Origin of the sequence: Brevundimonas aurantiaca (assembly GCF_904830995.1) — a bacterium.
Classification (GTDB): Bacteria; Pseudomonadota; Alphaproteobacteria; order Caulobacterales; family Caulobacteraceae; genus Brevundimonas; species Brevundimonas aurantiaca.
On record NZ_CAJGVD010000001.1, the window covers coordinates 2,786,792 to 2,902,134 of the forward strand.

General features: G+C 66.9%; 89 protein-coding genes, 4 tRNA genes and 3 rRNA genes (2 of these 96 running past the window's edge). 58 read left to right on the forward strand and 38 right to left on the reverse strand.

What is annotated here, in order from left to right; translation table 11 throughout:
- Together JMT67_RS13785 and JMT67_RS13790 are read left to right on the forward strand one after the other, a co-directional pair.
- Nucleotides 1-54 carry the 3' portion of a TonB-dependent receptor gene (locus JMT67_RS13785; RefSeq protein WP_201463776.1) on the forward strand. It extends 3,201 nt beyond the left edge of the window, so the window shows 54 of its 3,255 coding nt (coding positions 3,202-3,255); its start codon lies beyond the left edge, outside the window; its stop codon occupies nucleotides 52-54.
- Between the two features lie 66 nt (nucleotides 55-120).
- Nucleotides 121-1,614: a CehA/McbA family metallohydrolase gene (locus JMT67_RS13790; RefSeq protein ID WP_201463777.1), complete on the forward strand. Its 1,494-nt coding sequence runs from the start codon at nucleotides 121-123 to the stop codon at nucleotides 1,612-1,614.
- A gap of 29 nt (nucleotides 1,615-1,643) precedes the next feature.
- On the opposite strand, the gene JMT67_RS13795 is transcribed toward JMT67_RS13790, so the two are convergent.
- From JMT67_RS13795 to JMT67_RS13805, 3 genes are all read right to left on the reverse strand, one after another.
- Nucleotides 1,644-3,782, reverse strand: a complete 2,139-nt coding sequence (locus JMT67_RS13795) for a TonB-dependent receptor plug domain-containing protein (protein ID WP_201463778.1) — start codon at nucleotides 3,780-3,782, stop codon at nucleotides 1,644-1,646.
- A gap of 104 nt (nucleotides 3,783-3,886) precedes the next feature.
- Nucleotides 3,887-4,366: a hypothetical protein gene (locus JMT67_RS13800; RefSeq protein WP_183218000.1), complete on the reverse strand. Its 480-nt coding sequence runs from the start codon at nucleotides 4,364-4,366 to the stop codon at nucleotides 3,887-3,889.
- Between the two features lie 217 nt (nucleotides 4,367-4,583).
- The gene (locus tag JMT67_RS13805) at nucleotides 4,584-7,589 is read right to left on the reverse strand and encodes a TonB-dependent receptor (RefSeq protein WP_201463779.1); all 3,006 of its coding nucleotides are present in this window, start codon (nucleotides 7,587-7,589) and stop codon (nucleotides 4,584-4,586) included.
- Nucleotides 7,590-7,814: 225 nt separating this feature from the next.
- Between JMT67_RS13805 and JMT67_RS13810 the strand changes: the two genes are divergently transcribed.
- Nucleotides 7,815-9,485, forward strand: coding sequence for an FAD-binding dehydrogenase (locus JMT67_RS13810; protein ID WP_201463780.1), 1,671 nt, complete (start codon nucleotides 7,815-7,817; stop codon nucleotides 9,483-9,485).
- Nucleotide 9,486: 1 nt separating this feature from the next.
- Here JMT67_RS13810 and JMT67_RS13815 read toward each other — a convergent pair whose 3' ends face one another.
- Both JMT67_RS13815 and JMT67_RS13820 read right to left on the reverse strand, forming a co-directional pair.
- Nucleotides 9,487-9,939, reverse strand: coding sequence for a DUF2147 domain-containing protein (locus JMT67_RS13815; protein WP_201463781.1), 453 nt, complete (start codon nucleotides 9,937-9,939; stop codon nucleotides 9,487-9,489).
- Complete coding sequence (locus JMT67_RS13820) at nucleotides 9,939-10,724, reverse strand: Coq4 family protein (protein WP_325100341.1); 786 nt, start codon at nucleotides 10,722-10,724, stop codon at nucleotides 9,939-9,941. The genes JMT67_RS13815 and JMT67_RS13820 overlap by 1 nt, the downstream gene beginning before the upstream one ends.
- Nucleotides 10,725-10,783: 59 nt before the next feature.
- Here JMT67_RS13820 and JMT67_RS13825 point away from each other — a divergent pair, with 59 nt between their 5' ends.
- Nucleotides 10,784-11,398 (forward strand): TetR/AcrR family transcriptional regulator, encoded by a 615-nt coding sequence (locus tag JMT67_RS13825; RefSeq protein WP_201463782.1) that lies wholly within the window; start codon nucleotides 10,784-10,786, stop codon nucleotides 11,396-11,398.
- 4 nt (nucleotides 11,399-11,402) lie between these two features.
- Here JMT67_RS13825 and JMT67_RS13830 read toward each other — a convergent pair whose 3' ends face one another.
- On the reverse strand, nucleotides 11,403-13,310 hold the full coding sequence (locus JMT67_RS13830) for a PAS domain-containing hybrid sensor histidine kinase/response regulator (protein WP_201463783.1): 1,908 nt from the start codon (nucleotides 13,308-13,310) through the stop codon (nucleotides 11,403-11,405).
- Nucleotides 13,311-14,123 carry an alpha/beta fold hydrolase gene (locus JMT67_RS13835; RefSeq protein WP_201463784.1) on the reverse strand — a complete coding sequence of 271 codons (813 nt, stop codon included), beginning with the start codon at nucleotides 14,121-14,123 and terminating at the stop codon, nucleotides 13,311-13,313.
- A gap of 218 nt (nucleotides 14,124-14,341) precedes the next feature.
- On the opposite strand from JMT67_RS13835, the gene JMT67_RS13840 reads away from it, so the two are divergent.
- Entirely contained in the window at nucleotides 14,342-15,235 is an 894-nt protein-coding gene (locus JMT67_RS13840; protein ID WP_201463785.1) for an SDR family oxidoreductase, read from the forward strand.
- A 36-nt stretch (nucleotides 15,236-15,271) separates the two neighbouring features.
- Here JMT67_RS13840 and JMT67_RS13845 read toward each other — a convergent pair whose 3' ends face one another.
- From JMT67_RS13845 to JMT67_RS13855, 3 genes are read right to left on the reverse strand one after another with little or no spacing between them, the layout of a single operon-like run.
- Nucleotides 15,272-15,874: a cysteine hydrolase family protein gene (locus tag JMT67_RS13845; protein WP_201463786.1), complete on the reverse strand. Its 603-nt coding sequence runs from the start codon at nucleotides 15,872-15,874 to the stop codon at nucleotides 15,272-15,274.
- Between the two features lie 2 nt (nucleotides 15,875-15,876).
- Nucleotides 15,877-16,107, reverse strand: a complete 231-nt coding sequence (locus JMT67_RS13850) for a hypothetical protein (RefSeq protein ID WP_152949573.1) — start codon at nucleotides 16,105-16,107, stop codon at nucleotides 15,877-15,879.
- A gap of 4 nt (nucleotides 16,108-16,111) precedes the next feature.
- Complete coding sequence (locus JMT67_RS13855) at nucleotides 16,112-16,657, reverse strand: hemerythrin domain-containing protein (protein WP_182715102.1); 546 nt, start codon at nucleotides 16,655-16,657, stop codon at nucleotides 16,112-16,114.
- Between the two features lie 175 nt (nucleotides 16,658-16,832).
- Between JMT67_RS13855 and JMT67_RS13860 the strand changes: the two genes are divergently transcribed.
- The 3 genes from JMT67_RS13860 to adhP all read left to right on the forward strand — a co-directional run bounded on the left by JMT67_RS13860 (nucleotide 16,833) and on the right by adhP (nucleotide 20,638).
- Entirely contained in the window at nucleotides 16,833-17,801 is a 969-nt protein-coding gene (locus JMT67_RS13860; RefSeq protein WP_201463787.1) for a GAF domain-containing protein, read from the forward strand.
- Nucleotides 17,802-17,947: 146 nt separating this feature from the next.
- Nucleotides 17,948-19,465: an acetaldehyde dehydrogenase ExaC gene (gene exaC, locus JMT67_RS13865; RefSeq protein WP_201463788.1), complete on the forward strand. Its 1,518-nt coding sequence runs from the start codon at nucleotides 17,948-17,950 to the stop codon at nucleotides 19,463-19,465.
- 141 nt (nucleotides 19,466-19,606) lie between these two features.
- Nucleotides 19,607-20,638 (forward strand): alcohol dehydrogenase AdhP, encoded by a 1,032-nt coding sequence (gene adhP, locus JMT67_RS13870; RefSeq protein ID WP_201463789.1) that lies wholly within the window; start codon nucleotides 19,607-19,609, stop codon nucleotides 20,636-20,638.
- Between the two features lie 14 nt (nucleotides 20,639-20,652).
- Here adhP and JMT67_RS13875 read toward each other — a convergent pair whose 3' ends face one another.
- Entirely contained in the window at nucleotides 20,653-21,429 is a 777-nt protein-coding gene (locus tag JMT67_RS13875) for a DeoR/GlpR family DNA-binding transcription regulator (RefSeq protein WP_182715098.1), read from the reverse strand.
- Between the two features lie 145 nt (nucleotides 21,430-21,574).
- Here JMT67_RS13875 and JMT67_RS13880 point away from each other — a divergent pair, with 145 nt between their 5' ends.
- Together JMT67_RS13880 and JMT67_RS13885 are read left to right on the forward strand one after the other, a co-directional pair.
- Entirely contained in the window at nucleotides 21,575-24,226 is a 2,652-nt protein-coding gene (locus JMT67_RS13880) for a TonB-dependent receptor (RefSeq protein WP_201463791.1), read from the forward strand.
- Between the two features lie 78 nt (nucleotides 24,227-24,304).
- A complete protein-coding gene (locus JMT67_RS13885) occupies nucleotides 24,305-26,119 on the forward strand; it encodes a phosphocholine-specific phospholipase C (RefSeq protein ID WP_233455886.1) in 1,815 nt (604 codons plus the stop codon).
- 42 nt (nucleotides 26,120-26,161) lie between these two features.
- On the opposite strand, the gene JMT67_RS13890 is transcribed toward JMT67_RS13885, so the two are convergent.
- A complete protein-coding gene (locus JMT67_RS13890; RefSeq protein ID WP_233455887.1) occupies nucleotides 26,162-27,379 on the reverse strand; it encodes a sensor histidine kinase in 1,218 nt (405 codons plus the stop codon).
- A 712-nt stretch (nucleotides 27,380-28,091) separates the two neighbouring features.
- Here JMT67_RS13890 and JMT67_RS13895 point away from each other — a divergent pair.
- The 12 genes from JMT67_RS13895 to JMT67_RS13950 all read left to right on the forward strand — a co-directional run bounded on the left by JMT67_RS13895 (nucleotide 28,092) and on the right by JMT67_RS13950 (nucleotide 44,197).
- Nucleotides 28,092-29,807, forward strand: coding sequence for a methyl-accepting chemotaxis protein (locus tag JMT67_RS13895; RefSeq protein WP_201463792.1), 1,716 nt, complete (start codon nucleotides 28,092-28,094; stop codon nucleotides 29,805-29,807).
- Nucleotides 29,807-30,343 (forward strand): chemotaxis protein CheW, encoded by a 537-nt coding sequence (locus tag JMT67_RS13900; RefSeq protein WP_201463793.1) that lies wholly within the window; start codon nucleotides 29,807-29,809, stop codon nucleotides 30,341-30,343. Before JMT67_RS13895 ends, JMT67_RS13900 begins: the two co-directional genes overlap by 1 nt.
- A 709-nt stretch (nucleotides 30,344-31,052) precedes the next feature.
- Nucleotides 31,053-32,513 (forward strand): 16S ribosomal RNA (locus JMT67_RS13905).
- 209 nt (nucleotides 32,514-32,722) lie between these two features.
- Nucleotides 32,723-32,799, forward strand: a tRNA-Ile gene (locus JMT67_RS13910).
- Nucleotides 32,800-32,857: 58 nt separating this feature from the next.
- Nucleotides 32,858-32,933 (forward strand) — tRNA-Ala (locus JMT67_RS13915).
- Nucleotides 32,934-33,161: 228 nt separating this feature from the next.
- Nucleotides 33,162-35,947 (forward strand): 23S ribosomal RNA (locus tag JMT67_RS13920).
- A gap of 87 nt (nucleotides 35,948-36,034) precedes the next feature.
- Nucleotides 36,035-36,149 (forward strand): 5S ribosomal RNA (gene rrf / locus JMT67_RS13925).
- The 16S, 23S and 5S rRNA genes sit together here with 3 tRNA genes alongside, the layout of an rRNA operon.
- 69 nt (nucleotides 36,150-36,218) lie before the next feature.
- Nucleotides 36,219-36,295 (forward strand) — tRNA-Met (locus JMT67_RS13930).
- Between the two features lie 220 nt (nucleotides 36,296-36,515).
- Nucleotides 36,516-37,598 carry a LacI family DNA-binding transcriptional regulator gene (locus JMT67_RS13935; RefSeq protein WP_191555312.1) on the forward strand — a complete coding sequence of 361 codons (1,083 nt, stop codon included), beginning with the start codon at nucleotides 36,516-36,518 and terminating at the stop codon, nucleotides 37,596-37,598.
- A gap of 209 nt (nucleotides 37,599-37,807) precedes the next feature.
- Nucleotides 37,808-39,100: a glycoside hydrolase family 30 protein gene (locus JMT67_RS13940; protein WP_233455888.1), complete on the forward strand. Its 1,293-nt coding sequence runs from the start codon at nucleotides 37,808-37,810 to the stop codon at nucleotides 39,098-39,100.
- Nucleotides 39,101-39,220: 120 nt separating this feature from the next.
- Nucleotides 39,221-42,127 (forward strand): TonB-dependent receptor, encoded by a 2,907-nt coding sequence (locus JMT67_RS13945; RefSeq protein WP_054765012.1) that lies wholly within the window; start codon nucleotides 39,221-39,223, stop codon nucleotides 42,125-42,127.
- A 99-nt stretch (nucleotides 42,128-42,226) separates the two neighbouring features.
- The gene (locus JMT67_RS13950; RefSeq protein WP_201463795.1) at nucleotides 42,227-44,197 is read left to right on the forward strand and encodes a glycoside hydrolase family 3 protein; all 1,971 of its coding nucleotides are present in this window, start codon (nucleotides 42,227-42,229) and stop codon (nucleotides 44,195-44,197) included.
- A 96-nt stretch (nucleotides 44,198-44,293) separates the two neighbouring features.
- Here JMT67_RS13950 and kduI read toward each other — a convergent pair whose 3' ends face one another.
- The 3 genes from kduI to JMT67_RS16425 all read right to left on the reverse strand — a co-directional run bounded on the left by kduI (nucleotide 44,294) and on the right by JMT67_RS16425 (nucleotide 47,519).
- Nucleotides 44,294-45,139 (reverse strand): 5-dehydro-4-deoxy-D-glucuronate isomerase, encoded by an 846-nt coding sequence (gene kduI / locus JMT67_RS13955; protein WP_201464062.1) that lies wholly within the window; start codon nucleotides 45,137-45,139, stop codon nucleotides 44,294-44,296.
- Nucleotides 45,140-45,205: 66 nt separating this feature from the next.
- On the reverse strand, nucleotides 45,206-47,269 hold the full coding sequence (locus JMT67_RS13960; RefSeq protein ID WP_201463796.1) for a glycoside hydrolase family 88 protein: 2,064 nt from the start codon (nucleotides 47,267-47,269) through the stop codon (nucleotides 45,206-45,208).
- 118 nt (nucleotides 47,270-47,387) lie between these two features.
- Nucleotides 47,388-47,519 (reverse strand): hypothetical protein, encoded by a 132-nt coding sequence (locus tag JMT67_RS16425; RefSeq protein WP_267904153.1) that lies wholly within the window; start codon nucleotides 47,517-47,519, stop codon nucleotides 47,388-47,390.
- Nucleotides 47,520-47,752: 233 nt separating this feature from the next.
- On the opposite strand from JMT67_RS16425, the gene JMT67_RS13965 reads away from it, so the two are divergent.
- The gene (locus tag JMT67_RS13965; RefSeq protein ID WP_201463797.1) at nucleotides 47,753-49,153 is read left to right on the forward strand and encodes a glycoside hydrolase family 28 protein; all 1,401 of its coding nucleotides are present in this window, start codon (nucleotides 47,753-47,755) and stop codon (nucleotides 49,151-49,153) included.
- A 98-nt stretch (nucleotides 49,154-49,251) separates the two neighbouring features.
- On the opposite strand, the gene JMT67_RS13970 is transcribed toward JMT67_RS13965, so the two are convergent.
- From JMT67_RS13970 to rhmD, 8 genes are all read right to left on the reverse strand, one after another.
- Nucleotides 49,252-51,984 carry a TonB-dependent receptor gene (locus tag JMT67_RS13970; RefSeq protein ID WP_201463798.1) on the reverse strand — a complete coding sequence of 911 codons (2,733 nt, stop codon included), beginning with the start codon at nucleotides 51,982-51,984 and terminating at the stop codon, nucleotides 49,252-49,254.
- A 155-nt stretch (nucleotides 51,985-52,139) separates the two neighbouring features.
- Nucleotides 52,140-53,588 carry an oligogalacturonate lyase family protein gene (locus tag JMT67_RS13975; protein ID WP_201463799.1) on the reverse strand — a complete coding sequence of 483 codons (1,449 nt, stop codon included), beginning with the start codon at nucleotides 53,586-53,588 and terminating at the stop codon, nucleotides 52,140-52,142.
- A gap of 23 nt (nucleotides 53,589-53,611) precedes the next feature.
- On the reverse strand, nucleotides 53,612-55,891 hold the full coding sequence (locus tag JMT67_RS13980) for a hypothetical protein (protein WP_201463800.1): 2,280 nt from the start codon (nucleotides 55,889-55,891) through the stop codon (nucleotides 53,612-53,614).
- Complete coding sequence (locus JMT67_RS13985) at nucleotides 55,891-57,168, reverse strand: sugar MFS transporter (RefSeq protein WP_152949720.1); 1,278 nt, start codon at nucleotides 57,166-57,168, stop codon at nucleotides 55,891-55,893. Before JMT67_RS13985 ends, JMT67_RS13980 begins: the two co-directional genes overlap by 1 nt.
- Before the next feature lie 62 nt (nucleotides 57,169-57,230).
- Entirely contained in the window at nucleotides 57,231-58,133 is a 903-nt protein-coding gene (locus tag JMT67_RS13990) for an amidohydrolase family protein (protein WP_201464063.1), read from the reverse strand.
- A gap of 9 nt (nucleotides 58,134-58,142) precedes the next feature.
- Nucleotides 58,143-58,895 carry an SDR family NAD(P)-dependent oxidoreductase gene (locus tag JMT67_RS13995; protein ID WP_201463801.1) on the reverse strand — a complete coding sequence of 251 codons (753 nt, stop codon included), beginning with the start codon at nucleotides 58,893-58,895 and terminating at the stop codon, nucleotides 58,143-58,145.
- On the reverse strand, nucleotides 58,892-59,755 hold the full coding sequence (locus JMT67_RS14000) for a fumarylacetoacetate hydrolase family protein (protein WP_183217617.1): 864 nt from the start codon (nucleotides 59,753-59,755) through the stop codon (nucleotides 58,892-58,894). The genes JMT67_RS13995 and JMT67_RS14000 overlap by 4 nt, the downstream gene beginning before the upstream one ends.
- Before the next feature lie 19 nt (nucleotides 59,756-59,774).
- On the reverse strand, nucleotides 59,775-60,968 hold the full coding sequence (gene rhmD / locus JMT67_RS14005) for an L-rhamnonate dehydratase (protein WP_183217619.1): 1,194 nt from the start codon (nucleotides 60,966-60,968) through the stop codon (nucleotides 59,775-59,777).
- 167 nt (nucleotides 60,969-61,135) lie between these two features.
- On the opposite strand from rhmD, the gene JMT67_RS14010 reads away from it, so the two are divergent.
- From JMT67_RS14010 to JMT67_RS14045, 8 genes are all read left to right on the forward strand, one after another.
- Nucleotides 61,136-61,915, forward strand: coding sequence for an IclR family transcriptional regulator (locus JMT67_RS14010; protein ID WP_233455889.1), 780 nt, complete (start codon nucleotides 61,136-61,138; stop codon nucleotides 61,913-61,915).
- 29 nt (nucleotides 61,916-61,944) lie between these two features.
- Nucleotides 61,945-62,706, forward strand: coding sequence for an SDR family NAD(P)-dependent oxidoreductase (locus JMT67_RS14015; protein ID WP_201463803.1), 762 nt, complete (start codon nucleotides 61,945-61,947; stop codon nucleotides 62,704-62,706).
- Between the two features lie 9 nt (nucleotides 62,707-62,715).
- Nucleotides 62,716-63,849: an FMN-dependent L-lactate dehydrogenase LldD gene (gene lldD, locus JMT67_RS14020; RefSeq protein ID WP_201463804.1), complete on the forward strand. Its 1,134-nt coding sequence runs from the start codon at nucleotides 62,716-62,718 to the stop codon at nucleotides 63,847-63,849.
- Between the two features lie 85 nt (nucleotides 63,850-63,934).
- Nucleotides 63,935-65,242 carry a pectate lyase gene (gene pelA, locus JMT67_RS14025; RefSeq protein WP_233455890.1) on the forward strand — a complete coding sequence of 436 codons (1,308 nt, stop codon included), beginning with the start codon at nucleotides 63,935-63,937 and terminating at the stop codon, nucleotides 65,240-65,242.
- 95 nt (nucleotides 65,243-65,337) lie between these two features.
- The gene (locus tag JMT67_RS14030) at nucleotides 65,338-65,898 is read left to right on the forward strand and encodes a sigma-70 family RNA polymerase sigma factor (RefSeq protein WP_233455891.1); all 561 of its coding nucleotides are present in this window, start codon (nucleotides 65,338-65,340) and stop codon (nucleotides 65,896-65,898) included.
- Entirely contained in the window at nucleotides 65,895-66,833 is a 939-nt protein-coding gene (locus JMT67_RS14035) for a FecR family protein (RefSeq protein WP_201463806.1), read from the forward strand. Before JMT67_RS14030 ends, JMT67_RS14035 begins: the two co-directional genes overlap by 4 nt.
- Before the next feature lie 149 nt (nucleotides 66,834-66,982).
- Nucleotides 66,983-69,961, forward strand: a complete 2,979-nt coding sequence (locus JMT67_RS14040) for a TonB-dependent receptor (protein ID WP_233455892.1) — start codon at nucleotides 66,983-66,985, stop codon at nucleotides 69,959-69,961.
- A gap of 73 nt (nucleotides 69,962-70,034) precedes the next feature.
- Nucleotides 70,035-71,144, forward strand: coding sequence for a pectinesterase family protein (locus JMT67_RS14045; RefSeq protein WP_201463808.1), 1,110 nt, complete (start codon nucleotides 70,035-70,037; stop codon nucleotides 71,142-71,144).
- On the opposite strand, the gene JMT67_RS14050 is transcribed toward JMT67_RS14045, so the two are convergent.
- From JMT67_RS14050 to JMT67_RS14065, 4 genes are read right to left on the reverse strand one after another with little or no spacing between them, the layout of a single operon-like run.
- On the reverse strand, nucleotides 71,119-72,051 hold the full coding sequence (locus tag JMT67_RS14050) for a glycoside hydrolase 5 family protein (protein WP_201463809.1): 933 nt from the start codon (nucleotides 72,049-72,051) through the stop codon (nucleotides 71,119-71,121). The two genes, JMT67_RS14045 and JMT67_RS14050, sit on opposite strands and share 26 nt — an antisense overlap.
- Nucleotides 72,048-72,839 carry a TIGR04290 family methyltransferase gene (locus tag JMT67_RS14055; RefSeq protein ID WP_201463810.1) on the reverse strand — a complete coding sequence of 264 codons (792 nt, stop codon included), beginning with the start codon at nucleotides 72,837-72,839 and terminating at the stop codon, nucleotides 72,048-72,050. The genes JMT67_RS14050 and JMT67_RS14055 overlap by 4 nt, the downstream gene beginning before the upstream one ends.
- Nucleotides 72,832-73,419, reverse strand: coding sequence for a histidine phosphatase family protein (locus JMT67_RS14060; protein WP_233455893.1), 588 nt, complete (start codon nucleotides 73,417-73,419; stop codon nucleotides 72,832-72,834). The genes JMT67_RS14055 and JMT67_RS14060 overlap by 8 nt, the downstream gene beginning before the upstream one ends.
- Nucleotides 73,416-74,531: an inositol-3-phosphate synthase gene (locus JMT67_RS14065; RefSeq protein WP_201463812.1), complete on the reverse strand. Its 1,116-nt coding sequence runs from the start codon at nucleotides 74,529-74,531 to the stop codon at nucleotides 73,416-73,418. Before JMT67_RS14065 ends, JMT67_RS14060 begins: the two co-directional genes overlap by 4 nt.
- Nucleotides 74,532-74,796: 265 nt before the next feature.
- On the opposite strand from JMT67_RS14065, the gene JMT67_RS14070 reads away from it, so the two are divergent.
- The 10 genes from JMT67_RS14070 to JMT67_RS14120 are packed head-to-tail and all read left to right on the forward strand — an operon-like array spanning nucleotide 74,797 to nucleotide 85,146.
- Entirely contained in the window at nucleotides 74,797-75,066 is a 270-nt protein-coding gene (locus tag JMT67_RS14070; RefSeq protein WP_201463813.1) for a hypothetical protein, read from the forward strand.
- Between the two features lie 13 nt (nucleotides 75,067-75,079).
- Entirely contained in the window at nucleotides 75,080-76,192 is a 1,113-nt protein-coding gene (locus JMT67_RS14075) for an NAD-dependent epimerase/dehydratase family protein (RefSeq protein WP_201463814.1), read from the forward strand.
- Nucleotides 76,189-77,232, forward strand: coding sequence for an SDR family NAD(P)-dependent oxidoreductase (locus JMT67_RS14080; RefSeq protein ID WP_233455894.1), 1,044 nt, complete (start codon nucleotides 76,189-76,191; stop codon nucleotides 77,230-77,232). The genes JMT67_RS14075 and JMT67_RS14080 overlap by 4 nt, the downstream gene beginning before the upstream one ends.
- Nucleotides 77,229-78,335, forward strand: coding sequence for a glycosyltransferase family 4 protein (locus JMT67_RS14085; RefSeq protein ID WP_201463816.1), 1,107 nt, complete (start codon nucleotides 77,229-77,231; stop codon nucleotides 78,333-78,335). The genes JMT67_RS14080 and JMT67_RS14085 overlap by 4 nt, the downstream gene beginning before the upstream one ends.
- A complete protein-coding gene (locus tag JMT67_RS14090) occupies nucleotides 78,332-79,468 on the forward strand; it encodes a CgeB family protein (protein WP_201463817.1) in 1,137 nt (378 codons plus the stop codon). The genes JMT67_RS14085 and JMT67_RS14090 overlap by 4 nt, the downstream gene beginning before the upstream one ends.
- Entirely contained in the window at nucleotides 79,465-80,556 is a 1,092-nt protein-coding gene (locus JMT67_RS14095; RefSeq protein WP_054765038.1) for a CgeB family protein, read from the forward strand. Before JMT67_RS14090 ends, JMT67_RS14095 begins: the two co-directional genes overlap by 4 nt.
- Entirely contained in the window at nucleotides 80,553-82,628 is a 2,076-nt protein-coding gene (locus JMT67_RS16315) for a bifunctional glycosyltransferase/UDP-glucuronate decarboxylase (RefSeq protein WP_233455895.1), read from the forward strand. The genes JMT67_RS14095 and JMT67_RS16315 overlap by 4 nt, the downstream gene beginning before the upstream one ends.
- A gap of 19 nt (nucleotides 82,629-82,647) precedes the next feature.
- Complete coding sequence (locus JMT67_RS14110; RefSeq protein ID WP_183217652.1) at nucleotides 82,648-83,154, forward strand: DUF1003 domain-containing protein; 507 nt, start codon at nucleotides 82,648-82,650, stop codon at nucleotides 83,152-83,154.
- Complete coding sequence (locus JMT67_RS14115; protein ID WP_224761312.1) at nucleotides 83,138-84,124, forward strand: MDR/zinc-dependent alcohol dehydrogenase-like family protein; 987 nt, start codon at nucleotides 83,138-83,140, stop codon at nucleotides 84,122-84,124. Before JMT67_RS14110 ends, JMT67_RS14115 begins: the two co-directional genes overlap by 17 nt.
- A complete protein-coding gene (locus tag JMT67_RS14120) occupies nucleotides 84,121-85,146 on the forward strand; it encodes a Gfo/Idh/MocA family protein (RefSeq protein ID WP_183217654.1) in 1,026 nt (341 codons plus the stop codon). Before JMT67_RS14115 ends, JMT67_RS14120 begins: the two co-directional genes overlap by 4 nt.
- A gap of 7 nt (nucleotides 85,147-85,153) precedes the next feature.
- On the opposite strand, the gene JMT67_RS14125 is transcribed toward JMT67_RS14120, so the two are convergent.
- Nucleotides 85,154-86,563 carry an SLC13 family permease gene (locus JMT67_RS14125; protein WP_201463819.1) on the reverse strand — a complete coding sequence of 470 codons (1,410 nt, stop codon included), beginning with the start codon at nucleotides 86,561-86,563 and terminating at the stop codon, nucleotides 85,154-85,156.
- Nucleotides 86,564-86,651: 88 nt separating this feature from the next.
- Between JMT67_RS14125 and JMT67_RS14130 the strand changes: the two genes are divergently transcribed.
- The gene (locus tag JMT67_RS14130; protein WP_201463820.1) at nucleotides 86,652-87,506 is read left to right on the forward strand and encodes a hypothetical protein; all 855 of its coding nucleotides are present in this window, start codon (nucleotides 86,652-86,654) and stop codon (nucleotides 87,504-87,506) included.
- Between the two features lie 12 nt (nucleotides 87,507-87,518).
- On the opposite strand, the gene JMT67_RS14135 is transcribed toward JMT67_RS14130, so the two are convergent.
- Nucleotides 87,519-88,016: a MarR family winged helix-turn-helix transcriptional regulator gene (locus JMT67_RS14135; RefSeq protein ID WP_201463821.1), complete on the reverse strand. Its 498-nt coding sequence runs from the start codon at nucleotides 88,014-88,016 to the stop codon at nucleotides 87,519-87,521.
- A gap of 64 nt (nucleotides 88,017-88,080) precedes the next feature.
- Between JMT67_RS14135 and JMT67_RS14140 the strand changes: the two genes are divergently transcribed.
- The 3 genes from JMT67_RS14140 to JMT67_RS14150 are packed head-to-tail and all read left to right on the forward strand — an operon-like array spanning nucleotide 88,081 to nucleotide 92,741.
- Nucleotides 88,081-89,856 carry an N-acetylglutaminylglutamine amidotransferase gene (locus JMT67_RS14140; RefSeq protein ID WP_201463822.1) on the forward strand — a complete coding sequence of 592 codons (1,776 nt, stop codon included), beginning with the start codon at nucleotides 88,081-88,083 and terminating at the stop codon, nucleotides 89,854-89,856.
- Nucleotides 89,846-91,615 (forward strand): N-acetylglutaminylglutamine synthetase, encoded by a 1,770-nt coding sequence (gene ngg, locus JMT67_RS14145; RefSeq protein ID WP_201463823.1) that lies wholly within the window; start codon nucleotides 89,846-89,848, stop codon nucleotides 91,613-91,615. Before JMT67_RS14140 ends, ngg begins: the two co-directional genes overlap by 11 nt.
- 10 nt (nucleotides 91,616-91,625) lie before the next feature.
- Nucleotides 91,626-92,741, forward strand: a complete 1,116-nt coding sequence (locus JMT67_RS14150; RefSeq protein ID WP_201463824.1) for an osmoprotectant NAGGN system M42 family peptidase — start codon at nucleotides 91,626-91,628, stop codon at nucleotides 92,739-92,741.
- A gap of 24 nt (nucleotides 92,742-92,765) precedes the next feature.
- Here JMT67_RS14150 and JMT67_RS14155 read toward each other — a convergent pair whose 3' ends face one another.
- The 5 genes from JMT67_RS14155 to JMT67_RS14175 are packed head-to-tail and all read right to left on the reverse strand — an operon-like array spanning nucleotide 92,766 to nucleotide 97,815.
- Nucleotides 92,766-93,170: a DUF1622 domain-containing protein gene (locus JMT67_RS14155; protein WP_201463825.1), complete on the reverse strand. Its 405-nt coding sequence runs from the start codon at nucleotides 93,168-93,170 to the stop codon at nucleotides 92,766-92,768.
- Between the two features lie 47 nt (nucleotides 93,171-93,217).
- The gene (locus JMT67_RS14160; protein ID WP_233455896.1) at nucleotides 93,218-95,164 is read right to left on the reverse strand and encodes a BCCT family transporter; all 1,947 of its coding nucleotides are present in this window, start codon (nucleotides 95,162-95,164) and stop codon (nucleotides 93,218-93,220) included.
- Nucleotides 95,165-95,200: 36 nt separating this feature from the next.
- A complete protein-coding gene (locus tag JMT67_RS14165; RefSeq protein WP_233455897.1) occupies nucleotides 95,201-96,238 on the reverse strand; it encodes an oxidoreductase in 1,038 nt (345 codons plus the stop codon).
- Between the two features lie 7 nt (nucleotides 96,239-96,245).
- Nucleotides 96,246-97,682, reverse strand: coding sequence for a helix-turn-helix domain-containing protein (locus JMT67_RS14170; protein WP_201463827.1), 1,437 nt, complete (start codon nucleotides 97,680-97,682; stop codon nucleotides 96,246-96,248).
- Nucleotides 97,675-97,815: a hypothetical protein gene (locus tag JMT67_RS14175; RefSeq protein ID WP_201463828.1), complete on the reverse strand. Its 141-nt coding sequence runs from the start codon at nucleotides 97,813-97,815 to the stop codon at nucleotides 97,675-97,677. Before JMT67_RS14175 ends, JMT67_RS14170 begins: the two co-directional genes overlap by 8 nt.
- Between JMT67_RS14175 and JMT67_RS14180 the strand changes: the two genes are divergently transcribed.
- Nucleotides 97,814-99,349, forward strand: a complete 1,536-nt coding sequence (locus tag JMT67_RS14180) for an acyl-CoA carboxylase subunit beta (protein WP_201463829.1) — start codon at nucleotides 97,814-97,816, stop codon at nucleotides 99,347-99,349. The genes JMT67_RS14175 and JMT67_RS14180 overlap by 2 nt on opposite strands.
- A 188-nt stretch (nucleotides 99,350-99,537) precedes the next feature.
- Here JMT67_RS14180 and JMT67_RS14185 read toward each other — a convergent pair whose 3' ends face one another.
- A complete protein-coding gene (locus tag JMT67_RS14185) occupies nucleotides 99,538-99,897 on the reverse strand; it encodes a GIY-YIG nuclease family protein (protein WP_201463830.1) in 360 nt (119 codons plus the stop codon).
- 138 nt (nucleotides 99,898-100,035) lie between these two features.
- Between JMT67_RS14185 and JMT67_RS14190 the strand changes: the two genes are divergently transcribed.
- The 7 genes from JMT67_RS14190 (at nucleotide 100,036) to tdh (ending at nucleotide 109,548) form a co-directional block, all read left to right on the forward strand.
- Nucleotides 100,036-102,015, forward strand: a complete 1,980-nt coding sequence (locus tag JMT67_RS14190) for an acetyl-CoA carboxylase biotin carboxylase subunit (RefSeq protein WP_201463831.1) — start codon at nucleotides 100,036-100,038, stop codon at nucleotides 102,013-102,015.
- 145 nt (nucleotides 102,016-102,160) lie between these two features.
- The gene (locus tag JMT67_RS14195) at nucleotides 102,161-103,540 is read left to right on the forward strand and encodes a methylmalonyl-CoA mutase family protein (RefSeq protein ID WP_201463832.1); all 1,380 of its coding nucleotides are present in this window, start codon (nucleotides 102,161-102,163) and stop codon (nucleotides 103,538-103,540) included.
- Complete coding sequence (scpA, locus tag JMT67_RS14200; RefSeq protein WP_201463833.1) at nucleotides 103,537-105,693, forward strand: methylmalonyl-CoA mutase; 2,157 nt, start codon at nucleotides 103,537-103,539, stop codon at nucleotides 105,691-105,693. Before JMT67_RS14195 ends, scpA begins: the two co-directional genes overlap by 4 nt.
- Nucleotides 105,690-106,112: a methylmalonyl-CoA epimerase gene (mce, locus tag JMT67_RS14205; protein WP_054765052.1), complete on the forward strand. Its 423-nt coding sequence runs from the start codon at nucleotides 105,690-105,692 to the stop codon at nucleotides 106,110-106,112. The genes scpA and mce overlap by 4 nt, the downstream gene beginning before the upstream one ends.
- Nucleotides 106,113-106,181: 69 nt before the next feature.
- A complete protein-coding gene (locus tag JMT67_RS14210) occupies nucleotides 106,182-107,087 on the forward strand; it encodes a DUF4232 domain-containing protein (RefSeq protein WP_201463834.1) in 906 nt (301 codons plus the stop codon).
- Nucleotides 107,088-107,139: 52 nt separating this feature from the next.
- Entirely contained in the window at nucleotides 107,140-108,330 is a 1,191-nt protein-coding gene (locus JMT67_RS14215) for a glycine C-acetyltransferase (RefSeq protein ID WP_201463835.1), read from the forward strand.
- Nucleotides 108,331-108,495: 165 nt separating this feature from the next.
- Nucleotides 108,496-109,548, forward strand: coding sequence for an L-threonine 3-dehydrogenase (gene tdh / locus JMT67_RS14220; RefSeq protein ID WP_233455898.1), 1,053 nt, complete (start codon nucleotides 108,496-108,498; stop codon nucleotides 109,546-109,548).
- Nucleotides 109,549-109,715: 167 nt separating this feature from the next.
- Here tdh and JMT67_RS14225 read toward each other — a convergent pair whose 3' ends face one another.
- Nucleotides 109,716-110,993: a lytic murein transglycosylase gene (locus JMT67_RS14225; RefSeq protein ID WP_182714705.1), complete on the reverse strand. Its 1,278-nt coding sequence runs from the start codon at nucleotides 110,991-110,993 to the stop codon at nucleotides 109,716-109,718.
- Nucleotides 110,994-111,175: 182 nt separating this feature from the next.
- Between JMT67_RS14225 and JMT67_RS14230 the strand changes: the two genes are divergently transcribed.
- The 5 genes from JMT67_RS14230 to JMT67_RS14250 all read left to right on the forward strand — a co-directional run bounded on the left by JMT67_RS14230 (nucleotide 111,176) and on the right by JMT67_RS14250 (nucleotide 113,104).
- Nucleotides 111,176-111,252: transfer RNA gene (locus JMT67_RS14230), tRNA-OTHER, on the forward strand.
- A gap of 203 nt (nucleotides 111,253-111,455) precedes the next feature.
- Nucleotides 111,456-111,581, forward strand: a complete 126-nt coding sequence (gene ykgO, locus JMT67_RS14235) for a type B 50S ribosomal protein L36 (RefSeq protein WP_031448545.1) — start codon at nucleotides 111,456-111,458, stop codon at nucleotides 111,579-111,581.
- Between the two features lie 192 nt (nucleotides 111,582-111,773).
- Nucleotides 111,774-112,049 carry a nucleoid-associated protein GapR gene (gene gapR / locus JMT67_RS14240; RefSeq protein ID WP_054765057.1) on the forward strand — a complete coding sequence of 92 codons (276 nt, stop codon included), beginning with the start codon at nucleotides 111,774-111,776 and terminating at the stop codon, nucleotides 112,047-112,049.
- 135 nt (nucleotides 112,050-112,184) lie between these two features.
- Nucleotides 112,185-112,523 (forward strand): hypothetical protein, encoded by a 339-nt coding sequence (locus JMT67_RS14245; protein ID WP_191558619.1) that lies wholly within the window; start codon nucleotides 112,185-112,187, stop codon nucleotides 112,521-112,523.
- Nucleotides 112,523-113,104, forward strand: a complete 582-nt coding sequence (locus JMT67_RS14250) for a DUF805 domain-containing protein (RefSeq protein ID WP_182714704.1) — start codon at nucleotides 112,523-112,525, stop codon at nucleotides 113,102-113,104. The genes JMT67_RS14245 and JMT67_RS14250 overlap by 1 nt, the downstream gene beginning before the upstream one ends.
- On the opposite strand, the gene JMT67_RS14255 is transcribed toward JMT67_RS14250, so the two are convergent.
- Nucleotides 113,101-114,549 (reverse strand): sigma-54-dependent transcriptional regulator, encoded by a 1,449-nt coding sequence (locus tag JMT67_RS14255; RefSeq protein ID WP_191558605.1) that lies wholly within the window; start codon nucleotides 114,547-114,549, stop codon nucleotides 113,101-113,103. The two genes, JMT67_RS14250 and JMT67_RS14255, sit on opposite strands and share 4 nt — an antisense overlap.
- Before the next feature lie 114 nt (nucleotides 114,550-114,663).
- A protein-coding gene (locus JMT67_RS14260; protein WP_201463836.1) for a DUF4153 domain-containing protein crosses the window boundary here: on the reverse strand, nucleotides 114,664-115,343 show its 3' portion. 1,090 nt of this gene lie beyond the right edge of the window; only the last 680 of its 1,770 coding nucleotides appear in the window; its start codon lies off the right edge, out of view — the gene reads right to left on this strand; it ends in the stop codon at nucleotides 114,664-114,666.

A 115,343-nucleotide genomic window follows, 5' to 3' on the forward strand; every position in this document is an offset into this window, starting at 1 on the left:
GACATCGTCCAGTCGGGGCGGACGGCCCTCCTGACCGCCAAATACAGCTTCTAGTTCAGCCTTTCCGGCGCGCGGCGACGCCGCGCGCCGTCCCGGCTCTGATGAAGAGGAAAGATCCTCATGAAAACGCCGCTCTGCGCGACGCTCGCCGCGCTCGTCCTTTTCGCCGCCGGCTCGGCCTTGGCCGCCGACCGCCGCGTCGATCCTCCCGAACAGGTCATCACCGGCCGTCTGACTCGCGCCGATCACCAGACCCACCGCGAAGTGGTCTTCACGGTGCCGCCCGGCGCCACCCGGGTGACCGTTCGTTTCCGCTATCTCAGGCGCACCCAGGACGCAGGGGTCGATATCGGCGTGTTCGACCCTGAGCGCTTCAGGGGGTGGAGCGGCACGACCCGCGAAGTCTTCACCCTGTCCACGGAAGAGGCGACGCCGGGCTATCTGCCCGGCCCGCTGCCGGCGGGACGTTGGCGGCTGGTTCTCAGCGCCTCGCAGATCCGACCCGGCGCCGAGATCGAGTACGAGACCCGCGTCGCCGTCGAAACCCGCCCTCGCCCGGTCGAGTTCGCAGACGCCCCGATCAATCCCGCGCCGGGCTGGTATCGCGGCGATTTCCACGTCCACACCGGCGATTCCGACGGCAGCTGCGCGGCCCACAGCGGACGGGAGACCCATTGCCCCGTCTATCGCGCCGTCGAAACAGCTGCGGGCCGAAACCTGGATTTCGTCGCCATCACCGATCACAACACCACCGCCCACTACAATGAGATGCGCGAGTTGCAGGAGCATTTCGACAAAGTGCTTCTGGCGCCGGGGCGGGAGATGACGACCTTCTTCGGCCACGCCAATGTCTTCGGCCTGACGCAGTTCCTCGAGTACCGGATGACGCAGCCCGACGCTGCGGACGCCTTGTCGTGGATTCAGGCGGCCAACGACTCCGGCGGCCTGGTGTCGGTCAACCACCCCGGCGTAGCGACCGGAGAGGAATGTATGGGCTGCGGCTGGTCCGTCGATCCCCTTCCACCCGGCTCCATCGGCGCGGTCGAGGTGGTGAACGGCGGCACCCTGGACGAGTTCGGCACGCCCGAGGGCCCTAAACAGGGGTTCGACCTGTGGGACCGACTGCTCAATCAGGGCGAACACGTCACCGGGATCGGCGGCAGCGACATCCACAATCCGGACCTTCCGACCGAACGTCTGGGCACGCTCGGCTCCCCTACCACGGCGGTCTATATGCCCGAGCTTTCGGTCAAGGGGCTGCTGGCGGGCGTCCGATCCGGTCGGGTGTTCATAGATATCGACATGCGGCCTGATCGGCTGCTGGATCTACGGGCGGAGGCGGGGCCCGCCCGGGCCGAGATGGGCGGATCGCTCCCGCTGGCTCGGGGGGCGACGGCGACCTTCTTCGTCACCGCGCGCGGCGTGCCCGGCGGGCAGATCGAGGTGATCGAGGACGCGGCTCTGGTTCCGGCCCTGGCCCGTCCGACCCCGGCGGAGGGCGAGGCGAGCTTCGCCGTATCCGGAGATGGCGCGCGCCACTGGATCCGGGTTCAGGTCCGCGACATCCACGGTCGCCTCGTCCTCATCGGCAATCCGATCTACATCACCCCCTGACGCGGGCTCCCGCTGTTGGGCCTGCACATCTAGAACCGCTTGCCCAGGGTGATCTCGATGCGGCGGCCGACGGGGTCGCGGCTGTCGCGCCCGTAGCCGGGGGCGGGTGCGCCGTCGGCGAGGCGGGCGGAGGGGCGTTCGTCGGTCAGGTTCTGGATCGACAGCTCCAGCCGCGCCCCTTCCGCCCGTCGCCCGGACACGTCCCGGAAGAGGCGATAGGTCGCCTTCAGGTCCAGGCGGGCGAAGTCGCTGATCCGCAGGTCGGCCGGGCCGTCTTCACCGATGGTCGCCCGGCTGCGATAGCCCGCCGTCCACCGGCCGGTGACGTCGATCTTCAGCGGCCCCTTCATCCGGCTGAGCGTCCATCCCAGGTCCTGGCCGGACACGCCGCCGCCGTCACCGGCCAGCCGATCCAGGACCGGCAGGCCCCGGCCCAGCTCGGTCCGGTCGGTCAGCCGCCAGGTGTGAAACAGGTTGACCGTCCAGGTCGCGGCGGAGGCCTCCGGATCGACCGGCGGGTTCAGGCTCAGACTGGTGGTCAGAGACCGGGTCTCTGAAGCCGTGGCGTTGAAGGGGCGCAGGTCGATCCGAACGAGACGGCCCGACGCATCGCGCAGGAACCGGTCAGGATAGGCGGCCTCGGTCTGTGGCGTCGGCTGAAGCGTCGACGAGATCCCGTCGCGCGTGCGGGCCAGGGACAGGCCCTGGTTGAAGCCGACGCTCCACCGGGTGAAGGGGCCCAGCGACAGGTTTAGAGCCGCGCCTTCGGACCGGGCGGCGGTCAGGTCGGGATTTCCGCCGACCAGGGTCTGGACCTCGACCGCCTCACCGGTGCGGAAGTCATAGACGACGGCGTTCGGGCCCTGGCGCGGCGGGGCGAAGCGGTCCAGGTCGCTGGGCGCGGTCAGGGTGCGGTTCCAACTGGCGCTGAGGCTGACCTTGTCACGCGGCTGCCAGGCGGCGCCCAGGTCCAGACTGTTTCCGCCCCCGGCGTCGGTGTCGCGGCCCCCCGCGCCCAGGCTGACGGACAGGCCGCCCAGGCTCACGCCCCCGATCTTGAGGGTCTTCGCCTCGTCCTCCAGACCAGGCGGCGGCGCAGGCTGGGACAGGGGGACGGTGATCTGCCCCTGCCAGGCGGAGGCCGTCGTGGCGCGCCGGTCCGCCTCTCCCCCAGCCTCCGTCCGGGTTCGGTTCCGGTTCGCATCGGCGGACAGATTGACGGCGATCGGGCCGGCGCCCAGGCCCGGCAGGCTGCGGTTCAGGGCGACCGCGCCGCTCCAGCTCATCAGGTCGGTCTGGGAAGGCGTCGGGCCTTCGGCCTTTACGACATCGGCCGTGGCGAGGAGATTGACCTGGGCGGTCCAGTCGAGAACCGAACCGCTGAGGCCGCTGCGCACCTCCCAACGGCGGGTGTCGGTGGAGAGAACCGTCAGGCCGTCGGCGTCCCGCGCGGTCGATCGGCTGGAGGTCTGGCTCGCCGAGGCGTTCAGGCTGGCGGCCCAGTCGCCCAGGCTGCGGTTGAAGGCGGCGTTGGCCGACAGAAACCGGCTCTCGGGCGTCAGGCTGACGCCCGCGCTGTCGGGGTGATCACGCAGATAGGCCTGGCGATCATCGGCGAGAAGGGCAGAGACGTCGCGCAGGGTCAGGGTCAGGTTGGTGATGTTGCGGTCCTGGAGCCCGGACTGGCGCGCCGTGGCGGAAAGCTCGCGAAAGCCCCCGGCGGTCGGGGCGGCCGCCGTCAGGGCGCCGTCGCGGCTGGCGAAACTGCGCTGAAGGACCAGGTTGAAGACCCGGCCGGAGGGAGAGCCGCCGTATTCCGCCGCCGAACCGGCCGGCAGGACCTCCAACCGCTCCAGGGCGTCGGGCGGCAGGTCCAGAAAGACGGAGGGGTCCGGCATGCGGACGCCGTTGATGATGATCACGGGCGGCTGGCCGGGGCTGAACTGACGCGCGGCCTGGCCCAGGACGTCGCCGACGCTGCCGCCGGCGAGGGCGTCGATGCGGGCGGCGTCATATTCATACTGGGGCGGGGTGCGCGCCGCTCCTCGCCGGGCGGCCACCTCCACGTCGGGCAGGACGGTCACCGGGGGCGGATCGGCCTGCGGCGCCGGCGTCGCCTGGACGGCGGCGGCGCTGAACCCGGCGAGCGTGAGACAGAGGGAGATCACAGGGACAATCTAGGAGCGAGCCGGACCGCGCGGAAAGAAAAAAGGCCGGGCGTCGCGGACGCCCGGCCAGGCTTTCAGGTTTAGGATCCGGGGACCAGCCGAGCCTAGAGGATTTGCAGACCCGGAATACGGATCGAGCCGCTGACGATGGTGCAGTTGCGACCGCCGGCGTTCACGGGGGGCAGGACGTTGTTGTTGAAGGTCGCCGTGCTGGTCGCATTGTTCCAGGCGACCACCACCGTGCCGTAGCAGGGATCGTTGGCCACGGTGTTGGCGCCGATGGTCAGGGCGATCGAGGTGGTCGATCCCGGCACCACGGCCGCGCTCCAAGCGCCGGACGGCGCAACGGCCAAGCAGGCGATGCCGCCGGGCGAGATGCTGCGAGTCGGGATGGGCGCGCTGGTCGCGCTCAGCGGGCTTGCGGTGATGGAGACGTTGCAGGTGACGCTGATCGTTTGCGACAGGGTCACAGAACCCGATCCGGATACGCTGCCCGAGCTGGGCGAGAAGGATTGGGCGAAGCTGGGGGAAGCGACGGCGACGGAAGCGAGCGCCGCAGCTGCGATGGAAAGCATCTTGATCATGGTAGTCCTCCCTTTGAGTGGGTCCTTGGTTGGACCCGTTGAGCGTGTGTTCACCCGCTAGGGGCGATGTACTTACAACGCGGAAGGTAGGTGAGAGTCAAGGAGAAATACGTATATTTTTCAATGATATAAAACGACATAAGGCCGTCCTGTCGGCGTCTCTTGACGTCGGGGACGGCCTTACAGGGTGGCCGGGAAGACCGGCCTGACGTCAGCCTCAGAACGACTTGGTCAGCCGCACGGCGAACAGCCGCGGGTCCAGGGTGAAGACATTGGTCGTCAGCCCGGTGTCGTCCGAGTTGGTGAAGGCGTCGACGATGGGCGCATCGTCGAAGACGTTCTTGACATAGGCCTGGAGCTTCAGGCCCCGCGCCTCATTGGTCAGGGACACCGACAGGTTCAGATTGTCCCAGCCCTCCAGCCGGTCGTATTCGGTGTTGTAGACGCGGAAGAAGCTCTCGCCCTGGCGATAATAGTCGCCGCGCAGCGTCAGGTCCCAATCGCCCAGGAACCAGCTGTACTGGGCCCCGATGTTGGCGGTCCAGTTGGGCGAGTTAGGAAGTTCATTGCCGCCCAGGTCGGCCTCGAAACCCCGTCCGCCGTTCGGCGCCTCGGTCAAGGGATCGTAGGTGAAGCCGTAGAGCGCCCAGAAGGGAAGGATGGAGTTGAAGTTGGGGTTGAAGGTGCCGAACCGCGACGAGCCGGCGCACAGGGCGCTCAGCGCCAGATTGGCCGCATCGGGTCCGAAAGCGCTGTTGAGGATGGTTTCAGCATAGGCGCGCGGGGCGATGCAGTTCGACGGCACCTGGATCCAGGGACGGATGGTGATCCAGTCGGGGTCGCCTTGGGTGCGGTCCATGACGTTGATGGACCGCTCGCCGTCGGCGATGCGGGACTTCAGATAGCCGAGATTGCCGTCGATCTGGAAACTGGGCGTCGGCCGGTAGACCGCTTCAAGCTCCAGACCCCAGATTTCAGCGTCGAAATTCTCATTCAATGAGATGCGATCGACGATCTGGGAAACCTGATAGTCCTTGTAATCATAGTAGAAGCCGGTCGCGTTCAGCCGCAGCGCCCCGTCCATCAGCGTATTCTTGGCGCCGATTTCGAAGGCGTTGACGTATTCGGGATCAAAGGTGCTGGCCAGGGGCTGGTACTGGACGACCCTTGGGTCCAGCTCCAGGCGAGGCGGATTGGTGCCGCCCCCCTTATAGCCGCGGGAGAAGGAGGCGTAGACCAGGGTGTCGTCGGTGAAGGACAGATCGGGTGTCCAATCCAGCACGATCCGGCCGGTGACCGCCTCCCACTTCTGTTCGATGTCCGGCAGGGCGTAATAGCCCCGACGCACGAATCCGCCCGACCCCGGACCGGACCCGCCGCCGAGCGGCGCGCCCAGCAGCAGCTGGCTGGGATAGGGTGTCGTGTCCTTGCGGTCCTCGGTATAGCGCAGGCCGGTCGTCAGCCGCAGTTCCGGCGTCAGGTCCCAGTAGCCCTCGCCGAAGACGGCCCAGGAGCGGGTGTGGACGACGTTCTTGCTGCGGAAATAGTTGTGACCTTCGCCGTTGATTTCGCTCAGCGGATTGGGGTCGACATAGACGCATTCGAACACGCGATCGTCATCGCAGGGTACGGTTTGCGAACTTCCGTCCGGACCCAGCTCGAAGTTGTAGAAATATTCGGCGAGGTAGGAGAAGGTGTTGTTGAAAACGTAGTAATCGTCCTGCGACTTGAAGTCCAAATAGTTGGCGCCGAGGCTGAAGTTGAAATCGCCCGCCATGTCGGACTGAAGGCGGAACTCCTGATACCATTGTCGATTGTCGGACTGGCTGATGTCGGCCGACAGGATCCGGTTTGACGGCCCCAGTTGCGGATCGGTGTAGACGCCGCCGGGCGCGGCCGGCGACGGAATCAGGTCGCCGAAGAAATCGAACACCTGGCTGCTGTCCGAGAAGGCGGGGTTGGAGACGTAGCGCGCATAGTCCTGCGACGCATAATAGTCGTCCTTGGCGTAGGCGGTCTGTGAGAACAGGGTCAGGGTGTCGGTCAGGTCGAATTCGAGATTGACCTGGACGACGTCGTTCTCGGCCCGGAAGACGGGATCGTAGTTGGTGGCGATCTCACGCAGGTCTCGCGACTGCACGACGCCCTCATAGGGGTCGAAGCCCTGTGGGATCGGATAGACGCTGGCGCCGTTTGCGTCGAAGCCGCCCAGGCTGAAGAAACCGGACAGCAGCCGGATCGGCCCGAAGGAACCACCGTTGGGCGCCCCATAGGCGGCGTCGGAATACAGTGAACCCGGCAGACAGCCCTGGCTCAACTGATCTTGATTGTAAGGGGTGGTGATCGTCGCCGATCCGACCTGGGTCGGACCCGGATCGGTGGTGCACAGCTGTTTGCCGGTGCGGGAGCGGTGGTCGTCTTCCTCGAAATGCTCCCAGATCGCATTGGCGCGGAACCGCGCCGTCGGCTCCCACCGGGCCGACAGACGGGTGGTGAACAGGTCGCGGTCGTTCACATGGGTGTCGTTGAAGCTGTTGTAGTCGAAGCCGTCGCGCTGGGTGAAGCCGAAGGCGCCGCGCACGGCGAAGGTGTCGCCGAAGGGGACGTTGAGCATGGCCTGGCCGCGCCGGCTGTCATAGTTGCCCAGTTCGCCCGTGGCGAAGCCCTCCGACCGGAACTTGGGCAGTTCGGGGAACATGTTGACGACGCCGCCGGTGGCGTTGCGGCCGTAAAGCGTCCCCTGCGGCCCGCGCAGCACCTCGACCCGAGCGACGTCCAGATATTCCTGCTCGAACAGCCGGTTGCGGATCAGGGGAGTGTTGTTGAAGCTGACGGCCACGGCCGGGTCGCTGGAGGCGGACACCGCCTTGGTCCCGATCCCGCGGATCGAGAAGTTGTACATGCTGAAGTTGGACTTGGAGAAGGACACGTTCGGCACGGCGCGCAGCAGTTCCGATCCCCCCTCGATCTGGCGCGATTCCAGGGCCTCGGCCGACAGGGCCGAGACGGCGATGGGCACGTCCTGAACGGACTGTTCGCGCTTCTGGGCGGTCACGATGATGTCGTCCACCACCGCGGGCGCGGCCTGCGGCGACTGACCGGCCTGCGGCGCTGGAGCTGCGGGCGGCGTCGTCTGGGCCAGGGCGGGCGCCCCGGCCATCAGCAGGGCTGTGGCGGAGACCGAGAGCGCAAGGCGCGCGCGAGTGCGGACGGCTGAAACCATGTGATCCTCCCTGAGCACGCCGGGCTGAGACGGCGTCCTGATGTGCGTTTCCTCCCGCCTGATGTTTCCGCTCGACGGGGCGGGGCCACCGGCGGTTGTCGCCAGCTTCGCACTACTCACTCTCATGTCAATACCTATTGACAATGATGTCGGTTGACGGCCATCCGCAGACGGTGCGATTTCAGACTTTCGCGAGGGCTGAGGGCGCGGATCAGGAGGGACGAAATGGACTGTGACGCCATAGTCGTCGGGGCGGGCCTGGCCGGCCTGGTCGCCGCCAATGAACTGGTCCAGGCCGGGCGCAGGGTGGCGGTGGTGGATCAGGAGAACGCCGCCAATCTGGGCGGTCAGGCCTTCTGGTCCTTCGGCGGCCTGTTTCTGGTGGACAGCCCCGAACAGCGGCGTCTGGGGGTGCGCGACAGTTTCGACCTGGCCTGGTCCGACTGGCGCGGCAGCGCCGGCTGGGACCGGCTGGACGGCGCCCTGGCCGAGGACGAATGGGCCGCCCGCTGGGGCCGGGCCTATGTCGAGTTCGCCGCCGGCGAAAAGCGCGACTGGCTGCGCCGCCATGGAATCCGCCTCACCCCCATGGTCGGCTGGGCCGAACGGGGCGACGGCCGGGCCCAGGGGCACGGCAACTCCGTCCCGCGTTTTCATGTGCCCTGGGGCACGGGGACGGGCGTCAGCGGTCCTTTCGCCGCCCGCGCCCTGGAGGCCCAGACCCAGGGGCGGCTGACCTTTCACTTCCGCAGTCGGGTGGATCAGCTGATCGTCGAGGCCGGCCGCGTGACCGGCGTGGCGGGCGTCCGCCTGGCGCCCAGCGAGGCTCCGCGGGGCGCGGCCTCCAGCCGCGAGGTCGTGGGCGATTTCACCCTGCGGGCGCCGTCGGTCCTGATCGCCACCGGCGGCATCGGCGGGAACCACGACAAGGTGCGCCGCTTCTGGCCCAAACGGCTGGGACGGCCGCCGCGGACGATGGTCACGGGCGTGCCCGCCTATGTCGACGGACGGGGGTTGGACATCGCCGAGGCGGCGGGCGCCCGCCTCGTGAACCGGGACCGGATGTGGCACTATGTCGAGGGGCTGCGGAACTGGAACCCGATCTGGCCCGGACACGGCATCCGCATCCTGCCCGGCCCCTCGTCCCTGTGGCTGGACGCCCTGGGGCGGCGACTGCCTTTCCCCGCCCTGCCGGGCTATGACACCCTGTCCACCCTGCGCTATCTGCGCACCACGCCGGACCTGGCTGAGCACGACCATTCCTGGTTCATCCTGACCCAGTCGATCATCGAAAAGGAGTTCGCCCTTTCAGGGTCGGAGCAGAACGGCGACATCACCTCGGGCGACTGGCTGCGGGTGCTGAAGACGCGGCTGGGCAAGGGCGCCTCGCCCGAGGTCGAGGCCTTCAAGGCCAAGGGGGCGGACTTCGTGGCAGCCCAGGAGCTGGAGACCCTGGTCGCGGGCATGAACGCCCTGACGCCGACGCCCCTGCTGAAGGCCGAGGCGGTGCGGCGGGTGGTGGAGGCGCGCGACGCCCAGATGGCCAACCCCTTCGCCAAGGATCTGCAGGTCCAGGGGGTCCACAACGCCCGCCGCTATCTGGGCGACCGGCTGGCGCGGGTGGCGAAACCGCACCGTCTGCTGGACCCGGCGGCCGGCCCCCTGATCGGGGTCAAGCTGAGCGTTCTGACGCGCAAGAGCCTGGGCGGGGTGCAGACGGATCTGGACAGCCGGGTGTTGCGGGCCGACGGAACGGTGCTGGAGGGTCTCTATGCGGCGGGCGAGGCGGCGGGGTTCGGCGGCGGGGGCGCCCACGGTTACAACGCCCTGGAGGGCACCTTCCTGGGCGGCTGCCTGTTCACCGGACGGGCGGCGGGACGGGCCATGGCGGGCTGATCTAACGCAGCCGGGTCCAGGTCTGGGTGCGGCACAGAAGGGGGGCGATACAGCCGCGCACCGCCAGTCGGCCGCCCTCCATCAGGGTCAGGGTTCCGCGAGAGGCGCGCTGGCCGCTGTCCGGGTCATAGAGGGGGCCGCCAGACCAGGTCGTGGGGCCGCCGGTGAAGCCGTCCAGAACGCGCAGCCCCCTGAGCGGCCGGCTCCGCAAGTCCGGGTCGCGGTTGCGCACATCGGTCTGATCGGGATTTCGACGCAGGGGGGCGGCGTCCACCACTCGGCCGCACAGGGCGGCGCCGCAGCGGTGGATTTCGACCACCCCGCCCTGGGCGGCGGTGCGCCACCGTCCAAGCAGCGGACTGTCCTGGGCCGAGGCCGGAGCGGCGGTCATCACCGCTCCGGTCAGGACCCCGCCGGCCACGGTCAGGGCGGCGGGCCAGGTCCGGCGACGCATCAGCCCCGGACCAGCAGGCGGTTGCGGACCGCGACCGGGATGCGGTCGTAGAGGGTCGGCCCTCCCAGGCCCAGCCGCGCGCGCGCCTGATCCAGCGGCTCAGACATCAGGGCCTCATAGTCCAGGGCCGGCAGCCAGGCCGCCTTCCGCCCCCGGCGCCACGCCTCGAACACGGCGCGGGCGCAGGGATAGCCGGTGCGGGCCTTGGTCATTTCGACGGCGGCGCCGATGGCGATCAGGCCGAAACCCTTGCTGCCCGTCTGAGGCAGGGACAGGGCGACCACGCAGGCCTCGCCCAGGGCGTCCGTGCGATAGCCGGCCAGGATGTGCCACAGGTCATGGATGTCGCGCAGGCGCCGGGCGTACCAGGCGTAGGGATGGGCCGCCTCAATCTCGGTGTCTGCCACCTTGCGGCTTTCGTCGGCCAGGCCGTAGGCCGACAGATTGCGTTCGTCGATGAAGTCCAGATAGGCGCGGCCCACCGATCCGGCGGGCATGGATTCCAGCCAGGGCCGGTCGTGCAGCCGGTCCGCCAGCTCGACCATCTTGAAGGCCTGGCGCGCGCCCTCGGGCGTCTCCAGCATCCGCATATAGCCGCGCCGCACCGAGTTCCCAGCCAGGGCGTTCATGATCTCGAACACCTGGGTGGTGTCTTCCTTGTTCGCGATCAGGCGGCGCAGGGCGCGAAAAGCCCGGCCGATCTCGATCCGCCGGGGGCGCCCCATGCCGTCAGCGCGGGGCCGCGCATCGACCAGGGCGTCGTCCATCATCAGTTCAGCCGTCACTTGCTCTCTCCGGGCGCTGAGCTTAACCAGTGCTATCTACATGGATGTAACTAACAACAATGTCAATAGAGCGCGTTCGTCGCCGTCGTCGCACCCCTGAAGAAGCCCGCCTGGAGGTTCTGGCCTGCGCTCGCGCGCGCCTTTTGGCGGGCGGGCCGGACTCGGTGACCCTGAAGGCCGTCGCCGACGACCTGGGCATGACCCACGCCAATCTGATCCACCATTTCGGTTCGGCCGAGGGGCTGCAGTCGGCCCTGATGGGGTCGATGGTGGCGGATCTGTCGAACGCCCTGGACGCCGCCATCGCCCGGCTGCGCACCGACGAGGGGGCGCCGCTGGAGCTGATCAACGCCGTCTTCGACGCCTTTGCGGAAGGCGGGGCGGGCAAGCTGGCCGCCTGGATCGTGCTGAAGGGCGACCTGACCCATCTGGAGCCGGTCCGGGCGGCTGTGAACGGTCTGGTCGAGGCCATCCGCGACAAGCTGGGCGATCCCCTGACCGCCTCGCCCAAACAGCTGTCCTCGGCGGTTCTGTTCATCGCCCTCAGCGCCTTCGGCGAGGCCCTGATCGGCCCGCCGCTGCGCGACATGCTGGATCAGGACGAGGACGCCAGCCGCCAGGTGGTCGCCGGCCTGCTGCCCTATTTCCTGCTGAAGGCCGAGCGGGGGGAGTAGCCGTTCAGGCGGCTCTCCACGCCTGTTCCGCCGCCGCCTGAAGCACGGCGCCGACGGTCTGCAACAGCACGGCGGCGCCGACGGGCTTGCCCAGCACCTCTGCGGCGCCGGCGGCCCGCGCCTCGGCGACTTCGGGGCGCGAGACGTTGGCGCTGACGACGATCATCGGGGGCGGGCAGGGGTGTTCGGACCGAATCGTCCGCATCGCCGTCAAACCGTCCATCACCGGCATCTGGACGTCCATCAGCACCAGGTCGAAATCCATTGTCCGGCTCAGTTCGACCGCTTCCAGCCCGTTCTCGGCGCAGGTGACTTCCGCGCCCGTAGCGGCCAGAACCGCGTTCAGCACCGCCAGATTGGCGGGATTGTCGTCCACGGCCAAGATGCGGAGGGCGGCGGGCTCCGCATCGGTCGCGGCGGACCTGCCCCCGGGCGTCGACAGCAGAACCGCCGGCGCGCGCAAGGTCACGCGGCTGCCGACGCCGATCGTGCTCTGGGCGGTCAGTTCGCCGCCAACGGCGCGGGCCAGGCCCTCGGCCAGAGCCAGGCCCAGACCCATGCCGCCGTGTTTCCGTGTCGCAGTGACGTCGCGCTGATGGAAGGGGCGGACGAGGGCGTCGAAACTGTCGATGTCGAAACCGCAGCCGGTGTCGGCGACGGTGAAGACCAGGGCGTCGTCTTCGTATTGGACATCCAGAGAAACTGCGCCGGTCTCGGTGAACTTCACCCCATTGGCGACCAGCTGGATCAGGATGCGCTTCAGGGCGTCGCCGTCGGCCGAAACCTGGACGTCGGCGCCCGTGTCCGGGCCGCTCAGGACGATCGGCCGGTCGCCGATCAGGTCGGCGCATTCCGTCAGCACCTCGTCGCACAGGGTCCGCACCGACAGGGGCGACGACTGGGGCGTGAAGCCTCCGCCTTCCAGCTGCGAGAAGTCCAGCAGGGTGGTGATGCGGCGCGTCACCTCGGCCCCGGCCTGGGCCACGGTCTCCAGCGCCTTGTGGGCCGCCTCGGGCAGGGCGTGTCCGCGCAGCAGTTCCAGCGGCGCCAGGACGCTGTTCAGCGGCGTGCGCAGTTCATGGCTCAGATTGGCCAGGAAGCGCGACTTGGCCGCGTCGGCGGCGGCGGCGGCGTCGCGCGCGCGGACCAGGGCGGAGACGTCGAAATTCATCAGCAGCAGGCCGCCGATCGCCCCTTCGGCGTCGCGCCAGGGTATGACCGCCCATTCGAACCACATGTCGACCAGGGCCGAGCGGACGGGCCCCTCGCTGCTCATCGCCTCTCCGGCGAGGGCGCGGGCGTAGACCTTGGGCCAATCGATCTGGGCCGGGCGCGCCCTGGCCGGCGAGTCCACCCTCTGTCCGACCATGTCCTGCGCCGGTCGGCCGTAGGTCTTTTCCCAGGCCTGGCTGACGCCGGTCGCCACCAGGTCGGCATCCGTCATAATCAAGGGCACAGGGCAGTGGCGCACAAAGGCGGAGATCACGTCGCGGGCGGACCGGCGTTCCGCCTCGGCGCGCTTTTCGGCCAGGGGCGCCGCCGCCTCATAGGCGCGACGAACGGGCGCGCGCGAGACGCACAGTTGAATCAGCGGCCCTTCGGTCCCCTGGGTCTGGGCGGCGCTGACCATGACCGGAATCCGATCGCCGTTAGAGGCGAGCACATCCAGGGCCAGCTCCTCCAGCCGCCCGCCCATCGCCAGCTCCTGACGAAGCCGCGTCTGAACCATGATCCGGCTGGCGGGCGTCAGATGATCGACCAGACGGCGATCCTCGGCCTGGTCTCCGGCGTGCAGGTCCAGCAGGTCGGCCAGATAGTCGTTCAGCCACAGCAACCGACCATGGGGATCGACCAGGCCCAGGCCGCCCGGCGCCTGGCTCAACAGATCCAGCAGGACGGACGGACTTTGCATCTAGGCCGCCAGGTCCAGCGGCGGCAGGTCCAGATGGCGACGCAGGGCCGCCTCGACCAGATCGGGTTCGGTCATATGGGGACAGTGGCCCTCGGTCGGCAGGACGACCCGGCGCGCCTGGGGGATGTGGCGCTCCATCCAGTCCCCGACGAAGGTCGGCGCCAGGGCGTCGTCGCGGCTGTCCAGCAACAGGGTGGGGAGAGCCAGGGCCGCAAAGGCGTCGCGGTCGTCAGCGTGGAAGGTGGTGCGGGCGAAATGGCGGGCGATGGCGGGATCGACCCGGCACACGCTCGCGCTCCAGTCGGCCTGACCCTGCGTGGCTGAAGACCCGAGGATCGCAGGCGCGACCGCCGTGGTCCATTCGGCGATGTTCTTGTCCATCAAAGCCAGGAGGTCGGCGATGTCGGCTGGGGTGAAACCGCCGCGGTAGCCTTCGGCGTCCGTGTAGCGGGGCGAACCGCACACCAGGGCCAGGGACTGGAACAGGTCGGGTCGTCGGACGGCGGCGATGACGCCGATGCTGGCGCCCACCGAATGGCCGATGAAGACGACCGGACCCAGGCCGACCGCCTCGATCACCTCGATCAGGTCGTCGGCGTAGCCGCCCAGATCGGCGTGGCGCTCAGGATCGAAACAGGCGCTGTCCGAGGCGCCGGCGCCGACATGGTCAAACAGGACGATGCGGGCCACGCCGTCGAACCGCTCGGCGACCGATCTCCACATGCCCTGGTCGCAGCCGAAGCCGTGCGAGAACAGAAGGACTGGACCCGTGTGACCCGTGACGGCGACGTTGTTGCGGCTCAGAATCGTCATGGCGTCGTCCGCTCAACTTTCATTTGCGACGGCTGTCAGGCCGACCTGAGCAGTTATTTCGAAAAAACCTTAAAAAATCCGCTTCTTGCGTTTCGCAACCACAGATCGGCGTTACGCGGGCTTCGTCAGTTGTCCGCGCTGGGCTCTGTGACGGCTTTTGATCGGAACGGGCGCGGGAGCCTCGTGTTGTTCACGCGACCCAGCCGAGAGGAGACGTCATGGCCGATCGTTTGACGATGCAGGACCCCCGCGACCAATACCCCCTCCCGCCCTTCCCCGAGCAGCCCCAGCCGGCGCCGGGCCTGGCGGTGGAGATGGATCCCAAGCCGGACCATGGGGAGACCAGCTATAAGGGCTCGGGCCGCTTGGCTGGGCGCAAGGCCCTGATCACCGGCGGCGATTCCGGCATCGGCCGCGCCGCCGCCATCGCCTACGCCCGCGAAGGGGCGGACGTCGCCCTGTCCTATCTGCCGTCCGAAGAGAAGGACGCCGCCGAGGTGGCGCAGCTGATCGAGGCCGAAGGGCGCAAGGCCGTCCGCCTGCCCGGCGACGTGACCGACGAGGCCTGGTGCCGCGACCTGGTGTCCCAGGCGGTCGAGGGTCTGGGCGGGCTGGACATCCTGGTGGTCAACGCCGGTCGCCAGCAGTACCGCGAGAGCGTCGGCGAGGTCTCGACCGAGGATTTCGACCGGACGATGAAGACCAATCTCTACGCCCTGCACTGGATCGTCCAGGCGGCGGTCCCCCACCTGCCGGCCGGGGCGGCGGTGATCACCACCGCCTCGATCCAGGCCTATGAGCCCTCGGCCATTCTGCTGGACTATGCGACCACCAAGGCGGGGATCGTCGCCTACACCAAGGCCCTGTCCAAACAGCTTTTGGAGAAGGGAATCCGCGTCAACGCCGTGGCGCCCGGCCCCTTCTGGACCGTGCTTCAGCCCTCGGGCGGCCAGCCGATGGAGAAGGTGGTCCATTTCGGCGAACAGAGCGCCTACGGCCGGCCCGGCCAGCCGGTCGAGATCGCGCCCGTCTATGTGCTTCTGGCGTCCCAGGAGGCCAGCTACGTCACCGGCGAGGTCTATGGCGTCACCGGCGGGGCGGGCATAGCCTGATGCAGACGGCGGACCGGCCCATGACCGGTCCGCCTGTCAGCGCCAGCCGTCCAGGATTTCGTCGACCGTCGCCGTCTCGATCTGCTGCGAGAAGCGGTCGTGATAGAGGCGCAGGAGATCGTCATGGGGGCCATCGGCCGAGCTGCAGACCGCATCCTGGGCGATCACCACCCGATAGCCCAGATCGACGGCCGCCAGCACGGTCGCCAGAACGCAGACGTCGGTCTCGCCCCCGGTGACGATCAGCGTATCCACCCCGCTGCGGCTCAGGACCGCGTCCAGGTCCGAGCCCACCCAGGGCGAATAGACGTGTTTGTCGATCAGCCGGCCGGGCGGGACGAACCGCTGAAGCGGCAGGGCCAGATCGACCAGGCCGGGGTCGATTCGCTCCAGGGTCATGGAGGCCCAGCGCTCCCAGTAGCGGCGCCAGGCGCCGCGACCTTCTCCCGGTCGGGCGGCGGGGATGAAGCGGGTGAAGGCGGTCCGTTCGGGCCGGCCTTCGCACAGGCGCACGATCTGGGGCATGACCCGCTCGGCCCAGTCCAGTCGCCACGCCGTCTCCTCGACAAACATCCGCTGCATGTCGATGCACAGGTGCACCGCATTCTCCGGCACGGCGTCGCGCAGACCCTCGGCCATGGTCAGGCCGCGCCTGCCGCGCCGCTTCCGGCGTTCGGAGAGGAGGGTTCGATCTCCTCGGCGTCTGGCAAGGTCTGGGTGTCGGAGTGGTGTTCGATCCGCCCCGTCTCGACCTCTTCGCGGGCGAAGACCTCCTCCTGTCCCGCCTCCAGCAGCTGATCCTCAGGCCCGCCCAGCCCGCCCTGGGCCAGACCCGAGGCGGCCGAATCGCGGCTGTGGTCGCGGTCGCTCATCGGATCAGGCGGCCTGACGCGCCGAGGCGCCGGTGTAGCGTTCATATTCCTCGCTATAGCGGTCGGTCAGCCGCGCCTGATCCTCGCCCTTCTGCTTCAGGGTGATGAACCAGCCCTTCTCCTCCTCGTACATATGGGTCAGGACGGCGCCTTCGATATGCTCCCACTTGTCCAGCCAGGCGGTGTTGGAAGGGGCGATGTTCTCCAGCTCGGCCATCTGCGCCTTGGCGGTGGTCTGTTCCAGATAGGCGTGGGCGGCGTGCATCTTCTCGCCGGCCTGTCCCAGGGCGGGGTAGAGGACCAGCTCCTCGGCGATCGAATGGCCGTTCAGCACCAGGGCCAGGGCCTTGAGGGCCGCCTGGCGGTCGGCCGCCGACTTCACCTGGCGTCCGCGGGCGAAGGCGGCGCGGATCTCGTCGTGATGGTCCAGAACCAGCGACAGCCAGTCGCCGGGCGCGGCGGCCGCGCGCGCCTGGGCTGTGGCTTCGGCGCGGGCCTCTTCGCCGGGTTGGGGGGTTACGGCGGCCAAAGCCTTGTCGATTATGGACATTCGGGTCTCCTGCGATGCGGAGACAAGGCCGGGGATCAGCAGCCGGTTCCCAATGTCGTCTTTCCAACCTGGGGCTGACCGGGCGACGAGGCGGGGGAGGGGGACCAAGGTCGGATTGACGCGGAGGCTTTGCAGGCGTCTGATCCGGGGACTGTCGATCTTTCGGAGGTCGCCCATGAGCCCGCGGTCCCAGACCGATCACGCCAGCCTGATCCAGCAGGCGCTGGACGAGGGCGCCGGCGCGCGCTCCGCCCTGGCGGCCTCCTGGCGTCGGTCCATCACCCTCTACGGCCTTGATCCGGTGCGGGCCGGGGCTGTGGAGACGATCTCCGAACAGGCGCTGCAGGACGCCCGTCAGGCGATGGAGCCGATGACCCGCGCGGCCGAGGGGGTGCTGGACCGGCTGTTTCTGGCGGTCGGCGGGGTCGGCTGTTGCGTCCTGCTGACCAATGCCGAGGGGGTGCCGGTGGAGCGGCGCGGGGCGGCGGCGGACGACGAGACCTTTCATCGCTGGGGCCTGTGGCCGGGCGCGGTCTGGTCCGAGGCGCATGAGGGCACCAACGGCATCGGCACGGCCCTGGCCGAACACCGCCCCGTCACCATCCACCGCGACCAGCATTTCCACGCCCGCAACACCGGCCTGAGCTGCGTCACCCATCCGATCCACGACCCCTTCGGCCGGCTGGCGGGGGCGCTGGACGTCTCGTCCTGCCGGGCGGATGCGACCGAGGCCATACTGGGTCTGATCTCGGCCGCCGTGGCCGACGCCGCCCGGTCGATCGAGGCCCAGGCCTTCCGTCAGACCTTCTGCGACGCCCGCATCGTCCTGGCCGGAAGCGCGGGCGAACGGAATGCGGCGGCCCTGCTGGCCGTGGATCGCGACGATCTGGTCATCGGAGCGACGCGGGCGGCGCGCCTGTCCCTGTCGATCACCGACGAACGGATCGCCGCCCAGCTGCCGGCCTCGGACCTTCTGACGCCCGGCGCGGCCGAGGCGGATCTGTTGGAGGCGGAACGGGGCGCGGTGCGCCGGGCCCTGGCGCGCAGCGGGGGCAATGTCTCGGCCGCCGCCCGCCTGTTGGGCATCAGCCGCGCCACCCTGCACCGCAAGCTGCACCGGCTGGGTCTGAACGACGCCCAGTAACAGCCTCCTGTAATCTGTCGCAAATCTGCGACAGGTTTGCGCCGCATCATGAACCGGGCTTCTGGCGCGGCGGGCCTTGCGGACCGAGTTTGCCTCAAACGACGCCGGACAATCGGCGCCCGAGGAAACCGCAAGGAGACGCACTCGTGACCAAGCCCGAATTCGCCCGCGCCGCGACGCCCAAGTTCAAGACGCGCTATGACAACTTCATCGGCGGCCGCTGGGTCGCCCCCGTCAACGGCCGGTATTTCGAGAACACCTCCCCGGTGAACGGCCGCGTCCTGTGCGAGGTCGCACGCTCGGACGCGGCCGACGTCGAGCTGGCCCTGGACGCCGCCCACGCGGCGAAGGACGCCTGGGGCAAGACCAGCGTCGCCGAACGCGCCGTGATCCTGAACAAGATCGCCGACCGGATCGAAGCCAACCTCCAGGCCGTCGCCGAGGCCGAGACCTGGGACAACGGCAAGCCGGTGCGCGAGACCCTCGCCGCCGACATTCCGCTGGCGATCGACCACTTCCGCTATTTCGCCGGCTGTATCCGGGCTCAGGAAGGCGGGATCTCGGAACTGGACCACGATACGGTGGCCTATCACTTCCATGAGCCGCTGGGCGTGGTCGGCCAGATCATCCCGTGGAACTTCCCGATCCTGATGGCCGCCTGGAAGATCGCCCCGGCCCTGGCGGCGGGCAACTGCATCGTCATGAAGCCGGCGGAACAGACCCCGGCCTCGATCCTGGTGGTCATTGAGCTGATCCAGGACCTCTTGCCCGCCGGCGTGCTGAACATCGTCTCCGGCACGGGCGCCGAGGTGGGCGAGCCCCTGGCCACCAATCCGCGCATCGCCAAGATCGCCTTCACCGGCTCGACGGCCGTCGGCCAGAAGATCATGGAATATGCGACCCGGAACATCATTCCGGTGACGCTGGAGCTGGGCGGCAAGTCGCCGAACATCTTCTTCAAGGACGTGATGGACGCCGACGACGCCTTCCTGGACAAGGCGCTGGAAGGCTTTGCGATGTTCGCCCTGAACCAGGGCGAGGTCTGCACCTGCCCCAGCCGCGCCCTGATCCACGAAGACATCTATGAGGCCTTCATCGAGAAGGCGATCGCCCGGGTCGAGGCCATCGTCCAGGGCGACCCGCTGGACCCTGCGACCATGATCGGCGCCCAGGCGTCGGACCAGCAGCTGAAGAAGATCCTGAGCTATCTGAAGATCGGCCGCGAAGAGGGCGCCCAGGTCCTGACCGGGGGCGACCAGGCCCAGCTTCAGGACGATCTGGCCGGCGGCTACTACGTCAAGCCGACGGTGTTCAAGGGCACGAACGACATGCGGATCTTCCAGGAGGAGATCTTCGGTCCCGTCCTGGCCGTGACCACCTTCAAGACCTTCGAAGAGGCGATGGAGATCGCCAACGACACCGAATACGGCCTGGGCGCCGGGGTGTGGTCGCGCGACATGAACACCGCCTATCGCGCCGGCCGCGCCATCCAGGCCGGGCGGGTCTGGACCAACTGCTATCACCAGTATCCGGCCCACGCGGCCTTCGGCGGCTACAAGAAGTCGGGCATCGGCCGTGAAAACCACCGGATGATGCTGGATCACTATCAGCAGACCAAGAACCTTCTGGTCAGCTACAGCCCGAACAAGCTGGGCTTCTTCTGATCTGCATCAAGGATGGCCGGCTCCGGATCGGCCATCCTCCGATCGCTCTCTGATCCGTCTGTCCGGAGAGCGGCTCCCAGGCGGGCGGGCCGGTGTCCTGCTTCCGGTCCGCCCGTTCCCCCTTCTGATCGAGGATTAACCATGGCCAAAACCATGAAGGCCGCCGTCGTGCGCGAATTCGGCAAGCCCCTGGTGATCGAGGACGCGCCGATCCCCACCCCCGGACCCGGCATGATCCAGGTGAAGGTCGTCGCCAGCGGCGTCTGCCACACCGATCTGCACGCCGCCGAGGGCGACTGGCCGGTCAAGCCCAATCCGCCCTTCATTCCGGGCCACGAAGGCGTCGGCTACGTCTCGGGCGTCGGCGCCGGCGTCAAACACGTCAAGGAGGGCGACCGCGTCGGGGTGCCCTGGCTCTATTCCGCCTGCGGCCATTGCAAACACTGCCTCGGCGGGTGGGAGACCCTGTGCCACGAGCAGCAGAACACCGGCTATTCGGTGAACGGCGGATTCGCCGAATATGTGGTGGCGGACCCGAACTTCGTCGGCCATCTGCCCGATAACATCGGCTTTGAAGAGATCGCGCCGATCCTTTGCGCCGGCGTCACCGTCTATAAGGGGCTGAAGGTGACGGAGACCAAGCCCGGCGACTGGGTGGTGATCTCGGGCGTCGGCGGCCTGGGCCATCTGGCGGTGCAGTACGCCAAGGCCATGGGGATGAACGTCGCGGCCGTCGACATCGACGACGCCAAGCTGGACCTGGCGCGGCGTCTGGGCGCCTCGGTGACTGTCAACGCCAAGACATCCAACGACCCCGCCGCCGAGATCAAGCGTCAGACCGACGGCGGCGCCCAGGGGGTGCTGGTCACCGCCGTCTCGCCCAAGGCGTTCGAACAGGCCCTGGGCATGACGGCGCGCGGGGCGACGGTCGCCCTGAACGGCCTGCCGCCCGGCGACTTCCCCCTGTCGATCTTCGACATGGTGCTGAACGGCACCACGGTGCGCGGCTCTATCGTCGGCACCCGGCTGGACCTTCAGGAGGCGCTGGACTTCGCCGCCCAGGGCAAGGTCAAGTCCACCATCGCCGTGGAGCCCCTGGACAACATCAACGACATCTTCACCCGGATGCACAGGGGCCAGATCGAGGGCCGGATCGTCATGTCGATCAACTGATCGGCCGGCGCGGATCAGGCGATCCGCACCTCGACCCCGCCGTCGCGCGCCGCCGCCGCGACGGCGGCGGGGGGCGGCTGGTCCGTGATGATCATGGCCACCTGGGACCAGTCCGCCGCCTGGGCGCGGCCCGCCGCCCCGAATTTGGAGGCGTCCGTCAGACAGACCGCCTTGCGCGCATTGGGCAGCACCGCCCGGGCATAGGCCGCCTCTTCCGGCTCGTGATCGAGAAAGCCGTGCGCGGCGTCGATGGCGACGATGGAGAAGAAGGCCAGGTCCGGCACGAACCGGTTGGCGTAGGCGGCGGCGTCCGCATCGAAACTGGCCCGATAGGCGGGGTTGACCGCCCCGCCCGCCAGGAAGATCCGGGCGTCCGACAGGGCCGCCAGCTCGCCCGCCGTCTCCAGACTGTTGGTCACCACCGTCAGATCGCGCACAGAGGCGATCCGGCGCGCCAGCCAGAAGACGGTGGTGCTGGAATCCAGCAGCAGGGTCATGCCTGGTTCGACCAACTCGGCCGCGCGGGCCGCGATCCGCTTCTTGGCCTCGGCGTTGATGTTCAGTCTCTGCCGCCACGGCGCCTCGGCGCGGCGATCAGGCAGGCGGACGCCGCCGTGCACCTTTCGCACCGCCCCTTCCTGCTCCAGCCGTCGGATGTCGCGGCGGATCGTCTCCTCGGACACATCAAAGGCCGTCGCCAGATCGGCGATCGAACAGGCGCCCTGATCAGCTAGGGCGGACAATAGGGCTTCGAGCCGTGCGGACTGATTCAACGCCGTGCCTTGGGTCATGCAACTCGTGTGACATGTGGCGCCTGCCTTCGTCAAAATCCACACAAAAACACAAAATGCCACAATAGTTCACATCGATGTCACAGGCCCGGCGTAGATCGTTCGAAGACGGCTCAGCGCCGTCCAAACGTCAGGGGATGTCATCATGGTTCTTTCAAACACGCGCTTTTGCGCGCGCGCCCTGCTGTGCGGCGCAGCGCTCGCAGCGATCCTGCCCGCCGCCGCCTTGGCCCAGACCGCGCCGGCGCAAGGCGGGACGGCGGACGCCGCCAACCTCGCCGACATCATCGTCACCGGTTCGCGCAGCGCCACCCGCCGCGCCGAGGCCGAGCAGCGCCAGGCCGACATCGTTTCGGAGGTCATCTCCGCCGATGAACTGCTGACCATCCCGTCCACCAGCGTGGCGGCGGCGCTGAAGCGTCTGCCGGGCGTCAGCACCGTCAACGACCGCGGCACGGGCGACGCGCGCTACGTCAGCATTCGCGGCCTGGACAGCGCCCTGAACGTCTACACGATGAACGGCGTGCGCCTGGCGACCTCGGGCCGCGACAACCGCGCCGTGGCCCTGGACCTGCTGCCGCCCGACGGCCTGGACACGGTGCGGGTGGTCAAGAGCGTGACCCCGGATCTGGACGGCGACGCGGTCGGCGGCACCATCGACTTCCGCCTGCCCAGCCCCTTCGACTTCGGCGACGGCATGGCCAGCCTTTCGGTCCGCGCCAGCCGGGAAAACATCGCGGACAAGACGGCGACCGACCTGACCGGCGCCTTCTCGACCTTCCTCGATTCCGACCGGACCCTGGGCCTTTACGGCGTGGTCTTCCATACCGAACGGACCATTACGGGCGAGCGCAACGAGAACATCAGCTACAACACCAGCTGGCGTCCGGACGGCCTCCTGCCGGATAGCGACACCGTCCTGTCGGAAGACACCCCCCTGCGGCTGGTCTCGCACGGCCTGGACCGGTTCGTGAACGACATCGACCGCACCGGCGGCAACTTCACCCTGGAATACCGCCCGACGTCGAATGACGAACTTCACCTGCGCGGCCTGTACTCCCAGTGGAAGAACGATCAGCTGCACGACTATATCGACGTCAAGACCGGTCAGGACGACAAGGGCGCCATCAACAGCTTCTCGTCCCTGATGGGCGCCGAGGTGAAGCAGGAGGACAACCGCCTGGGCGTGCTGAACCTGGGCGGCCGCCACGTCCGCAGCGCCTTCGAGCTGGACTACGACGTCGCCTACACCTACGGCCGGACCGAGACGCCGAACCAGTGGTATATGGAGTATGTCACCGACGACAGCCTGCCGATCTACAGCACCCCGATCGGCTTTGACGCCTCGGACAGCAAACATCCGACCTGGATCATGAGCGAGGCCCAGTCGTCGGCCATGCTGAACCCGGCCAATCTGAAGTTCGACTACGCCGAACTGTATCGCCGGATCTCCGAAGACTCTCAGGCCTACGCCGCCGTCAACCTGGCCTGGTCGCCGGAAGACAAGGGCGTGCTGAAGACCGTCAAGGGCGGCTTCCGCTTCCGCCGGTCGCAACGGGACTATGATCAGCAGCAGGACGTCGACAGCGGCACGCGCGCGATTCCGGAGCTGGCCAGCGGCTCGCCCCTTTCGAACCACACCGACCTGATCGCGGGCTCGATCGATCACTTCGACGATGATCACTACCACGGCCTGACGCGCTTCGGCACGATCCTTGAGATGAACCGCGTCCTAGCCGTGCTGCAAGCCGCGCCGCGTGTGACCGACGACGAATACCCCTGGAACCTGAACGACTCCTCGGGCCGCGAGACCAGCTACAGCGGCTACGCCATGGCGGTTCTGGAGCGGGGCGCCTGGTCGGCCACGGCCGGGGCGCGGGTGGAGCGGACCGACATCCACAACGAGGCCCTGGTCACGACCGAGGACCCTGCCGCCAAGAAGGTGAAACGCGAGTTCGGCGGCGCCGCCGGCACCACCGAGGCCAGCTACACCCAGGTTCTGCCCAGCCTGCACGTCGATTGGCGCCCGAACGCCGACTGGACCGTGCGCGCCGCCGTCTGGACCTCCTTCGCCCGTCCGAACTTCACCGACATCTCCAAGGGGATCAACATCGAGTCCAACGGTCCGCGGATCGTCTCGATCTCCAAGGGCAACCCCGATCTGAAGCCGGCTGAGGCGCTGAACTTCGATCTGGGCGTCCAGTACGCCGGCGACCAGGGCTTCCTGTCCGCCGGCCTGTTCCGCAAGGAGATCGACAACTTCATCTATCAGTCGGCCGGATCGCAGGTGATGGTCGGCGCCGACGGCGTGCCGATCACCACCTCGGCCAACGGCAAGGACGCCTCCATCTGGGGCGTCGAGCTTGCGGGGCACCGCGACCTGATCGCCGGCTTCTCGGCCTGGGCCAACTACACCTACCAGCCCAGCAAGGCCGATCCCGGCATCGCCTGGCGCGAAGGCGTCGAGGTGGGGCTGCCGAATGCGCCCAAGGTCCTAGGCAACGTCGGCCTGAGCTACAAGCGCGACCGCTTCGACGCCGACCTGGGCTACAGCTATCGCGGCCGCTACATCGCCACCCTGCGCGCCAATGCGCTGGATGAATACATCCAGCCCCAGGCGACGCTGGACTTCGGCGCCCGCTTCCAGCTGACCGACCAGCTGGTGCTCAGCGCCTATGGCGAGAACCTGACGGGCGAGGCCGGATACTGGGCCACGCGCGGCAAGTCGGAACGCTACACCATCGGCTATCAGACCGCGCCGCGCATGCTGGGTCTGGGCCTGACCTGGCGTCACTGAGGCGTTCGCCCTCATCGTCGCAAACCTGTCGCCCGCGCCGGTCATAAGATCGGCGCGGGCCTTGTTCGGAAACATCTGATGTCTGTCGATCGGCGATCTCTTCTCGCGGGCGGCCTTGCAGGCGGCCTAGGCGCGGTCTTGGCGGCGGGGCTTCCGGCCTCATTGGCGAGGGCCCTGTCCATTCCGGCCGACGTCCGCAAGGGCACGATCGAGGACGTGGCCCATGTGGTGATCCTGATGCAGGAGAACCGCAGCTTCGACCACTATTTCGGCGCCCTGGCCGGGGTGCGGGGCTTCGGCGATCCCCATCCCATTCCCGTCGCGTCCGGCCCCGACGGCGCCCCGCGCGACGTCTGGACTCAGGTGGACCGCACGGTCCAGCCCGCCGCCGAGGTCGGTCCCTTCCACCTGGCGACGACCGCCGACTTCGACCTGATGCGGATGGAGGGGACGCCCCACCACTGGCCCGACGCCCAGGCGGCGTGGGACCAGGGGCGTATGGCCCATTGGCCCGAGGCCAAGACCCAGCGCGCCCTGGGCTACTATCGGCGCGAGGACATCCCGTTCCAATACGCCATGGCCGAGGCCTTCACCCTGTGCGACGCCTATCACTGCTCGGTGCAGACGGGGACCAACACCAACCGCCTGTTCCTGTTCAGCGGGACGAACGACCCGCACGGCCGCGCCGGCGGCCCGGTCATCGACAATGTCGACGACGATCTGAACAAGCCCGACGCCGACCAGCCCCGCTATGACTGGACCACCTATGCCGAGCGGCTTCAGGCGGCGGGGATCGACTGGCGCCACTATCAGAATCTGGCCGACAATTTCGGCGACAACCCCGTCCAGAACTTCATGGCCTATCGACGCGCCTGGCGTGGCGAGCCGGGTTCGGACCCGGCGCTGAAGGACCGCGCCCTGTCCACCCGCGATCTGGATCAGCTGAAGGCCGACGTCCTGGCCGGCCGCCTGCCGCAGGTGTCGTGGATCATCGGCACGGCCGAGGGGTCCGAACACCCCGGCCCGTCCAGCCCGGCCCAGGGGGCGGACTATGTGTCTCGCGTCATCGACGCCCTGACAGCCGATCCCGCCGTCTGGGCGCGGACGGTGCTGTTCATCAACTTCGATGAGAACGACGGCTTCTTCGCCCCCGCCCCGCCGCCCGCCCCGCCGTCGCCCGACGCCGATGCGCCCGGCGGTTTCGCCGGCGCCTCCACCGTCTCGACCGAGGGGGAATACCACCGCCTGCCGGCGCCCGGCGCCGACGGGGACGAGGCCCAGTTCCGGGGGCGGCCCTACGGCCTGGGGCCGCGGGTGCCCATGTATGTGCTGTCGCCCTGGTCGCGCGGCGGTTTCGTCCATTCGGAGGTGGCCGACCACACCTCGGTGATCCGGTTTCTGGAGCGTCGCTTCGGGGTGATGGAGCCGAACATCTCGCCCTGGCGTCGGGCGGTGTGCAGCGACCTGACGACCGCCTTCGACTTCGCCACGCCGAACCAGACGCCTTTCGTCGATCGCCTGCCCGAGACCGCAGAGGTCCGGGCGCGGGCGGCCGCCATTCCCGAACAGCCGTCGCCGACCGCTCCGGTCCGGCCGGCGCGCCCGGTGCAGGAGCCGGGCCAGAGGCCCATGCGCCCGCATCGCTATCGGCTTCAGGCCCATTGCGACGTCGATGCGGCGGCGGCGCGCGCGGAACTCACCTTCGTGTCGCAGGGGGATCTGGCCGCGGTCTTCCATGTCTATGACCGGTTGCACCTGGATCGGCTGCCCCGGCGCTACACGGTGGGGGCGGGCGGACGGGTGACGGGCGCCTGGGACCTGTCGGCCGACGGCGGACGCTACGACCTGTGGGTGTTGGGACCGGCTGGCTTCCACGCCCATTTCGTCGGCTGAGGTTCTCAACCGACGCGCGCCGCTTTCCGGTGGGGGGCGGTCCTAACTCAGGCGGGAAAAGCCGGCGCCGGGGCCGATCGGCGCCCGGCTGCCCCCCGCGGCCCCGCCGCTGGAGGCGCGCCTCAGCAGGAGCAAGTCGTCGCTCCGGTTCGATTCGGCGGGGCGGGGCGCTTCGGTCAAGGTCTCGTCGGCCAGGTTGAAGGCGAAGGCCGCCCCACCCAAGGGGCTGGGCGTCAGGGCCAGGGTTCCGCCGTGGGCCTCCACCAGGGTGCGGCAGATCGACAAACCCAGGCCCATGCCGCCGGGCTTGCTGCTGGCCAGGGGCTCGAACAATTTGCCGGCCATGTCAGGGGCGACGCCGGGGCCGTTGTCGGCGACCGACAGCTGGTAGCCGCCGTCGACCGGGCCGCCCGCAATCTCAATGCGGCGGCGCTTGCCGTTCTCCGGGGCGTCGAGCGCATTGCGGATCAGATTGATCAGGACCTGCTGAATCTGCACGCGGTCGCACCAGGCCGTATCCGCCGGGTCCAGCCGCACCTGTATGTCCGCCCTCGTCCCCCCTGCGTGCATCCTGAGGATCGGCAGGATTTCCTTGACCACCTCCGACACATTTTCCCGAACCCGAGGACCGGATTCGTGACGCATCATCTGGCGCAGGCGGCGAATGATGGCTGTCGCCCGGTCGATCTGGCCCTTGGCGGCGATCAGCGCCTGAGGGAGGTCGTCCGCAGCCTCCGGCCGGGCCTCAGCCATCCGCCGGGCCGCCTCCAGAAAGTTCGCGGCGGCGGACAGGGGTTGGCTCAGATCATGGGCCGCCATCGAGGCCACTTCGCCCAGCGAGTTCAGCCGCCAATTGTACATGATCTGAAGCCGCAGATCCTGGACGGCGGTCTCGGCGGCGACCCGTGCGGACACGTCCTGAATGAACAGGGTGGCGCAGTCGCAGGTCTTGTGGGTGAAGCGGGTGGCCTGGATCTCGACGAAGGCGTCTTCGCCGTCTGCGCGACGCGCCTGCCAGATGGGGGTCTGGCCCGACGGATCGCGGCGGCCATTGAAGGCCTGGGCCGCCTCGGGGGTGGCGACGTCGTCCAGATTAAAGCCTTCAAACAGGGCGTCGATGCTCAGGGACGGATCGTCCAAAACGGCGCCGAACAGCTGTTGAGCCGCCGGATTATGGTTGCGGACACGGCCGGTCCGATCGACGGCCACGATCGCCATCGGCGCGCCGACAAAGACGCTGCTCGCCAGCGAATCTTCCAACAGCTTTCCTCCTCCTTCGACGCCGGCCCGCTTCTCGATGGTCGAGTCCTGGTCACCATTGAGAATAGATGCCTTGCGTCTCTGTGCAATGGATTACGACCTTGGTCGATGATCGGATTACTGATGAGAATCAGACGCAGACTTATTGACGTTTGCGGTCTTTGGTCCGACGGTATCTTTCGCTCGGCAAGAGCATGATCGTTTCGGACGGAACCGCATAGCGGTTCCGACAGAAGCGTGAATCATGCTCTCGCTTTAATCTGGAGCCTGATTCACCGTTTCAGCGGAACCGCGTAGCGGTTCCTCCTCAACGGATCAGGCTCTAGGAGCGAGGCGGTCGGCGCCGCCGAAGGCCGTCCGTCCGCTACCTGGGTCTATGGCGAACACTCAGGGCTGCATGGTTAGCCTTGCACGATCAGGGCGCGGCCCAGCCTCTTTGCGCGGTTTTCAGTATAGTTGCTGCGCTAAGTACAACCCCCTAACCCAGGGTTGAAGCCGGTTTAACCATGCAAGCTAATGATGCTTCTGGTTGTGTGGCTAAGGCTGCGGAAGGGGACTGAGATGACTGTTACTATTTCGACCAAGAGGGGGCGTTGCGCGCCCCCGGCGAGGTCTGACCTGACCGCACCTCGCCCCTTCTTCAATTTTCAGGACGCCCCATGGCCGGTCGCGTCCCTCGCCCACCCCTAACCGGCCATTGCGGAGAGAGATCATGCGTTTCACCATAAAGGCCAAGCTGGCCGTAACCTTCGGCCTGTTGATCCTGGCCCTCGTCGGCATCGTCGCCCTGTCGATCAGCCGACTGGGGACGTTAAACCAATCCATCACCGAACTGATCGAGGGGCCGGCGGCGCAGCTGAGCCGCGCCCAAAGTGTGGACGCCGAGTTCGGCGGCGTGGTGCGGCGCGAACGCGGCATGGTGCTGGCGACCGACCCCGCACAGGTCCGGACCTTTTCGGAAGAGGCGAAACAGGCTGCAGGACGCCTTGAAGATCAGCTGAACCAGGCCCTCGCCGCCGCCTCGCCCGAGGCCAAGGGCGACTGGACCAAGCTGGCCGACACCTGGGCCCAGTACAAGCTGATCAGCAACGAGGTTCATCGTCTGGCCCTGGCGAACGACAAGGCCGGCGCCGGCGCCCTGATGCTGAACGAGGCCCGGACCTTGGCGGCCGAACTGGAGAAGTCCACCCACCGCATCGTTGAAATCGACAGGGAGAAGATGAAGGAGGCCGAGGCGGCCACCACAACCGTCTTCGAAAACGCCCGACCCGGCCTGATCATCACCGCCGTTGCGGCGGTTCTGGTGGCCCCGGGCGGCTGCACCCCGGGGTCCTTCGTCATCAAGCGGGGGCTGCATCGCGCCCATGAGGCGGGCCGCGCCGTGGCCGAGGGGGATCTGACCAGGACGGTCGCCGTCACCACCCGCGATGAGATCGGCGACATGCTGGGCAATCTGAACACCATGATCGAACGGCTGCGCGGCGTGGTGTCCGACGCCCTGTCGGCCGCCGACAATGTGTCGTCCGGCAGCCAGGAACTGTCTTCGACGTCCGAACAGATGAGCCAGGGCGCCACAGAACAGGCGGCGGCGGCGGAACAGGTCTCCTCTTCGATGGAGCAGATGGCCGCCAACATCAAACAGAACGCCGACAACGCCGCCCAGACCGAGAAGATCTCGCGCCAGTCGGCCAAGGACGCTGAGGCCAGCGGCGAGGCGGTCAACCGCGCCGTGGACGCCATGCGCACCATCGCCGACAAGATCGGCATCGTGCAGGAGATCGCGCGTCAGACCGACCTGCTGGCCCTGAACGCCGCGGTCGAGGCCGCCCGCGCCGGGGAGCACGGCAAGGGCTTCGCGGTCGTCGCCTCCGAGGTCCGCAAACTGGCCGAACGCAGCCAGACGGCCGCCGCTGAAATCGGCACCGTCTCATGCGACACGGTCAAGGCCGCTCAGGAAGCCGGCGACATGCTGCAGCGTCTGGTGCCGGACATCCGCAAGACCGCCGAACTGGTCTCGGAAATCAGCGCCGCCTGCCGTGAACAGGACATCGGGGCCAACCAGATCAATGAGGCGGTCCAGCAGCTGGACAAGGTGACCCAGCAGAACGCCGGGGCCTCGGAAGAGATGTCGGCGACCTCGGAAGAACTGGCGGCCCAGGCCGAAGAGCTTCAGACCTCGATCGCCTTCTTCCGCACCGACGCCTCGGGCGAAGGGCGTTCGGCGCCGCGCGCCTCGGCCTCGCCGCGCCACCGTGCGACGGGCGCCAGGGTCACCGTGCTCAGCTCCGCGGCCCGATCGACGTCGGCCCCGTCTTCGACGGCCAAATCCCCGGTCCACGCCCAGCAGGCTCGCGCCAAGGGTTTCGCCCTGGACATGACGGTCGGCGGCGCTGACGCCGAGGACATGGACTTCCGGGAGAGCGCCTGATGTCCGGCCAAGCGGAAAGAAAGACCTCGGCCGACAGCCCCGTGAGCGGCGCCTTCGCCGGCCAGTACGTCAGCTTCGGCCTGGGCGAGGAGGTCTTCGCCGCCCCGGTCGGGCTGGTGCGGGAGATCCTGACCTATCAGCCCCCGTCGCGCATCCCCAACAGTCCCGCCTATCTGATGGGTCTGACCGATGTGCGCGGCCAGGGCGTTCCCACGGCGGATCTGCGGATCCGCCTGGGGATGGCGCCGGTCGAACCGACCCTGAACACCCGGATCCTGGTCCTGGACATCCCGCTGGAGGACCGGACCCTGAGCCTGGGTCTGGTCGCCGACCGGGTGTTCGAGGTCACCAGCTTCGCCGCCGACCAGATCGAGCCCTCGCCCGACATCGGGATCAAATGGCGTTCGGACTACATCTCCGGCGTGGTGCGGCGCGACGACGGCTTCGTCGTCCTGATCGACCTGCCTCGCCTCCTGTCCACCACCGGCGATGCGGCCGACCTCGCCGCCTTCGCCCCTGTCGAACGCGCCGCCTGAACCGGACGCCCACGTCTCGCCCGAACGACGCCGCCGCGTCAGGCTCAGTCCATATCGGAGGGACGGGGGCGGGAACCGTCAGGCGTCCTCGTTCGTTGACCGCCACTTGGGCAGTTTTTTCATCGAACCTTCAGAATCTGGTTGCGGGTTAGGAGGGTGGCCCGTATAGGGCTGCCTCGCTCGGAGACGGGCCGGCCTTTGAGGCTTTTGGGACTTTGGTTTCGGGAGTTTTGGGGGAGTTGAGGGGTTGAAAAACTTCTTGCTTTCCTGGGTTGGTTTCAATAGGTTCCGCGCTCCAATCGAATCGCCGAACGGTTAAGAGGAAGGCCTCTTGGTTTTCCTTGCGGTGGTTTTTTGTGGTTTTGAGGCCTTGGTCTTGGATCTGCAAAATCTCTGAAAAGAGCGGTTGACATGAGGTTCGGCGGTCTCTAAATCGCCGCCTCCGCCGACGACGAGGCGCTAAACAAGTCGGGCCGCTTTGGCGGTTCTGGTCTTTGACATTGTTGATATGGAAAGAGAAACGCAGGCGGCGGTGTCCTTGCGATAGTCCTAGGGGCTATCATACGACACTGACTATCTGCGGTCTTTTTGAAAAGATACCATGCGTCGGTCCTAGGATCGACGGGTGGGAACTCGTCAAACAAATACGTAGAACTAATGCCAGGACGTCCTTTCGGACGGTCCGAGTGCTTTAGGTCAGAAGTCAACTCAACCTGAGAGTTTGATCCTGGCTCAGAGCGAACGCTGGCGGCAGGCCTAACACATGCAAGTCGAACGAAGTCTTCGGACTTAGTGGCGGACGGGTGAGTAACACGTGGGAACGTGCCTTTAGGTTCGGAATAACTCAGGGAAACTTGTGCTAATACCGAATGTGCCCTTCGGGGGAAAGATTTATCGCCTTTAGAGCGGCCCGCGTCTGATTAGCTAGTTGGTGAGGTAAAGGCTCACCAAGGCGACGATCAGTAGCTGGTCTGAGAGGATGATCAGCCACATTGGGACTGAGACACGGCCCAAACTCCTACGGGAGGCAGCAGTGGGGAATCTTGCGCAATGGGCGAAAGCCTGACGCAGCCATGCCGCGTGAATGATGAAGGTCTTAGGATTGTAAAATTCTTTCACCGGGGACGATAATGACGGTACCCGGAGAAGAAGCCCCGGCTAACTTCGTGCCAGCAGCCGCGGTAATACGAAGGGGGCTAGCGTTGCTCGGAATTACTGGGCGTAAAGGGAGCGTAGGCGGACATTTAAGTCAGGGGTGAAATCCCGGGGCTCAACCTCGGAATTGCCTTTGATACTGGGTGTCTTGAGTGTGAGAGAGGTATGTGGAACTCCGAGTGTAGAGGTGAAATTCGTAGATATTCGGAAGAACACCAGTGGCGAAGGCGACATACTGGCTCATTACTGACGCTGAGGCTCGAAAGCGTGGGGAGCAAACAGGATTAGATACCCTGGTAGTCCACGCCGTAAACGATGATTGCTAGTTGTCGGGATGCATGCATTTCGGTGACGCAGCTAACGCATTAAGCAATCCGCCTGGGGAGTACGGTCGCAAGATTAAAACTCAAAGGAATTGACGGGGGCCCGCACAAGCGGTGGAGCATGTGGTTTAATTCGAAGCAACGCGCAGAACCTTACCACCTTTTGACATGCCCGGACCGCCACAGAGATGTGGCTTTCTCTTCGGAGACTGGGACACAGGTGCTGCATGGCTGTCGTCAGCTCGTGTCGTGAGATGTTGGGTTAAGTCCCGCAACGAGCGCAACCCTCGCCATTAGTTGCCATCATTCAGTTGGGAACTCTAATGGGACTGCCGGTGCTAAGCCGGAGGAAGGTGGGGATGACGTCAAGTCCTCATGGCCCTTACAGGGTGGGCTACACACGTGCTACAATGGCGACTACAGAGGGTTAATCCTTAAAAGTCGTCTCAGTTCGGATTGTCCTCTGCAACTCGAGGGCATGAAGTTGGAATCGCTAGTAATCGCGGATCAGCATGCCGCGGTGAATACGTTCCCGGGCCTTGTACACACCGCCCGTCACACCATGGGAGTTGGTTCTACCCGAAGGCGCTGCGCTGACCGCAAGGAGGCAGGCGACCACGGTAGGGTCAGCGACTGGGGTGAAGTCGTAACAAGGTAGCCGTAGGGGAACCTGCGGCTGGATCACCTCCTTTCTAAGGATGCTTCTCCAGTCTCTCACGAGGCTATTGAGGCTCCACATAGCGATGCGCTCAAGCAGCAATGCGGTAGCGCAGAGCAAAAACGGCAGGATGCCGCCGTCTCCGTTTCTCTTTCCACTTTCGTCATCGACGCTTCGGCCATACGGGCCGTCGAGTTGGTGACGCGATCGCGAGCCCGGAACTCCTGGCTGTCGCGCTGCCCTAGGCCCGTAGCTCAGGTGGTTAGAGCGTACGCCTGATAAGCGTAAGGTCGGCAGTTCGAGTCTGCCCGGGCCTACCAGCCCTCTAGGATCCATCTGGACGGTTCGTCGACAGCTCTCCTGGCTTGACCCTGAGAAGGGGCCATAGCTCAGTTGGTAGAGCGCCTGCTTTGCAAGCAGGATGTCGTCGGTTCGACTCCGTCTGGCTCCACCACTCGCCGAGCGGCGAGAGGCGAATGACCTGAGGCGCGCATCGCATACAAGTTTGCCGTTACCTGAATGGGTGATGTGCATTGATATTGTGAAGGAAGAATGAGACCGGCTCCCCTGAGCTTTTAGGTCTGGTTCGATAAGAAGACATTGTCTGACAAAAATCAGGCTTGGTCCCCCGGCGCCTTTCCAGTCGGGTGGAATAAACCAAGCATGAGTTTTGCTGAGAAACGATCAAACGTTGAAGGGCTTCTGACGGATGCCTTGGCGTAGAGAGGCGATGAAGGACGTGGCAAGCTGCGATAAGAACCGGGGAGGCGCTAGCACCCTTTGATCCGGTTATTTCCGAATGGGGGAACCCACCTTTACAGTCTTCCAACTCTGTTCCGGCTTCGGTCGGGTCAGCGATTGGCGGATTGTTGAAAGGTATAATGAGCTGAATACATAGGCTTCATTAAGCAAACGCGGGGAACTGAAACATCTCAGTACCCGTAGGAAAGGACATCAACCGAGACTCCCGTAGTAGTGGCGAGCGAACCGGGACCAGGCCAGTGCTCTTGTGAAATAAAGACGAACGATCTGGAAAGGTCGGCCATAGTGGGTGAAAGCCCCGTAGTCATCAAACAGCAAGAGACTCGAGTAGGGCGGGACACGTGAAATCCTGTCTGAACATGGGGGGACCACCCTCCAAGCCTAAGTACTCCTCTACGACCGATAGTGAACAAGTACCGTGAGGGAAAGGTGAAAAGCACCCCGACAAGGGGAGTGAAACAGATCCTGAAATCGGAAGCCTACAAGCAGTCGGAGCCCCCAAGCGGGGTGACGGCGTACCTTTTGTATAATGGGTCAGCGACTTCATGTGTCGAGCAAGCTTAAGCCGTTAGGTGTAGGCGCAGCGAAAGCGAGTCTGAATAGGGCGCTAAGTTCGACGTATGACGACCCGAAACCAAGTGATCTATCCATGAGCAGGTTGAAGGTTGGGTAACACCAACTGGAGGACCGAACCGGTGAATGTTGAAAAATTCTCGGATGACTTGTGGATAGGGGTGAAAGGCCAATCAAACTTGGACATAGCTGGTTCTCCGCGAAATCTATTTAGGTAGAGCGTCCGACGAATTCCTTAGGGGGTAGAGCACTGGATGGTTGCGGGCTGCGCGAGCGGTACCAATACTAACCAAACTCCGAATACCTAAGAGAACTATCGGGCAGACACACGGCGGGTGCTAACGTCCGTCGTGAAAAGGGAAACAACCCTAACCATCATCTAAGGCCCCCAAGTACTGGCTAAGTGGGAAACGATGTGGGATTGCTTTGACAATCAGGAGGTTGGCTTAGAAGCAGCCATCCTTTAAAGAAAGCGTAACAGCTCACTGATCAAGCGATCCTGCGCGGAAAATGTAACGGGGCTCAAGCCAGTCGCCGAAGATATGGGTTTGCACTTTGTGCAAGCGGTAGCGGAGCGTTCCGTAAGCCGGTGAAGGTCAGGCGTGAGCCTGGCTGGAGGTATCGGAAGTGAGAATGCTGACATGAGTAACGATAAGAGTGTGAGAGACACTCTCGCCGAAAGACCAAGGGTTCCTGCGTAAAGCTAATCTGCGCAGGGTTAGTCGGCCCCTAAGGCGAGGCTGAAAAGCGTAGTCGATGGGAAGCAGGTAAATATTCCTGCACCAGCTGGAAGTGACGGATGGCATAACTCGTACCCACTTATTGGATTGTGTGTGCGGGGGCGTTGTCCCAGGAAATAACTCCAGCAGAGACCGTACCCGAAACCGACACAGGTGGTCAGGTAGAGCATACCAAGGCGTTTGAGAGAACTGTGCTGAAGGAACTCGGCAAATTGCACGCGTAACTTCGGAATAAGCGTGACTCACCCTGGGCAACCAGGACTGAGTGGCACAAGCCAGGGGGTAGCGACTGTTTAGCAAAAACACAGGGCTCTGCGAAGCAGCAATGCGACGTATAGGGTCTGACGCCTGCCCGGTGCCTGAAGGTTAAAGGGAGGAGTGAAAGCTCCGAACTGAAGCCCAGGTAAACGGCGGCCGTAACTATAACGGTCCTAAGGTAGCGAAATTCCTTGTCGGGTAAGTTCCGACCTGCACGAATGGCGTAACGACTTCCCCACTGTCTCCAGCACAGGCTCAGTGAAATTGAATTCCCCGTGAAGATGCGGGGTTCCCGCGGTCAGACGGAAAGACCCTATGAACCTTTACTATAGCTTCGCCTTGGCGTTAGCGACCGTATGTGTAGGATAGGTGGGAGACTATGAAGCCGGGGCGCCAGCCTTGGTGGAGTCGTCCTTGAAATACCACCCTTACTGTCGTTGACGTCTAACCGAGGACCGTTATCCGGTCCCGGGACATGGCGTGGTGGGTAGTTTGACTGGGGCGGTCGCCTCCCAAAGTGTAACGGAGGCGCGCGATGGTGAGCTCAGAGCGGTCGGAAATCGCTCGTCGAGTGCAATGGCATAAGCTCGCCTGACTGCGAGACTGACAAGTCGAGCAGAGACGAAAGTCGGCCATAGTGATCCGGTGGTCCCGAGTGGAAGGGCCATCGCTCAACGGATAAAAGGTACTCTAGGGATAACAGGCTGATTTTGCCCAAGAGTCCATATCGACGGCAAAGTTTGGCACCTCGATGTCGGCTCATCACATCCTGGGGCTGGAGCAGGTCCCAAGGGTATGGCTGTTCGCCATTTAAAGTGGTACGTGAGCTGGGTTCAGAACGTCGTGAGACAGTTTGGTCCCTATCTGCCGTGGGTGTTCGAAGCTTGAGAGGATCTGTCCCTAGTACGAGAGGACCGGGATGGACATACCTCTGGTGTACCTGTCATGGCGCCAGCTGTGCAGCAGGGTAGCTAAGTATGGAATAGATAACCGCTGAAAGCATCTAAGCGGGAAACTAACCTCAAAACAAGGCTTCGCTGAGGATCGTGGAAGACTACCACGTTGATAGGCCAGGTGTGGAAGCGCGGCGACGCGTGAAGCTTACTGGTACTAATAATCCGATCGGTTTGATCGTTTCTCAGCAAAACTCATTTGATGATCATCAATCACCCGATGATCGTCACGACAATGTCTTCTCATCATCCGCTGTCCGCCTCGTTGACCTGGTGGCTATGTCGGAGGTTCCCCACCCGATCCCATTCCGAACTCGGTCGTTAAGCCCTCCAGAGCCAATGGTACTTCGTCTCAAGGCGCGGGAGAGTAGGTCGCCGCCGGGTCTACCAGGCGGACAGCCGATGATGAAAAATCCTTGTCGAACCCCTTCTTCCTCCACAAACCACCCCTGCCGCGGGATGGAGCAGCCCGGTAGCTCGTCAGGCTCATAACCTGAAGGTCGCAGGTTCAAATCCTGCTCCCGCACCCAAACAATCAAGCCGCTGGATCAACGATCTAGCGGCTTTTTGCTGCCTGAAACCCCAAGCCCGCACCCCCATCCCGGACCCGAACGCCAAGCGTCCCAGCAGCTGAAGTGAGGTTGTTCTCGAGCGAACCGGCTCGACGGTCCTGGACTCAGCCCCGGTCTGGACTCAACGCTGGCTTGGGCGCGCTCGATCGTTGCGGGCGGCCTTGCAGTCAGCGCCGCCATGAGCCATCCAGACACGATGCGGACACCGGAGCATGGGCGGGCGCCCAAGAAGCCCACAATCGATGATGTGGCGCGGCTGTCGGGCGTTGCGCGGACCACGGTGTCGCGCGTTCTCAACGGCGGCCCGAATGTTCGCGATCCGGTGCGACGCAAGGTGCTGGAGGCGGTGAAGGCCCTGGACTACCGCGTCAATCCTCAGGCGCGGTCGCTGGCCGGCGGCGCCAGCGGCGTTCTGGCCCTGATCCTGGCCTCGGACCTGGATGCGGAGCCCAACTCCTTCTACGCCTCTGCGCTGGAGCTTGGCGCGATACGGGAATGCCTGCTGGCGGGCTTTCAACTGATCACCCGCCACGTGCCGCAGGACGATCCTGCGGCGGTCCAGCAGTTGTTGGAGATCGCGACCAGTCAGAGGTGCCAGGGGGTGATCTTGACGCCGCCCTTTTGCGACAACGTCGATCTGATCCGGCAACTCAGGACCAGAGGCGTTCATCTAGCCGCCGTGTCGCCCGGCGGCGACGGACGGGGGCTGATCGACGCCGTCGGCATCGACGACGAGGCGGGAGGACGGGACATCGCCCGCCATCTGATCGATCTGGGGCATCGACGGCTCGCTTATCTCAGTGGGATACCGGGCCATCTGTCCGCCAAGAGCCGTTTGGACGGCGTAAGGCGCGCGATGCGAGAAGCGGGGCTGGATGAGGCGGCCTTGGTGGTGGAGCCGGGTGACTTCACCTTTCGATCGGGCGGGCTAATCGCTTCGCGCCTCCTTTCGCTCAGCCCTCGCCCCACCGCTCTGATCTGCGCCAATGACGATATGGCCGCAGGCGCCCTGTCGGTGGCCCATGCGCGCGGCCTTCAGGTGCCGGGTGATCTGTCGATTTCCGGCTTTGACGACACGCCCGTCTCGGGCATCGTCTGGCCGCCGCTCACGACGGTGCACCAACCGCTGAAGGAGATGGGCGGAGAGGCGGTCCGGCTGCTCTCGGGTCGGATCGCAGGAAGAGACGCCGGCGACTGGACCTTCCGCACCCTGCCGCACGCCGTGGTCGCGCGGGAGTCGGTGGGAAGCTGGGCGGGATAGAAGGCAGGAGGCCTTGACGCGCGCAGCCGCACCGTCATTATGGAAGCGCTTCCAATAAATCGACAGGCGCGTCAGACGTCTGCAGGGAGGAAGGCATGAAAGCTCACACGGCCGCGATTTGCGGCTTGTTTTTGGCTGCTTCAGGCGCGGCAGGATGCGCCTCGGCGCCGGATGGCGGCTGGATCACGACCGGGGACCAGTCCCGCCTCATGCAACACGAACCGCTGATGATGAGGCGGGCGGCTGTCGAGGCGACGGGCCAGGCGGTGCTTCTTGACCCGCAGACGCCGCTTCAAACCATGGTCGGCTTCGGCGCCGCCATAACGGATGCGTCGGCGTATCTTATCCAGAGCCGGATGACGCCCGCTCAACGCGACGCCCTGATGCGCGACCTGTTCGGCCGGGCGGACGGCGGGCTGGGGTTCGACTTCACGCGCGTGACGATCGGCGCGTCCGACTTTTCGCGGAGCCACTACAGCCTCGCAGATCAAGCCGATCCCTCGCTGGCGGGGTTTTCGGTCGCGCCCATGGCTGCGGAGGTGTTCCCCACGGTTCGCCAGGCCCTGGCGATCAATCCTCAGCTCAAGATCATGGCCACGCCGTGGAGCGCGCCGGGCTGGATGAAGACGACGGGCTCCTTGATCCAGGGAGAGTTGAAGCCCCAATACTATTCGACCTATGCCGAGTATCTGACGCGCTATATTGCAGAGGCTGCGGCAGAGGGCGTGCCGACCCACTATATCAGCATTCAGAACGAGCCTGACTTCGAGCCCGACTCCTATCCCGGCATGCGGTGGGGACCACAGGGGCGCGCGACGTTCATCGGGCGGGACTTGGGACCCCGACTGGAGCGGTCGGGGGTGGAGACGAAGATCCTCGACTGGGATCACAACTGGGACAAGCCGGAGCAGCCCTTGGGCGTATTGGCCGACCCTGAGGCCCGGGCCTATGTCTCCGGCGTCGCCTGGCATTGCTATGCAGGCGACGTCTCGGCCCAGTCGAAAGTGTTCGACGCCTATCCCGACAAGGACGTCTTCTTCACGGAATGCTCCGGCGGCGAGTGGGCCCCCGCCTTCAAGGACAGCTTCGTCTGGACCATGAAGAGCCTGATCATCGGCGCAGTGGAAAACCATGCGCGCGGCGTTCTGATGTGGAACATCGCCCTGGACGAAAACCATGGTCCGCACGCGGGCGGATGCAGTGACTGCCGCGGCGTGGTGACGATAGACAGCCGAACCGGCGCCGTTCAGAAGAACCAGGAATACTACGCCTTTGGGCACGCCAGCCGATTTGTACGCCAGGGCGCCAGGCGCGTGACGGTGGCGAAACCGGAGGGGCTTGAGGCGGTCGGTTTCGTCAATCCGGATGGGCGACGGGTGCTGGTGGTCCTGAATCCGGCGGACGTTGAGGCGCGCTTCGATGTCGGCGAAGCGGGCCGGCGGGCCCAGGTCCTCCTGCCGGCCTCCAGCGCCGCCACCTACGTATGGAGCAGCCCGCGCTAAGGCCTATCTTGTCAAAAATGCAAAAGGTGGTAGCGTGTTGGAAGCGCTTCCAATGAGCGCCAACAAAGAAGGACGCAGGCCCAAGGGGCGCTGCGCCGAGGAAACGTGAGGGGAGATCAAATGCGCAGCGCATTCGCTGGGGGCAGTTCCATTCGTTCAAACCAGGGTCGCCGTCGCCTCCGCGTCACGGCTTCGGCCTTGGCGCTGGCTTCCGTCCTGCCGACGGTCGCCGTCGCCCAAACCCAGACGCCGCCGTCGGGCGCCGACGCCGCTCCGACGGAGGTCGAGGAGATCGTCGTCACCGGTCTTCGGCGAGGACTGGCGGATTCGATTTCCATCAAACGGCGGGAAACTTCGATCGTCGAAGCGGTCTCGGCGGAGGATATCGGCAAGCTGCCCGATGTCTCCATCGCGGAATCCATCGCCCGTCTGCCTGGGTTGGCGGCTCAGCGCGTCAACGGCCGCGCCCAGGTGATTTCGATTCGGGGCCTGGCGCCGGATTTCACCACCACCCTGCTGAACGGGCGTCAACAGGCCAGTTCGGGCGACAACCGGGCGGTGGAATTCGACCAATACCCGTCCGAACTGCTGTCCGGCGTCGTCATCTATAAGACGCCGGACGCCGAGGTCTCGGGCATGGGGCTGTCCGGCACGGCCGATCTGCGGACCGTGCGGCCATTGACGTTCGGCGACCGCGCCGTGGCGGTCAACCTTCGCGGCGAGATGACCGAAGGCGACGCCCTCAACGATGATATCCGCAACTATGGCGGACGTTTCTCGGTCAGCTATATCGACCAGCTGGCGGACGGGACGCTTGGCATTGCGCTCGGATACGCCCACCTGGATTCCCCGTCGCAGAACAAACACTACAAGGCCTATGGTTATGAGTCGTTCGGCGGGGTCTGCGAACCCAGCGCGCCCGGATCGACCTGCACTGTCGATTCCGTCCAACCGGACAGCGCCGACACGGCCCTGCTGCTGAACGGACAGGAAATCTTCTCGACGTCACGCCTGAATCAGCGCGACGCGGTCATCGGCATTGTCGAATGGCGTCCGAACGAGCGGGTCCATTCGATCCTCGATCTCTACTATTCGAAATTCGAGCAGGAAGAGACCACGCGGGGCGCGCAGTGGTTTTCGAACGCCTGGGCTGACGACGCCTATTTTACGGGGGTCGTGACCGAGGATCGCGGCGGCTCGTCGTTCGGCCGCAGCGGCACGATCCACAACGCCGTTCCCATCATCCGCAACGACCGCAACACCCGCGAAGACGAGATTTTCTCGGTCGGCTTCAACACCCAGTACGAGCTGAACGACCGGACCCGCCTCGTCGCCGACCTGTCCTATTCGAACAATCGTCGCCGCGAGACCATTCTGGAAACCTACGCCGGCTATGGACGGGGGACGGGCGGCGTGACGCCATCGACGCCGAACGTCGGCCGCACCCTGGACGTCATTGACTTCACGGTGAACGACGACGGCTATCCGACCTATGCCGAAGGTCTGGACTATGCGGACGCCTCGCAGGTGTCGCTGGGTGACCGGGCGCCTTGGGGCGGCTGGGGCCACGACGGAGCCATTCGCTTCCCCGACGTCGAGGAGACCATCCAGTCCGCCGATCTGAAGATCGAGCGCGACATGGAGGGCTTCTTCAACACCTTCACGGCCGGCGTAAACTACGCCAAGCGCGAGAAGTCCAAGAGGGTCGATGATTATGACCTGTTCCTGAAGAATGGCCGGCAGCAGGTCTATGTTGACGCTCAGTATCTGGAAACGCCGGTGTCGCTGGACTGGGCCGGTTTCGGCAATGTCCTGGCCGTCGATCTGAGCCGTGCGCTTGACGTGTACTACGATCGCGCGCCGATCCTCGACGCCAACTATTTCGACAAGAACTGGGATATAGAAGAACAGGTCACCACGGCCTTCGTGAAGCTGGACTTCATGGGTGGTCGCTGGAGCGGCAATGTCGGCATGCAGGCCGTCGTCCAGAACCAGGAATCGACCGGCGTCGTGATCAACGGCACCGAGCCCGGCGCGCCGATCACGCCGATTTCCGTCACCAAGGGGGCGGACTATCTGGACATCCTGCCGAGCCTGAACCTGATCTATGATCTGGGCGGCGGGCATCGTCTCCGTTTCGCTGCGTCACGCACCATGGCGCGGCCGCGCATGGACGAGATGCGGGCCAATGTGACGCCGGGCTTCAACGCCCTGGTCTGCACGGGCCAGACCTGTCCGCCGGGTTCGACCGTCAACCCCTGGTCCGCCTCGGGCGGCAATCCGAACCTGGAGCCTTGGCGAGCGAACGCCTTCGACCTCGCCTATGAATGGTACGTCGACGCCACCACCTATCTGTCGATTGCCGGATTCTACAAGGATCTGGAGACTTACATCTATGTCCAGAACGGCACCTTCGACTTCACCGGCATACCCCTGCCGTCGACGGCGTCCTCTATTCCGGCGGGTGTGAACATCAGCCCGATCGGACAGATCAGCCTGCCGGCCAACGGCAATGGTGGAACGGTTCAGGGGCTTGAGGTCAGCGGCGCCTTGAACTTCGGTACGGTGTGGGCGCCGCTGGATGGACTGGGCTTGTTGGGCAGCATCTCCTTCACGGAGTCGGATCTGAATCCGGCTCCGGATGGACAGACGGTTCGCATCCCCGGCCTGTCCGGCACGGTCTACAACGTCACCGCCTACTACGAACACGGCGGCTTCCAGGCGCGGATCAGCAAGCGGTTCCGCGAAGCCTTCAAGGGCGAGGTGGTGCAGTTGTTCGCGACGCGCGGCTACACCGAAATCCTGGACGACGAGCAGATCGACGCCCAGATCGGCTACACCTTCGAGGAAGGGCCTCTGGAGGGATTGGGCGTCCTGTTCCAGGTCAACAACCTGACCAACTCGCCCTATCGGACCCGCCTGGGTCTGGACAGCGGCGGCACGACGACGGCCGACGGCGGCTCCCTGCCGGAGACCTACGAGGAGTACGGTCGCCAGTTCCTGTTCGGCGTCAACTACCGGTTCTAGGGCGCCCCTCCCACGGCCCTGGACACTGGGGCGGGGCGGCCTGTCCGTCCCGCCCTCTCTATTCGCTCATTCGGCCCCTGTAGCATCGAGAGACGGCGCATGACCCTTCGCAAGACCAAGCTTCTATCCCTGCTGCTTCTGGCCGGGTCCGCCCTTGCGCCGATGAGCGCCGTCGGCCAGCAGACCGCCCCCGGTCAAAGTCTCCCGGACTGGCCGGCTCTGACCCCCGCCCACGCGCCGGACGCCGCCATGGAGACGCGGATCGCCCGGATCGTGGCGGGCATGACCCTGGCGCAGAAGATCGGTCAGATGACCCAGCCGGACGTCCGCTACATCACGCCCGAAGAGGTGACCCAGTATTACATCGGCTCGGTCCTGAACGGCGGCGGCGCCTGGCCCGCCATGAACAAGCGCGCGACCGTCGCCGAATGGGCGGCCCTGTCGGACCGCTATCACGACGCCGCCCTCGCCACCGACATGGCGGTGAAGATCCCGCTGATCTGGGGTACGGACGCGGTGCACGGCCACAACAACGTCTCCGGCGCCACGCTTTTCCCCCACAATATCGGCCTGGGCGCCGCCCACGACTCCGATCTGATCGAGCGGATCGGCCGCGCCACCGCGCGCCAGGTGCGCGCCACCGGCATCACCTGGGTCTTCGCCCCCACCCTGGCGGTCGGCGAGAACCGCCGTTGGGGCCGCACCTATGAGAGCTATTCCAGCGATCCTCAGCAGGTCGCCGAATATGGCGAGGCCCTGGTCCGCGGGCTTCAGGGCGACCTGACCGGCGACGGCGACGTGGTCGCCACGGCCAAACACTATATGGGCGACGGCGGCACCTATAACGGTCAGGACCAGGGCGAGACCCGCGCCACCCGCGCGGAAATGATCAATCGCCACGCCGCCGGCTATTATTCGGCCATAGAGGCGGGCGTGCAGACGGTCATGGCCTCCTACAGCAGTTGGGACGACGTCGCCGCCGGCCACGACTACGGCAAGATGCACGGCAGCCGCGAGATGCTGACCGATGTGCTGAAGGACCGGCTGGGCTTCGACGGCCTGGTGGTGTCTGACTGGAACGGGATCGAACAGGTGCCCGGCTGCGCCAAGGCCGAATGCGCCCAGGCGATCAACGCCGGCATCGACATGGTCATGGTCCCCGAAGACTGGAAGGCCTTCATCGGCAACACCATCGCTGACGTGGAAGCGGGGCGCATTCCAATGTCGCGCATCGACGACGCCGTGACGCGGATCCTGCGGGTCAAGATGCGGTCGGGCCTGTTCGAGCACGCGCCGTCGGAAAGCCGCTACAACGGCCGGGCGGAGGCCGTCGCCGCCGCAGACCTGGCGCGCGAGGCGGTGCGCAAGTCGGTCGTCCTTCTGAAGAATAACGAGTCCGCCCTGCCTCTGGTCCCGGGCGAGAAGATCCTGGTCGTGGGCGACAGCGCCGACAGCCTGTCCAACCAGACCGGCGGCTGGTCCCTGACCTGGCAGGGGACAGAAAACACAAATGCCGACTTCGCCACCGGCGCCACCCTGTTGCAGGCCCTGACGGCCCAGTTCGGCGCCGAGAACATCGTCTATTCCCGCGACGCGGTCGGGGTGGACGTGACCCGGTTCGCCAAGGTGGTGGTCGTCCTGGGCGAGACGCCCTATGCCGAGTACCATGGCGACGTACGCTTCCCGGCGCCCGTCCAGTACAGCCATCGCCGCCCGAACGACCTGGCCCTGTTGCACGCCGTCTCGGGCAAGGGGGTTCCAGTGGTGTCGGTGCTCTATTCGGGCCGTCCCGCCTATGTGAACGACCTGATCAACCTGTCCGACGCCTTCGTCGCCGCCTTCCTGCCGGGCACGGAGGGGGCGGGGCTGGCCGACGTCCTGTCCGGCGGGCCCTATGACTTCACCGGTCGTCTGTCCTTCGCTTGGCCGGGATCGGCTTGCAGCACCGGCGAGCATGAGGGCGAAGTGGTGCAGTTCGCGCGCGGCTATGGCCTCAGCTATGCGCGGCCGGTCCACATGAACCCTCTGCCCCTGCCGCCGACGCCTAACGTCTGCGACCCCATCGGATGATCGCCGCCCAGTAAGCCTGCGACCTGCGGCGGGGCCTCAATGGCGCGTCAGCCGAACAAGGTCGCAGGGCCGCCTGCGGAGACGCCAACCAGGCGGCTACTTCAGCTGGCAGAGATCCAGCTTGTCCATGTCGGTATAGTCCAGGTTCTCGCCGCCCATGCCCCAGATGAAGGTGTAGTTGGAGGTGCCTGCGCCCATGTGGATGGACCAAGGCGGGCTGATCACCGCTTCGCCGTCCTGGACGATGATGTGGCGCGTCTTGTCGGGCTGGCCCATGAAGTGGAACACCCGGTCCGTCTCCCCCAGGCCGAAATAGAGATAGGCCTCCGATCGGCGGTCATGCAGATGGGGCGGCATGGTGTTCCACACCGAACCGGTCTTCAGCACCGTAACGCCGAGCAGCAGTTGGCACGACTTGACCTTGCCGGGCACGATATACTGGTAGATCGTGCGTTCGTTGGAGGTCTCCAGCGCGCCCATCTCCAGCGGCGTCGCCGCCTCGATGGGGATCCTGACCATGTCGTAGCGGGCGTGGGCGGGGGTCGAGACCAGATAGAACCGCGCCGGATCAGCCGCGTCATCGGAGGCGAGGATCACCTCGGCGGCGCCCATCGGCACATAGAGGCCGTCGCGGAAGTCAAGTCGCACGGTCTCGCCGTCGATGATCGCCGAGCCTGCGCCCCCGATGTTGACGACGCCCAGTTCCCGGGCGTGCAGGAACGGCTTGCCGGCCAGGGAGGCCGGCTCTGAATGGCGGGGCAGGGCCAGCGGCGCGTCGGTCGGCACGGCGCCGCCGATGATCAGCCGCTCATGATGCGAATAGTTGAGGCTGATCCGGCCGCGCTGGAACAGGCCGGACACCAGATAGCGGTCGCGCAGCTGCTCATTGGTGGCGCCGTCCACCATGTCCGGATGAGTGGCCTGATAAACCTTGTCGTACATCTTGTCGTACATGTCGCTCTGCCTCGGTTCGGGTGTGGGGGGGGGCGGGAGTGGGACCGGCCGCGTTCAGGGCGCCGGACGGAAGTCGAACGCTTGATCGGCGGCGAAGGCCTCCCATGAGCGGCGGTCGGAAAAGTCGAGGCCGCGGGACCAGGCCGAGCCCATATAGTAGACGAAGGGCCGGCCCGGCGTGACCCGCACCAGCATCAGATAGTTGTCCGCATCCTCGGCGAAGCCTTCGACCATGGACGGGTCGGCGACGACGGCTATGCCCAGGCTGCCGTGCTCGGGATCTTCCGGCTCCCAGAACATCATCCGCCCGGTTGCGGCGTCGCGGGTGACGAAGCCGGCGCCGTTGGCGTTCCGTCGCTTTGAGATGCCGATGCCGACGATCAACGGGGCGTCGGAGTTCGAGTTCAGCGTCGAGGTCATCCGGGTGAAGTTCGACCCCAGCGGCAGGCTGAACGCCCGCGTCTCCCAGACGTTGCGGACCACATCGACCGGCCAGGGGCGGTAGGTCACACTGAACCGGGCCTCATCGCCGCCGGTGCGGGTGATGGCGTGGGTGGAGAAGTTGCGGCTGGTCCACAGCTTGTTGTCGTACCAGACGCCCAGGCCCCCTGCGCCGCGCCCGCGGCCGACGTCGTAATAGTCCAGCCCTTCACCCCGATCGACGTGGTAGTTCGGGAACTTCAGCTGGCGGTCCATGAAGGGATAGCGGACCCGCTTGGCCCAGACGTCGATCCCCGACCCGGACGGCGGTTCACGCCCCTCCAGGGCCGGACCATAGATGCGATGCGCGACCCGGTCGTTCTCCCACAACAGATCGTCCAGCCGATCGGGCGCGAAGCGTGCGACGGCGCGCGGCGTCTGCAGATCCGCCGGCGGCGGGGCGAGCGGCGCGATGGTCGAGGGGCGGCCCAGGACGGCGGGATCATAGGACAGGGCGGCGGTGGCCCGCATCTCGGCCTCGCGGCGGCGGATCTCTTCCGGTCCCCTCACGGTGACCGGAGCGGGCGGCGTCGGCGTGGTGGCGGCGATCACCTCAGCGGTGTCCCGCGCAGGCTCCGGCTCGGGCAGGGACTGGGCCGGTCCGTTCAGATCAGCGATCTCCAGCCCTGCCAGGATGTAGGTTCCGGTGGCGTAGAGGCCGGTGTCGTCCGCCGCCGTCGAGACCGGCTGGTCCCCTGTCTTCTGGGCGGCGCCCAACAGGCCGCTGGGCAGGACATGACGGTTCAGTGCGGCCCAGCCCTTCAGCACGTGGGGCAGATAGGCCTCTCGGTCCAGCAGGCCGTGATTGACGCCCCAGGCCAGGGCGTAAACGTAGAAGACCGAGCCGGAGGTTTCAGCCTCCGGGTAGGCCGCCGGGTCCAGAAGGCTGGCGCGCCAAAGCCCGTCGTCCTGCTGCAGCTCCGCGATCCGTCCCGCCATCGCCTGAAACAGATCGACGTAGAAGGGGCGGCTCGGCAGGTCGGCGGGGACCGATTCCAGCCAGCGCGCCAACCCGCCCATGACCCAGCCATTGGCCCGCGACCAATAGATGCGGTCGCCGTCGGCATCGCGGTGGTCCTGGTCCTTGAACCGTTCGTCGCGCAGGAACAGGCGCTCCTCTGGGACCCAAAGCCGATCGGCCGTGCGCCGCCACTCCTTGTCGGCGGCGTTCAGATATTTGGGGTCGCCTGTGATGGCCGACATGCGCGCCAGAACCGGCGGCGCCATATAAAGGGCGTCGGCCCACCACCAGACCAGGGCGGGCGTCTCCTCCGCCCGCGCCAGATGGGGAATCTGCCAGTCCAGCCTCTGACGCAGAGGCATCAGAACGCCTTCCTGGCCGCGTCGCGCGTAAAGCTCTTCGTACAGATCGCCGATGGCGATGTCGTCGGCGTTCAGCAGGGTCTTGCCGGACCGGGCCCCGCGCAGGCTGTAGTTATAGTGGTCGGCGACGGCGCTGAGGAATCGCAGCGTCTTCGGATCTTCCGTCACCCGCGCCAGGCGCGCCGCCCCCACATAGAAGGTCGCAGCCACCCAGTTGGACGACATCTGCGTCAGATTGCTGCCGGTCGACAGAGCGATCGGCTCGGCGGCCATGGCGGCGATCTGGGACGAGGCGACATAGTCCACCGCCGCCATCGTATCGCGGCGGGAGGGCAGGCCAGCGGCTTCCGTATAGAGGGTCGGCCGGGGCCGCGGGCTCAGCCAGTCCGCCTCGACGCCGGGCGGCAGTGCGGCTGCGCTCGAGGCGATGGCCTCAGACGCGGCCGGGGCGGCCGGGGCCGGGGCGGGTTTGGGACGCCGTCTGGGCCAGGGCCGGGCCGGTGAGGACGAGGGCGGTGGTCAGGCCGGTGGTCAGCGCCAGACGGGTGCGCGAGGGCAGGGGCATTGGCTTTCCTCCGGCGGCGCGTGAAGGCGTCGCTCTCTTCGTTGTCGTTTGCGCCGGCGCGCGTGGTAACCGGTGTCCTTCCTGTGCGGCGCACGGCCGCACGCGCCGCTTCGGCTTGCCAGGACCATACCGTCCGCTATCGTGAGACGGAAGAGCAGAATATGGGAAGCGGCTTTCTGCGGTCAAATGGCCGCGCCCGTTTCCTCCCTCTGCAGAGTGCGAAAAGGCCCGCCATGAATCGTCGATCCCTTCTTCACCTCGGCCTGACCGGCGTCCTGACCTCGGCCGCGCCCGCCCTTCTGCCCGCCGTCGCCCGAGCGCAAGGCGGACAAATTCATGATGCGGCGGACTTCGGCGCCGTCGGAGACGGCCAGACGATCAATACGCGCCCGATCCAGGCGGCCATCGACGCTGCGGCGGCCGAGGGCGGCGGCACGGTGGTGATCAGGCCCGGCCTCTACCTGTCGGGTTCGCTGTTCGTGAAGTCGGGCGTGACCCTGATGATCGGGCGAGGGGCGACGATCCGGGGCCTCAAGGACATCGCCGCCTATCCGATGATCCGGACCCGCGTGGCGGGGATCGAGATGGATTGGCCGGCCGCGCTGCTCAACATCTATCGTCAGCAGAATGCGAAGATCACCGGCGAGGGGCTGGTGGACGGCGACGGCCAGGTCTTTTGGGACAGCTATTGGGCGTTGCGGCGCGACTATGATCCGCGCGATCTGCGCTGGGCCGCCGATTATGACTGCCGCCGCCCGCGTCTGATCCATCTTTATGAGGCGGATCAGGCGGAGGTCTCGGGCCTCAATCTGGCGCGGTCGGGCTTCTGGACCGTCCACGTCTGCTATTCGCGCGACGTCACCGTTTCGGACCTGATCATCCGCAACAACATCGGCGGGCGCGGCCCGTCCACCGACGGGGTGGACATCGATTCCTCGGAACGCGTGCTGGTCGAGCGGTGCGACATCGCCGTCAATGACGACGCCCTGTGCATCAAGGCCGGGCGCGACTGGGACGGGCTGCGCGTGGCCCGGCCCTGCCGTCAGGTGCGGGTGAAGGACTGTGTCGTGCGCGACGCCTTGGCCGGCATGACCTTCGGCAGCGAAACCTCCGGCGGGTTCGAGGACATCGAGGTCTCGGGCCTCAGGATCGAATATCCGGTGCCGCTGGGGATCTTCTTCAAATCGGGCCACACGCGCGGCGGCGTCATCTCCAACATCCGCCTGCGCGACATCCATCTGCAGGACGTGCGCACCCTGTTCCGGGTCAACCTGAACTGGTACCCCAACTACAGCTACGCTCGGATTCCGCCTGGCGTCGCGGACGTCCCGGACTATTGGCGGGCGCTGGCGACGCCGGTGCCCCGCGACCGAGGCGTGCCGCGCATCCACGACGTCCGCCTGTCCGACATCAAGGCCGCGGGGGGCAAGGTTGGATTCGAGGCCGCCGCCTATCCCGAGGCGCCGCTGAAGGACTTCCTGTTCGAGCGCCTGGACTGGGACGTCCACGACGCCGGGACCATCGCCAACGCCCAGGGCTGGCGCTTCGTCGACTGCAACATCGACACCCTGGACGGCAAGGCGCCGCGTGTGACGGATTCGGCGCGCGTCACGGGTCTGAGTGACAGGGCCTGAACCCAGCTTCCCACCGTCAGGCCAGGCGACAAAAAACGGGCCCGGAGCATTGCGCTCCGGGCCCAGTCAATTGCGCTGAAGAGGTCAGAGAGGGAAGGTCAGTACTTCCAGCGCAATCCCACGGCGATCTCTCGGCCGGTGTGACGGTAGTCGGACACGCGGTCCGCCACATCGACATAGCGATCGTTGTATTCGTCGGTCAGGTTGATCCCTTCCAGGGAGAAGGTCAGGTTGGGCGTGATGTCGTAGGACATCGATGCGTCCAGATAGACCGTGTCGTTCATGCCTTCCTCGGAGTTGCCGTTGCTGCCTGGGAAGGACATCAGATAGCTGCTGCGATAGGCGGCCGAGGTGCGCGCCTGGAAGGGGCCCTTCTCGTAATAGAGGGTGGCGTTGACCGTATTCTTGGACTGGCCCGTAAGGCGGTTCTTGCCGGCGGCGCCGTAGTCGACCTCGGAGTCCACATAGGTGAAGTTGCCGATGAAGCCGAAATTCGACCAGAAGCCAGGCAGGAAGGTGAACGGCTGCTGATACTGAATCTCCAGCCCGTGCAGCGTGCCGCCCTGGCCGTTCAGCTTGCGCGTGACCTGGAAGACGTCCGTCGGGCGCGCCGCCCCCTGCAGCAGTTCGTCCGGCAGGCCCAGGTCGCTCCACACGATCGATTCCGTCACCGAGGTGATGAAGCTGTCGATGTCCTTGTAGAAGACGGCGGCGGCCAGCAGGCCCTCGTTCTGGAAGTACCACTCGACCGACATGTCGTAGTTGGTCGCGCGGAATGGATCGAGCAGCGGATTGCCGTAGGAGACGGTGCGGGTGGTGGGCGAAACGCCGCCGCCGGGGGTCAGATCGCCCAGCGAAGGCCGCGACATCACCTTGGCCGCGCCCAGCCGGATCACCAAGTCTTCGCGCGGCTCGATCGCCAGGTTGAACGACGGCAGAACGTCGTCATAGTCATTGTTGGCGGTGACGTATTCATAGGTCGGACCGGCCGGGGTGGTGATGGTCTGCCAGCCCTTGGATTCCACCTCGGTCCGGGCGTAGCGGACCCCGACGTTGCCCCGCACCGTCACGGCGCCCAGCTGGGTGTTGAAGTCGGTCTGAACGAAGACGCCCTGATCGGTTTCGTCCACTTCCCGCTCGCTGCGGTTGGGGGTCAATGGGTCGTCATAGACGCTCAGGAAGTCGGCGATCTTGCCGATGTCAGGCACGATGAAGTTGAGGCTGGAGCCCGCCGGCACGCCGATCTTGCCGTCGATGCTGACGATCTTGCCGATGGAGTCGACCCCGGTCAGACGGTCCGCGCCGACGGTTGCGGTGTTGGCCCGCGAAACACCGAAGTTGCTGAAACCATAGGTGCGGTATTCGCCGCCGAATTTGAAGGTGACCGCGTCGGACCAGTCGTATTCCAGCGCGCCGGCCGCGACCTGGTTGTCGAAGTCGCCGCCGCTGGTGCTGCGGGTCGCCTGGATCAGGGTGAAGTCTTCGCCCGAGGTGGTGTCGAAGCCGTAGTTGATCAGCGGCAGACGGTCGTCGCCTCGGAAGTCGATGGTGTAGCCGTCCACATCCGACTGCTCGAAGGCGTAGGCGACGTTCAGCGGGGTGCGGGCCTCCGACTTGTTGGCGCCCAGCTTCAGATTGCCGCGGAACCGGTCGGTGAAGTCGTGGCGGACGTTCAGCGAGGCCTGGGCGAAGGTGCTTTCATTTCGCGTGAAGCCGTTTTCCGACCGCACCAGGACATTGTCGAACACGCCGTAGGAGAAGGCGTTCTTGGAGGCGTCGATCGCATAGTCGCGCACGACGACGCTGTTCACCGCCGCGCGGCTGAAAGACCAGGCCTCCAGGTTCGGGCTTTCGAGTTCGGAGTTCAGGCGCGACCACAAAAGGTCCAGCGCCACCTCGGTGCGGGCGCTGGGCCGCCATTGAAGGGCGGCGGTCACGCCCAGGCGGTCCTCCTGGGTGTTGCCGAAGGTGTAGCGCGGAATGCGCGGATAAAAGGCGTTCAGCACCTCGGTGCGTTGGGCCGCCGTGGTGCAAGGGATGCAGCCGCCGAGGTTCTGACCCACGCCGTAGGGCCGGCTCGCGTCGCCCTGCTGCCAGCGGGTGGTGTTGAAGCTTTCCAGGATCGGCGACCGCTCGGAATAGGCGGCTGAGATCAGGGCGCCGAAGGTGCGGTCTTCATTGGTCCAGCTCAACAGACCGGCCAGGCGCGGCACCGTCTTTTCGGACAGGTCGTTATAGGAGCCCTGGACCGACAAGGCCGAGTTGAGGCCGCTGCCGCCGAAATCCATCGGCCGGCCGGTCTGCAGATCGACCGTGGCGCCCAGGGAGCCTTCTTCGATCTCAGCCGACTGAGTCTTGCGGACCTTGATGCTGTTGAACAGCTCCGAGGCGAACATGGAGAAGTCGAAGCTGCGGTTGCGACTGCCGCCGGACGCCGCCTGGGCCTCCAGGCCGTTGATGCGGGTGCGGGTGAAGTCCGAGCTCAGGCCCCGGACCGAAATGGTCGTGCCCTGGCCGTTCACCCGGTCGATGGTCACGCCGGGCAGCCGCTGGATGGCTTCGGCCAGGTTCTGATCCGGAAAATCGGCGATGTCCTCGGCCAGGATGGCGTCCACGGCGCCGGCCTCGCTGCGCTTGATGTTCAGCGCCTGCTGAAGGCTGGAGCGGAAGCCGGTGACGACAATGTCCTCGACCTGGGCTGCTGGCTGATCGGCGACCCCTGTCGGCACGGGCTCCTGCGGCGCCGTTTGCGCGACGGCCGGCAGCGCCAAAGACAGCGCCGCCAGGGATACGCCGACGGCGCACGAATTGCGGAGGTTGATCCGTTGCATCCTGTTCTCTCCCCATCCGGCGTCTGTGGCACCGGTGTCATTTCTTGGTATGGCGTCGCACATGATCGGACGCGCAACGTACCGTTTTGTGCAACAGCTTCTCGTATTTTGCAATACGTGGCGGAGTTAGCCGGGCAAGACCGGCTTGCGCCCTCTCAATCTCGGGCGACAGAGGCCGCATAGACGTGATTGCGACCGTGCATGTTGGAGACGAACAGCACCCACCGTCCGTCCGGCGTGAAGGTGACGTTGGGCTCCAGCCGATAGTCGTGGCGGCCCATGTCCACCAGCCGCTCGGTCCGCAGATATTCGACCGAGATCAGGTCGTCCTGATCGCTTTCGGGGTCATGATCGACCACCGGTTCGGGGCGCAGAAGCACCAGCCATTTGCCGTCCGGCGCATGGGCGACCATGTCCGCGTCGCCGCCGTCGCCGGCGAAGAAGCTCCCGTCGGGCGAGCTGTTGAAGTGCACCGACCAGCTGTTCTGCTCCAGGCGGCGATAGACGCGCTTTCCGGTTTGAAGGTCCACGGACGCCACCCAGAAGACCTGACCCCGCGGCGTCTGCAGATCATACAGGACCTGGCGTCCGTCAGGACTGAACCACTCGTGGCCGAAGATTTCGAAATTCATCGTCCGCTGGTGCAGTTTGCGCAGGTCCGTGCCGTTCGTCTTGATCGTCCACATGCGATCGACCCGGTGCCAGGGCCCTTCGTGCGAGAAGATGATGCGCTCAGGGTCTGTGGGCGAGAACTGCGGATGGTTCAGCCAGTCTCTGGCCGCATGGACGACGCGGCGTTCACCGGTGCGCAGATCAATGACGAACAACTCCATCGGCACGCGCGCGGCCCAGCGCTGAAGCATCCGCACGCCCTTGGCCTTGGCGAAGTTCAGCGGACGGCCGTCGGGGCCGACGGCGGCGTACTCGGCCTGTCCTGCGCGGCGATTGCGCGGATCGGCGGCGTCGGGCTGGAGCGGCGCGTCGCCATAGGCCACCGTCCCGACCACCAGGGTCTCGTCGGCGTTGATCGAACTGAACTGGCCCTGTTCGATCCGGGCCAGACGTCGGGTGCGGCCCGTGTCGATATCGACGGCGAACAGGGTGCGCGGCCGATCGGTGGGCTGGCCTTCGCCGGCATCAGAGACAGTGTAGTAGGCGGTCCGCGTCCTGCGGCCCGTGACCATCAGGTCTGCGTCCGGGTCGGCCACCAGCACAGAGCGTCGAAAGCCGTTGTCGAGCTCGACCTTGATGATGCCCTGGGGCGAGGAGAAGAGCAGAACATCCCCCTCGGGTGTGAAGCTGTTGCGGTAGAAGTAGAGCTTGCTCCCGCCCTCGTCCCCCGACAGGCGCACAATGCGATGGCCGGTCTTGGGGTCGATCCAGTCGGTCGGAACCGGCCCCTCCCAGGTCGGCCAGGGCGGCGGCGCCTCGCTGGCCTGATGAATGGGCGGGGCGGTGTTGGGCGCGGGGAAGACCGGCGCGCCGGCCGGCCCGGCCTGGGGCGGCCCTGCCTGGGTCGTCGCGGCCTGGGCCTGGCCGGCAAGCACGCCGGCGGCGGGGGCGGCCAACAGGGCCTTGAGGGCGGAGCGTCTGGAGGTCGTCATGGGGGCGATCCTGTCTTTCGGGTTCAGGGGGCAGGCGTCAGGCCTTCGACCCGCACGGTCCAGCCCTCCTTGGGGAAGCCGGGCGCGTGGCCGCTGGACCCGTCCCATCCGGCGGCCATCAGGCCGACAGCCATGAGTAAGGAGCCGTTGGACGGGAAGTAGGCTTCCGCCGCGCGACGATAGCCGGGGCCGTCGGGATTGACCGCCATCTGGACTCCCCCGGCTCCCGCCGAGACGGGCACCAGCTCGTCGGCGTGCTCGTCCAGATGGACGCGCGGCGTCATGCCGGTGACGCCCCACTGATTGTTCTTCAGGTCCGCGAACAGCCAGTCCACGGCCTTGTCGGGTTCACCCAGGCGGGCGGCGGTCATGGCCATCATGGGGAAGTCCCATCCCCAGGTCTGGCGCACGTCCCAGTTCCGCTCCACCGCTTCGAAGGTGCGGCGCATGGCGGCCGGGTCGATGCGAGCGCCTGGGATGAAGCCGTACGCCATCAGGAAGGAGGGGTGATCGCGGTTCTTGCATTGAGCCGCCGCAGCGTGTCTGCGGCAGGCGTCGGACATGGCCGTCTCCCAGAAGTCCGGCACGTTTTCGACCGGCAGATAGAGGCCGTCCTTGATCGGCGGCGGCGCCATCTCGGCCAGGGCCTGATCCCAGTCGGCGCGACGGGCCTGGCCCTTGCGTTCGCGCCAGGCCTGCGCGGTTTCCAGCCCCCAGCGAAAATACTCGACCTCGAAGGCGGGGTTCACCGTGGTCAGGGGATCATAGTTTTCCTGCGCCGGAATCATCGGCGGTCCCAGGTTCAGCCGGCCGTCGCGTTCGATGGGCCAGGAGGCCAGGAGGTCGGCGGTGGCCTCGACCAACTCGTCGTATCGATCCAGTACGGCGGGATCCCTCTCGGCCCGCCACACCAGCTCGGCCAGCAGGATCGGATGCGGCTGCTGCCACATGATGAAGGGCGAGACGAGGCTGGGGCTGTTGCGGCCCTCGGGTCCGACCATCTTGGGCCACCAGGCGCCCTTGACCCGGTGGCGGGCGGCCTCGGCGCGGGCCTGGTCCAGATGGCCGACATACCAGGGCAGACTCCGCTCCAGCATGTCGGCATGGCCCCACATGGCCTGCCAGCCGGCGTGCCAGGGGTGCATTTCCAGGTGGAACTTGCCGTACCAGCTGTTGGAGAACAGACCCTCTTCCTGGGGCGGCAGTTCGCCGGCGCCGTTCAGGGCCGAGAGGTATTGCGACAGGACTACGCGGCGCTCCAACTCGGGTGCGCGGGGATCGGTGGAGCCGCTGAAATCCACGGCGCCGCCCTGGGTCCAGAACCCGTTCCAGTGGGCGGCCGTCGCCTGGACGCCGGCGCTGTAGGCCGGTGTCGCGGGCGCTCGGTCCTGCCGATCGAAGCGGACCATGACGGTCAGCCGGTCGCGACCGGCGGCGACCGCTCGGAAGTCGTCGGCGCCGGTTTGCTCGATTTCACCGGAAGCGGTGATGCCCGAATAATAGCGGGTGTCGTCCAGGGTGCGGCGAATGCGGACGTCGCCCGCGTCTTGGGCGACGACGGTCAGGCTTTGGGCTCCCGAGGCGTCAAACGACGTCGGATCGGGATTGATGGCGGGGGCGACGCTTGGATAGCGGACCTGAACGCCCAGGCCTCGCGTGGAGACCAAGGGGGAGACGATCTCGACCATAACCATGTCCAGGCTCGGGTGGACGCGGGTGACGACCTCGACCGGCTGGCCGTCATAGGTGAAGCGGCTGGTCAGGGCCCCGGACCACAGGTCCAGCGTCTGGCGGGTGTGAGCGACCTTGGCGAAGTCCAGCGGCCTGCTGTCGGCGAAGGTCAGGCCGATGCGACTGAGAGAGAACCGATGCGGATTGGCCCGCAGCCAGGTGTAGGCGGGCTGGGTCTCGGCCACCGCCCACGACTTCATCCAGGCATAGGGTTGTTCCCCCCGTCCCGGCACGGGCACGTCGATCAGGCCGTCCTGTTCGGTATAGCCGTTCGGATTGGGAAAGCTGTGCCAGGCCCACTGCGCCATGGTCAGCAGGGGGGACAGTTCCGAATACTGTTCCGGAAAGGTCTGCAACCCCGTGATGTCGGCGGTGAAGCCCAGGGTCCCATTGCCCAGCATGATCGGCGCATGAGGGTCTATCGAGGTCAGCGTCACATTATGGCGCGTGACCAGGGCGTGTCGGTCGATCGGCGCGACAGGCGCGACGGCGACGGGCGCGACTGTCTGGGCGCAGGCCGCGGTGGGGCCGGCCATCAGGGTGAAGGCGAGAAGGGCGGCGCGGAAACCCATTACTTCGCCTCCGCCTTCAGCCCCAAGCCCGCGCCCTTCCATCCGTACCAGGCGACGACCGCGAAACAGACCGCAGGCATCAGGAAGGCGACGTTGGCGCCGTAGAGGTCGGCGATCCTGCCCATCGGCCACGGCAGCAGCACGCCGCCGCCGATCGCCATGACCATCAGGGACGAGGCGCGCTTGGTGGCGGCGCCCAGCCCGGTCGTGCCCAATGCGAAGATGGTCGCGAACATGGTCGACATGAAGAAGAAGACGGCGATCAGGGCGACCGGCGAGACGATATTGATCCCGGCCGCCACGACCAGGGTCAGGACGACATTGATCAGGCCATAGGCCGTCAGCAGGGCGCGCGGCCTGATCTTCAGCAGCAGGGCGGTGGCGAAGAAGCGGCCGACCAGATAGCCGATGGCCGCCAGCGACAGCATGAAGGCGCCTTGCTGCGACGTCAGGCCCTGCCAGTTGTGGGTCACCAGATTGATGAAATAGGCGCCGATGCCGACCTGGGCGCCGATATAAAGGGCCTGGGTGATCACGCCGGCGACGAAGTGCGGCTGTTTCGACAGGGGCAGGGCGGGAACGTCGCCCTCGGCCGAGCCGTGGTCCGACAGGCCGGTCTCCGGCAGGCGGGCGCGCCAGACGGCCAGGGCGAACAGGATCACCCCGACGGCGATCAGGCCGTAGACAATCTGGATCGAGCGGGTCGCCCCGCCCAGAGCCTGGGTCGTCGTCGGGCTGAAGAAAACGGCGCCGCCGATCAGCGGCCCGAAGAAGACGCCCAGGGCGTTAAACGATTGGGCCAGGTTCAGCCGCTGAGACGCCTTGGCCGGATCGCCCAAGACGTTGACGTAGGTGTCGGCGCTGGTTTCCAGAATGCACAGGCCGGCGGCCAGAACGAACATGGATCCGACGAAGGGCAGGAAGGCCCCTGCGCCCGCCGCCGGGATGAACAGCAGGGCGCCGATCGCGGTGACCGCCAGGCCCGACACGATGCCGAACTTGTAGCCCCGGGCGTGCAGCAACAGGCCCGCCGGGATCGACAGCAGCAGATAGGCCCCGAAATAGGCGATCTGCAGCCAGGCGCTGTCGGCCTGGCTGATGCTGAGCGTCTCCTGGAAATGCTTGTTCAGCACGTCCAGCAGGCCATAGGCCAGGCCCCAGATCAGGAAGCAGGCGATGGCGAAGGCCAGCGGGCCCTTCAAGGAACCGGCAGGCCCCGAAACTGAGGGCTGGGCCAGACCTCCGGGGGTGTGGGCGGCGTCGGTCTCGATGACCATTGGGGCTCTCCTGGTGTTTCTCGCGGGCCTGGCCGTCTTTTCGCGGCCTCGGCGGGTGGGTGTCAGATGCGGTAGATCGCCTCGGCGTTGGCGGCGAACAGGCGGTCGCGCTCTTCGGCCGAGAAGTCGGCCGTGATCGCGTCGAAGGCGGAATAGAAGGCGTCGAAGGTTCCGTGGACCCGCTCGACCGGGAAGTCGGAGGCGAACATGGCCCGCTCGGTCCCGAAGGCGTCGATACACTCCAGGACGACGGGGCGAATGCTGTCGGGGGTCCAGGCGCGGTCGGTGATGCCGAGGCCGGAAATCTTGATCGAGACCTGGGGTTGGGCGGCCAGCAGGCGCAGACCCCGCTTCCAGCGCTCCATTCCCGCCGCGTCGCGGTCGGTCGGCAGTCCGGCGTGATTGACGATCATCGAAATGTCGGGGTGACGCGCGGCGATGATGGCGGCGGTCGCCATCTGCGACGGATAGAGCTGGAGGTCGAACGACAGGCCGTGCCGCGCCAGTTTCGCGAAGCCTGCCACCCACTGCGGATCTCGCAACAGGTCTCGGTCGGTATAGGTTTTCAGCGGATCCTCGTGCCAGCAGACGATCTGGCGCACGCCGCGTACGTTCGCGCGGGCGGCGTGAGCCTCCAGCAGGGCGTCCAGGTGTGGGTCAAGCATGTCGGCGCCGGCGACGATCGCGTGTGGATAACCGGTGTCATCGGCGAGCGATTGTAGCCAGTCTGTTTCGGCCAGTTGCCGGCCTACCGGCTGGCCGGCCTCGACGTGAACGATCTTTTCCACACGCCAGCCGGCCGTATCGGCCAGATAGTCGTCCAGCAGATAGTTCGCGTTGGCGATGGACGACATGTCCCCGGCTGGATTGTTCGGCAGGGGATCGTCCTGAAGCCAGCCGTAGCGCGCCCGTGACAGGTCCCACAGATGGACGTGGGAATCGACGATGCGGAGATCCGAGCCCACCGCGTACACTCAGTAGGTCGTGCGCCCGCCAGACGTATCGAACGTCGAGGCGGTGGTGAAGCTGCACTCTTCGGAGGCCATGAAGCAGACCATGGCGGCGCTCTCCTCGACTTCGCCCAGGCGCCCCATGGGGATTTTGGAGCGCATATAGTCGACCTGGCTCTGGGGCAGTTGCTCCAGGATCGGGCTTTCGAAGGTGGCGGGGGTCAGGCTGTTGGCGATGACGCCCTGGCCGGCCAGTTCCTTGCCCAGAGACTTGGTGAAGCCGATCACCCCCGCCTTTGACGCCGAATAGGCGCTGGCGTTGGGATTGCCTTCCTTGCCCGCGACCGAGGCGACGTTGACGATCCGGCCGTAGCCGTTCCGAAGCATGAAGGGCACGACGGCGCGGCAGCAGTAGAAGACGCCGTTCAGATTGATGTCCACGACCCGCTTCCAGCTGTCGATCGGAAACTCTTGCACCGGCGCGGTGGCGCCCGTGACGCCGGCGGAGGCGACCAGGATGTCGATGCGGCCGCCCAGCGCCGCGTTCGAGATCTCGGCCGCCGACGCGACCGCCTCGGGATCGGCCACGTCCAGGGCCACGGTCGTCACGGCGCCGACCTCAGTCGCGGCGGCCTTAAGCGTGTCCGCGTTCAGATCCCACAGCACCACCCGGCCGCCCTCGGCGACGATGCGGGCGGCGGCGGCCTTGCCCAGGCCCGAGGCGCCGCCGGTCACGACGGCGGCCCGGCCCGCAAAACGTCCTTCATAGGCGCTCATGCGACCAGATCCCTGGACCAGGCGACCACGGCCTGACGCTGGCTGCCCAGCTTGTCGATGCCCAGCTCCATCACGTCGCCGGCCTTGAGGTAGAAGGGTTCGGGCTTCTGGCCCAGGCCCACGCCGGGCGGGGTGCCGGTGGTGATCAGATCCCCCGGCTCCAGCGTCATGAACTGGCTGACGTAGGACACGATCTCGGCGACGCCGAAGATCATGGTCCGGGTGTTGCCGGTCTGCATCCGCTTGCCGTTCAGGTCCAGCCACATGTCCAGGTTCTGGACGTCGCCGACCTCGTCGGGGGTGACGATCCAGGGGCCGACCGGACCGAAGGTGTCGCACCCCTTGCCCTTGTCCCAGGTGCCGCCACGCTCGGTCTGGAAGGCGCGCTCGGACACGTCGTTGATCAGCACATAGCCGGCCACATGATCCAGGGCGTCGGCCTGTTCGACGTAAGACGCGCGCTTGCCGACGACGATGCCCAGCTCGACCTCCCAGTCGGTCTTCTCAGAGCCGCGCGGGATGACGACCGTGTCGTTCGGTCCCTGAAGGCAGGACACCGCCTTGGCGAAGACGACGGGCTCCGACGGAATGGGCAGGTTGGATTCCTCGGCATGGTCGGCGAAGTTCAGGCCGATGGCGATGAATTTACGCACGCCGTTCACCGGCACGCCGTAACGCGGCTGACCTTCGACTACCGGCAAGCCGGCGGGATCGACGGCCTTCAGCGCGGCCAGACCTTCACCCCACAGCTGGTCGGGCGTGATGTCGGCGACCACGCCGGACAGGTCTCGGATGCGGCCCTCCGCATCCAGCAGGCCGGGCTTTTCCTGGCCCCTGGGGCCGTAGCGAAGCAGTTTCATGAGACGGGGGGACTCTCGACTAGCGGGCGTAGGGGCGGTGCAGGGCGATGTCGCGGTTCAGCTCCACGCCGAAGCCTGGCGTGTCGGGAACCTTGAGCCTGCCGTTGACCGGCACGGGTTCGCCGATCAGCTGCGGATGGAACATGGGCACGACCTCGTCGGCGCCGGGAGCCATCATCAGGAACTCGGCGAACGGGCTGTTATGGCGCGTGATAACGAAGTGGTAGGAATAGACGCTGGACCCGTGCGGGATCATCAGCACGCCTCTGGAATCGGCCAGGGCGGAGATCTTCTGCAGTTCGGTGACGCCGCCGCACCAGCCGACGTCCGGCTGGATGATGTCGCAGCATTCCATTTCCAGCAGCATGCGGAAGCCCCAGCGGGTCGCCTCATGCTCGCCGGTGGTCACCAGCATCCCCTTGGGGGCGTTATTCTTCAGCGCCTGATAGCCCCAGTAGTCGTCGGGGCTCAGCGCCTCCTCGATCCACTTCAGACCCAGTTTGTGCGCTTCATGGGCCAGGCGGGTGGCGTAGTTCAGGTCCAGCGCCATCCAGCAGTCGAACATCAGCCAGAAGTCGTCGCCGCAGGCGTTCCGCATGGCCTCCAGCTCGGCGAGGTTCTTCTTGAGGCCCTCCTCGTCCTCGGCAGGGCCGTGGTGCAGGGGCATCTTGCCGCCGATGAAACCCAATTCCTTGGCTTTGTCGGGGCGCGCGCCGGTGGCGTAGAAGGTCAGTTCGTCGCGCACGGCCCCGCCCAGCATGGCGAAGACCGGCTCCTGGCGCAGTCGGCCCAACAGATCCCACAGGGCCAGATCGACGCCCGAGATGGCGTTCACCACCAGACCCTTGCGACCGTAATACTGGGTGGAGAAATACATCTGGTCCCAGATCTTCTCGACCTCGGACGGATCGCGGCCTTCCAGGAAGCGGGCCAGGTGTTTTTCGACGATATAGGCGGCGGGTTCGCCCCCGGTCGTGACCGCGAAACCGACGACGCCGTTCTCGGCCTCGATCTCGACGACCAGCGTGCCCAGCACATTGATGCCGAAGCTGCGGCGGCTCTGACGATACTCGGGATATTTCGCCATAGGCGTGGCGATATGGTCGTCGATCCAGTGGCCGTCGCCCTGATCGTGATAGTCGGCGCCGCCGCCGGTCCCGTCGTTCTTAACGACAAAGGCGCGGACATGCTTGATCCGGGGCAGGCGGCTCATTGCGGACCCGCCAAAAAGCGGCGATCCGCTCCCATATTTCGGGATTTCACTGGCTTTCCTCCCTGCGACACGCCAAGGTTCCCTGCATAGCTTTGGACGACTTGCGCGTTTTGCTACATTCTGAGAATGAGGATTACGAAATGGGACGAACGGCGTCAATCAAGACCATGCAGGTCGCAGGTGAAGACGAGGCGGGGGCCAAGGCCTCCGGCAGCCAGACCCTGCTGCGCGGTCTGGACGTCATCGACGCCTTGATCGAAGGCTCTCTGCCGCTGGCCGAACTGTCGGAAAAGCTGGATCTGACCCGCAGCACCACCCACCGTCTGGCCTCGGCCCTGGTCGAGCGTCGTCTGCTGTCGTTCCGGCCGCGCGAGGGCTATTCCCTGGGGCCGAAACTACTGGAGCTGGGGCACGCCGCCAGCCAGCAGATGCATCTGCCGCGCGTCGCCCGACCCTGGCTGGAGCAGCTGTCGGCCGCCACCGACGACACCGTGCATCTGGGCGTGCTGGACGGCCGTCATGCCCTCTATCTGGACAAGGTGGCCGGACGTCGCCGCATCAACATCGGTTCGCGCCTGGGCGAACGTCACCCCATCGCCTCGACCGGCCTGGGCAAGGCGCTGATCCTAGACAAGAGCGAGGCGGAGTGGATCGACTTCTACGCCGAGCCGGACGCCAAGTTCGACTCGGCCGCCCGCGCCGTCTGGCTGGAGCGGATGCGCGGCTATGCCCAGAAGGGCTACGCCTTCGATCTGGAGGAGAACGAAGACCAGATACGCTGCGTCGCCGCTCCGATCCGCTCAGTCGACGGCCGAATCGTCGCGGCCCTCAGCGTGTCCTCGGCCGCTCAATATATGTCCGACGCGCGGATGAGCGAACTGACCAAGACGGTGACGGAGGCCGCTGACGCCATCAGCGCCGACCTCGGCTGGTCGCCCAAAACCTGATCCAAACCCACAGAACTGCCGGAGCCCCCATGCTGCTTGAGAACAAGGTCGTCCTGATCACCGGGGCGTCGCGAGGCATCGGACGGGCGACCGCGATCGAGGTCGCGCGCCAGGGCGCCGACGTGGCGATCAACAGCTTTCGCGACGCCGAGGCGGCCGCCGAGGTCGTCGTGGAGATCGAGCGGCTGGGTCGTCGAGCGATCGCGGTCGATGGCGACGTGGCCCTGCCGGACAGCGCCGCCGACTTCATCGACCGGTCAGTCCAGGCCCTGGGTCGGGTGGACGTCTTCGTCTCCAATGCCGGCATCTGTCCCTTCCACGCTTTCCTGGACATGCCGGTCGAGACCCTGCGCCGGACCATGGAGGTCAATCTGCACGGGGCCTATTTCATGACCCAGGCCGCCGCCAACCAGATGGTGAAGCAGGGCGACGGCGGGGCCATCGTGGCGATCAGCTCCATTTCGGCCCTGGTCGGCGGCGAGATGCAGACCCACTACACCCCGACCAAGGCCGGGGTTCACAGCCTGATGCAATCCTGCGCCGTGGCCCTGGGCCGATACGGCATTCGCTGCAACTCGGTCCTGCCCGGCACCATCGCCACCGACATCAATAAGGACGACCTGTCCGATCCCGCCAAGCGGACCTATATGGAAGGGCGGATTCCGCTGGGGCGGCTGGGTCGGCCCGAGGACGTCGCCTCGGTGGTCGCCTTCCTGGCTTCGGACATGGCGGGCTATATGTCCGGCGCCGCCCTGCTGGTCGACGGCGGGGCGTTCGCGAACTTCCAGTAAGCCAAGCCCATGATCATCTCGTCGCCCAGCGATTACCGCGAGGCCGCCCGGCGCAAGCTGCCGCCCTTCCTGTTTCACTACATCGACGGCGGCGCCTATGCCGAACACACCCTGCGCCGCAACGTCGAGGACTGGAGCGACGTCGCCCTGCGCCAGCGGGTGTTGCAGGACATGTCCAGCCTCAGTCTGGAGACGCGGCTGTTCGATGAAACACTGCGCCTGCCGATCGTCCTAGCGCCGGTCGGCCTGACGGGCATGTACGCCCGGCGCGGCGAGGTGCAGGCGGCCCGGGCGGCGGCGTCGCGCGGCGTGCCCTTCACCCTGTCCACCGTCTCGGTCTGCCCCATCGAAGAGGTGGCGCCCGCCATCGACCGACCGATGTGGTTCCAGCTGTATGTGCTGCGCGATCGGGGCTTCATGAAGAACGCGCTGGAGCGGGCCAGGACGGCGGGGGTGAAGACCCTGGTCTTCACCGTCGACATGCCCACCCCCGGCGCGCGCTACCGCGACGCTCATTCGGGCATGAGCGGGCCCAACGCCGAGATGCGCCGCATGATCCAGGCCATGACCCATCCCGCCTGGGCCTGGGACGTGGGGGTGAGGGGCCGGCCGCACGACCTGGGCAATGTGTCCCGATATCTGGGCAAGGCGACGGGTCTGGCCGACTATATCGGCTGGCTGGGCGCCAATTTCGATCCGTCGATCTCGTGGAAGGACCTTCAGTGGATCCGCGACGCCTGGGAGGGCCCCATGATCATCAAGGGCGTCCTGGATCCCCAGGATGCGCGCGACGCCATGGCCTTCGGCGCCGACGGGATCGTCGTGTCCAACCATGGCGGGCGTCAGCTGGACGGCGTTCTTTCCTCGGCGCGGGCCTTGCCGGCCATCGCCGACACGGTTCAGGGCGACCTGAAGATCCTCGTGGATTCCGGCATCCGCAACGGCCTGGATGTGGTGCGGGCCCTGGCGCTCGGCGCGGACGCCGTGATGTTAGGGCGCGCCTTCATCTACGCCCTGGCGGCGCGGGGGCAGGCGGGCGTGGGCGACCTTCTCGATCTGTTCGAAAAGGAGATGCGCGTGGCCATGACCCTGACGGGAGCCAAGTCCGTCTCCGCCTTTGATCGCACTCTGATCGTGGAGTGACGGCGCAGGGGCCGCCCAACGGCGGGCGGTTGCGTCTCATGTTTCATTATGTAGAAGTGTTTCCCAAAATATTGGGAGTACGCTCGTGAGTTCTGTCTTTACCCGATCCTTCACCGCCCTGGGGGCTCTGACCCTGGTCGCCATGGCCGGAGCGCCGGCTGAGGCCGAGGTTCTTCGCCTGAACACCCCGGCCGTCGGTCTGACCATTGATCGGATCGGCGCCCTGCCGGATGGGGAGCGCGGCGCCTGGGTGGAGTATCTGGCTCGTTCCCAAGCCCAGCACCTGGCGGACCGGGCGGCTCTGGCCGCCGAACTGCCGCCGGGCGCCACTCCGCCGCCGCCGCCTCAGGCCGTGGGGTCCAGCCAGTACAACATGCCTCTGGACCGGCCGTCGGACTGGTACGGATCGGCGCAGGCTCGCCGGATCGCCGACGCCATCGTCAGCTTCCAGACGCCGGCCGGCGGGTGGAGCAAGAACCAGGATCGGACGATCGCCCGTCTGCCTGGTCAGCGGTTCTCGAACGACGCCGAGACCATGGAGCAGAATCCGGCCAATTTCGACGCCCCCGCGGACCGGTTCTGGACCTTCGTCGGCACCCTCGACAATGAGGCGACCTGGACGGAGATGCGCTTCCTGGCCAAGGTCGCGGCCCACGCCCCGGGCGCCCAGGGCGACGCCTGGCGCGCCAGTATCGAGCGCGGCGTGCGCTATCTGTTGAACGCCCAATATCCGAACGGCGGTTGGCCGCAGATCTGGCCTCTGGAAGGCGGCTTCCACGATTCCATCACCTTCAACGACAACGCTGTCGCCAACGCCGCCATGCTGCTGCGGGACGTGTCGCAGGGACGCGAGGGCTTCGACTTTGTTTCGATTGATTTGAAGTCCCGTGCAGGGGAGGCGACGCACAAGGCGGTCGAAGTCATTTTGGCGGCCCAGGGGCGTCAGGGCGATCGCCTGCTGGGCTGGCCTCAGCAGGTGGAGCCGATGCGCCTGGTTCCGACCAGCGCCCGCAACTATGAGCCTCGCTCCATCGCCAGCGGCGAAACCACCGACATCCTGATCTTCCTGATGCGCGAGCCGAATCCTTCCGCCGAGGTCAAGGCGGCCGTGCGCGGCGCGGCGGCTTGGCTTGAGGCGGTCCGGGTCTATGACAAGTCGTTCGAAATGACAGATCAGGGCCGCAAACTGATCGACAAGCCCGGCGCCGGTCCGATCTGGTCGCGCAACTATGATCTGGTGACCGGACGGCCGATCTTCGGCGACAAGGACCAGACCATCCACGACGACGTGAACGAGATTTCGATCGGGCGGCGCAACGGCTATTCCTGGTGGATCACCTCGCCGCAACGGGCGCTTGATCTGTACGCCGCCTGGTCGGCCGAGAACGGCTGATCGGGGGCGTCCGGCCGTCGAACTTTTTTCTCCCTCGTTCGGCGGCCTTTGACGGAAACGGCCGCGCCGCTCATCGTCATCGGATGGAGGGGCCTGTGGCGACCAGACTGAGCATTCCAAGCGAGGAGGCCGTGCGCTGGCTGGCGCGCGAGGTTCTGCCGCATGAGGCGGACGTCCGCCGCTGGCTCGCCCAGTCCTTGGTCGCCGCCTCCGAAACGGACGATGTGATCCAGGAGGCCTATTGCCGACTGGTCGATCTGGACGATCCAGGCCGCATCCGCAGCCCCCGCGCCTACTTCTTCCAGACCGCCCGGTCGATCGTTCTCGAACAGCTGCGTCGGCAACGCGTCGTCCGCTTCGAAACCGTGACGGAAATCGACGGTCTGAACATCGAGTGGGACGAACCGTCTCCGGAGCGTATTGCGGCCGGGCGCAAGGAACTTGAACGCGTGATGCAGATCATCAGCCGTCTGCCCGACCGATGCCGGCGCATCTTCGAGATGCGGCGCATTCTGGGTCTGTCGCAGCGGGAGATCGCACGCCGACTGGGTGTCAGCGAGAACGTGGTCGAGAACGAAGCCGCGCGTGGGCTGAAGGCGATTCTGGCCGCCCTGGCCGCCGAGGAGGCGCCGGCCATGACGAGGCGCAAGGCATGAGCGCTTCCGACCTGAATCCCATCGACGCGGAAGCGGCCGCCTGGGCGGTGAAGCTGGATCGCCCGTTGCCGGACGTCGAACGCGCGGCCTTGGAGACCTGGCTGACCCAGGATCGGCGTCACCGCGGAGCGCTGGCGCGAGCGCAGGCGGCCTATTGTTTAGCCGCCGCGCCCGCCCAGGCGGCTGAACCCGGGGCGACGACAGGTCGGCCGGCCCGGCGCTGGGTCCTGGCGGGGGCGGCCGGCTTGGCCGCCTCGCTGACGGCCGGCGGTGTTTTCGTCTCGGCCCTGCAACGCCAGCGACTGTCCACTCGTCTGGGCGAGATCCGCCGGGTGCCCCTGGAGGATGGCTCTCTGGCCGCGATCAACACCGATACGGTGGTCGAGGTCAGCCTGAAGCCGCGCCGCCGCGAGGTCGCGATCGAGCGCGGCGAGGCCTGGTTCCAGGTCGCCAAGGACGCCGCCCGCCCCTTCGTCGTCGAGGCCGGCGCGGTGCGGGTGCAGGCGGTCGGCACCGCCTTTTCCGTGCGCCGCAAGAGCATCGGCGCCCAGGTCATGGTGACCGAAGGCGTCGTCGAGGTCTGGAGCGTCGACGACCCCGGCGGCGCACGGCGGCGCGTCAAGGCGGGCGAACAGGTCTTCATCGGCGACAAGGCCGGCGCGGCGCGTCCCGTCAGCCGCCCCCTGGAGGCGGAGCGCGCCCTGGCCTGGCGCGACGGTCAGGTGGTGCTTGACGGCGACACGGTCGCCGCCGCCGCCGCCGAGTTCAATCGCTACAACAGCCGCAAGATCATCATCAGCGACCCGGCCCTGGAGGGGCGCCGCGTGGTGGGCTGGTTCCGCACGAACGAGCCCGACAGCTTCGCACGGGCGGTCGCCGTCGCGCACGGCGCATCGGTCCAGGTTTCCGACACCGTCATCGTTCTGGGCGGCTGAAGAAGAAAAATGACGGGCGCGTGACGGAAAGTGCGCGCCTGATCATCGCTTGAATGGAACCCTCGTCAGAAGGGTCCGGGAACAGGAAACAGAAAAGGGAGGGCCTGCGCATGCCATTCGCGCCACAATTCGACGCTCGCGCGTCGCTCATGATCGCCGTCAGCACCATCGCCCTGGCTTCGGCCGGAGCCGCCCACGCGCAGACGCGGCAGTTCAACGTGCCGGCGCAGCCCGCCGCGACCGGCGTGCCGGCCTTCGCCCGGCAGGCGGATCTCCAGCTCCTGGCGTCCTCCGACGCCGTGGCGGGGCAGCAGACCGGCGCGGTTCAGGGGGTGTTGAGCGTGCAGCAGGGCCTGGACCGACTGCTCGCCGGCACCAACCTCGTCGTCGCGTCCAACGACGGACGGACCGCCGTCCTCGCCCGCGACACCCGCGTCGCCCAGGGGGATGAGACGCAGGATCCGGTCTCTGAAGTCGACTCGATTGTGGTAACCGGTTTCCGCGCCTCGCTCAGCAGCGCCTTGACGACCAAGCGCCGCGCCAACGGCGTCGTGGACGTCATCAAGGCCGAGGACATGGCCGACTTCCCGGACGCAAACCTGGCGGAATCCATCCAGCGGGTGCCGGGCGTCTCCATCGCCCGCGACGCCGGCGAGGGCCGACAGATCACCGTGCGCGGCCTGGGACCGCAGTTCACCCGCGTGCGCATCAACGGCGTGGAGGGTCAGAGCACGGCCTCGGGCACCGACAGCTCGGGCGGCGCCAACCGCAACCGCGCCTTCGACTTCAACGTCTTCGCCTCGGAACTCTTCAACAGCATCACCGTGCGCAAGACGGCCTCGGCCGAGACGGAGGAAGGCTCGCTGGGCGCCACCGTCGATCTGCAGACCGGCCGGCCCTTCGACTACGCCGGCGCCAACCTGGTCCTGTCGGGTCAGTACGGCTACAATGATCTGTCGCAGGAATGGGACCCCCGGTTCGCCGCCCTGGCCAGCAACACCTGGATGGACGGCCGCCTGGGCGCCCTGGTCTCGGTCGCCTACACCAAGCGGCGTCTGCTGGAGGAAGGCCACGGGTCCGGCGGCTGGCTGAACGGAACCGAGGCGGGCGGATACAATCCGGCTTCACCCTTCGCCGATGCGCGCCGGGCGGACGTCTATTCGCCGCGCTTTCCCCGCTACGGCCGTCTGACCCATGATCAGGAGCGGTTGGGCCTGACGGGTTCGCTGCAGTTCCGCCCGCAGGAACAGACGCTGATCAACCTTGATCTCCTCTATTCCGATTTCAAGGCGACGCGGCAGGAGAACTGGCTGGAAGCCCTGTCCTTCGCCCGCAACGCCTCCCAGGGCGGCCGGCCTGAAATCATCGTTCGCGACGGCGTCATCGATGCGAACGGCGACATGGTCTATGGTCTGTTCGACGACGTCGATGTGGAGACCGAAACCCGCTTTGACGAGCTGGACACCAAATACACCCAGGCGACGCTGAGCCTGGAGCACGACTTCAGCGATCGCTTCCGGGTGAAGGGTCTGGTCGGCTACTCCAAGTCGGACTTCGACAATCCGATCCAGACCACGGTCATCCTGAACCGCGAGAATTCGGATAACTATTTCTACGACTACCGTGAGAACCGGAACGCGCCGCTGATCGGCTTCGGCTATGACGTCACCGATCCGCTGGCCTATAATTTCGGCGCCGCCCGCTCGGAAATCCGTCTGCGGCCTCAGGGCGTGACCAACACCATCAAGACAGCCCAGTTTGACGCCGGCTATGATTTCAATCCGTCCCTGACCCTGAAGGCCGGCGTCAACTACAAGGAATATGAGTTCGATTCCTGGGCCTTGGCGCGGGTCAATGAAGGCGTGGTGCCCCAGTTGCCGGCCGGGGTGACCCTGGCCAGCCTGACCGAACTGGTCAGCGGCTTCGGCCGGAACCTGGACGCGCCGGCCGGAACGGTCACCAGCTGGATCGCGCCGAACCTTCAGGCCTTCGCGGACCTGTTCGACATCTACAGCAACACGGGCCTGTTCGAGCTGAGCGGGGCGTCCAACAGCAATGCGCGCGGCAATATCCGCAGCGTGACGGAGAAGGATTCGGCCGCCTATCTGCAACTGGACTTCACCACCGAACTGGCCGGCGTGCCGATCCGCGGCGACGTGGGGGTGCGCTATGTGAAGACGGAACAGAGCTCGACCGGCTATCAGCTGGTCGCCGGAGCGGCGCAGCAGACGACGGTGGACCGCGACTATGACGACGTCCTGCCCGCCCTGAACGTCACTGCTGAAGTGACGCCGGACTTCCTGGTCCGCTTCGGCGCGGCCAAGGTCATGACCCGTCCGAACCTGGGCAGTGTCACGCCCGGGGGCAGCCTCAGCACCGTGGGCGTCTTCAGCGTCAGCTCGGGCAACCCCTATCTGGACCCCATCCGGGCCACCACCTACGACCTTTCGGCCGAGTGGTATTTCGCGCCGGAAGCCCTGCTGTCGGTCGGTCTGTTCTACAAGGACATCGACAGTTACATTCAGACGTCCAGGACCTCGCGCCCGTTCAATGAGTCGGGTCTGCCGCTCGAACTGCTGAACGGCCTGGGGGTCTCGCCCAGCGACGTCTTCCTGTTCAGCCAGCCGGTCAACACCGAGGGCGGTCCGCTGAAGGGGATCGAAGTCAGCTACCAGCAGCCGTTCAGCTTCCTGCCCGGACCCTTCGACAATCTGGGCGCCATCTTCAACGTCACCCTGGTCGATTCCAAGATCAGCTATATCTCGTCGCGGTCCCCGACCGGCTTTGTCGAGAACGACCTGATCGGCCTGTCGAAAACGGCCTATAACGCCACCCTCTATTACGAGGACGATCGGTTCAGCGCCCGCGTCTCGGCCGCCTATCGCGACCGCTATCTGACGGCCGTGCCCAGCGGGACCAGCACCAACGACATCGACGGGGTGCGCGACATCGTCACGGTGGACGCCTCGGCCTCATACGCCCTGAACGACCGCATCAAGCTGACGTTCGAAGGGCTGAACCTGACCGACGCCTTCAACGAGCAATATACGGACAGCCGTCGCGACAGCATCTACGTCTATTCGCACACCGGCCGGCAGTACAACTTCGGCGTCCGCTACAGCTTCTAGTCATCCTCTCCCCTCCCGAGGATGGGCGTCGGCCGGTTCGCCGGTCGGCGCCCGCTTTTCATTCGGAGACGCCATGAACCCGCTGCTTCATCGTCGTTCTGTCCTGGCCGCCGGCGCCGCCTTGCCGCTCGCAACGGCCGGTCCGCCCGCCTGGTCGGCGGCGCGGGCCTATGATGCGGTGGTCGCCAAACCCGCCTCGGGGCGGACCTTCGCCGCCCCGGCCTATCCCAGCCTGTCGGCCGCCATCGCCGCCGCCCCGGCGAATGGGACGCGGCCGTTCCGCATCCTGATCACGCGCGGGATCTGGACCGAACAGGTGGTGGTGGACAAGCCCTTCGTTCATCTGATCGGTGAAGACCGCAGCGGTTCAGTGATCAACCACCTAGCCGCCTCCGGACTGGCGGCGCCGGACGGGCGGCCCTGGGGCACCTTCCGCACGGCGACTCTGTTCGTCCGCGCCCCGGATTTTCACGCCGAGACCCTGACGATCAACAACGCCTTCGACGGCCTGGCGGAGATGACCAAGTCGAACGGCCTGCATTCTCACAACGGCGCCGGCCCCCAGGCGGTCGCCTTGATGATGGACAAGGGCTCCGACCGGGCGGTGGTGCGCGCCTGCGACATCCTCAGCTACCAGGACACCCTGTTCCCCGATGCGGGATCGACCCTGTTCAACCGTTGTCTGATCACGGGCAGCTATGACTTCATCTTCGGCGGCGGGCGCGCCTGGTTCGAAGGCTGCGAAATCCGATCGCGCACACGTCCGGCCGATCCGATCGAGGGTTACGTCACCGCGCCCAGCACCCCGATCGATCAGCCGTTCGGCTTCGTCTTCAAAGACTGCCGGTTGACCAAGGACGCCGATGTTCGTCCGGGCTCCGTCTTCTTGGGCCGACCATGGCGGCCGTCCAGCGCCTTTCCCGATGGGCGATACGGCGATCCCCGTTACGTCGGCGCGGCCGCCTTTCTGGGCTGCTGGATGGACGACCACATCGCCCCGGAGGGCTGGACGGAGATGTGGTACACGGGGCGCGACGGCAATCCGCGCACCATGCTTCAGCCAGAGGAGGCGCGCTTCGCGACCTTCGGCTCGACCGGACCGGGCGCCGCCGACTTCGGGCGGGGGCGCCGCCTGTCTGCAGACGAGGCCGGGCGCATCACGCGATCAGTCGTGCTGGGCTGATCGCCGCATCCTGCGGTCTGGCCGGCGCATAGCGGGCGGTCATCTCGGCGCAGAAGTCTGCGAACTCTTCGGCGACCTGCGGCGGGCTGGTGTGGTGGGGCTCCAGACCGCGATGCTCGGGCGTGAAGCAGAAGGTCACGGTCACGTCGAAGTCGGCTAAGGTCTCCATCTGCCGGTCGAACCAGTCCAGGGCGCCGTCGCGATAACGGTCCGCCCAGGACAGGCCGGTGCGCAGCCGACGTACGCCCAGGTCCTTCAGCCATCGGACCGCATCGTCCAGCCTGTGATCCTGGAAGTGAAACCACTGGCAGACCCCCATGTCGGCCGCATAGGGCCGGAAGGCCTCCAGCGCGGCCTTGGGCGAGCCGTCCTCTCGCAACAGGCCCATGTGGAAGTGCCGGTAGTAGGACGACCCCTCAGCCTCCCGATGCCGTGTCGTGGCCTCCCATGTGCGGGGCAGGTCGTACAGGCTGTACCAGTGGATGCGGGGCGCCTTGCCGATCAGCAGTTCGGCGGTCTTTTTCACGCCCCAGGCCTGGACCTCTTCGGAGCCGAAGGCGGAGACCCCGACCTCCGTCACCCAGACCGGCTTGTCGGTGACCGCCTTGATCTCGTCAATTCGCGCGGGCCATTCGTCGATGGGCCACAGGTTCCAGTCCAGGGGAAAACCATGGACGGCGACCACGTCGATCGCCTCCATCACCCCCATCTCCTCCAGTCGCCGAACGAAGGAAGGGTCGATGGGGGACATGCCGCCCAGGACGCGGGTCACCGTGGGATTCTCGGCCCGGACAGCGGCCCCGGCCAGCCGCGTCATCTCGGCGAAACGCGCCCATTCGGGGTCCAGCAGGGGGTCCCAGTGGGACTTGTTGTTCGGTTCGTTCCAGATCTTGACGGCCTCGATCATCGGCGCGGCTCCTTGGTCTTGTCATGGCCGTTGAGGGGCGAGCGGGCGGGATAGACGGCGCCGGCCTCGGTCGGCCGTTCTGTGCGGCGACACAGGAAGACTTCCTCCTCCGGTCGATCCAACACCTGGAACCCCGCGCTGCGCAGCATGGCCGCGCTGGCCGAGGCGTTGGGCGCCCACCAGTTGGTCCAGTCGCGGGCGTAGCGGTGCTCGATGAAGTGCAGCTTCGGATAGTCGGGCCGGTCGAAATGGGCCGTCTGGCTGAAGTCGTAGTCGATTTCGGGTTCAAAGATGTCGTTTGCGCCGCGTTGCATCGACTGGAACAGAAGCAGGTCGTCGGCCACGTGCTCGTGGATCAGGTCCAGCGCCAGCAGCGGGTGGCGCAGGTGGTAGAGGACGCCCATGAAGATGACGAGGTCGAACCGTTCGCCGAGTTTGGCCAGGTCGTAGACGGACAGTTTGCGGAACTCGATATCCGCCTCTTCGACCTCAGCGGCGAGCCGCGCCTGGTCCAGATAGCGGTCGTCGAAATCGACGCCCATCACCCGGTCCGCCCCCCGCCGCTTCATCTCCAGCGAGTAGAAGCCGGCGTTGCAGCCGATATCGAGCACGCTGCGGCCGCTCAGATCATCGGGGATCACATGGGCGAAGCGGGCGAACTTGTTGGCGGGATAGTCGTGGAGGAAGTGATCCGGCGCGGTGCGAACCCCCTTCAGCTCCATATTGTGAAACCAGGGGCCGAGTTCGGCCACCCGAGCGCGAACCTGCGCGGCGCTGAGTTCAGCCATGCGGAACCTCATTCAGGCGAAGAAGGGACAGGCGTTCCGGCGTCGCCGAGACGGTGGTGATCGAGCCCGGCGCGATCTCGAACCGATCGTGGTGTCGCAGCGAAAGCCCCAGAGTCAGGGCGACGACCGACTTGATCACGTCGGCGTGGCTGACCGCCGCCACGGCTCCGGCGTCGGCGGCCGCCATCGTCTCCAGCCAGCGGGACAGGCGGCCTTGGACCTCCAGCATCGACTCTCCGTTCGGCGCCCGCCCCTGGTCGCGAGCGGCGTTCCACCGGCGCCATTCGGGCAGGGCGTCCAGTTGGGCGAAATCCCGGCCGGTCCAGTCCCCGAAATCAATCTCGTTCAAGGCGGTTTCCTCTTCGAGCCGCCCAGAGTGGGCGGCGGCTATCACGGCGGCGGTCTCTCGCGTCCGGTCCAGGGGGCTGGTCAGCACCCGATCAAGTCGGGGGAGGACGCGCGCCAAAGCCTCGGCTTGACGTCTTCCTGTGTCGCTCAGACCCACGCCAGGAGTGCGTCCGCAAAGCCGTCGGGACACAAGGTCGTGGGCTCCGTGTCGGATCAGGTGGATGATCGTCACGAGACCATGCGAGCGGCGCGCGGGGCAGGGGCGGGCTCGTCGCCGCGGATAAAACGCAGCGTCCGCTCGCGCGCCTCCTCGTCCGTGAACTGTTCCGGGGGGGATTTCATGAACCAGCTGGACGGCCCGATCAGAGGCCCGGATACGCCGCGATCCATCGCCACCTTGGCGCACCGGACTGCGTCGATGACGACGCCTGCGCTGTTGGGACTGTCCCAGACCTCCAGCTTGACCTCCATGCTGATCGGCACGTCGCCGAAGGTGGTGCCCTCCAGACGGATGTGCGCCCATTTGCGGTCGGTCAGCCACGGGACGAAATCACTGGGGCCCACATGGACGTCGTCGTCGGCCAGCGGCGTCTCGAACTGGCTGGTGACCGCCTGGGTCTTGGAGATCTTCTTCGACGTCAGTCTTTCGCGCTCCAGCATGTTCTTGAAGTCGGAGTTGCCGCCGAAGTTGAGCTGATAGGTGCGATCCACGCGCACGCCCCGCTCACGCATCAGATTGGCCAGCACCCGGTGAACGATGGTGGCGCCGACCTGGCTCTTTATGTCGTCGCCGATGAGGGGCAGTCCGGCGTCGCTGAAGCGCTTCGCCCAGGCTGGGTCCGAAGCGATGAAGACGGGAATGCAGTTGACGAAGGCGCAGCCGGCCCGCAGCGCCTGTTCGGCGTAATATTCGGTGGCCTTTTGCGATCCCACGGGCAGGTAGGAAACCAGCACCTGGGTTCCACTGTCGCGTAAGGCCTGGGCCACATCGACGGAAGGAGCGGCGCTCTCTTCCAGGTCGTCGATCATGTATCGGCCGATCCCGTCTAATGTCGGTCCGCGCTGGACGGTGACGCCGGAGGGGCCGGGGGAGGCGAAGCGGAAGGTGTTGTTCGGCGGGGCGAAGATGGCGTCCGACAGGTCGCGGCCGACCTTGGCCGCATGGATGTCGAAGGCGCTGACCATCTCCATGTCTTCCATACGATAACCGCCGAGTTCGACGTTCATCAGCCCGGGCGGAGGGGCGTTGCTGGGGGCTGCCGCATAATGGGCCAAGCCCTGAACGAAAGACGAGGCGCAGTTGCCCACGCCCACGACGCCGATCCGAACGGATTTTCGCTGCATTGGCTGGTCCCTTCGCCGTTCCGCGGCCCGATCGGCCGCAGCAAAAGGAAGGATCTACAAAGCTCCCGGTTCCGTGAAATGGCCAAGTATCCGTCAGATCAAGGATCGAAGCGGACGATAGATGTTCTTGTGTCGAATTTTGAACATTGAAAGAAAAGGCGGAAAGGGAAGTGCTGGCGCAATATGTTCAAAATTGAACGCTCCGAATATCGGAACAGATGGGTAGAAGAAGCTGTTGCTCGGGTGAACCTGCCGGAGCTGCACCATGTCCGAAGCGAACCGCCTGACTGATCATGACGACATCCGCGCCTGGGCCGAGGCCCGCGGCGCCAGGCCTTCTCGCGTGGCCAGCACGGCCGACGCCGACGGCGGCGGGGTGCTGAGGTTCGACTTCGGCGACAAGGAAGAGGCGCTGGAGGAGATCTCCTGGGACGACTTCTTCCGCATCTTCGAAGACAGCGACCTGGCCTTGCTTGCGCAGGACCAGACGAGCGGCGGCGAGACGAGCCGTTTCTCCAAGTTCGTGCAGCGCTGAGCCGGAGATCCCCATGGCGAACACTGTCCTGATCACCGGCGGCGCGGGCTTCGTCGGCCGTCATCTCGCCCGATCCCTGCTTGAACAAGGCCACAGGGTGAGGGCGCTGGACAGCCTGATCGAGCAGGTTCACCCCACTGGCGCGCGGCCCGACGAACTGGACCCCGAGGTCGAACTGGTGGTCGGCGACATTCGCGACGAGGACCGGGTCCGGGCGGCGCTTCAGGGGGTGGACAAGGTCGTTCACCTCGCCGCGGAGGTCGGCGTCGGCCAGAGCATGTATGCGATCGACCGCTATACCTCGGTCAACGATTACGGCACGGCGGTGCTGTTCCAGCAGTTGATCGACCAGCCGGTGCAGCGGGTGGTCGTCGCCTCCTCAATGAGCATCTACGGCGAGGGCCTGTACCGAACTGAAGACGGCGATCTGCGTCAGGAGGTGGTGCGCGGCGCCCGCAACCCGGACGGCTCATGGGACCCCACGGACGACCAAGGGCGGGCGCTGATCCCCGTGCCGACGCCAGAGACCAAGTCGCCGGCGCTGAAGAGCGTCTATGCGATCAACAAATTCGTTCAGGAACGGCTCACCCTGACCCTGACGGCCCAATACGGGATGGAAAGCTGCGCCCTGCGGCTCTGGAACATCTACGGGCCGGGGCAGGCCCTTTCCAATCCCTACACCGGCGTCCTGGCCATCTTCGCCTCCCGCATCGCCAACGGTCAGTCGCCGATGGTGTTCGAGGACGGCCGTCAGAGACGCGACTTCGTGCATGTCTCGGACGTGGCGCGCGCCTTCCTTCTGGCGCTGGAGAAGCCGGACGCGAATGGGCAGGTCTTCAACATCGGCTCTGGGGAGGACCGCACCGTCGAGGACGTGGCGCGGCTGCAGGCGGCCTCGATGGGGCGGCCCGATATCGAGCCACTGATCACCAACAAGGCCAGGGCGGGCGACATCCGCCACAATATTCCCGATCTGACGAAGGCCCGCGAGCAACTCGGCTATGAATCACGTCAGGACTTCGCGGCAGGTCTTGAGGAACTGGCCGAATGGGTGGCGCGTCAGGAAGCCCAGGACCGGGTCGATCAGGCGCGCGGCGAGCTGGAACGTCGGGGGCTGGTGGCATGAGCCGGGTCCTGATCACGGGCGGCGCCGGTTTCATCGGCTCCAACCTCGCCGACCGCCTGGCCGGCCAGGGTCATGAGATCGTGGTGCTGGACACCCTGGCGCGGCCGGGGGTGGAGGGAAACCTCAAATGGCTGCTGCTGCGCCACGGCGCACAGGTCCGGCACCTGGCGGCTGACGTGCGCCAGACCGAGGCGGTCGAGACGGCGATCGCCCAGGCGGACGTGGTCTTTCACCTGGCCGCCCAGGTGGCGGTGACGACCAGTTTGGCTGATCCCCGCAACGACTTCGACGTCAATCTGGTCGGGACGCTGAACGTCCTGGAGGCGGCGCGCCGGCGACGCACTCCGGTCGTTTTCGCCAGCACGAACAAGGTCTACGGCGACCTGGGCGACATCGAGCTGGGCGTTCAGAACGAGGCCTGGCTGCCGACGGATGCGGCCCTGCGGACGCGGGGCGTGGACGAACGGCGGCCGCTGGACTTCCACACGCCCTACGGATGCTCCAAAGGCGCGGCCGACCAGTATGTGTTGGACTATGCCCGCAGCTACGACGTGCCGACCTGCGTGCTGCGGATGAGCTGCATCTACGGTTCCCGTCAGATGGGTACGGAGGACCAGGGCTGGGTCGCCCATTTCCTGATCCGGGCGCTGGAAGGCGCCCCGATAACCCTTTACGGCGACGGCCGGCAGGTGCGCGATATTCTGGACGTGTCCGACGCGGTCGACGCCTATGTCGCGGCCTGGGAGCGGATCGAGGCCGTGTCGGGCCGCGCCTTCAACCTGGGCGGCGGGCCTGAGAACGCCGTCAGCCTGAGGGGATTGATCGCTCATATCGACCGGCTGATCGGCCGCGCGACCGAACTGCAGTTTGAGGACTGGCGGGCCGGGGATCAGCGCTACTTCGTCGCCGACGCCTCGGCGGCCCATCGCGCCTTGGGGCTGGGCGCGGTCAAGCCCTGGCGGCCGGGCGTGTCGGACCTGGCGGGCTGGCTGCGGGCGGAACGGCGACTGGACGCCCGCATCGGCTCTGCGGCGGCATGAGTCTGGTCCCCCTTCACGTGCTGATGACCACCGACGCCGTGGGCGGCGTCTGGACCTATGCGCTGGATCTGGCGGAAGGCCTGTCGGCGCGCGGCGTCCGCATCACCCTAGCCGTGTCGGGCCCTGCGCCCCGTCCCGCCCAGCGACGAGCCGCCGAACAGATTGAGGGGCTCACGCTGGTCGATGCGGGGGGGACGCTCGACTGGCTGGCGGACGGTCCCCGCCCGCTGGACCAGACGGCGCGGGCCCTGCGCGGTTTGGCGGGCCAGAACGGCGTGGATCTGGTGCACCTCAACAGCCCCGCCTTGCGGGGCGACGAGGACTGGGGCGCGCCCGTGGTCGGGGTTTGTCACTCCTGCGTGGCGACCTGGTGGGACGCGGTGCGTGGAACGGCCTTGCCGGAGGATTTCGCCTGGCGGACGGAGCGGCTCGCCCAGGGCTACCGGCGTTGTGACCGTCTGATCGCCCCCAGTTTCGCCTTCATGCAGACGACGGCGGCGCGCTACGGCGTCCTGCCCGCTACGGTTCGAAACGGCCGCCGTCCCATTGGAACCCGCCCGGTTCCCCGGCGCCGGCAGGTTCTGACCTCGGGCCGGCTGTGGGACGAGGGCAAGAATATTGCGACCCTCGAACGGGCCGCCCGACGGATGCGGGGCCGGGTCGAGGCCGCCGGTCCGCTTGAAGGACCGAACGGTCAGTCGGTTCATCTGGACCGGATCCAGCCCCTGGGCGCGCTGGGCCCCACCGACTTGCAGCAAAGGCTTCGACTGGCGTCAATCTTCTGCGCCCCGTCGCTTTACGAGCCCTTCGGCCTGGGCGTGCTGGAGGCGGCCCAGGCGGGATGCGCCCTGGTCTTGGCCGATATTCCGACCTTCCGCGAGCTTTGGGAGGGGGCGGCGCTGTTCGTCTCTCCGCAAGACGACGCCGCGCTGGCGGTCGTTCTGGATGAACTGCTGGAAGACGCCGACCGCGCGCGCCGCCTGGGACGGCTGGCGGCCGAGCGCGCCGAACAGTTCAGCCTCGAGGCCATGGTCGAGGGAACCCTGGCCGTCTATGCCGAGGCCTTGGCCCAGCGCGTCCCCTTCGGGGAGGCGGCCGCGTGAAGATCGTCTATTTCACCCATTCGCTGGAGTCGTGCTGGAACCACGGCAATGCGCATTTCCTGCGTGGGGTGCTGCGCGAACTGATCGCCCGCGGCCATCAGGTCGAGGCGTGGGAGCCGCACGACGCCTGGAGCCGCGCCAATCTGGTCGCGGACCATGGCGAAGAAGGACTGGCGCCCTATCGGCAAGCCTATCCCGAACTGGTCAGCCGCCGCTTCCATCCGCCCCTCGATGTGGATCGGGCGCTGGACGGGGCGGACCTGGTCATCGTGCATGAATGGAACGATCCGGCGCTGGTGGCGGCCGTCGGTCGCGCGCGGGGGCGGGGCCGCTTTACTCTGTTGTTTCACGACACCCACCACCGGGCCGTCAGCGAGCCGGAGGCCATGCAGGCTTTCGACCTGTCGGAATATGACGGGGTGCTCGCCTTCGGTGAAACCCTGGCGGCGGTGTATCGCCGATGGGGCTGGGGCGATCGCGTCTTCGTCTGGCATGAGGCGGCCGACGTCCGCCTGTTCCATCCTCCGCTTGAGCAGCAGCGCCGGGAAGGACTGGTCTGGGTCGGCAACTGGGGCGACGGGGAGCGGACCGCGGAACTGGAGCGATTTCTGTTCGCCCCGGCGGCGGCGAGCGGCCTTGAACTTGATCTCTACGGCGTCCGCTATCCCGAGGCGGCGCGGCGGCTGCTGGACCGCTACGACGTCCGCTATCACGGCTGGCTGCCCAATGCGGCGGCGCCGAAAGTGTTCGCGCGCCGCCTGGCGACCGTTCACGTCCCGCGCCGTTTCTACGTCGAGACGCTTCCGGGCATTCCGACCATTCGCGTGTTCGAAGCCCTGGCCTGTGGAATCCCCCTGATCAGCGCGCCGTGGACGGACAGCGAGGGCCTGTTCGAGGTCGGTCGTGACTTCCTGATGGTGCGCTCCGGCAGCGAAATGGCTTCGGCGCTCCGGGCGGTCAAGTCGGACGCCGGCCTGCGCGCGGAACTGACCGAGCACGGACTGGCGGCAATCCGCGCCCGCCACACCTGCGCACACCGGGTCGATGAACTGATGGCGGTGCTGGGGCGGCTCGGCGCGCCCGCCGCCGATCCCGCTCCAACCTTCCACCCCGTCATGGAGATTGCGGAATGAAGATCGCCTTTTACGGCTCCAGCCTGCTGTCGTCCTACTGGAACGGCGCGGCCACCTACTATCGCGGCCTGCTGGGCGCCTTGGCCGAACGCGGATGGGACATCCTGTTTCTGGAACCCGACGCCTTCGACCGGCAGCAGCATCGCGACATTGATGCGCCGGACTGGGCTGAGGTGGTGGTGTGGGACAACACCGTCGAAGGCTGCAAGACAGCCATGGCGCGCGCCGTGGAGGCCGACGTAGTGGTCAAGGCTTCCGGCGTCGGCGTGTTCGACGACGTCCTGCTGGGCGTGTTCGACCTGGCGCGCCCCGACGCCCTGACCGTCTACTGGGACGTGGACGCCCCCGCCACCCTGGCGGAGGTGAAGGCCGCGCCCGATCATCCGCTGCGGCGGGTCCTGCCGCAGATTGATCACGTCCTGACCTATGGCGGCGGCGCTCCGGTCGTGCAGGCGTTCCAAGCGCTCGGCGCCCGCGACTGCCGTCCGATCTATAATGCGCTCGATCCCGCCACCCATCATCCCGTCCAGCCGGACCCCGGCTTCTCCGCCGACCTCGCGCTCCTGGCCAATCGACTGCCGGATCGGGAACGCCGGATCGAGACCTTCTTTCTGGAGCCCGCCGCCGCCCTGCCGCAACGCCGGTTTCTGCTGGGCGGCAACGGCTGGGCCGACAAGGCCATGTCGGCGAACGTCCAGACCATCGGTCATGTGGGCACGGCCCAGCACAACGCCTTCAACTGTACGCCCCTGGCGGTGCTGAACGTCGCCCGCGACAGCATGGCCGAGGTCGGCTTCTCGCCCGCCACGCGGGTGTTCGAGGCCACCGGCGCCGGGGCCTGCCTGATCACCGACTATTGGGAAGGCGTCGAACAGTTTCTGAAGCCGGACGTCGAAGTGCTGGTGGCGCGCGACGGCCAGGACGTGGCGGCGCATCTGGCCGCCCTGACGCCGGAACGGGCGCAGGCCATCGGCCGGGCGGCGCGCGACCGCGTCCTGGCCGATCATACCTACGCCCAGCGGGCCGAGGCGGTGGACGCCCTGTTCCGCGAACGGCTTGCGGCGCGCCGCGAAAGGAGCGCGGCATGAAGCTGGTCGTGCTGGGGCTCAGCCTGTCGTCCGCCTGGGGCAATGGCCACGCCGTGACCTTCCGCGCCCTGCTGTCCGCCTTCGCGGACCGGGGGCACGAGGTGGTGTTCCTGGAGCGGGAAACCCCTTGGTATGCGGCGCATCGCGATGTGTCGGACCCGCCCTATTGCCGCCTCGACTTCTATTCGAATCTGCAGGATCTGGAGCGTTTTGCGGACGAGGTGCGCAGCGCAGACGCCGTCCTGGTCGGCTCATACGTGCCCGAGGGGATCGAGGTCGGCCGGTGGGCGCGTCGCACGGCGACGGGCGTGGTCGCCTTCTACGACATCGACACCCCTGTGACCCTGGCCCGGCTGGCGCAAGACGATTGCGACTATCTGCGAGCCGACCAGATTGCGAACTACGACATCTATTTCTCCTTCACCGGCGGGGCGATGCTCGAGCGTCTGGAGCGCGACCACGGCGCGCCGGCGGCCCGCGCCCTCTATTGTTCGGCGGACCCCGAGGCCTATCGACCGCAAGCCGCCGCTCCGCGGTGGGATCTGTCCTACCTCGGCACCTATAGCCCGGATCGTCAGCCGACATTGGAGCGCCTGCTGCTGGAGCCGGCCCGGCGTATGTCGGATCGTCGCTTCGTGGTGGCGGGCCCTCAGTATCCCGATGACATCGACTGGCCCCAGAATGTCGAGCGGATCGACCATCTGCCCCCGGCCGACCATCCGGCCTTCTACGCCGCCAGCCGCTTCACCCTGAACGTCACTCGCGTGGACATGCGGGCGGCCGGGCACAGCCCCTCGATCCGGCTGTTCGAGGCCGGCTCTTGCGGCTGCCCGATCATTTCGGACGCCTGGCCTGGCATCGAGACGCTCTTCACCCCGGGCGAGGAGATCCTGCTGGCCGACGACGCCGAGACGGTGATCGAGGCGCTGTCCGCGCCTGTGGATCAGGCTCGCGCGATGGGCGAGGCCGCGCGCCGTCGCATCCTGTCAGAACACACCCCCTCCCACCGCGCCCACACTCTGGAGCGTGAGTTGATCGCGGCTCTACGGGCCAAGACGAAGGACCGACCTATGAAGTCCATATCCGACACCCGCACCGTCCTGGTCGCCGGCGGCGCCGGTTTCCTCGGTTCGCACCTGTGCGACCGGTTGTTGGCGGAAGGTCGCCACGTCGTCTGCCTCGACAATCTGCAGACGGGCGACCTGGCGAACCTCAAGGACGCAATGAAACAGCCGCGGTTCGAGTTCGTGCGCCACGACATCGTCGACCCCCTGCCGGAGCGGATCACCGCCCGTCGGTTTGACCGCATCTACGACCTGGCCTGCGCCGGTTCGCCGCCGCAGTATCAGCAGGATCCGGAGCATACGATGCTGACCTGCATCCTCGGGGTTCGTAACCTGCTGCAACTGGCCGAGAAGACCGGCGCGCGTCTGTTGCTGACCTCCACCAGCGAGGTCTACGGCGATCCGGAGGTCCATCCCCAGCCGGAAACCTATCGCGGCAACGTCAATCCGATCGGCCCGCGCGCCTGCTATGACGAGGGCAAGCGGGCGGCCGAGACCCTGGTCTTTGACTATGATCGGGCGGGGCGAGCCGAGGTTCGCGTGGCGCGGATCTTCAACACCTATGGGCCGCGCCTGTCGGCGGCCGACGGTCGGGTCGTCTCCAACCTGATCACCCAGGCCCTTTCGGACGCGCCGATCACCATCTATGGCGACGGCAGCCAGAGCCGGTCCTTCTGCTATGTGGACGACATGATCGGCGGCCTGATCGCCCTGATGGAGCATGAGGGACCGCAGCCGGGACCGATCAACCTCGGCAATCCGGTCGAGCTGACGGTGTCCGAACTGGTCGAGGTCATTCTTGATCTGACCGGCTCCGGCTCCGGAATCGTCCACCGACCGCTGCCCGCCGACGACCCGCGGCGTCGCCGTCCGGATATCGCCAAGGCCGATGCAGTCCTGGATTGGCGCCCGACCACCGCCTTGCTTGACGGTCTGCGCCGCACCATCAACTGGTTCGACGCCGATCGCCCGATTGTGGTCAGCGACCGTCCGGCCCTCAGCGCCTGAGGTGCGGGCCGACGGCGACATGGCGGAGGTTCTGCGGCGCAATATCGAGGCCATGCGTGCGCAGCGAAAAGAGGCGGCCGAGGCGGCGCCATGGCCGGAACGGCTCGCCCAGCGCATCACCGGATTCGCGGGGAGCATGGGGTTCGTGCTGCTGCACCTGCTGATTTTCGGCGGCTGGATCCTCTGGAACCTGTTGGCTCCGGAGCCGTGGCGTTTCGACGAGACCCTGGTCGTCCTGGCCATGGCCGCCTCCGTGGAGGCCATCTTCCTGTCGACCTTCGTCCTGATCAGCCAGAACCGGATGGCGGCGGCGGAGCACGGGCGGGCGGAGTTGGATCTGCAGATCAATCTGCTGGCCGAACACGAAATCACCCGGCTGATTGATCTGGTCGGTCGCCTCGCCGCGCACGCGGGACTTTCGGAGACGGACCCGCACCTGGACGAGCTGCGCCGCGACGTCGCGCCGGACGCCGTTCTCGATCAGATCACGCGATCAAATGAGGAAGACGATGACAGAGGTTCTTGACCAGACGCACACCATGCGCGCGGCGGTCGTCACAGGCCCCGGTCAACTGGAGGTGCAGCGCGTGCCCAGGCCTGAACCCGGCGTGGGTCAGGTCCGGATCAGGCTGGAGGGCTGCGGCGTCTGCGCCTCCAATCTGACGCCTTGGGCGGGGCCGGACTGGATGACCTTTCCAACGCCGCCCGGCGGGCTGGGCCACGAAGGGTGGGGCGTCGTGGATGCGGTCGGCGAGGGCGTATCGCGTGTCGCGGTCGGCGACCGGGTCGCGGCCCTGTCCCAGAGCAGTTTCGCCGAATATGACGTCGCCGATCAGGCGGCGGTGGTGCCCCTGCCGTCCGAACTGGACGGCCTGCCGTTTGCGGGCGAACCCCTGGGCTGCGCCATGAACATCTTTCGGCGCAGCGGGATCTCGCCCGGTCAGACCGTCGCCATCGTCGGAATTGGTTTTCTGGGGGCGATCCTGACACGGTTGGCGACTGATGCGGGCGCCCGCGTCATCGCCCTTTCCCGGCGGCCCTATTCTCTGGACGTCGCCCGTCGCATGGGGGCGGTCGAAACCCTGGCGCTGGACGACCACTACGCCTTGATCGCCAGGGTCTCCGAACTGACGGAGGGGCGGTTCTGCGATGTGGTGATCGAGGCGGTCGGCAAGGCCTGGCCGCTGGACCTGGCGGCCGAACTGACCCGTGAACGCGGTCGGCTGGTCATCGCCGGCTATCACCAGGACGGCCCGCGGCAGATCAATATGCAGCTGTGGAACTGGCGCGGCCTGGATGTCGTCAACGCCCATGAGCGCGATCCCGCCGTCTATGCTGAAGGGGTGCGCGAGGCCGTGGAGGCGGTGCGCTCAGGGCAGCTGGACCTCAACGACCTGATCACCCACGCCTATCCGCTGGAACAGTTGGACCAGGCGCTGGACGCCACCCGCGACCGACCGGACGGCTTCCTCAAGGCGGTGGTGAGGATGCGATGACCGATCTGCTTCTGCAACGCGGCGCGTCGTCTGAACTGCGTCGCCCGCGCGTGGGATTCCTGGGCGTGGGCTGGATCGGGCGGCATCGGATGGCGGCCATGCTGGACGCCGGCCGGATCGAGGCGGTCGCCGTCGCCGAGCCCGACCCGGACATGGCGCGCGAGGCCCTGGTTCTCGCCCCTGACGCGACGGTCTGCCCCGACCTCGACGATCTGCTGGCCCAGGATCTTGACGGTCTGGTGATCGCCACACCCAGCGCGCTTCACGCCGATCAGGCGCAACGGGCCCTGGACGCCGGCGTCGCCGTCTTCTGCCAGAAGCCGCTGGGCCGGAACGCGCAGGAGACCGAGGCCGCCATCGCCGCCGCCCGCCGCGCGAACCGGCTGCTGGCGGTGGACCTCAGCTACAGGTTCACCGCCGCCGTTCAGGCTCTGAAGACCCAGCTTGAGTTAGGGGTTATGGGCCGCATTCACGCGGTCGATCTGACCTTCCATAACGCCTACGGGCCGGACAAGCCCTGGTTCTACGACGCGGCTCTCTCTGGCGGCGGATGCGTCATGGATCTAGGCGTCCATCTGGTCGATCTGTGTCTGTGGCTGCTGGATGACGCGGTGGCGGGGGTTGAGGCGAATCTGCGGCGGCAGGGTCGCCCCCTGGCTGGTCGCAAGGAGGCGGAAGACTACGCCGTCGCGACCCTGATCCTGAAATCCGGCGCGGTGGTCCGCCTGGCCTGTTCATGGCGACTGCCTGCGGGCCAGGACGCGGTGATCGAAGCGGCCTTTTACGGCGAGCGGGGCGGGGCGGCCCTGCGCAATCTCGGCGGCTCCTTCTATGATTTCGAGGCCACGGCGTTTGAAGGGGTGACGCGGCGCGTTCTGGCGTCGCCGCCGGACGACTGGGGCGGCCGCGCCGCTCAAGCCTGGGCTCAAGCCCTGGCGGAAGGGAAACGATACGACCCTGAGGTCGAGCGGCTGGTGGAGGTGGCCCGGACCCTGGACCGGATCTACGCCGCCGCAGCCTGAGGCTTGATCAGAACGGAAAGACGATCGGGATCGCCACCATGGCCGCGACCCAGGTCGCCAGGTTCAGCGGAAGCCCCACGCGAACGAAGTCCATGTAGCTGTAGCCGCCCATGTTGAAGACCAGCACATTGGTCTGATAGCCGAAGGGGGTGGCGAAGGCGGCTGAGGCGGCCATCATGACCCCGACCAAAAAGGGCCGGGGATCGACGCCCAGGCTCTCCGCCAGGGCGACGGCGATGGGGGTGATCAGCACGGCGACGGTCGCGTTGGACAAAAGCTCCGTCGCAAACAGGGTGACGCCATAGAGCACGACCAGGGCGCCGAACGGCCCCATGGGGCGGATGACGTCGATCAGTCGCTCGGCGCCGGCTGCGGCGAGGCCGGTCACCTCAATGGCGGTTCCGACCACCACCATGCCGGCGATCAGCAGCAGGATTTCCGGCCTCAGGCCGGCGTAGGCTTCCTCCGGCGTGATGACCCGAAGCAGGATCAGCGCCACGGCCCCGGCGAAGGCCGAGGCGGCGATCGGCGCCCAGCCCAGGGCCGCTGAGGCGATCACCAGGACGAAGACCGCCAGGGACATCATGGCCGGGCGCAGCCGGAAGGGGCGGTCCGCCGCCTCATACAGGGTGACGTCGCCCAGATGGGCGTCCCCCGACCCGTCCGCCTGATTTCGGGATTCGCCCAGGCGCGGCAGACCGAAGGGGATGAGGCGCTTGCGCCGCTTCGCCGCCTCGGCCTCGGCGCGTCGTCGCGCCGCCTCCATCTCGGCCAGCCGCGCGGCCTGGGCCTCGTCCTGGGCGACGGAACGACCCAGCTGTCGCGCCCCGAAGAAATAGAGCCACAGGCCGCCGACGATCGCGATGAACAGACCCACCGGCGTGATCTCGAACAGGCCGAAGACCGGCTGGCCGGCGTTGCGCGCCATGTCGTTGACCAACAGGTTCGTCGAGGTGCCGATCAAGGTCAGAAGCCCGCCCATGACGGTGACATGGCTCAGCGGCATCAGAAAACGTTTGGGCGACAGCTTCAGCGACTGGGCCACGTCGCGGATCACCGGCGCGGCCAGGACGACCACGGGGGTGTTGTTCAAAAAGCCCCCGACCGCGCCGCACAGGCCGATGACGATCCAGATGCCCTGGGCCCCGACGCGGGCCGCCAGACCGGTCGCCTGCCGGATCAGCAGGCCCAGCAGGCCCGACAATTCGATGGCGTAGGCGATCACGAACAAGCCGGCCAGGGCGATGACGGCCGGACTGGCGAAGGCGCTCTGCACCTCGACCGGCCGCACGACGCCCAGCAGGAGCAGGACGGCGGCGCCGCTCAGGGCGACGACGTCGGCGCGCAGCTTGCCGTGGATCAGGACGCCGACCACGCCGATCAGCACCGCCAGGGCAACCATCTGGTCGAAAGTCATAGGCCGTGCAGACCGTTCTCCGCGCCCTTCGTCAACCTTTTTCGCAGGGCCGCCCCAAAAGCGACCGACCTTATGCTAGGCTTGGTTCATGCTCGAACCGATCGCGTCGCCTCGCCCGTCGGTCGTCGCGCTCGCGGCGTCTGTCCTCCTCCTCGGTCTCGTCCTGGCGGGCTGTCAGCGCGAGGAGCCGGCGCCTGAAGCCGCTCCGTCTCAGCCCCAACACCAGACCCAGGCCCCGGTCGTCTCGGTCGCGCCGGCGCCGACCCTGGACCGGGCGGGCCTGTTGCAGGCCATGGACGTGGCCGCTTCGGCCTATGCGGCGGGGCGCGAGGTCGGCGGCACGGACCTGGTCGGTCGGCGCTTTGCGGTGCGTCAGGTCTTCGGCTGCACGGGGCCCGGCACGCCGCCCGCCGGGGACGCTGCGTCCGGCGACGGCCTGGCCCGCTGGTCCTGGGGCGATCGGCGGCGAACCCTGAAGCTGACGCTGGCGCCGGGCGACTGGACCGACTCCGCCCTGATCGCCGGGGGCGCCGACAGCTGGGAGGCCGCCGAGGGCTTTTGGTTGACCCGTCCCTGGTTGAGGACCGAGAGCTGCCCCGGCGTCCAGGGCGATCCCCTGGCCGGCGGCTCCGTCGCCCCGTCTCCCCAGACCGCGGGCCTGGCGGCGGTCTTCGACCAGGACGGTCCGCGCACCGGCCGCCGCAACGGTCGCGCCTATGAATATGTCGTAAGGGGCGAAGGGGACCAGCCGCCTCCGGCGCCGTCAGACGGCTACCGGCTGGTGCTGGAAGGGCGAATGGCCGCCTTCGCCGACGGCCGCGCCATCCGCTGCCGCGCCGCCGGCCCCGATCAGCGGCCGGTCTGTATCGGCGCGGTTCGCCTGGACCGCGTGGCCTTTGAGGATGCGAGCGGCAAGCTGCTCAGCGAGTGGCGGGGGGGCTGACGGCGGTCGTCCTCAGCCCGTTTCGCCGTCTTCTGAAAACGCAGGCGGGCGCGGTTGCATCATCGTCGCCAGCCGATCCACGGCCGTCGCCATCGCCGCCCGGTCGTCCGCCGACAGTCGGCCGAAACCTGAAATGAAGCCGTCGCCGAACAGGCCGGGCGAGGAGGCCAGGGCGCCTCGCCCGGCCTCTGTCAGCCGGACATGGACGATCCGACGGTCAATCGTTGAGCGATAACGCACAGCCATCCCCTTGGCCTCCAGCTTGTCCAGCACGGCGACCACTGTGGGCGGGGACATGGAGACGTCGCGGGATATGGCGCTGGTGCTGACCTCGCCCAGGTCGCGGATCGATTGCAGCACCAGCAGCTGCGGCAAGGTGAGGCCCGTCAGGCGCGCGATTTCCCGCGATCGGACGTCGATCGCCTGGGCGATCCGTCTGAGGGAGCGGACCAGGGTCGCCGTCGAATCCGTCGGCGCGTTAGGAGACAGCCCCGCTGAAAGATCAATCATCCGGTTGAACTCTTTCGTACACGAAACATTTGTACCCGCTGCATCCACAATTCAAGGAGGCCCCATGTGCGGTCTTAGCGGCGAGATCAATTTCGACGGACGGCCGGCCGACGCCGGCGCCGTGCAACGCATGACGGATGCGCTCTCGCCTCGGGGACCGGATGGGTCCGGCATAGTGATGCGCGGCCCGGTGGGGCTGGGGCATCGCCGGCTGAAGATCATCGACCTGTCGGAGGCGGCGCAGCAGCCGATGGTGGACGCCGACCTGGGCGTGACCCTGGCCTTCAACGGCTGCATCTACAACTATCCGGAGCTGCGCGAAGAGCTGCAGGGGCTGGGCTTTCGCTTCTTCTCGCACGGCGACACCGAGGTGATCATCAAGGCCTGGAAGGCCTGGGGCGAGGCCTGCGTCGAACGGTTCAAGGGCATGTTCGCCTTCGTCCTGCATGAGCGGGACACGGGCCGCACCGTGATCGCCCGCGACCGGTTCGGCATCAAACCGCTGTATCTGGCCGAGAGCGGCAAGCGGCTGAGGTTCGCCTCCAGCCTGCCGGCCCTGCTGGCGGCGGGGGATGTGGACAAGACCATCGATCCGGTCGGCCTGCACCACTACATGACCTTCCATGCGGTCGTTCCGCCGCCGCACACCATACTGAAAGGCGTGAAGAAGTTTCCCCCGGCGACCGTTCGGGTGATCGAGGCGGAGGGGACGGCGAAGGACCGGCTGTACTGGCGGCCGGACATGACCCGCCACGCCGAGGACGCCGGACTGACGGCCGAAGACTGGCGCGACCGGGTGCTGGACAGTCTGCGCGAGGCGGTGAAGCGCCGCATGGTCGCGGACGTGCCGGTGGGCGTGCTGCTGTCGGGCGGGGTGGATTCCAGCCTGATCGTCGGCCTGCTGGCCGAGCTGGGCCAGAAGGATCTGATGACCTTCTCCGTCGGCTTCGAAGAGGCCAATGGCGAGAAGGGCGACGAGTTCGTCTATTCCGACCTGATCGCCAAACACTATGGGACCAAACACCACCAGATCTTCGTGCCGCACCAGCGGCTGATGGAGGCCCTGCCGGGGACCATCGGGGCCATGTCGGAGCCGATGGTCAGTTACGACAACGTCGGCTTCTATCTGCTGAGCCAGGAAGTCTCGAAACACATCAAGGTGGTGCAGTCGGGCCAGGGGGCGGACGAGGTCTTCGCCGGCTATCACTGGTACCCGCCGATGCTGGAGGCGACCGACCCGGTCGAGACCTACGCCAAGGCCTTTTTCGACCGCAGCCATGCGACGCTGAAGACCCAGTTGAACGGCGCCTATATGGCCGACACGGACGTCAGCCGCGCCCTGGTCGAGGCCCATTTCGCCCAACCGGGCGCCGATACGCCGGTCGACCAGGCCCTGCGCCTGGACAGCCAGGTGATGCTGGTGGACGATCCGGTGAAGCGGGTCGACAACATGACCATGGCCTGGGGGCTGGAGGCGCGGGTGCCCTTCCTCGACCACGAGCTGGTCGAACTGGCCGGCCGGATTCCGCCGGAGCACAAGCTGGCCCAGGGCGGCAAGGGGGTGCTGAAGGAGGCGGCGCGTCTGGTGATCCCGTCCAAGGTGATCGACCGCAAGAAGGGCTATTTCCCCGTTCCTGCGCTGAAATACATCCAGGGTCCGTATCTGGAGATGGTGCGCGAGGCCCTGACCAATCAGACCGCCCGCGACCGGGGTCTGTTCGACAGGGGGTATCTGGACACCCTGTTCGCCGACCCGACCCAGCAGATCACGCCGCTGCGCGGGTCCGAACTGTGGCAGGTCGCCGTGCTCGAGATGTGGATGCAACAGCATGGCGTCTGACGTTCGACCCGAACGGTCCAAGGCGCACCGGCTGAAGCGGCTGCGTCACGAAGGGCTGAAGCCACCCGTGCAGTCCGGAGACGGACCGAGGCCGGACGCCGTGCTGGACTGCGGCTGGGGCCGGCTGCTGTTCGCCCAGACCTTCGAGACGGCCGAGCCCCTGGTCGAGGCCCTGCGCGCCGAGGGGCCGGACCGGCGCGACATCGCCTTCTACGTCCGCAATCCGCATGTCCTGCTGGCCCAGGCGCCGCAGGAGCTGTTCCTGGACCCGTCGCACACCTATCGGCTGGAACTGGCCACCTATCGCGCCGGTCGTCGCCAGCCGAGAGGCTTTACCGTGCGCCGTCTGACGTCGGAGGCGGACGCCCAGGCGGTCAACGACATCTACGCCAAGCGCAGGATGGTGCCGGTCCCGCCCGACTTCTTCTGGTCCCGTCGCGACGACCGGACAATCACCTATTTCGTCGCCGAAGATGCGACGACGAGCGCCGTCATCGGCACGGTGACGGGGGTCAATCACGCGCGCGCCTTCGACGATCCCGAATGCGGTTCGTCGCTCTGGTGTCTGGCGGTCGATCCCCAGGCGACCCAGCCGGGCGTCGGCGAGGCCCTGGTCCGGCGGCTGGCCGAGCATTTTAAGACCCAGGGTTTGGCCTACATGGACCTGTCGGTCATGCACGACAACGACCAGGCCATCGCCCTGTACGAAAAGCTGGGGTTTCGTCGCGTGTCCTTCTTCGGGGTCAAGCGCAAGAACCCGATCAACGAGGCCCTGTTCGTCGGCCCCACCGATGATCATGATCTGAACCCCTATGCCCGCATCATCGTCAATGAGGCGCGGCGGCGCGGCATCCATACAGAGATCATCGACGCCGAGGGCGGGCTGTTTCGCCTGAACTGGGGCGGGCGGTCGGTGCGGTGCCGCGAGAGCCTGTCGGAGCTGACCTCGGCCGTGGCGCTCAGCATCTGTGACGACAAGCGGATGACGCGACGCATCGTCGAGGCGGCCGGGGTGCGCGTGCCCGAGCGGGTCGATCCTGACGATCCCTCCGCCATCGACGCGGCCCTAGAGCGGTTGGGCGCCCTGGTGGTCAAGCCGGCGCGGGGCGAACAGGGGCAGGGCGTCGCCGTGGGTCTGACGACCATGAAGGACGTCCAGTCGGCCCTGGTCCGCGCGCGCCGCATCTGTTCCGAAGTGCTGATCGAGGAACAGGTCCAGGGCGAGGATCTGCGTCTGGTGGTGATCGACTACAAGGTCGTGGCCTGCGCCCTGCGTCGCCCGCCCCGCGTCATCGGCGACGGGCGCACCCCGCTTCGGGCTCTGATCGAGCATCAGAGCCGCCGCCGCGCCGCCGCGACCGGCGGAGAATCGACCATACCGATTGACGAAGAGACCGAACGCACCCTGGGCGAGGCTGGCTATGGCCTGGACGACGTCGCGCCCGAGGGGGTCGAGGTTCTGGTGCGCAAGGCGGCCAATCTGCACCTGGGCGGCACCATTCACGATGTGACGGAGGAGGTGCACCCGACCCTGATCCGCGCCGCCGTCGCCGCCGCCCGCGCCATCGACATCCCCGTCACCGGCATAGACCTGATGGTGAAGTCGCCGCGCGAGCCCGACTACGCCTTCATCGAGGCCAACGAACGCCCCGGCCTGGCCAATCACGAACCCCAGCCGACGGCCGAGCGTTTCATCGACCTGTTGTTCCCCCTGTCCGCCCCGACCTCGGCGCGCGCCGTGGTTCGCGCCGACGTCTGAAGGAGGCCCCTTGGCCCGTCCAGCGATCGACCTTGACTATCTGAAGTCCCGCCTCGCCGACCTGCTGAACACGCCCAGCCCCACCGGCTATACCGACGAGGCCGTGTGGCAGGTGTGCCGGGAGTTGCAGCGGCTGGGGCTGGACTATGAACTGACCCGACGCGGCGCCATCCGGGCCCGCCTGCCGGGCCGGGCCCCCAAACCTGCCCGCGCGGTCGTGGCCCACGTCGACACCCTGGGCGCCCAGGTCAAACAGGTGAAGGACAACGGCCGGCTGGAGCTGGTGGCCATCGGCCACTGGTCGTCGCGCTTCGCGGAGGGCGCGCGGGCCACAGTCTTTTCGGAGGGCGGCGCCTGGCGCGGCACCATCCTGCCGCTGAAGGCCTCGGGCCACACCTTCAATGAGGAGGTGGACACCCAGCCGGTCAGCTGGCGTCAGGTCGAGCTGCGCATCGACGCCGTGACCCACGGGCGCGACGACACCCTGGCTCTCGGGATCGACGTCGGCGACATCGTCGCCATCGACCCCCAGCCCGAGTTCACCGACAGCGGCTTCATCGTCTCGCGCCATCTGGACGACAAGGCGGGGGTCGCGGTCCTTTTGGCCGCTCTTGAATGCATGATCCGCGAAGAGCGCACCCCCACGGTCGACACCTGGTGGCTGTTCACCATCGCCGAGGAGGTGGGGCTGGGCGCCTCGTCCGTGCTGATCCCGGACGTGGCGGCCATGGTCACGGTCGACAACGGCACGACCGCGCCGGGCCAGAACTCGTCTGAGTTCGGCGTCACCATCGCCATGGCCGACCAGACGGGGCCGTTCGACTGGCACCTGTCGCGCAAACTGGTCCAACTGGCGCGCGACCACGACATCGCGCATCAGAAGGACGTCTTCCGCTACTACCGCTCGGACTCGGCCTCTGCGCTGGAATCCGGGGCGGACATCCGCACTGCCCTGATCACCTTCGGCGTGGACGCCAGCCACGGCTATGAGCGAATCCACGAAACCGCCCTGGCGGACCTGACGCGTCTGCTGATCGCCTATGCCGAGAGCGAGGTCGAAATCGGCCGCGACGCCAAACCCCTGAGCGGGGTCAAGGGCTTCACCCACCAGCCGGTCGACGAATAGGTCGACTGGGGCGGTTTGCCGGCGTCAGCGCCTATCCATTCTCCCAGCCTCCGCCCTCGCGGCTCGCCCAGGCTCCGCCCTCGCGGCCCGGCGCCAGGGCCAGCAGCCCTCGATCTCCGTTTCCAGCGAAAAGCTGAGGAAGGTCCGTATCAGGACGACCAGACCCAGCAGGCCGACCGTCTGAAGCGTCAGGGGTGCGGTGATGGTGCTGATGATGTCCGCCCCGACCAGGAGTTCCAGGCCGAGGAGGATGCCGCGGCCCAGGTTCGCCCGATAGGTGGTATAGGCTTGGCGCCAGTTTCGATCCCGGACGCCGTGCAGGGCGAACAGCCCGGTCGCCAGCAGGACTCCGCCCACGATGATGCCGGCGCCGGCCAACTCCAGCAGCACCGCAAACGGTTGGATGAAGGCGTGAACCTGGCTCAGCATGGCCGTTCCGATCGCTTATCCGTATCGCCGACCTCGTCCGGGCGACGTCAACCCATGCGCCACAGACGCAGATGTTCAAGCACGTCCGCGACGATCTGTTCCCGCGTGAACCCCGTCAGATCGCGCGCCCGCCCTGCGGCGTCGGAATAGGCGGACAGCCGCCATTCCATCGCGCGGCGTTTCTCGGGCGCATCCAGCGCGGTCATGGCGGGTCGCGGACGTTCACGCGCCGCGAGGCGATAATGGAACGTCGGCCCGTTCTGACCGGTCGCGGTCAGGACCAGGCCTGTCGCCTCGCGCGCCACCTCGGCCTCCAGTCCTTCGGCGGACAGGGCCGCGCGAACCGTCTCCAGGGCCGGGGCTCCGGCCTGGTCCAGCTGGCGGTCGATGTCGCGCCGGTTCGCGGGCGACAGAATGCGTTTGAGCTGTTCGGACAGGGGCGGGCCTTCGGTCTCGACCGCGCGTCCGGCCAGGTCGGCGTTCATCTGCCGCACCAGTCCGGCGGCCAGCAGGATCATGATGACGGCGAAGGGCAGGGCGGCCACCAGGGTCGCCGCCTGAAGCGCGCCCAGGCCGCCGGCCAACAGCAGCAGGGCGGCGGCCAGTCCCTCCAGCGAGCACCAATAGACCCTTTGCCAACGCGGCGTATCGTCGGCCCCGCCCGACGCGATGGTGTCGATCACCAATGAGCCGGAATCCGCCGAGGTGACGAAGAAGACCGCCACCAGCAGCACCGCCAGGGTCGAGGTGACGGCGGCGCCCGGCAGTTCCTCGAAGAAGCGGAATATGGCGGTGGACAGGTCCGCCGTCACCGCATCGGCGATGGCCCCCGCCGCGACCCCCATATCGAGATTGACCGCCGTATTGCCGAAGATCGTCATCCACAGAAAGGTGAAGCCGGTGGGAACCAGCAGCACGCCGATGACGAATTCTCGCACCGTGCGGCCGCGTGAGATGCGGGCGATGAACATGCCCACGAAGGGCGACCAGGCGATCCACCAGGCCCAGTAGAACAGGGTCCAGCTCGCCATCCAGCCGCGGGGCTCATAGGCGTAAAGGTTGAAGGTGCGGATGAAGAAATGGTCCAGATAGAGGCCGAAGTTCTGGACCAGGGCCTTCAAGAGGAAGCCGGTCGGCCCGACGACCAGGACGAACAGCATCAGCAGCACCGCCAGCACCAGGTTCAGCTCCGACAGCCGCCGGACCCCCTTGTCCAGTCCGGTCAGCACCGAGGCGGTGGCGCACGCCATGACCAAGGCGATCAGCCCCACCTGCACCCAGGGCGTATTGGGCAGGCCGGTCAAATCGTTAAGCCCGCTGTTGATCTGCGACACCCCCAGACCCAGGGAGGTGGCGATGCCGAACAGGGTGCCGCAGATGGCGAAGACATCGACGGCGTCGCCGATCGGTCCGTTGATCCTCCGGCCCAACAGGGGCGACAGGCCCGAGCGAAGGGTCAGCGGCAGGCCCTTGCGATGGGCGAAATAGGCCAGGCTGAGCCCGACCAGCGCATAGACGGCCCAGGCGTGGACGCCCCAGTGGGTGAAGGTGATCACCATCGCCTCTCGCGCCGCCTCGAAGGTGCGGGGCTGGGCCTCGGGCGGGCTGGCGTAATGCTGGATCGGCTCGGCGACGGCGAAATACATCAGGCCGATGCCCATGCCGGCGGCGAACAGCATGGCCAGCCAGGAGACATAGGGGAAGTCCGGCTCCGAATCGTCCGGCCCCAGCTTTAGGGCCCCGGTCGGCCCCAGGGCGAGGAACAGGATCAGCAGCAGAAATCCGGCGACGGCGGCGATGTAGAACCAGCCGAAGGTGTCGATCACCCAGCCTTGAGCGGCCTGGAACAGACGGTCGGACTCGCCGGGGGCGGCGACGGCCAGGGCCAGCAGCAGGCCGACGATCAGGCTTGCGCCCCAGAAGACGCGCGGATTCATCTTGGTCTTGAGCATGGACCTATAGCGTGACAGTTCCGCCATGGTTGCGGCGTCCATTGCCGCGTTCGGTTCAAACCGGCCTTCAGACCGTCTTCACAGGGGGATTTCCCGCCGCTCTGCGGCGCTGCGCAGGCCGGCGTCCAGGACGCGCATGACGACCAGCGCCTGGTCGGCGGGAACGGGCGCGGGCGCCGCGCCGCGGATGGCGTCGCGGACTGCGGCGTAGAAGGCGGGGTAGTCGCCGCGTTCGGGCGCAGGCGTGGTGCGGACGGCTCCGCCGTCGATCTGCCTGGTCAGCACGCCGGGCGACGGGTCCAGACCCCAGTCGGGGGCGCCGGGACGCAGGCCCGCCTTGGACTGGCTCTCCTGGGCGTCGAGGCCGTGTTTGATGAAGCTGCCGCCCGTGCCGTGGACGACGTAGCGGAGCGAAGCCTCGGCCGCGAGGTGGCCCATGTTCAGGATGACCCGCAGCCGGTCGTAGCGCAGCAGGACGTGGGCGTAGTCGATGGCGGTCGCGCCGACGCGCTGGGCCTGGAGGTCGGCGTAGACGCCCAGGGGCGGGCCGAACAGCTGGACCGCCTGGTCGATCAGGTGTGGCCCCAGGTCGGCCCAGACGCCGCCGTCGCGCCTGTCCTTCCAGCGGTCGGCGACGGCGGGGCGGAAGCGGTCGAAATGGCTTTCGAACACGGCGATTTCGCCGAGTTCCCCCTGGTCGATCAGACGGCGCAGGGTCAGGAAGTCGGCGTCCCAGCGGCGGTTCTGGAAGACGCTGAAAACGCCGGGCGCATCGGCGGCGACGGCGGCGACTGCCTCAGCCTGCTCCAGCGTGGCGGCGAAGGGCTTGTCCACCACCACGGACTTGCCGGCCTGAAGCGCGGCGATCGACTGTTCGGCGTGAAGGGCGTCGGGGGTGGCGACGACGATCAGCCCGATGTCGTCGCGGGCCAGGGCGTCGTCCAGATCCGGCAGGACCGCGACGCCAGGCAGGTCGGCGTGGACCGCTTCAGGGCGCGACGAGACGACGGCGGTCAGGTGCAGGCCCGGGGTCGCCTCGATCAGGGGGGCGTGGAAGGTCTGGCCCGCCAGGCCGTAGCCGACGACGGCGACGCCGATGGGTGCGTGTGAGGTCATGCCCCGATCAATAGCGTTCCGGGCGGGGGCCATCCAGCACATAGGGCACCACGCCGCGCTCGTTCTCGGGGACGTGAAGGGCGCGGTCGAGGGGCGGGAAGGCGCGCTGGGTGCAGTCAGTGCGCTCGCAGATGCGGCAACTGACGCCGATCCGGGCGGCGGGGCCGTTCAGGTCCAGGCCGGCGGCATAGACCAGGGATCCGGCGTGCTCGATCTCGCAGCCCAGGGACAGGGCGTAACGGCGGTCGTTGGCGAGGTATGAGCCGCTGGGCTTGGACACGGAGCGGGCGATGGAGATGTAGCGCGAGCCGTCGGGCATTTCGGCCAGCTGCACCCCGATTCGGTCGGGCGTGGCGAAGGCCTCGTGGACGTTCCACAGGGGGCAGGCGCCGCCGAAGCGGGCGAACTGGAAGCGGGTGGCGCTGTGCCGCTTGGTGATGTTGCCGGCCATGTCGACGCGGGCGAAATAGAAGGGCACCCCGCGCCAGCCGGGCCGTTGCAGGGTCGAGAGCCGGTGGCAGACCTGTTCGAAACTGACCTGGAAGCGGGTGCGCAGGCGGTCGATGTCGTGTTTCTCGGCCCGCGCCGCCTCGAGGAAGGCGCGGTAGGGCAACAGGAGCGCGCCGGCGGCGTAGTTGGCCAGGCCGACGCGGGCCACGTCGCGCGCGGCCTGGGTGCGGAAGGCGGCGCGGTCCAGCTCGCTCTCGATCAGGTCGCGAAAGGACATGAGGGCCAGCTGGTGGGCCTGCTGGAAGGAGCGGGTGGCGCCCGGCTGCCAGGCGTCCAGGGAGAGTATGCGACTGGCGGGATCGTAGCGGCGCAGCGCCTCCTGACCCGCGACATAGACGGTGCGGACGCCGTGCCGGTCGGCCAGCAGGGTCTCCAGCGCCCGTTCGATCGGGCCGTCCTGGGGGATGTCGGCCGCCAGGGCCTCGGCCGCCGTGTCCAGGCTGTCGACGTAGTTGTCGCGGTAGTGGAAGAAGTCGCGGACCTCCTCATAGGGCAGCAGGGCGACGCGGGCGCCCAGTTCGTCGCGGCCCAGGGTGTCGTCCAGCGCCTTCACCCGCTCGTCCAGCTGGCGGAAGGCCTGGTGCAGGGCCAGGAACTGATGGGCCAGGCGCGGGGTGTTGGCGACGGCCTGTTTCAGCTCGGCCGCGGTCGGGGGCTCGGCCCCGCCGCTGACCGGACCGGCGATGTCGGTGGTGGCCTCGCGCAGGTCGGCGATCAGGCGGGCGTCGCCCTCGAGATCGAACAGGCTGGCGTCGATGTGGAAGGCGCGGGTCAGGGCGATCAGGACGCGGGCGGTGGCCGGGCGCTGATTGGTCTCGATCTGCGACAGATAGGAGGGCGACAGGCCCAGCCGTTCGGCGCAGGCCTCCAGCGTCCAGCCGCGCGCCTCGCGCAGCTTGCGCAGCTTGGGTCCCAGAAAAAGCTTCTCAGCCATTCGCAAGTTTGCAGTTCATAGCCGCCGCCTTTGCAAGTCCGCGCAGTTCCGCATCTTTTGCAAAGTTGCGTTTGCCATTTTGCGATGAAGGCGCCACGCCTTGCCGTTCGAACGAGAGGCCGAAACCGATCATGACTCAAGCCATCCTTGAAGAACTGGAGCGCCGTCGCGCCGCCGCGAAACTGGGCGGCGGGGAAAAGCGTATCGCCGCCCAGCACGCCAAGGGCAAGCTGACGGCGCGCGAACGCATCGACGTTCTGCTGGACGAGGGCTCCTTCGAGGAGACCGACATGTTCGTCGAGCACCGCAGCCACGACTTCGGCATGCAGGATCAGCGCATCCCCGGCGACGGAGTGGTGACGGGGCGCGGGACCATCGGCGGGCGGCTGGTCTATGTCTTCTCCAAGGATTTCACGGTGTTCGGCGGCAGCCTGTCGGGCGCCCATGCGGCCAAGATCGTCAAGCTGCAGAAGATGGCCCTGACCACCGGCGCGCCGATCATCGGCCTGTTCGACGCGGGCGGGGCGCGGATCCAGGAGGGGGTGGAGAGCCTGGCCGGCTACGCCGACATCTTCCTGCAGAACACCCTGGCCAGCGGCGTCATTCCCCAGATCAGCGTGATCATGGGGCCGTGCGCGGGGGGCGACGTCTATTCGCCGGCCATCACCGACTTCATCTTCATGGTGAAGGACACGAGCTATATGTACGTGACCGGCCCCGATGTGGTGAAGACCGTCACCAACGAGGTCGTCAGCCACGAGGACCTGGGTGGCGCGCGGGTGCATGCCGGCAAGTCGGGCGTGGCGGACGGGGCGTTCGAGAACGACCTGGAGGCCCTGTCGGAGGTGCGCCGCCTGGTCGGCTTCTTGCCGCTGTCGAACCGCGAAAAGCCGCCGGTGCGCGAGAGCTATGACGAGCCCGAGCGGGACGAGCCGAGCCTGGACACCCTGATCCCGGCCAATCCGAACCAGCCCTATGACATGAAGGAGCTGATCCTGAAGGTGGTCGACGAGGCCGACTTCTTCGAGATCGGCGCCGACTTCGCCAAGAACATCATCTGCGGCTTCGGCCGGCTGGACGGCCAGACGGTCGGGATCGTCGCCAACCAGCCCCAGGTGCTGGCGGGTGTGCTGGACATTGATTCAAGCCGCAAGGCCGCGCGGTTCGTGCGCTTCTGCGACGCCTTCGACATTCCTCTGGTGACGCTGGTGGACGTGCCGGGCTTCATGCCGGGGACCAAGCAGGAGTACGGCGCCCTGATCAAACATGGGGCCAAGCTGCTGTTCGCCTATGCCGAGGCGACGGTTCCGAAACTGACCGTCATCACGCGCAAGGCCTATGGCGGCGCCTATGACGTGATGAGTTCGAAACACCTGCGCGGCGACGTCAACTACGCCTGGCCCACCGCCGAGATCGCGGTCATGGGCGCCAAGGGGGCGGTCGAGATCATCTTCCGCAAGGAGGCCGGCGATCCGGCCGCCCTGGCCGCGCGCGAGGCGGAGTACAAGGACCGGTTCGCCAATCCCTTCGTGGCGGCGGGCCTGGGCTATATCGACGACGTCATCATGCCGCACGGGACACGGCGGCGGCTGGTGAAAGCGCTGCGGACGCTGAAGAACAAGGTCCAGGAAAACCCCTGGAAGAAGCACGATAATATTCCGCTGTGAGGGTTGCTCGTTTGTCCGCCGCCAGCTCTCCGTCATCCTCGGGCTTGTCCCGAGGATCCAGACTCCCGGTGTCGAGCGTGGACCGCCGGTCTCACCCGCGCCGCGTCACCGGCTGGGGCGCAGCGTTGAAGACCGGGAGTCTGGATCCTCGGGACAAGCCCGAGGATGACGGGTTTGGGGGAGGGGGATCACTCTTCCGGCGGAACCCAGTTTCGATAGACTTCCGGGTCAGGCTCCGCCCCCGACGCCCGCACCAGACCGTCGAACAGGTCGTCCCAGTGCGGGTTCGTCCGCTCGATCAGGTTGGCCTTCCAGTCGCGCGGCCAGTGTTTCAGCGTTTTTTCCCGCTGGATCGCGGCGACGATGGTGTCGTGGAACTCGTACCAGACGAGGCGTTTCAAACCGTATCGCTTGGCAAAACCGTCGATGGCCCCCGCGCGATGCTGGCCGATACGTGTGATCAACTGGCTGCTGACGCCGGTGTAGATCACGCCGTGCATCCGGTTGGCCATCATGTAGCAGCCGATCAGGCTGTCTGCCGTCACCATCCCATCCCCCAACACACGTCATCCTCGGGCTTGTCCCGAGGATCCAGACTCCCGGTGTCGACGGCGGCCCCCGGGCCGCGACAGAGTCTCTGGATCCTAGGCGCAAGGCCTCGGCTGACGATCATGAAGGACTGAACCATGTTCTCCAAAATCCTCATCGCCAACCGGGGCGAGATCGCGGTTCGGATCATCAAGACCTGTCGCCGCATGGGCATCAAGACCGTGCAGGTCTATTCGGAGGCCGACGCCGGGTCGTTGGCGGTCGAGATGGCCGACGAGGCGGTGCTGATCGGGCCGGCGCCGGCGGCGCAGTCCTATCTGCTGGCCGACAAGATCGTCGAGGCGGTGCGCCAGACGGGGGCGCAGGCCGTGCATCCGGGCTTTGGCTTCCTGTCGGAGAACGCCGGGTTCGCGCGGCGGCTGAGGGACGAGGGGATCGCCTTCATCGGGCCGAACCCCGAGGCCATCGAGGCCATGGGCGACAAGATCAGCTCCAAGAAGCTGGCGGCCGAGGCGGGGGTCTCGACCGTGCCGGGGCACATGGGGCTGATCGAGACGCCGGACGAGGCGGTCAGGATCGCCAACCAGATCGGCTATCCGATCATGATCAAGGCCAGCGCCGGGGGCGGCGGCAAGGGCATCCGCGTTGCCCATTCGGACGCCGACATGGCCGAGGGGTTTGCGGCGGTGAAGGCCGAGGCGCTGAACGCCTTCGGCGACGACCGGGTCTTCCTGGAAAAGTTCATCATCGATCCGCGCCACATCGAGATCCAGGTGCTGGGCGACAAGCACGGCCATGTGGTCCATCTGTTCGAGCGCGAATGTTCGATCCAGCGCCGCAATCAGAAGGTCATCGAGGAGGCGCCGTCGCCCCTGCTGGACGAGGCCACCCGCGCCGCCATGGGGGCGCAGGCCGTCGCCCTGGCCCAGGCGGTGAACTATGACTCGGCCGGCACGGTCGAGTTCGTGGCGGGGCAGGACAAGTCGTTTTATTTCCTTGAGATGAACACCCGTCTTCAGGTCGAACATCCTGTGACGGAGCTGATCACCGGGGTCGATCTGGTCGAGCAGATGATCCGTTCGGCCTGGGGTGAAAAACTGGCCTTCGAACAGAAGGACCTGAAGATCGACGGCTGGGCCATCGAGAGCCGGATCTACGCCGAGGATCCCTATCGCGGCTTCCTGCCGTCCATCGGGCGGTTGGTCCGATACGAGCAGCCGGAAGAGGGCGAGCAGGACGGCTATGTGGTCCGAAATGATTCCGGCGTCCGCGAGGGCGACGAGATCAGCATGTTCTACGACCCGATGATCGCCAAACTGTGCGCCTGGGGCGAGACGCGCGAGGACGCGGTGGCGGGCATGGCCAGGGCGCTGGAGGACACCCACCTGTCGGGCCTGGGGCATAATGTGCCCTTCCTGGCGGCGGTGATGGACCAGGAGCGGTTCAGGTCGGGCCGGCTGTCGACCAGCTATATCAAGGACGAGTTCCCGGACGGGTTCCATGGCCTGAAGCCGACGCAGGACCAGGAGCGGATCCTGATCGCGGCCGCCATGGCCATGCACGAGGTCATCGCCGAACAGGACGGCGATCCGTCGGACCGCACCGACTGGATCGTGATGATCGACAAGACGCCGCACGGGGTGGGGCTGTCCTATGATGCGGACGAGGCGATGATCCTGACCCTGACCGGCGGGGGCGACATCCGCCTGTCGGAGATCGACTGGCGGCCGGGCCTGGCCCAGTTCAAGGCCGAGCTGGACGGCGAGGCCTTCACCGCCGAGGTCCGACGCGTGGCTGACGGCTTCGACATCCGCCACCGCGCGGCGAAGGCGCGGGTGCGGGTGCTGCGGCCGCAGGTCGCCGAACTGTATGCGCGCCTGCCGGAGAAGGCGGTCGCGGATACGTCGAAACTGGTGCTGTCGCCCATGCCGGGGCTGGTGGTGTCGATCCCGGTGGTGGTGGGCCAGGCGGTCAAGACCGGCGAGACGGTGGCCATCATCGAGGCCATGAAGATGCAGAATATCCTGAAGGCGGAGCGCGACGGGGTGGTTAAGGCGGTCGGGGCCAAGGACGGCGATCCGGTGGCGGCCGATGACGTGCTGGTGGAGTTCGGGTGATGTTTTCTACCTTCGTCATCCTCGGGCTTGACCCGAGGACCGGGTGTGGGGCGCGACCTGCGCTCGACGTCCTTGCATGTGCGACGGAACATCCGATCCTCGGGTCAAGCCCGAGGATGACGGGAGCGGGGGCGGGGGGCGTCGCATGAGCTTCCCCATCCCCACCCCCCTCGAATGGCGCGAAGCCGCCCAGAAGGCGCTGAAGGATCGGCCGATCGAGTCGCTGATGCACCTCGATGCGGACCAGCTGGTGACGCGGCCGCTGTACGCCGGCGCCACCGGCGTCCAGCCGATTTTCGCCCCGCGTCCGTCCGACTCCGAAGGCCGGGCCTGGGATCTGCGGACCCTGGTCGAGGGGGATGATCCCGAGGCGGTCAATGAAGCGGTGCTGACCGATCTGGAGAACGGCGCGGCGTCGGTGGTGCTGAAGGGCCGCGTGCTGGCGGATTCCGCGCCGTTGGGCCGGGCGCTGGAAGGCGTTGCGCTGGAGCTGGCGCCGGTGGCGCTGGATGCGGGGATCGACGGGCCGGATGCGGCCAATGCTTTGGCTGTGGTGGCCAAGGGATCGCCGCGCGCCCAGCTGAGATTCCATATGGACGTGATCTCGGCCTTCGCCGAGGCGGGCGGGGCGCCGCGTTCGGTGGAGGAGCATCTGAGCCTGGCGGCCAATACGGCGGCGCGGCATGCGGGGGCCTATCCCGAGGCGAGCTTCTTCTTGGCCAGCGGGCGCGTGGCGCACGAGGCGGGGGGATCGGCGGCCCAGGAGCTGGCCTTTGCGGCCTCAAGCGTGGTGGCCCATGCGAAGGCGGCGGTGGACGCGGGGATGTCGGTCGAGGCGGCCCTGCGCGGGACGGTGGTCGGCCTGTCGGTGGCTGCGGAGTATTTCGACAGCCTGGCCAAACTCAGGGCCATGCGGCTGATCTGGGCGGGGCTGACGCGAGCCTTTGAGGTGCAGGCGTCGGCGGTAATCGAGGCGCGGTCGTCGCGGCGGATGCTGTCGGCGCGCGATCCCTGGCCCAATCTGCTGCGACTGACGGCGGCGGGGTTTGCGGGGGCTGTGGGGGGCGCGGACGTGATGGTGCTGGACGGCTTCACGCGCGCCTCGGGCCGGTCCGACGCCTTTGCTCGGCGGCAGGCGCGGAACACACAGCTGGTGCTGATGGAGGAGGCCAACCTGGGCCGAGTCGACGATCCGGCGGCGGGCAGCTGGTATCTGGACGCCCGGACGCGGGATCTGGCCGAGGCCGGCTGGGCCGAGTTCCAGATGATCGAGGCCGAGGGCGGTCTGGTCGAGGCCCTGAAGGGGTCGGTGATCCAGCCCCGCATCGCCCGCGCCCGCGCCCAGCGGGAGGCGGCGCTGAAGAACGGCGCGGCCCAGATCATCGGGGTGACCAAATATGTGGACCCGGAGGTGCGGCCGGCGCCGGTCGAGGCGGGCGGTGAGGCGGCGGTTGCGGTGGAACGGGTGTGCGAACCCCTAAGCCCGATCCGCTTCGCGGCGGCCTTTGAGGAGGTGATCGGATGAGCTTCCCCGATTTCAGCAAGATCAGCCTGGACCTGGCGCCGACCGGGCAGGGGCCGAAGCGGGACCCATGGCTGACGCCCGAGGGGCTGACGGTCGAGACCGCCTACGCCGCCGAGGCCCTGGAGGGGCTGGCGCACCAGGACGGTCTGCCGGGGTTCGCGCCCTTCGTGCGCGGGCCCTATCCGACCATGTATGCGGGCAATCCCTGGACCATCCGCCAGTACGCCGGTTTCTCGACCGCCGAGGAGTCGAACGCCTTCTATCGCCGCAATCTGGCGGCGGGGCAGAAGGGCTTGAGCATCGCCTTCGATCTGGCGACGCACCGGGGCTATGACAGCGACCATCCCAGGGTAAAGGGCGACGTCGGCATGGCCGGCGTGGCCATCGACAGCATCTATGACATGCGGACCCTGTTCGACGGGATTCCGTTGGACCAGATGTCGGTGTCGATGACGATGAACGGGGCGGTGCTGCCGATCCTGGCGCTGTATGTCGTCGCGGCGGAAGAACAGGGGGTGCCGCACGCGGCCCTGACCGGGACCATTCAGAACGATATTCTGAAGGAGTTCATGGTCCGCAACACCTACATCTATCCGCCCGAGCCCTCGATGCGGATCATCGCCGACATCTTCGCCTGGACGGCGCAGGAGACGCCGAAGTTCAACAGCATCTCCATCTCCGGCTATCACATGCAGGAGGCGGGGGCCTCGGCCGATATAGAGCTGGCCTACACCCTGGCGGACGGGATCGAATATCTGCGGGCGGGCGTCGCGGCGGGGATGCCGATCGACCGCTTCGCGCCGCGGCTGAGCTTCTTCTGGGCCATCGGCATGAACTACTTCATGGAGGTGGCCAAGATGCGAGCGGGCCGCCTGCTGTGGGCCGAGGCGGTGCGGAAAGAGGGCGGGGTCGATCCGAAGTCCCTGTCCCTGCGCGCCCACTGCCAGACCTCGGGCTGGTCGCTGGCGGCCCAGGACGTCTTCAACAATGTGCCCCGCACCATGGTCGAGGCCATGGCGGCGGCGGGCGGTCAGACCCAGAGCCTGCACACCAACGCCCTGGACGAGGCCCTGGCGCTTCCGACCGACTTCTCGGCCCGGATCGCGCGCAATACCCAGATCCTGCTGCAGCAGGAGACCGGCCTGACCCGCGTCATCGACCCCTGGGGCGGCAGCTTCTATGTCGAGCGGCTGACCCACGAACTGGCGATGCGCGCCCGCGCCCACATGGCCGAGGTCGAGGCCCTGGGCGGCATGGCCAAGGCCATCGAGGCCGGCATCCCCAAGCTGAGGATCGAGGAGTCCGCCGCCCGCACCCAGGCCCGGATCGACACCGGCCAGCAGACGGTGGTGGGGGTGAACAAATATCTGAACCCCGTCGTCGACGATATTCCGATGCTGAAGGTCGACAATGCGGCGGTTCTGGCGGCCCAGATCGACAAGCTGAAACGGCTGCGGGCCGAGCGGGACCAGGCGGCGACCGATGCGGCGCTGGAGGCTCTGACCAACGGGGCGCGAGGGACCGCCAATCTGCTGGAGCTGGCGGTCCAGGCGGCGCGGGCCAAGGCGACGGTGGGTGAAATTTCCGACGCGCTGGAGGCCGCCTTCGGCCGCCATGTGGCGACGGTGCAGACCGTGTCGGGCGTCTATGCCAAGGAGGCGGGGACGGACGCCCGCTTCGCCCGCGCCCGCGAGATGGTGGCGACCTTCGTCGAGAACGACGGCGGGCCGCCGCGCATCCTGATCGCCAAGCTTGGTCAGGACGGGCACGATCGGGGCCAGAAAGTGGTCGCCACCGGCTACGGCGACCTGGGCTTCGACGTCACCGCCGGCGCCCTGTTCCAGACCCCGGCCGAGGCGGCGAAGGACGCCGTGGAGAAGGGGGTCCATGCGGTCGGCGCGTCATCGCTGGCCGCGGGCCACCTGACCCTGGTTCCCGAACTGAAGGCCGAGCTGGAGAAGCTGGGGCGGCCCGACATCATGATCGTGGTCGGCGGCGTCATTCCGCCCTCGGACGTGCAGCCCCTGCTCGATATGGGGGCGGCCGCCGTCTATCCGCCCGGTTCGGCCATCGCCGATACGGCGGTGGACCTGATCGAAAAGCTGAACCAGCGCCTGGGTTACGCCCAGCCCGCGCCAAAGGAGACCGCATGATCGGCGCCCTGAACCATGTCGGGGTCGCGACCCCGTCCATCGCGGATTCGATCAAACTGTATCGCGACGTGCTGGGAGCGACCAAGATCGGGGAGCCCTTCGACCTGCCCGCGCAGGGGGTGAAGGTCTGTTTCATCGACACCCCGACGGCCCAGATCGAGCTGATCGAGCCCTATGACGAGACCAGCCCCATCGTCGGCTTCCTGGCCAAGAACCCCAAGGGCGGCCAGCATCACGTCTGTTTCGAGGTCGAGGACATCCACGACGCCGTCGCCGAGATGCGGGCCAAGGGGGTGACCCTCCTGGGCACGGGCGAGCCGCGCATCGGGGCGCACGGAACGCCGGTCGTCTTCCTGCATCCGAAAGAGATGGGCGGGGTGCTGATCGAGCTGATGGAGACGCCGAAAGGCGATCACTGAAGACCGATCACGGGTCGCTGGAGCTTTTCGCCAGCTTGACCGTTAAGGGCGTGAACAGGAGACCTGATCATGACGCGCCGCCTGACCGCCCTGCTCGCCATCGCCGCCCTGACGGGCGTGTCCGCCTGTCAGCAGGCCGAGCCGGAGCAGCCGGTCGCCCCGGTCGAGGCCCAGCCCGTGCCCGCCCCGCCGGTTCCGGGCGTCGGCTACGCCTGCGAAAGCGGCGCGACGGTCGAGGCCCGCTATGCCGACAGCGCCACGGCTCAGCTGACCTATAAGGGCCAGACCTATGATCTGCGGTCCGCCCAGGCCGCCAGTGGGGCCCGCTATGTCGGCTCCGGCGTCGAATGGTGGACCGCCACCCGTGACGGCCAGGAGACGGCCACCCTCAGCCGGCTCAGCCCGAACGACCAGGTCGGCGTGGCCGTCCTGGAACGCTGCGCCCGACCGGCGGGGACGCCGTCTCCCTTGGCCGAGGCCCAGCCGGATCCGGCGGTCACGCCGGCGCCCGGCGGGGTGCTGCCGGCCTCCACCCCCTGTAAGGGGCCGCAGCTGAAGCTCGCGACCGAGGGCGGCGACGCCGGGGCGGGCAATCGGGTGCGCAACTTCAGCCTCCAGAACATCGGCCGCCAGGCGTGCAGCCTGACCGGCTATCCCGGCGTGACCCTGTTGGACGCGCAGGGGCGGACCCTGACCTCGATCCGCGCCGACCAGAGCCCCGGCAGCTATTTCCGCCAGGGCCAGGCTCCGACGCCGGTCGAACTGGCGCCCCAGGCCAAGGCCTATTTCGAAACCGCCTGGAACGTCATCCCCGACGAGACGATGCAGAAGACCTGTCCCAATGTGGCGAGCCTTCGGGTCACCGCGCCCGGCGACACGGCGGCAGTCAGTCTGCCCTTCGCCTTCCAGCCGTGCGGAGGCAAGATCCGCGTCAGTCCGATCAGGGCCGAGGAAAACCCCCAGGTCGCGACCTGACATCGCGTCGAGACGTCTGGAAACCCGGCCGAAATGGGCGTAGGTCGCGGCCATGACCCAGAGCTTCTACGACCGTATCGCCGGCGAACTGACCGAGATCGACGCCCAGGGCTTGACCAAGCCCGAACGTGTGATCGCCTCTCGCCAGGGGCCGGTGATTCAGGTCGGCGGGCGCGAGGTGCTGAACTTCTGCGCCAACAACTATCTGGGCTTGGCGGGCGACGAGCGGGTGACCCAGGCCGGGATCGCGGCGCAACAGAAGTGGGGGGCGGGCACGGCCTCGGTCCGCTTCATCTGCGGCACCCTGGAAATTCATAAAGAGCTGGAGGCGGCTGTCGCCGGCTATCTCGGCTTTGAGGACGCCATTCTGTTCGCCGCCGCCTTCGACGCCAACGGCGGGATATTCGAGCCCCTGTTCGGCGAAAACGACGCCATCGTCTCCGACAGCCTGAACCACGCCTCGATCATCGACGGGGTGCGGCTGTGCAAGGCCAAGCGCTATCGCTTCGCCAACTCCGACATGGACGAGCTGGAGACCCGGCTGAAGGAGGCGCGCGAGGCCGGCGCCCGCGACATCATCATCGCCACCGACGGCGCCTTTTCGATGGACGGCTATATCGCCCGTCTGAAGGACATCCGCGCCTTAGCCGACAAATACGACGCCCTGATCATGGTCGACGACTGCCACGCGACGGGTTTCCTGGGGCCGCAGGGGCGGGGCTCCTTCGCCTATCACGGAGTCGAGGTGGACTTCGTCACCGGCACCTTCGGCAAGGCCCTGGGCGGCGCCATGGGCGGCTTCATCTGCGCCAAGAAGGCGGTGGTCGACCTGCTGAAACAGCGGGCGCGGCCCTATCTGTTCTCCAACGCCCTGTCGCCGGCGGTGTGCGGGTCTTCGCTGGAGGCGATCCGCATCGCCCAAGGGGCGGAGGGGGATGCGCTACGCACTCGCCTGTCGGCCAACGCCCATCGCTATCGCAACGCCATGGCCGATGCGGGCTTCACCCTGCTGGACGGCGAACATCCGATCATCCCGGTCATGCTGGGCGACGCCAAACTGGCCCAGGACTTCGCGGCGCGGGCGCTGGAGCTGGGCGTCTATGTGATTGGGTTTTCCTTCCCGGTCGTGCCGCGCGGCCAGGCCCGGATCCGCACCCAGATGTCGGCGGCCCATACGTTCGAACAGATCGACCGGACGGTCGAGGCGTTCACGCAGGCGGGGCGGGAGCTGGGGGTTATCTGACCCCTTTCTCCGTCACGCTCGGCCACATTATTCCCGTCATCCTCGGGCTTGTCCCGAGGATCCATAGACTCCGTCGAGGACGGTGCGCACCGGCTAAAACCGGGAGTATGGATCCTCGGGACAAGCCCGAGGATGACGATCTTAGAGTTTTTAGGAGACGCCGTAATGGCCGAAACGATGAAAGCCCTGGCCAAGACCGGACCGGTCGAGGGCCTGGAACTGATCGACGCCCCGATCCCCGAGGCGGGGCCGGAGGATGTGCTGATCCGGGTCCATCGCACCGCCGTCTGCGGCACCGACATCCACATCTGGAACTGGGACGAGTGGTCCCAGAAGAACGTTCCGACCCCGATGATCACCGGCCATGAATTCTCCGGCGAGATCGTCGCCATCGGCAAGGAGGTGGATCGCCCGCTGAAGATCGGCCAGCGCGTCTCGGCTGAGGGACACGTGATTGACCTGAACTCCGAAGCGGCCCGCGCCGGGCACTTCCACCTGGACCCGCATACGCGCGGCATTGGCGTGAACCGCCAGGGCGCCTTTGCCGAGTTCGTGGTGGCGCCGGCCTTCAACGTCATCGAACTGCCCGACGACGTGCCCTATGAGATCGGCTCGATCCTGGACCCGTTCGGCAATGCGGTGCACACGGCCCAGCAGTTCGACCTCCTGGGCGAGGACGTCCTGGTCACCGGCGCCGGCCCCATCGGCATGATGGCCGCCGCCGTGGCCCGACACGCCGGGGCGCGCACCGTGGTCCTGACCGACATCAACGACTTCCGGCTGGAGCTGGCGCAGAAGGTGGCGCCGGGCGTGCGCACCGTGAACACGACCAAGGAAGACATCCACGACGTGATGAAGGAACTGGGCCTGAAGGTCGGCTTCGACGTGGCCCTGGAGATGTCGGGCTCGCCCGTCGCCTTCAAACAATGCGTCGACACCCTGATCATGGGCGGCGGCATGGCCATGCTGGGCATCCCCGGCAAACCCATGGAGACCGACTGGGGCGCGATCATCCTGAAGGCCCTGACGATCAAGGGCGTCTATGGCCGCGAAATGTTCACCACCTGGCGCAAGATGCTGGGCCTGCTGAAGGCCGGCCTGGACCTGAGCCCGTTGATCACCCACCGGCTGGATTACGCCGACTATCGCCAGGGCTTCGAGGCGATGAAGTCGGGCCAGTCGGGCAAGGTGGTGCTGAACTGGGACAAGGCGGCCTAAGGCGAAGTCGTCTCCTCCCCGCGAAGTGGGGAGGGGGACCGCGAAGCGGTGGAGGGGTTCTGACGCCCCACTGACGCTTGCGCGGTGAAGAGCCCCTCCGTCTCTCCGCTACGCTTCGAGCCACCTCCCCATCGCTGCGCGACGGGGAGGAGACGGTGTGTCGCCCCTCAGTTCGCCTTGCGGATCAGCTCGTCCGCCAGGGCGGCGGTCAGATAGCCGTCGGCGATGCGGCCGTTGGCCAGCTGCCAGCGGCGTAGGGCGGCGCGGGTGTTCGCGCCGATCACCCCGTCCACGCCGCGGGTGTCGTAACCCAGCCGTGTCAGGGCCGCCTGGGCGCCGATCCTCTGGTCGCGCGACAGGGAGGCGTCGTTGGGCCAGGCCTTGGTCAGGCCGGGCTTGCCCATGATCCCGTCCGCCGTCAGGCCGATGGCCAGGGCGTAGGAGACCGAGTTGTTGTAGCTGCGGATCACATAGTGGTTCGGCAGGGCCAGGAAGGCCGGGCCGTTGGCCCCCTGGGGCAGGAGGATGGTCGCATCCTCCACCGCCTCGGCGCCGTTCGGCGTGCCGCCCTGGGCCAGGCGCACGCCCTTGGCCGCCCAATAGGCCCAGTCGTGTTTGGGCCCTTCCGCCAGGGCGTAGTCGAAGCCGGCGGGCAGGACGACCTCATAGCCCCAGGTCTGGCCGCGCTTCCAGCCCGCCTGGGCCAGCAGATTGGCGGCCGAGGCCAGGGCGTCGGCGTCGTCGCCCCAGATGTCCACCTTGCCGTCGCCGTCCTGATCCACGCCCAGGCGCAGATAGTTGTCCGGCATGAACTGGGTCTGGCCCATGGCGCCGGCCCAGCTGCCCTTCAGGCCCGCCCGTTCGCGGCGGCCGTCGACGACGATGTCCAGGGCGTCCTTCAACTGGGCCTCGGCCCAGTCGCGGCGGCGCCCGTCATAGGCCAGGGTCGCCAGGGAGCGGATGACGTCATAATCGCCCTGGACCTGGCCGAAGGCGCTTTCCTGGGCCCAGACGCCGACCAGGATTTCAGAGGGGACGCCGAAACGCTGGACCACCGCCCAGGGCACCCGGTCGATCCGCTGCTTGGCCTGGGCGATCCGCACCGCAGTCACGGCGTTCTGGATATAGGCGCCGGCGGGTTTGGAGAATTCCGGCTGATTCCGGTCCAGCCGCACCACGCTGGGGTCCGGCGTCAGACCGGCCAGTTCCCGCTCATAGTCGGCGCGACGGGCGCCGCCCTTGCGCGCCAGAAAACCCTGTTTCCAGCCCTCGAATCCTTCCTGGTCATAGGCGGCGAGCGGCGGCGCCTGCGGCGTCGGCGGCGGAACCACGGCGGCGGGAACCGGATCGGGCTGCGGCGTCGGCAGGGACACCGGCGGCTCCGGCAACATGGGGGCGCAGGCCGCGACGGAGCCGATGAGGAGAAGACGATAGGAAAAGCGCATGAGATTCAGACTACAGTTCCCGAACGGATAGGGGAAATGACATACGCGCGAAGCGGTTTCTCGCGTTCTCATCCGCCTGTCAGGCGAAAAGTCCGCCTGCGGAATCCCTCATCAGCGTCGTTAACCCTCATTTTCATCGACGAAGACGTCCGCTGCGGCGTAAGGGCGCAGACTTCTCCAACGGCCTGATGGCGGAGTGGCGACGCAACGGGCGTGCAAACCCGAACACCCTCCGTTCGACTCGGAGGTCAGGCCTCCATCTTTCTTTTTTGTGTGCTACCGCCCTTCGGGGTGTTTGAGCACGGGTAGGAAAGTGACCGCCGGGCAGGCGGACATCGGCTTTTGTAGGGTTTTGGGCCGTAGCGGCTTGACCTTCTAAGGGCCGCTCTCTATACGACCGCCTCCGCCGCGATCCGCCCGGGTCAGCGGCTTTTCTATTGGTTTCTCTCAGGACGTCCGACCATGAAGGTCCGTAGCTCGCTCAAGTCCCTGAAGACCCGTCACCGCGACTGCAAGGTCGTGCGTCGCAAGGGCCGGGTCTATGTCATCAACAAGACCGACCCGCGCTTCAAGGCCAAGCAAGGCTAAGCTGCGTTCGAGGCGCGCTGCTCGGCGGCGCGCGCACGCAGGTCTGCCCAAGCCGCCCAAGGGGCGGTAGGGCAGGAAAAGCCCTGACGATCCACAGGCTGCGGATTCTGTCCGCGGCCTTTTTCGTGTTCGCGGTTGAGTCGCGCCGGACGGCATGGTTAGCGTCCGCGCCTGATTTCTGGAGTATTCCCCATGGCCGATGACGCCTCGTTCGACGGCAATCCCGACGTCCTGACCGCAACGGCCCAGGGCCGTCTGCGCACCATCATCGAGCGGCTGGAGCGCCTCGAAGAGGACAAACAGGCCGTCATGACCGACATGAAGGAGGTCTTCGCCGAGGCCAAGGGCGAGGGTTATGACGTCAAGGTCCTGCGCAAGGTCATCCGCATCAGGAAGCAGGACAAGGCCAAGCGCCAGGAGGAGGAGGCCATCCTGGACCTCTATCTGTCGGCCCTCGGCGAGGTCTGAGGAGATTAGGGGCTGAAGCGCACGCCCACCGATTCGTCGAAAGGCCGGCTGTCGCGCTCAAGCAGCCCGAAGGGCGGTAGCGCCCCTCTGTCGCGCTCAAGCAGCCCGAAGGGCGGTAGCGCCCCAAAAAAGGAGCTGCTGAGCCCTTGGGATCAGCAGCGCAAGGCCGCCCAGCGGTCTGCGCTCAATGCTCTCAAACGCGCCCGCCGCTCGGCCGAGAAGGCGGGCGTTTCCTTGTCGGAATGGGAGGGGGAGTTCCTCGATTCGGTCAGCGAGCGGGTCAAAACCCACGGCCGCGCCTTCGCCGACCCCGAAAAGGGCGCGCCGGGCCAGGCCCTGTCGGCCATGCAGGGCCGCAAGCTGAAGGAGATCGCCGCCAAGGCGAAGGGCGAAGAGCCGAAACGTTGGGGACGCAGCAAGACGTCTGGCTCGAATCGACCTCAGGATTACGGCAACACAACGGGGGAAGACTGATGTACGCTATCCTGGCCGGCTTTCGCCGCTTGGCGGATTTCAAAGGGCGGGACAGGCGATCGCAGTTCTGGCCGTATGCCCTGACCGTTGTCGGACTGTCTTTCGTCGGGCTTTGGTTGGGTATGATCCCGACGATGACCGCCGTGTTTGAACAGGCGTCTGCGGCCGCAGCGACAAACCCCGAGGCGGCGACCGTTGTCAGCGGCCCGGGGCACTACTCGGTCGAAATCCACGATCCGACGTTCATGCCGGATATGGGCCCGTTTTTCCTGGTTCTGAGGATCGGCGTGGCAGCGGTTGTGATCCTTTTGGCCGCCGCCGTGACGCGCCGTCTGCATGACACCGGCCGGGCGGGCTATTGGGGTCTGCCGCCTGTGGTGTTTCTGACGATCGGCCTGACGGCGTTTCCCACTGTAATGACCAGCTTCATGCGGGAGAATGCGCCGGACATAGGCCTGTTCATGCTGCTGTTTCTCAACAACGTTCTCTACATGGCCAGCCTGATCGGTCTTGTCATCCTGCTTGTGCTGGACGGCAAGAAGACGGTGAACCGCTACGGTCCGCCGCCGGCTGGATCTTAGCCCACCTCTTTCAGCTGCCCCTCAAGCCCCTGTTCGCGGACCTTGCGGTACAGGGTCGAGCGCCCGATGCCGAGGCGGCGGGCGATTTCGCTCATATGGCCGGCGTAGACCTCGATGGCGTGCTGGATCAGGTCGCGCTCAATGTCTTCCAGGGTCCGCAGATGGCCGCGGTCGTCCAGGATGCGGATCGGTTGTTCCGGCAGGGGCGGCAGGTCGGCGTAGGACGGCGCGGCGGCGGGCGGCGTGGGCGTCGCATCGGGCAGGGGCGCGGCCACGCCCGAGATGGACGGGAAGTCATAGGGCTGGAGGAAGGGCGAGTCGGCCAGGACGATGGCGCGGAACACCGCATTCTCCAGCTGGCGCACATTGCCGGGCCAGTCATAGGCCTGGAGCATGGCCAGGGTCTCAGGCGCGCAGCCGGCGATGCGGCGGCCCTCCTCGGCGTTGAAGCGGGCGATGAAATGATCGATCAGGGCGGGGATGTCCTCGCGCCGGTCGCGCAGGGAAGGCGCCTCGATCGGGAAGACGTTCAGCCGATAGAACAGATCCTCGCGGAAGGCGCCGTCCTTAACCTGCTGAGCGGGGTCGCGATTGGTGGCCGAGACGATGCGGACGTCGATCTTGACCGGGCGCTTGCCGCCGACGGGGTCGATCTCGCCTTCCTGCAGGGCGCGCAGCAGCTTGACCTGAAGATCCAGCGGCAGTTCGCCGATCTCGTCCAGAAACAGGGTGCCGCCGTCCGCCTCGCGGAACTTGCCCAGGGTCTTGTCGACGGCGCCGGTGAAGGCGCCCTTCTCGTGGCCGAACAGGATGGATTCCGCCAGATTGGCGGGCAGGGCGCCGCAGTTGACGGCGACGAAGGGCTTGCCGGCCCGGTCGCCAGCGCCGTGCAGGGCGCGGGCGATCACCTCCTTGCCGACGCCGCTCTCGCCGGTGATCAGGACGGGGATGGAGGACTTGGCCGCCCGGGCGCCGAGGGCCTTGACCATCCGCATGGGGGCGCTGTCGCCGATGATGTCGTCGAAGCTGGCGCGGCCCTGGACCCGCTTGGTCAGACGACCGACCTCGGTGGTCAGCTGCTCCAGCTTGAGGGCGTTGCGCACCCCGACCAGCAGGCGTTCGGGCCCGACCGGCTTGACGAAGAAGTCCTGGGCGCCGGCCTGCATGGCCTTGACCACGGTGTCGATGCCGCCGTTGGCCGTGAGCACGATGACCGGCGTGGTCAAGCCCCCGCTGCGCAGCTCGGCCAGACACTCCAGACCCGACATCTCGGGCATGATCATGTCGAGCAGGATGACGTCGGCGCCGCCGCCGCGCGTCATCCGGTCGATGGCCTCGCCGCCGCTTGCGGCATGGACCACGGCGTGACCGTCGCGTTCGAGCACAGCCTGCAACAGGCGGCGCTGGGTCGGATCGTCGTCGACCACCAGAACGGTCTTGGCCATGGGCGTCCCTTGTCATCACCGATGGGCCGCCCGTGGATCGGACTGGCCCGTTTCGGGACGACTTCTAAGGGCGACGAGGTGAAAAACGGGTGAGGGGGCGTGGTGACCGGGGGGTTAACGCGGCGCCGGCGGCGGGCACCGGATCTCCGGCTGGGCCTGCAATCTGCGGCCGCCCACGATCAGATCCGGAAGGCCGGCCGGGGCGACCGCGAACCGTTCTGCAAAGCCCTTCGCCAGCTCTTCGGGCGTCCCCGGGGCGCAGGCCACGACATAGGTCGCGGTCTGCACCCACTGACCGTCGGTGTTCTGCGAGAAGGTCAGAACGGCGCTGGAGGTCGCCAGCAGAACCTCCGGACGGCCGTCGCCGTCCAGATCGAGATTGCGCAGCCGGCAGGGCGTGTCGGCGGCGCAGGCGTACATAAGGTTGTCCTGGCGAAACAGCTGGGCGGCGAAGCTGGGCGGCGTGGTCTGGCCAGGGACGGGCTGGATCTGAATGCCCGCTGCGCGCGCTTGCCGTTCCGGCGCGGTCAGGGACTGGCGCGCGTCTCGGGCCTTAGCCTGACGGGCCAGTTCGGCCGTCTTGGCGTCGGACGACCGCGCCAAGCGGTCCAGAGCCGCCAACCCCGCCTTGCCGCTGTCGAAGCGCAGGAAGTCGTAGTCGAAGGCTTCAGGCCTTACCGCCCCGCGCTCCAGCCGCGCGACCTGGTCTGCGACCGACAGGCGCGCCGGGTCCAGCAGGGGGCTGAACAGGGCCAGGACGGCGGCGACGGCCAGGACGCCGGCGGCGACATTGG

Excerpts from the sequence above, each read along its gene's own strand:
- JMT67_RS13790 (WP_201463777.1), top strand. The coding sequence starts at position 121 with ATGAAAACGCCGCTCTGCGCGACGCTCGCCGCGCTCGTCCTTTTCGCC.
- JMT67_RS13800 (WP_183218000.1), bottom strand. The coding sequence starts at position 4,366 with ATGATCAAGATGCTTTCCATCGCAGCTGCGGCGCTCGCTTCCGTCGCC.
- JMT67_RS13805 (WP_201463779.1), bottom strand. The coding sequence starts at position 7,589 with ATGGTTTCAGCCGTCCGCACTCGCGCGCGCCTTGCGCTCTCGGTCTCC.
- JMT67_RS13810 (WP_201463780.1), top strand. The coding sequence starts at position 7,815 with ATGGACTGTGACGCCATAGTCGTCGGGGCGGGCCTGGCCGGCCTGGTC.
- JMT67_RS13815 (WP_201463781.1), bottom strand. The coding sequence starts at position 9,939 with ATGCGTCGCCGGACCTGGCCCGCCGCCCTGACCGTGGCCGGCGGGGTC.
- JMT67_RS13825 (WP_201463782.1), top strand. The coding sequence starts at position 10,784 with ATGTCAATAGAGCGCGTTCGTCGCCGTCGTCGCACCCCTGAAGAAGCC.
- JMT67_RS13830 (WP_201463783.1), bottom strand. The coding sequence starts at position 13,310 with ATGCAAAGTCCGTCCGTCCTGCTGGATCTGTTGAGCCAGGCGCCGGGC.
- JMT67_RS13835 (WP_201463784.1), bottom strand. The coding sequence starts at position 14,123 with ATGACGATTCTGAGCCGCAACAACGTCGCCGTCACGGGTCACACGGGT.
- JMT67_RS13840 (WP_201463785.1), top strand. The coding sequence starts at position 14,342 with ATGGCCGATCGTTTGACGATGCAGGACCCCCGCGACCAATACCCCCTC.
- JMT67_RS13845 (WP_201463786.1), bottom strand. The coding sequence starts at position 15,874 with ATGGCCGAGGGTCTGCGCGACGCCGTGCCGGAGAATGCGGTGCACCTG.
- JMT67_RS13850 (WP_152949573.1), bottom strand. The coding sequence starts at position 16,107 with ATGAGCGACCGCGACCACAGCCGCGATTCGGCCGCCTCGGGTCTGGCC.
- JMT67_RS13855 (WP_182715102.1), bottom strand. The coding sequence starts at position 16,657 with ATGTCCATAATCGACAAGGCTTTGGCCGCCGTAACCCCCCAACCCGGC.
- JMT67_RS13860 (WP_201463787.1), top strand. The coding sequence starts at position 16,833 with ATGAGCCCGCGGTCCCAGACCGATCACGCCAGCCTGATCCAGCAGGCG.
- adhP (WP_201463789.1), top strand. The coding sequence starts at position 19,607 with ATGGCCAAAACCATGAAGGCCGCCGTCGTGCGCGAATTCGGCAAGCCC.
- JMT67_RS13875 (WP_182715098.1), bottom strand. The coding sequence starts at position 21,429 with ATGACCCAAGGCACGGCGTTGAATCAGTCCGCACGGCTCGAAGCCCTA.
- JMT67_RS13880 (WP_201463791.1), top strand. The coding sequence starts at position 21,575 with ATGGTTCTTTCAAACACGCGCTTTTGCGCGCGCGCCCTGCTGTGCGGC.
- JMT67_RS13885 (WP_233455886.1), top strand. The coding sequence starts at position 24,305 with ATGTCTGTCGATCGGCGATCTCTTCTCGCGGGCGGCCTTGCAGGCGGC.
- JMT67_RS13895 (WP_201463792.1), top strand. The coding sequence starts at position 28,092 with ATGCGTTTCACCATAAAGGCCAAGCTGGCCGTAACCTTCGGCCTGTTG.
- JMT67_RS13900 (WP_201463793.1), top strand. The coding sequence starts at position 29,807 with ATGTCCGGCCAAGCGGAAAGAAAGACCTCGGCCGACAGCCCCGTGAGC.
- JMT67_RS13935 (WP_191555312.1), top strand. The coding sequence starts at position 36,516 with ATGAGCCATCCAGACACGATGCGGACACCGGAGCATGGGCGGGCGCCC.
- JMT67_RS13940 (WP_233455888.1), top strand. The coding sequence starts at position 37,808 with ATGCAACACGAACCGCTGATGATGAGGCGGGCGGCTGTCGAGGCGACG.
- JMT67_RS13945 (WP_054765012.1), top strand. The coding sequence starts at position 39,221 with ATGCGCAGCGCATTCGCTGGGGGCAGTTCCATTCGTTCAAACCAGGGT.
- JMT67_RS13950 (WP_201463795.1), top strand. The coding sequence starts at position 42,227 with ATGACCCTTCGCAAGACCAAGCTTCTATCCCTGCTGCTTCTGGCCGGG.
- kduI (WP_201464062.1), bottom strand. The coding sequence starts at position 45,139 with ATGTACGACAAGGTTTATCAGGCCACTCATCCGGACATGGTGGACGGC.
- JMT67_RS13960 (WP_201463796.1), bottom strand. The coding sequence starts at position 47,269 with ATGGCGGCGGTGGACTATGTCGCCTCGTCCCAGATCGCCGCCATGGCC.
- JMT67_RS16425 (WP_267904153.1), bottom strand. The coding sequence starts at position 47,519 with ATGCCCCTGCCCTCGCGCACCCGTCTGGCGCTGACCACCGGCCTGACC.
- JMT67_RS13965 (WP_201463797.1), top strand. The coding sequence starts at position 47,753 with ATGAATCGTCGATCCCTTCTTCACCTCGGCCTGACCGGCGTCCTGACC.
- JMT67_RS13970 (WP_201463798.1), bottom strand. The coding sequence starts at position 51,984 with ATGCAACGGATCAACCTCCGCAATTCGTGCGCCGTCGGCGTATCCCTG.
- JMT67_RS13975 (WP_201463799.1), bottom strand. The coding sequence starts at position 53,588 with ATGACGACCTCCAGACGCTCCGCCCTCAAGGCCCTGTTGGCCGCCCCC.
- JMT67_RS13980 (WP_201463800.1), bottom strand. The coding sequence starts at position 55,891 with ATGGGTTTCCGCGCCGCCCTTCTCGCCTTCACCCTGATGGCCGGCCCC.
- JMT67_RS13985 (WP_152949720.1), bottom strand. The coding sequence starts at position 57,168 with ATGGTCATCGAGACCGACGCCGCCCACACCCCCGGAGGTCTGGCCCAG.
- JMT67_RS13995 (WP_201463801.1), bottom strand. The coding sequence starts at position 58,895 with ATGAGCGCCTATGAAGGACGTTTTGCGGGCCGGGCCGCCGTCGTGACC.
- JMT67_RS14000 (WP_183217617.1), bottom strand. The coding sequence starts at position 59,755 with ATGAAACTGCTTCGCTACGGCCCCAGGGGCCAGGAAAAGCCCGGCCTG.
- rhmD (WP_183217619.1), bottom strand. The coding sequence starts at position 60,968 with ATGAGCCGCCTGCCCCGGATCAAGCATGTCCGCGCCTTTGTCGTTAAG.
- JMT67_RS14010 (WP_233455889.1), top strand. The coding sequence starts at position 61,136 with ATGCAGGTCGCAGGTGAAGACGAGGCGGGGGCCAAGGCCTCCGGCAGC.
- JMT67_RS14015 (WP_201463803.1), top strand. The coding sequence starts at position 61,945 with ATGCTGCTTGAGAACAAGGTCGTCCTGATCACCGGGGCGTCGCGAGGC.
- lldD (WP_201463804.1), top strand. The coding sequence starts at position 62,716 with ATGATCATCTCGTCGCCCAGCGATTACCGCGAGGCCGCCCGGCGCAAG.
- JMT67_RS14035 (WP_201463806.1), top strand. The coding sequence starts at position 65,895 with ATGAGCGCTTCCGACCTGAATCCCATCGACGCGGAAGCGGCCGCCTGG.
- JMT67_RS14040 (WP_233455892.1), top strand. The coding sequence starts at position 66,983 with ATGATCGCCGTCAGCACCATCGCCCTGGCTTCGGCCGGAGCCGCCCAC.
- JMT67_RS14045 (WP_201463808.1), top strand. The coding sequence starts at position 70,035 with ATGAACCCGCTGCTTCATCGTCGTTCTGTCCTGGCCGCCGGCGCCGCC.
- JMT67_RS14050 (WP_201463809.1), bottom strand. The coding sequence starts at position 72,051 with ATGATCGAGGCCGTCAAGATCTGGAACGAACCGAACAACAAGTCCCAC.
- JMT67_RS14055 (WP_201463810.1), bottom strand. The coding sequence starts at position 72,839 with ATGGCTGAACTCAGCGCCGCGCAGGTTCGCGCTCGGGTGGCCGAACTC.
- JMT67_RS14065 (WP_201463812.1), bottom strand. The coding sequence starts at position 74,531 with ATGCAGCGAAAATCCGTTCGGATCGGCGTCGTGGGCGTGGGCAACTGC.
- JMT67_RS14070 (WP_201463813.1), top strand. The coding sequence starts at position 74,797 with ATGTCCGAAGCGAACCGCCTGACTGATCATGACGACATCCGCGCCTGG.
- JMT67_RS14075 (WP_201463814.1), top strand. The coding sequence starts at position 75,080 with ATGGCGAACACTGTCCTGATCACCGGCGGCGCGGGCTTCGTCGGCCGT.
- JMT67_RS14080 (WP_233455894.1), top strand. The coding sequence starts at position 76,189 with ATGAGCCGGGTCCTGATCACGGGCGGCGCCGGTTTCATCGGCTCCAAC.
- JMT67_RS14085 (WP_201463816.1), top strand. The coding sequence starts at position 77,229 with ATGAGTCTGGTCCCCCTTCACGTGCTGATGACCACCGACGCCGTGGGC.
- JMT67_RS14095 (WP_054765038.1), top strand. The coding sequence starts at position 79,465 with ATGAAGATCGCCTTTTACGGCTCCAGCCTGCTGTCGTCCTACTGGAAC.
- JMT67_RS16315 (WP_233455895.1), top strand. The coding sequence starts at position 80,553 with ATGAAGCTGGTCGTGCTGGGGCTCAGCCTGTCGTCCGCCTGGGGCAAT.
- JMT67_RS14110 (WP_183217652.1), top strand. The coding sequence starts at position 82,648 with ATGGCGGAGGTTCTGCGGCGCAATATCGAGGCCATGCGTGCGCAGCGA.
- JMT67_RS14115 (WP_224761312.1), top strand. The coding sequence starts at position 83,138 with ATGACAGAGGTTCTTGACCAGACGCACACCATGCGCGCGGCGGTCGTC.
- JMT67_RS14120 (WP_183217654.1), top strand. The coding sequence starts at position 84,121 with ATGACCGATCTGCTTCTGCAACGCGGCGCGTCGTCTGAACTGCGTCGC.
- JMT67_RS14125 (WP_201463819.1), bottom strand. The coding sequence starts at position 86,563 with ATGACTTTCGACCAGATGGTTGCCCTGGCGGTGCTGATCGGCGTGGTC.
- JMT67_RS14130 (WP_201463820.1), top strand. The coding sequence starts at position 86,652 with ATGCTCGAACCGATCGCGTCGCCTCGCCCGTCGGTCGTCGCGCTCGCG.
- JMT67_RS14135 (WP_201463821.1), bottom strand. The coding sequence starts at position 88,016 with ATGATTGATCTTTCAGCGGGGCTGTCTCCTAACGCGCCGACGGATTCG.
- JMT67_RS14140 (WP_201463822.1), top strand. The coding sequence starts at position 88,081 with ATGTGCGGTCTTAGCGGCGAGATCAATTTCGACGGACGGCCGGCCGAC.
- ngg (WP_201463823.1), top strand. The coding sequence starts at position 89,846 with ATGGCGTCTGACGTTCGACCCGAACGGTCCAAGGCGCACCGGCTGAAG.
- JMT67_RS14155 (WP_201463825.1), bottom strand. The coding sequence starts at position 93,170 with ATGCTGAGCCAGGTTCACGCCTTCATCCAACCGTTTGCGGTGCTGCTG.
- JMT67_RS14160 (WP_233455896.1), bottom strand. The coding sequence starts at position 95,164 with ATGGACGCCGCAACCATGGCGGAACTGTCACGCTATAGGTCCATGCTC.
- JMT67_RS14165 (WP_233455897.1), bottom strand. The coding sequence starts at position 96,238 with ATGACCTCACACGCACCCATCGGCGTCGCCGTCGTCGGCTACGGCCTG.
- JMT67_RS14170 (WP_201463827.1), bottom strand. The coding sequence starts at position 97,682 with ATGGCTGAGAAGCTTTTTCTGGGACCCAAGCTGCGCAAGCTGCGCGAG.
- JMT67_RS14180 (WP_201463829.1), top strand. The coding sequence starts at position 97,814 with ATGACTCAAGCCATCCTTGAAGAACTGGAGCGCCGTCGCGCCGCCGCG.
- JMT67_RS14175 (WP_201463828.1), bottom strand. The coding sequence starts at position 97,815 with ATGATCGGTTTCGGCCTCTCGTTCGAACGGCAAGGCGTGGCGCCTTCA.
- JMT67_RS14185 (WP_201463830.1), bottom strand. The coding sequence starts at position 99,897 with ATGGTGACGGCAGACAGCCTGATCGGCTGCTACATGATGGCCAACCGG.
- JMT67_RS14190 (WP_201463831.1), top strand. The coding sequence starts at position 100,036 with ATGTTCTCCAAAATCCTCATCGCCAACCGGGGCGAGATCGCGGTTCGG.
- JMT67_RS14195 (WP_201463832.1), top strand. The coding sequence starts at position 102,161 with ATGAGCTTCCCCATCCCCACCCCCCTCGAATGGCGCGAAGCCGCCCAG.
- scpA (WP_201463833.1), top strand. The coding sequence starts at position 103,537 with ATGAGCTTCCCCGATTTCAGCAAGATCAGCCTGGACCTGGCGCCGACC.
- mce (WP_054765052.1), top strand. The coding sequence starts at position 105,690 with ATGATCGGCGCCCTGAACCATGTCGGGGTCGCGACCCCGTCCATCGCG.
- JMT67_RS14210 (WP_201463834.1), top strand. The coding sequence starts at position 106,182 with ATGACGCGCCGCCTGACCGCCCTGCTCGCCATCGCCGCCCTGACGGGC.
- JMT67_RS14215 (WP_201463835.1), top strand. The coding sequence starts at position 107,140 with ATGACCCAGAGCTTCTACGACCGTATCGCCGGCGAACTGACCGAGATC.
- tdh (WP_233455898.1), top strand. The coding sequence starts at position 108,496 with ATGGCCGAAACGATGAAAGCCCTGGCCAAGACCGGACCGGTCGAGGGC.
- JMT67_RS14225 (WP_182714705.1), bottom strand. The coding sequence starts at position 110,993 with ATGCGCTTTTCCTATCGTCTTCTCCTCATCGGCTCCGTCGCGGCCTGC.
- ykgO (WP_031448545.1), top strand. The coding sequence starts at position 111,456 with ATGAAGGTCCGTAGCTCGCTCAAGTCCCTGAAGACCCGTCACCGCGAC.
- gapR (WP_054765057.1), top strand. The coding sequence starts at position 111,774 with ATGGCCGATGACGCCTCGTTCGACGGCAATCCCGACGTCCTGACCGCA.
- JMT67_RS14250 (WP_182714704.1), top strand. The coding sequence starts at position 112,523 with ATGTACGCTATCCTGGCCGGCTTTCGCCGCTTGGCGGATTTCAAAGGG.
- JMT67_RS14255 (WP_191558605.1), bottom strand. The coding sequence starts at position 114,549 with ATGGCCAAGACCGTTCTGGTGGTCGACGACGATCCGACCCAGCGCCGC.